Source organism: Sphingomonas sp. NFR15 (genome assembly GCF_900103265.1).
GTDB classification, from domain to species: domain Bacteria; phylum Pseudomonadota; class Alphaproteobacteria; order Sphingomonadales; family Sphingomonadaceae; genus Sphingomonas; species Sphingomonas pollutisoli.
Genome location: NZ_FMWX01000005.1, coordinates 226,862 through 318,184, shown reverse-complemented (window position 1 = coordinate 318,184; position 91,323 = coordinate 226,862). Strand labels below are relative to the sequence as shown.

The 91,323-nt window shown below is 66.9% G+C and carries 83 protein-coding genes and 2 tRNA genes (1 of these 85 running past the window's edge); 43 read left to right on the top strand and 42 right to left on the bottom strand.

The genetic code is table 11. The features are described from left to right. Window positions 1-752 precede the first annotated feature (752 nt). Window positions 753-3,314, top strand: a complete 2,562-nt coding sequence (locus tag BLS81_RS13840; RefSeq protein WP_176787174.1) for a TonB-dependent receptor — start codon at window positions 753-755, stop codon at window positions 3,312-3,314. Window positions 3,315-3,436: 122 nt separating this feature from the next. Here the strand turns inward: BLS81_RS13840 and BLS81_RS13835 are convergent, their stop codons facing one another. Then, complete coding sequence (locus BLS81_RS13835) at window positions 3,437-4,114, bottom strand: response regulator transcription factor (protein ID WP_093224672.1); 678 nt, start codon at window positions 4,112-4,114, stop codon at window positions 3,437-3,439. 127 nt (window positions 4,115-4,241) lie between these two features. Here BLS81_RS13835 and BLS81_RS13830 point away from each other — a divergent pair, with 127 nt between their 5' ends. After that, window positions 4,242-5,321, top strand: coding sequence for an AI-2E family transporter (locus BLS81_RS13830; RefSeq protein WP_093224734.1), 1,080 nt, complete (start codon window positions 4,242-4,244; stop codon window positions 5,319-5,321). A gap of 39 nt (window positions 5,322-5,360) precedes the next feature. Here the strand turns inward: BLS81_RS13830 and BLS81_RS13825 are convergent, their stop codons facing one another. Beyond that, on the bottom strand, window positions 5,361-6,353 hold the full coding sequence (locus tag BLS81_RS13825; RefSeq protein WP_256326237.1) for an L-threonylcarbamoyladenylate synthase: 993 nt from the start codon (window positions 6,351-6,353) through the stop codon (window positions 5,361-5,363). Between the two features lie 60 nt (window positions 6,354-6,413). Here BLS81_RS13825 and BLS81_RS13820 point away from each other — a divergent pair, with 60 nt between their 5' ends. Next, entirely contained in the window at window positions 6,414-7,244 is an 831-nt protein-coding gene (locus BLS81_RS13820; RefSeq protein WP_093224669.1) for an arylamine N-acetyltransferase family protein, read from the top strand. 174 nt (window positions 7,245-7,418) lie between these two features. Here the strand turns inward: BLS81_RS13820 and BLS81_RS13815 are convergent, their stop codons facing one another. The 4 genes from BLS81_RS13815 to BLS81_RS13800 all read right to left on the bottom strand — a co-directional run bounded on the left by BLS81_RS13815 (window position 7,419) and on the right by BLS81_RS13800 (window position 12,968). After that, on the bottom strand, window positions 7,419-9,419 hold the full coding sequence (locus tag BLS81_RS13815) for a TonB-dependent receptor plug domain-containing protein (protein WP_093224668.1): 2,001 nt from the start codon (window positions 9,417-9,419) through the stop codon (window positions 7,419-7,421). A gap of 87 nt (window positions 9,420-9,506) precedes the next feature. Then, window positions 9,507-9,947, bottom strand: a complete 441-nt coding sequence (locus BLS81_RS13810) for a hypothetical protein (protein ID WP_176787173.1) — start codon at window positions 9,945-9,947, stop codon at window positions 9,507-9,509. A gap of 181 nt (window positions 9,948-10,128) precedes the next feature. Then, window positions 10,129-12,606 (bottom strand): TonB-dependent receptor plug domain-containing protein, encoded by a 2,478-nt coding sequence (locus BLS81_RS13805; protein WP_093224732.1) that lies wholly within the window; start codon window positions 12,604-12,606, stop codon window positions 10,129-10,131. 167 nt (window positions 12,607-12,773) lie between these two features. Next, on the bottom strand, window positions 12,774-12,968 hold the full coding sequence (locus tag BLS81_RS13800) for a hypothetical protein (RefSeq protein ID WP_093224665.1): 195 nt from the start codon (window positions 12,966-12,968) through the stop codon (window positions 12,774-12,776). A 341-nt stretch (window positions 12,969-13,309) separates the two neighbouring features. On the opposite strand from BLS81_RS13800, the gene BLS81_RS13795 reads away from it, so the two are divergent. Beyond that, window positions 13,310-14,326, top strand: a complete 1,017-nt coding sequence (locus BLS81_RS13795) for a sodium:calcium antiporter (protein ID WP_093224663.1) — start codon at window positions 13,310-13,312, stop codon at window positions 14,324-14,326. Between the two features lie 10 nt (window positions 14,327-14,336). On the opposite strand, the gene BLS81_RS13790 is transcribed toward BLS81_RS13795, so the two are convergent. Both BLS81_RS13790 and BLS81_RS13785 read right to left on the bottom strand, forming a co-directional pair. Beyond that, window positions 14,337-14,975, bottom strand: coding sequence for a glutathione S-transferase family protein (locus BLS81_RS13790; RefSeq protein ID WP_093224731.1), 639 nt, complete (start codon window positions 14,973-14,975; stop codon window positions 14,337-14,339). A 45-nt stretch (window positions 14,976-15,020) separates the two neighbouring features. Next, a complete protein-coding gene (locus BLS81_RS13785) occupies window positions 15,021-15,923 on the bottom strand; it encodes a dienelactone hydrolase family protein (protein ID WP_093224662.1) in 903 nt (300 codons plus the stop codon). 86 nt (window positions 15,924-16,009) lie between these two features. Between BLS81_RS13785 and BLS81_RS13780 the strand changes: the two genes are divergently transcribed. After that, entirely contained in the window at window positions 16,010-16,762 is a 753-nt protein-coding gene (locus BLS81_RS13780; RefSeq protein WP_093224660.1) for an energy transducer TonB, read from the top strand. 190 nt (window positions 16,763-16,952) lie between these two features. Here BLS81_RS13780 and BLS81_RS13775 read toward each other — a convergent pair whose 3' ends face one another. Both BLS81_RS13775 and BLS81_RS13770 read right to left on the bottom strand, forming a co-directional pair. Then, window positions 16,953-18,572 carry a helicase HerA-like domain-containing protein gene (locus tag BLS81_RS13775; protein WP_093224658.1) on the bottom strand — a complete coding sequence of 540 codons (1,620 nt, stop codon included), beginning with the start codon at window positions 18,570-18,572 and terminating at the stop codon, window positions 16,953-16,955. Then, window positions 18,569-19,699: a penicillin-binding protein activator gene (locus BLS81_RS13770; protein WP_256326236.1), complete on the bottom strand. Its 1,131-nt coding sequence runs from the start codon at window positions 19,697-19,699 to the stop codon at window positions 18,569-18,571. Before BLS81_RS13770 ends, BLS81_RS13775 begins: the two co-directional genes overlap by 4 nt. Before the next feature lie 71 nt (window positions 19,700-19,770). On the opposite strand from BLS81_RS13770, the gene rsmI reads away from it, so the two are divergent. The 3 genes from rsmI to gshB all read left to right on the top strand — a co-directional run bounded on the left by rsmI (window position 19,771) and on the right by gshB (window position 22,070). Continuing rightward, window positions 19,771-20,604, top strand: coding sequence for a 16S rRNA (cytidine(1402)-2'-O)-methyltransferase (rsmI, locus tag BLS81_RS13765; protein WP_093224655.1), 834 nt, complete (start codon window positions 19,771-19,773; stop codon window positions 20,602-20,604). After that, entirely contained in the window at window positions 20,601-20,954 is a 354-nt protein-coding gene (locus tag BLS81_RS13760) for a YraN family protein (protein ID WP_093224653.1), read from the top strand. The genes rsmI and BLS81_RS13760 overlap by 4 nt, the downstream gene beginning before the upstream one ends. Window positions 20,955-21,110: 156 nt before the next feature. Further along, window positions 21,111-22,070, top strand: coding sequence for a glutathione synthase (gshB, locus tag BLS81_RS13755; protein WP_093224652.1), 960 nt, complete (start codon window positions 21,111-21,113; stop codon window positions 22,068-22,070). A gap of 189 nt (window positions 22,071-22,259) precedes the next feature. Here gshB and BLS81_RS13750 read toward each other — a convergent pair whose 3' ends face one another. Genes BLS81_RS13750 through sppA form a run of 3 tightly spaced genes read right to left on the bottom strand, consistent with a single transcriptional unit; the run spans window position 22,260 to window position 25,943 of the window. Continuing rightward, the gene (locus BLS81_RS13750) at window positions 22,260-23,471 is read right to left on the bottom strand and encodes a CaiB/BaiF CoA transferase family protein (RefSeq protein ID WP_093224650.1); all 1,212 of its coding nucleotides are present in this window, start codon (window positions 23,469-23,471) and stop codon (window positions 22,260-22,262) included. A 37-nt stretch (window positions 23,472-23,508) separates the two neighbouring features. Beyond that, a complete protein-coding gene (locus BLS81_RS13745) occupies window positions 23,509-24,072 on the bottom strand; it encodes a GNAT family N-acetyltransferase (protein ID WP_093224649.1) in 564 nt (187 codons plus the stop codon). Continuing rightward, window positions 24,066-25,943 (bottom strand): signal peptide peptidase SppA, encoded by a 1,878-nt coding sequence (sppA, locus tag BLS81_RS13740; RefSeq protein ID WP_093224647.1) that lies wholly within the window; start codon window positions 25,941-25,943, stop codon window positions 24,066-24,068. Before sppA ends, BLS81_RS13745 begins: the two co-directional genes overlap by 7 nt. A 210-nt stretch (window positions 25,944-26,153) precedes the next feature. Here sppA and groES point away from each other — a divergent pair, with 210 nt between their 5' ends. The 4 genes from groES (at window position 26,154) to BLS81_RS13720 (ending at window position 29,546) form a co-directional block, all read left to right on the top strand. After that, window positions 26,154-26,441, top strand: a complete 288-nt coding sequence (groES, locus tag BLS81_RS13735) for a co-chaperone GroES (RefSeq protein ID WP_069207177.1) — start codon at window positions 26,154-26,156, stop codon at window positions 26,439-26,441. A gap of 53 nt (window positions 26,442-26,494) precedes the next feature. After that, the gene (gene groL, locus BLS81_RS13730; protein WP_093224646.1) at window positions 26,495-28,141 is read left to right on the top strand and encodes a chaperonin GroEL; all 1,647 of its coding nucleotides are present in this window, start codon (window positions 26,495-26,497) and stop codon (window positions 28,139-28,141) included. Between the two features lie 195 nt (window positions 28,142-28,336). Then, entirely contained in the window at window positions 28,337-28,900 is a 564-nt protein-coding gene (locus BLS81_RS13725) for a Uma2 family endonuclease (protein WP_093224644.1), read from the top strand. Between the two features lie 76 nt (window positions 28,901-28,976). Further along, a complete protein-coding gene (locus BLS81_RS13720) occupies window positions 28,977-29,546 on the top strand; it encodes a Uma2 family endonuclease (RefSeq protein ID WP_093224729.1) in 570 nt (189 codons plus the stop codon). Window positions 29,547-29,577: 31 nt separating this feature from the next. Here the strand turns inward: BLS81_RS13720 and BLS81_RS13715 are convergent, their stop codons facing one another. Next, the gene (locus tag BLS81_RS13715; protein WP_093224643.1) at window positions 29,578-30,105 is read right to left on the bottom strand and encodes a hypothetical protein; all 528 of its coding nucleotides are present in this window, start codon (window positions 30,103-30,105) and stop codon (window positions 29,578-29,580) included. Window positions 30,106-30,283: 178 nt separating this feature from the next. Between BLS81_RS13715 and pepF the strand changes: the two genes are divergently transcribed. Next, window positions 30,284-32,146: an oligoendopeptidase F gene (gene pepF, locus BLS81_RS13710; protein WP_093224641.1), complete on the top strand. Its 1,863-nt coding sequence runs from the start codon at window positions 30,284-30,286 to the stop codon at window positions 32,144-32,146. On the opposite strand, the gene BLS81_RS13705 is transcribed toward pepF, so the two are convergent. Continuing rightward, window positions 32,106-33,341, bottom strand: a complete 1,236-nt coding sequence (locus tag BLS81_RS13705) for an O-antigen ligase family protein (protein ID WP_176787172.1) — start codon at window positions 33,339-33,341, stop codon at window positions 32,106-32,108. The genes pepF and BLS81_RS13705 overlap by 41 nt on opposite strands. Before the next feature lie 403 nt (window positions 33,342-33,744). Between BLS81_RS13705 and BLS81_RS13700 the strand changes: the two genes are divergently transcribed. The 4 genes from BLS81_RS13700 (at window position 33,745) to BLS81_RS13685 (ending at window position 38,644) form a co-directional block, all read left to right on the top strand. Then, on the top strand, window positions 33,745-34,842 hold the full coding sequence (locus tag BLS81_RS13700; RefSeq protein WP_093224638.1) for a glycosyltransferase: 1,098 nt from the start codon (window positions 33,745-33,747) through the stop codon (window positions 34,840-34,842). After that, a complete protein-coding gene (locus BLS81_RS13695) occupies window positions 34,839-36,272 on the top strand; it encodes a lipopolysaccharide biosynthesis protein (RefSeq protein WP_093224636.1) in 1,434 nt (477 codons plus the stop codon). The genes BLS81_RS13700 and BLS81_RS13695 overlap by 4 nt, the downstream gene beginning before the upstream one ends. Window positions 36,273-36,357: 85 nt before the next feature. Next, complete coding sequence (locus BLS81_RS13690) at window positions 36,358-37,635, top strand: hypothetical protein (RefSeq protein WP_093224634.1); 1,278 nt, start codon at window positions 36,358-36,360, stop codon at window positions 37,633-37,635. A 301-nt stretch (window positions 37,636-37,936) separates the two neighbouring features. Then, entirely contained in the window at window positions 37,937-38,644 is a 708-nt protein-coding gene (locus BLS81_RS13685; RefSeq protein ID WP_218123131.1) for a WecB/TagA/CpsF family glycosyltransferase, read from the top strand. Between the two features lie 6 nt (window positions 38,645-38,650). On the opposite strand, the gene BLS81_RS13680 is transcribed toward BLS81_RS13685, so the two are convergent. The 5 genes from BLS81_RS13680 to hrcA form a co-directional block, all read right to left on the bottom strand. Further along, on the bottom strand, window positions 38,651-39,880 hold the full coding sequence (locus BLS81_RS13680; protein ID WP_256326235.1) for a threonine synthase: 1,230 nt from the start codon (window positions 39,878-39,880) through the stop codon (window positions 38,651-38,653). A 132-nt stretch (window positions 39,881-40,012) separates the two neighbouring features. After that, window positions 40,013-40,507, bottom strand: coding sequence for a hypothetical protein (locus BLS81_RS13675; RefSeq protein WP_256326234.1), 495 nt, complete (start codon window positions 40,505-40,507; stop codon window positions 40,013-40,015). A 59-nt stretch (window positions 40,508-40,566) separates the two neighbouring features. Next, entirely contained in the window at window positions 40,567-40,806 is a 240-nt protein-coding gene (locus tag BLS81_RS13670; RefSeq protein ID WP_143023364.1) for a hypothetical protein, read from the bottom strand. Continuing rightward, the gene (gene grpE, locus BLS81_RS13665; RefSeq protein ID WP_093224726.1) at window positions 40,803-41,354 is read right to left on the bottom strand and encodes a nucleotide exchange factor GrpE; all 552 of its coding nucleotides are present in this window, start codon (window positions 41,352-41,354) and stop codon (window positions 40,803-40,805) included. The genes BLS81_RS13670 and grpE overlap by 4 nt, the downstream gene beginning before the upstream one ends. Window positions 41,355-41,374: 20 nt before the next feature. Next, window positions 41,375-42,418, bottom strand: coding sequence for a heat-inducible transcriptional repressor HrcA (hrcA, locus tag BLS81_RS13660; RefSeq protein ID WP_093224626.1), 1,044 nt, complete (start codon window positions 42,416-42,418; stop codon window positions 41,375-41,377). Between the two features lie 75 nt (window positions 42,419-42,493). Here hrcA and rph point away from each other — a divergent pair, with 75 nt between their 5' ends. Both rph and rdgB read left to right on the top strand, forming a co-directional pair. Continuing rightward, on the top strand, window positions 42,494-43,210 hold the full coding sequence (rph, locus tag BLS81_RS13655) for a ribonuclease PH (RefSeq protein ID WP_093224624.1): 717 nt from the start codon (window positions 42,494-42,496) through the stop codon (window positions 43,208-43,210). Then, window positions 43,207-43,839 (top strand): RdgB/HAM1 family non-canonical purine NTP pyrophosphatase, encoded by a 633-nt coding sequence (gene rdgB / locus BLS81_RS13650; RefSeq protein WP_093224622.1) that lies wholly within the window; start codon window positions 43,207-43,209, stop codon window positions 43,837-43,839. The genes rph and rdgB overlap by 4 nt, the downstream gene beginning before the upstream one ends. A gap of 17 nt (window positions 43,840-43,856) precedes the next feature. Here rdgB and BLS81_RS20805 read toward each other — a convergent pair whose 3' ends face one another. Beyond that, window positions 43,857-44,003: a hypothetical protein gene (locus BLS81_RS20805; protein ID WP_176787171.1), complete on the bottom strand. Its 147-nt coding sequence runs from the start codon at window positions 44,001-44,003 to the stop codon at window positions 43,857-43,859. Between the two features lie 276 nt (window positions 44,004-44,279). Here BLS81_RS20805 and BLS81_RS13645 point away from each other — a divergent pair, with 276 nt between their 5' ends. Further along, complete coding sequence (locus BLS81_RS13645) at window positions 44,280-45,323, top strand: energy transducer TonB (protein ID WP_143023363.1); 1,044 nt, start codon at window positions 44,280-44,282, stop codon at window positions 45,321-45,323. A 13-nt stretch (window positions 45,324-45,336) separates the two neighbouring features. Here the strand turns inward: BLS81_RS13645 and BLS81_RS13640 are convergent, their stop codons facing one another. Then, the gene (locus tag BLS81_RS13640) at window positions 45,337-45,882 is read right to left on the bottom strand and encodes a CAP domain-containing protein (RefSeq protein WP_093224618.1); all 546 of its coding nucleotides are present in this window, start codon (window positions 45,880-45,882) and stop codon (window positions 45,337-45,339) included. Window positions 45,883-45,919: 37 nt separating this feature from the next. Between BLS81_RS13640 and hemW the strand changes: the two genes are divergently transcribed. Further along, window positions 45,920-47,074, top strand: a complete 1,155-nt coding sequence (gene hemW, locus BLS81_RS13635) for a radical SAM family heme chaperone HemW (RefSeq protein WP_093224617.1) — start codon at window positions 45,920-45,922, stop codon at window positions 47,072-47,074. 9 nt (window positions 47,075-47,083) lie between these two features. Here the strand turns inward: hemW and dxs are convergent, their stop codons facing one another. Then, entirely contained in the window at window positions 47,084-49,009 is a 1,926-nt protein-coding gene (dxs, locus tag BLS81_RS13630) for a 1-deoxy-D-xylulose-5-phosphate synthase (protein WP_093224616.1), read from the bottom strand. 96 nt (window positions 49,010-49,105) lie between these two features. Between dxs and BLS81_RS13625 the strand changes: the two genes are divergently transcribed. Next, window positions 49,106-49,642 carry a GNAT family N-acetyltransferase gene (locus BLS81_RS13625; protein ID WP_093224725.1) on the top strand — a complete coding sequence of 179 codons (537 nt, stop codon included), beginning with the start codon at window positions 49,106-49,108 and terminating at the stop codon, window positions 49,640-49,642. Window positions 49,643-49,709: 67 nt separating this feature from the next. On the opposite strand, the gene BLS81_RS13620 is transcribed toward BLS81_RS13625, so the two are convergent. Beyond that, on the bottom strand, window positions 49,710-50,180 hold the full coding sequence (locus BLS81_RS13620) for a Fur family transcriptional regulator (RefSeq protein WP_093224615.1): 471 nt from the start codon (window positions 50,178-50,180) through the stop codon (window positions 49,710-49,712). Between the two features lie 239 nt (window positions 50,181-50,419). Between BLS81_RS13620 and BLS81_RS13615 the strand changes: the two genes are divergently transcribed. Then, a complete protein-coding gene (locus BLS81_RS13615; protein ID WP_176787170.1) occupies window positions 50,420-51,175 on the top strand; it encodes a metallophosphoesterase family protein in 756 nt (251 codons plus the stop codon). Between the two features lie 81 nt (window positions 51,176-51,256). On the opposite strand, the gene galU is transcribed toward BLS81_RS13615, so the two are convergent. Together galU and BLS81_RS13605 are read right to left on the bottom strand one after the other, a co-directional pair. Then, window positions 51,257-52,129 (bottom strand): UTP--glucose-1-phosphate uridylyltransferase GalU, encoded by an 873-nt coding sequence (gene galU, locus BLS81_RS13610; protein ID WP_093224612.1) that lies wholly within the window; start codon window positions 52,127-52,129, stop codon window positions 51,257-51,259. A gap of 195 nt (window positions 52,130-52,324) precedes the next feature. Continuing rightward, window positions 52,325-53,731 carry an exopolysaccharide biosynthesis polyprenyl glycosylphosphotransferase gene (locus tag BLS81_RS13605; protein ID WP_176787169.1) on the bottom strand — a complete coding sequence of 469 codons (1,407 nt, stop codon included), beginning with the start codon at window positions 53,729-53,731 and terminating at the stop codon, window positions 52,325-52,327. Between the two features lie 163 nt (window positions 53,732-53,894). Between BLS81_RS13605 and BLS81_RS13600 the strand changes: the two genes are divergently transcribed. From BLS81_RS13600 to BLS81_RS13585, 4 genes are all read left to right on the top strand, one after another. Then, window positions 53,895-54,221, top strand: a complete 327-nt coding sequence (locus tag BLS81_RS13600; RefSeq protein WP_093224609.1) for a hypothetical protein — start codon at window positions 53,895-53,897, stop codon at window positions 54,219-54,221. A 47-nt stretch (window positions 54,222-54,268) separates the two neighbouring features. Further along, complete coding sequence (locus tag BLS81_RS13595; protein ID WP_093224607.1) at window positions 54,269-56,071, top strand: right-handed parallel beta-helix repeat-containing protein; 1,803 nt, start codon at window positions 54,269-54,271, stop codon at window positions 56,069-56,071. 16 nt (window positions 56,072-56,087) lie between these two features. Next, the gene (locus BLS81_RS13590; RefSeq protein WP_256326233.1) at window positions 56,088-57,188 is read left to right on the top strand and encodes a glycosyltransferase family 4 protein; all 1,101 of its coding nucleotides are present in this window, start codon (window positions 56,088-56,090) and stop codon (window positions 57,186-57,188) included. A 98-nt stretch (window positions 57,189-57,286) separates the two neighbouring features. Next, complete coding sequence (locus BLS81_RS13585; protein WP_143023362.1) at window positions 57,287-57,538, top strand: hypothetical protein; 252 nt, start codon at window positions 57,287-57,289, stop codon at window positions 57,536-57,538. A 75-nt stretch (window positions 57,539-57,613) separates the two neighbouring features. On the opposite strand, the gene BLS81_RS13580 is transcribed toward BLS81_RS13585, so the two are convergent. Next, complete coding sequence (locus tag BLS81_RS13580) at window positions 57,614-58,390, bottom strand: SDR family NAD(P)-dependent oxidoreductase (RefSeq protein WP_093224603.1); 777 nt, start codon at window positions 58,388-58,390, stop codon at window positions 57,614-57,616. Between the two features lie 115 nt (window positions 58,391-58,505). On the opposite strand from BLS81_RS13580, the gene BLS81_RS13575 reads away from it, so the two are divergent. Beyond that, window positions 58,506-59,402: a LysR family transcriptional regulator gene (locus BLS81_RS13575; RefSeq protein WP_093224601.1), complete on the top strand. Its 897-nt coding sequence runs from the start codon at window positions 58,506-58,508 to the stop codon at window positions 59,400-59,402. A gap of 148 nt (window positions 59,403-59,550) precedes the next feature. Beyond that, window positions 59,551-61,020, top strand: coding sequence for an ATP-binding protein (locus BLS81_RS13570; protein ID WP_093224600.1), 1,470 nt, complete (start codon window positions 59,551-59,553; stop codon window positions 61,018-61,020). 179 nt (window positions 61,021-61,199) lie between these two features. Here BLS81_RS13570 and BLS81_RS13565 read toward each other — a convergent pair whose 3' ends face one another. Continuing rightward, complete coding sequence (locus tag BLS81_RS13565; protein ID WP_093224598.1) at window positions 61,200-62,474, bottom strand: Hsp70 family protein; 1,275 nt, start codon at window positions 62,472-62,474, stop codon at window positions 61,200-61,202. 73 nt (window positions 62,475-62,547) lie between these two features. Between BLS81_RS13565 and BLS81_RS13560 the strand changes: the two genes are divergently transcribed. Together BLS81_RS13560 and BLS81_RS13555 are read left to right on the top strand one after the other, a co-directional pair. Continuing rightward, complete coding sequence (locus BLS81_RS13560; RefSeq protein ID WP_093224723.1) at window positions 62,548-62,724, top strand: DUF4169 family protein; 177 nt, start codon at window positions 62,548-62,550, stop codon at window positions 62,722-62,724. Beyond that, entirely contained in the window at window positions 62,721-62,975 is a 255-nt protein-coding gene (locus BLS81_RS13555) for a hypothetical protein (RefSeq protein ID WP_093224597.1), read from the top strand. The genes BLS81_RS13560 and BLS81_RS13555 overlap by 4 nt, the downstream gene beginning before the upstream one ends. A gap of 110 nt (window positions 62,976-63,085) precedes the next feature. Here the strand turns inward: BLS81_RS13555 and BLS81_RS13550 are convergent, their stop codons facing one another. From BLS81_RS13550 to BLS81_RS13530, 5 genes are all read right to left on the bottom strand, one after another. Beyond that, window positions 63,086-65,101, bottom strand: a complete 2,016-nt coding sequence (locus BLS81_RS13550; RefSeq protein ID WP_093224595.1) for an acetyl-CoA carboxylase biotin carboxylase subunit — start codon at window positions 65,099-65,101, stop codon at window positions 63,086-63,088. A 143-nt stretch (window positions 65,102-65,244) separates the two neighbouring features. Next, window positions 65,245-65,610, bottom strand: a complete 366-nt coding sequence (locus tag BLS81_RS13545) for a lysozyme inhibitor LprI family protein (protein WP_093224594.1) — start codon at window positions 65,608-65,610, stop codon at window positions 65,245-65,247. Then, window positions 65,604-66,602, bottom strand: a complete 999-nt coding sequence (gene bioB, locus BLS81_RS13540) for a biotin synthase BioB (RefSeq protein WP_176787181.1) — start codon at window positions 66,600-66,602, stop codon at window positions 65,604-65,606. Before bioB ends, BLS81_RS13545 begins: the two co-directional genes overlap by 7 nt. A gap of 119 nt (window positions 66,603-66,721) precedes the next feature. Next, window positions 66,722-68,863 carry a methylmalonyl-CoA mutase gene (gene scpA, locus BLS81_RS13535; RefSeq protein WP_093224592.1) on the bottom strand — a complete coding sequence of 714 codons (2,142 nt, stop codon included), beginning with the start codon at window positions 68,861-68,863 and terminating at the stop codon, window positions 66,722-66,724. Between the two features lie 126 nt (window positions 68,864-68,989). Further along, a complete protein-coding gene (locus tag BLS81_RS13530; RefSeq protein ID WP_093224591.1) occupies window positions 68,990-70,516 on the bottom strand; it encodes an acyl-CoA carboxylase subunit beta in 1,527 nt (508 codons plus the stop codon). 213 nt (window positions 70,517-70,729) lie between these two features. Here BLS81_RS13530 and BLS81_RS13525 point away from each other — a divergent pair, with 213 nt between their 5' ends. From BLS81_RS13525 to queA, 6 genes are all read left to right on the top strand, one after another. Beyond that, window positions 70,730-72,127, top strand: coding sequence for a helix-turn-helix domain-containing protein (locus BLS81_RS13525; RefSeq protein WP_093224589.1), 1,398 nt, complete (start codon window positions 70,730-70,732; stop codon window positions 72,125-72,127). 91 nt (window positions 72,128-72,218) lie between these two features. Further along, window positions 72,219-72,458, top strand: a complete 240-nt coding sequence (locus tag BLS81_RS13520; protein WP_093224720.1) for an exodeoxyribonuclease VII small subunit — start codon at window positions 72,219-72,221, stop codon at window positions 72,456-72,458. A gap of 2 nt (window positions 72,459-72,460) precedes the next feature. Continuing rightward, window positions 72,461-73,363 carry a polyprenyl synthetase family protein gene (locus BLS81_RS13515; protein ID WP_093224588.1) on the top strand — a complete coding sequence of 301 codons (903 nt, stop codon included), beginning with the start codon at window positions 72,461-72,463 and terminating at the stop codon, window positions 73,361-73,363. 74 nt (window positions 73,364-73,437) lie between these two features. Then, window positions 73,438-73,944, top strand: coding sequence for a pantetheine-phosphate adenylyltransferase (gene coaD, locus BLS81_RS13510; RefSeq protein WP_093224586.1), 507 nt, complete (start codon window positions 73,438-73,440; stop codon window positions 73,942-73,944). 104 nt (window positions 73,945-74,048) lie between these two features. Continuing rightward, window positions 74,049-74,765, top strand: coding sequence for a peptidylprolyl isomerase (locus tag BLS81_RS13505; protein ID WP_093224585.1), 717 nt, complete (start codon window positions 74,049-74,051; stop codon window positions 74,763-74,765). Window positions 74,766-74,784: 19 nt separating this feature from the next. After that, complete coding sequence (queA, locus tag BLS81_RS13500; protein ID WP_093224583.1) at window positions 74,785-75,840, top strand: tRNA preQ1(34) S-adenosylmethionine ribosyltransferase-isomerase QueA; 1,056 nt, start codon at window positions 74,785-74,787, stop codon at window positions 75,838-75,840. An 18-nt stretch (window positions 75,841-75,858) separates the two neighbouring features. Here queA and BLS81_RS13495 read toward each other — a convergent pair. From BLS81_RS13495 to BLS81_RS13480, 4 genes are all read right to left on the bottom strand, one after another. Further along, a tRNA-Leu gene (locus BLS81_RS13495) sits at window positions 75,859-75,943 on the bottom strand. Between the two features lie 120 nt (window positions 75,944-76,063). Next, a complete protein-coding gene (locus tag BLS81_RS13490; RefSeq protein ID WP_093224582.1) occupies window positions 76,064-76,963 on the bottom strand; it encodes a LysR family transcriptional regulator in 900 nt (299 codons plus the stop codon). Window positions 76,964-77,037: 74 nt separating this feature from the next. Beyond that, entirely contained in the window at window positions 77,038-79,566 is a 2,529-nt protein-coding gene (locus BLS81_RS13485; RefSeq protein WP_093224580.1) for a TonB-dependent receptor, read from the bottom strand. 198 nt (window positions 79,567-79,764) lie between these two features. Further along, the gene (locus tag BLS81_RS13480) at window positions 79,765-81,366 is read right to left on the bottom strand and encodes a tetratricopeptide repeat-containing sulfotransferase family protein (protein WP_176787167.1); all 1,602 of its coding nucleotides are present in this window, start codon (window positions 81,364-81,366) and stop codon (window positions 79,765-79,767) included. A 408-nt stretch (window positions 81,367-81,774) separates the two neighbouring features. Here BLS81_RS13480 and BLS81_RS13475 point away from each other — a divergent pair, with 408 nt between their 5' ends. Continuing rightward, window positions 81,775-81,999, top strand: a complete 225-nt coding sequence (locus BLS81_RS13475; RefSeq protein WP_093224579.1) for a hypothetical protein — start codon at window positions 81,775-81,777, stop codon at window positions 81,997-81,999. A 45-nt stretch (window positions 82,000-82,044) separates the two neighbouring features. On the opposite strand, the gene BLS81_RS13470 is transcribed toward BLS81_RS13475, so the two are convergent. Both BLS81_RS13470 and BLS81_RS13465 read right to left on the bottom strand, forming a co-directional pair. Further along, window positions 82,045-83,457: a M20/M25/M40 family metallo-hydrolase gene (locus BLS81_RS13470; RefSeq protein WP_093224577.1), complete on the bottom strand. Its 1,413-nt coding sequence runs from the start codon at window positions 83,455-83,457 to the stop codon at window positions 82,045-82,047. Between the two features lie 44 nt (window positions 83,458-83,501). Next, window positions 83,502-83,888 (bottom strand): winged helix-turn-helix domain-containing protein, encoded by a 387-nt coding sequence (locus BLS81_RS13465; RefSeq protein WP_093224717.1) that lies wholly within the window; start codon window positions 83,886-83,888, stop codon window positions 83,502-83,504. A gap of 76 nt (window positions 83,889-83,964) precedes the next feature. On the opposite strand from BLS81_RS13465, the gene BLS81_RS13460 reads away from it, so the two are divergent. Then, window positions 83,965-86,016: an NAD(+) synthase gene (locus BLS81_RS13460; protein WP_093224576.1), complete on the top strand. Its 2,052-nt coding sequence runs from the start codon at window positions 83,965-83,967 to the stop codon at window positions 86,014-86,016. A gap of 96 nt (window positions 86,017-86,112) precedes the next feature. On the opposite strand, the gene BLS81_RS13455 is transcribed toward BLS81_RS13460, so the two are convergent. Together BLS81_RS13455 and BLS81_RS13450 are read right to left on the bottom strand one after the other, a co-directional pair. Next, window positions 86,113-86,445 carry a DUF6481 family protein gene (locus tag BLS81_RS13455; protein WP_093224574.1) on the bottom strand — a complete coding sequence of 111 codons (333 nt, stop codon included), beginning with the start codon at window positions 86,443-86,445 and terminating at the stop codon, window positions 86,113-86,115. Window positions 86,446-86,480: 35 nt separating this feature from the next. After that, window positions 86,481-86,570: transfer RNA gene (locus tag BLS81_RS13450), tRNA-Ser, on the bottom strand. A gap of 145 nt (window positions 86,571-86,715) precedes the next feature. On the opposite strand from BLS81_RS13450, the gene hspQ reads away from it, so the two are divergent. Beyond that, entirely contained in the window at window positions 86,716-87,096 is a 381-nt protein-coding gene (gene hspQ / locus BLS81_RS13445) for a heat shock protein HspQ (protein ID WP_093224573.1), read from the top strand. Window positions 87,097-87,266: 170 nt separating this feature from the next. Here the strand turns inward: hspQ and BLS81_RS13440 are convergent, their stop codons facing one another. Further along, window positions 87,267-89,927 (bottom strand): TonB-dependent receptor plug domain-containing protein, encoded by a 2,661-nt coding sequence (locus BLS81_RS13440; protein ID WP_256326232.1) that lies wholly within the window; start codon window positions 89,925-89,927, stop codon window positions 87,267-87,269. A 549-nt stretch (window positions 89,928-90,476) separates the two neighbouring features. Here BLS81_RS13440 and rplU point away from each other — a divergent pair. From rplU to BLS81_RS13425, 3 genes are all read left to right on the top strand, one after another. Then, window positions 90,477-90,791: a 50S ribosomal protein L21 gene (gene rplU, locus BLS81_RS13435; RefSeq protein WP_069204590.1), complete on the top strand. Its 315-nt coding sequence runs from the start codon at window positions 90,477-90,479 to the stop codon at window positions 90,789-90,791. 13 nt (window positions 90,792-90,804) lie between these two features. Then, entirely contained in the window at window positions 90,805-91,074 is a 270-nt protein-coding gene (gene rpmA / locus BLS81_RS13430) for a 50S ribosomal protein L27 (RefSeq protein WP_093224571.1), read from the top strand. Window positions 91,075-91,268: 194 nt separating this feature from the next. Beyond that, a protein-coding gene (locus BLS81_RS13425) for a GNAT family N-acetyltransferase (protein ID WP_093224570.1) crosses the window boundary here: on the top strand, window positions 91,269-91,323 show its 5' end (the start). Its footprint extends 491 nt past the window's final position; 55 of the gene's 546 nt are visible here — the first part of the coding sequence; its start codon is at window positions 91,269-91,271; its stop codon lies beyond the right edge, outside the window.

Genomic DNA, 91,323 nt, shown 5'->3' with positions numbered 1-91,323 from the left:
GAGCATGGTCTGCACAAATTCTTACGTATGGATACGTGAAGGACTTGTGAGCCAGCATAGCTTTAAACGAGTACCGAACGCCTTGAAAACGCCCGAACCCGCAAGCCGCCGCCCACATGTCCCTTCATCTAAACCAACAATGTCAAAGAGCGCAAAATACCGACGCCCAACCTAACCCCCTTTTACCGGGGCGGTCTGGCGCCGAACATTTGGTGACCACCGCGCCGGCCGTGTCGGCCACCGCTGCGGTGACACCCCTCTAGGACCACACCCCAATACCGTCAAACACTTTTTGCAGTTTTTTGACGGAAAGCCACAAAACACACGGATTTCCGCCGTTTTCAACGTGACAGTTACGTGGCAGCGCCGCCCCGACATCGCGAATCGATCACCAGCGGCGGCGAATCACGACCCGCCCCTCTCCTGCGGCGCGTGCGTCCAGTAACATCGCCCGACGACGAGGTGCGACATAGTCGCCACACCAAGACCGGTTTCGACTCCGATCGGCACATAACAAACCCACACCGGGACAAGCGATCGCTGCGCCCGGCCGCGTCAGCCGGCTCCATATATAGCTCCATATATAGAGGCGCGACCTCGACATTCCGATAAAGATGATATTAGCGTCATGTTTATCGCGTCAATATGCCGTTCATGTATCTGCCGCGTTGCAGCAATTGTAACAGACGCGACTTAATAGGTTCGTACTGGCGCGCCGTCGGGAGACCGCTCCCGAGCCAAGGGGTAACGACATGAAAACTTCGCCAGGCGTCCGCCTGAAGCTGCTGCTCGGCAGCGCTCTTATCGCCTTCACCGCCGCGCCGGCCTTCGCCGCCGATGCCGCAGCACCCGCGCCTGTTCCCGCGGATGCCGCGCCGGCACCCGAGGCTGAGACCAGCCAGATCGGCGACATCGTCGTCACCGCGACCCGCCGCGAGACCAACCTGCAGCGCACGCCGATCTCGATCAGCGTGCTCGGCGCGCAGGGCATCGCCGACCGGCACGTGCTCAGCCTGTTCAACCTCGCCGACGGCTCGATCCCGTCGCTGCGTGTCGCGACCTTCGAGGCGCGCCAGTCGGCGCTGACCATCGGTATCCGCGGCATCGTCCCCTACGACCAGAACCAGACCGCGCGTGACGGCGGTGTCGGCGTCTATATCGACGGCGTCGCACTGGGTAAGACGCAGGGCCTGAACGCCGCGCTGTTCGACATCGAGCGCATCGAGGTGCTGAAGGGTCCGCAGGGCACGCTGTTCGGCCGCAACACCGAAGGCGGCGCGCTGAGCCTCGTCTCCAAGGCGCCGACCGGTGAATTCGGTGGCCGCTTCACCGCCGGCGTGGGCAATTTCGGTGGCCGTAACGCCGACTTCCACCTTGATCTGCCCTCGTTCATGAACATCGCGCTCAAGTTCGACGGTGTGTACCAGCATCAGGATCCGACCGTGAAGGATCCGCTCGCGGGCTCGACCGGCTGGAACTATTACGACCGCAAGGGTGGCCGCGTCGCGGCGCGCTGGCAGCCGCTCGACGGCCTGACCGCCGACTTCTCGTACGATTACGCGAAGGACGACAACACGCCGAACTACAGCCAGTTGGTCAGCTACAACCCCAACAAGTACACGGTCGGTGCGTTCAACGGCACCAGCCTGGTCCTGCCGGGCACCAACACCGCCTGCGGCGGCACCATCGCCGCCGGCAGCTCCAAGCCGATCTGTATCGCTCCCAAGGCGCCGCTCGTCGGCGTCCATCCCGAGCGCCAGTACACCGCCGACGTCGGCGTTCCCCAGCAGCCGAGCGAGGACATCACGCACGGCTTCACGTCGAACATCAAGTACAAGGTCGCGCCTTGGCTCGAACTGCGCTCGATCACGGCATGGCGCGGCGTCAAGACCGATCAGTGGGACAATTCGGGCGGCCCCGAGCGCAGCAGCTTCGCGCCGAGCTCGAACTTCAGCCGCTACAGCCTGTCGTTCTTCCAGCAGCATCAGTTCAGCCAGGAAGTCCAGGCGGTCGGCAGCGTGCCGCAGTTCGACTATGTCGTCGGCGCCTATTACTTCACCGAACATGCGACCGAATATGCCGCGACGCCGCTGAGCAACCTGTGGAACGCGGACGGCACCGCCTACACGATCCGCAGCCCGATCCCCGGCAATTCGAACCCGATTTCGGGCGCGAACTCGGGCTATCAAATGTATGACGCGTCGTGCAACAACACGCTCGCGACGACGGTTCCGCAGTTCGCCAATAGCTGCCAGTTCATCACCCGCGCGAGCCAGGCGCACGACCACAACTATTCGGTGTTCGGCAACCTGACCTTCACGCCGGAAGCGCTGGGTGACGTGGTTCACATCACCGCCGGCGGTCGCTGGACCAAGGACGACCGTCACGGCACGCTGTATGTCGTGAACAACGTAGTGCAGCCGTTCTCGTTCAAGAACAGCATCAGCCGCTTCGATCCGATGTTCAACGTCCTGTTCGACGCGACCGACACGATCCATCTCTACGCCAAATATGCGACCGGCTTCCGCGCCGGCGGCGCGAACGACCGCTCGCTGGCGTTCAACGCCTTCGGCCCCGAATCGGTCAAGTCGTATGAAATCGGGGCGAAGATGGACTTCTGGGAGCATCGCGCTCGCCTGAACGTCGCCGGCTACATCATGGATCGTAGCAACACCCAGTTCGACTTCGACTATTTCGATACGAACGGGCAGAGCCCGACCAATGGCAGCCACATCGAGCAGACCACGAACGCTGGCGACAGCAAGATCCGCGGTGTCGAAGTCGATCTGACGCTGAAGCCGATCCCCGAGCTGACGCTGACCGGCTCGTATGCCTACACCTATTGGAAGGCGCCTTCGGCGGTCAATCCGCTGACCCCCGGCGCGCCGGCGCAGCAGCTCTACATCGTCTACACGCCGGAGAACGCGGCGTCGGCGGCGATCGACTATGTAAAGCCGGTCAACATCGCCGGTGGCGCGAACCTGCGCCTCCACCTCGATGCCAACTATGCGAGCAGCCAGTACAGCTTCCAGCTCGAGCCGACCAAGACCGACTCCAGCTTCATCGTGAACGGCCGTCTCGCGCTGGCGGACATCCTGGTCGGCGATCGCAGCAAGGTGACCGTCTCGGTGTGGAGCCGCAACCTGTTCGATCGGACCTACATCTATCGCCGCTCGTCGGCGAACTCGGTGCCGGTCGCCAACTACGGCGCCAACGGCCAGCTGGTCTCGACCGGCTACGGCGGCATCCTCGGCGATTACGCCAACTTGAACCCGCCGCGCACCTTCGGCGGCGAGGTCAGCGTCAGCTTCTGATCGCCTGATCGACGCAAGAGAAAGGCCGGCGACCGCAAGGTCGCCGGCCTTTTTCGTTTCGGCCAACCACCTGCCGCGCTACGCAGCCGTCCCAAACCCGTTCGTGCGGAAGGTTCGCGCGCTCAGTCCTTGTCGCTGAGCATGTACCCCGCCCCACGAATCGTCGCGATCGGGTCGCGCTCGCCGGGCTGGGTCAGGTGCGTGCGCAGCCGCGTCATGTGCGATTCGACGACGTTGGTCCGCGGCGGCGTCTCGTAATTCCACACCGCCTCGTACAGCATCTGCCGCGTCACGACGGTGTTCACGTTGCGGACCAGCTCGCACAGGATGCGGAACTCGATGTTCTGCACCTTGATCGCGCGGCCGGCGCGGGTCGCGCTGCGCTTGATCTCGTTGACCTCGATATCGCCCGCCCACATCACGCCCGATTTGCGCGTGCTCGCGCCGCGCCGCAGGATCACGCGCAGCCGCGCGTCGATTTCCGCGGGAGCGGCCGGCTTGACGAGATAATCGTCGGCGCCTGCCTCCAGCGCGATCAATCGCTGGTCGAGATCCTCGACCGCGGAGACCATCACGATCGGCAGGTCGATGCCACGGTCGCGCAGCAGCGCCGTGACCGCGACCCCATCGACGAACGGCAACAGGCATTCGAGCAGGATCGCATCGAACCGCGATTCGGTCGCCTGCGCGAGCGCGGCACGGCCATCGCCGACGATCTCGCACGCGTGACCCAACGCGGCGAGGTCTTGCGCCAGCAGCTTCGCGGCGGCGGGATCGTTCTCGGCGATCAGAAGGCGCATGAAAGGGTCGCTCCTCGCGGCTAAGGCTCAAACAGCGGCTTGCCAGCATGGGCGCGGCAATGCGCGTGAAATCCGTGTCATGTTCGCAGCCCTTTCGAAAACCCGCGAGACCGCTAAGCTGCGCGCCATGACGGATGAAGATGTGGTGCGCGAACGCGTGCGGCGGATCGGGCGGGTGACTTTGGCCACGCTGCTGGGGCTGCTCGGGCTATGGATCGCCGCGGCGTTCCTGCCCGCCCTCGTATGGGCGGTGGTGATCGCGGTGGCGATCGACCCGTTGCGCCAGCGCGCGGTGGCGCGCTGGCCGGGGCCGCGCGCGCGCACCTGGCTCGCCGCGATCGGCACCACCGCGCTCGCGCTGCTGGTGCTGATCCCGCTGATCCTGTGCATCGCCGAAGCCGCGCGCGAGGCACGCGAGGTCACCACCTGGGTCACGCTGGCGCGCACGCACGGCCTGCCCGTGCCCGGCTGGGTCGCGCACCTGCCGATCGGCTCGCACATGCTGACGCAGTGGTGGCAGGAGAATCTCACCACGCCCGAGGCCGCGAGCCTGCAATTGCAGCATTGGCGCGACGGCGCGTGGGTGGCGCGCACGCGGTTGATCGGCACCAACGTGCTGCACCGCGCGGTGATATTCGGCTTCACGCTGCTGACCTTGTTCTTCCTGCTGCGCGATCGCGATCCGATCCTCGCGCAATGCCGTGCCGCCAGCGACCGGATGCTCGGCGCGGCGGGCGAACGCATCGCCTTGCTCGCCGCGCTGTCCATCCGCGGCACGATCGACGGGCTGGTGCTGGTCGGCATCGGCGAAGGCGCGGTGATGGCGGTGGTGTATCTCGTCCTCGGCGTGCCGCACCCGCTGCTGTTCGGCGCGGTGACCGCGATCGCGGCGATGATCCCGTTCGGCGCGGCGGTGATGTTCGCGCTGGCCGCGTTTCTCCTGCTCGCCAAATCGGCGGTGGCCGGCGCGATCGCGGTGGTGGTGATCGGTCTCGTCGTGGTCGCGATCGCCGACCATTTCATCCGCCCGATCCTGATCGGCGGCGCGACCCGCCTGCCCTTTCTGTGGGTGCTGATCGGCATCCTCGGCGGTGTCGAGACGTTCGGATTGCTCGGCCTGTTCGTCGGGCCGGCGACGATGGCGGTGCTCATCATGCTGTGGCGCGATTTCGTCGGAGAGCCGGTGGCGAAAGCGGACGCGCAATAGCCCTGTTCCGCCACCCGGCCACGCCGGGAGACGACGGTTTCAGCGCGGGTGCGCGGCCCTGCGCAGCCGGTCGTTGATCGCCGTTCCCACGCCTTCGCCGGGGATCGGCGCCACCGCGATCGCGGCCTTGCCGCTGGCATCCGCCTCATGGAGCAGGTCGAACAGCCGCGCCGCCGCCTCCTTCACGTCGCCCGTGCGCGAGAGCGACGCATCGCCGAAGATCGGGCCGAAGCCGATCATCCACTCGTCGGGTTCGGCGTGGATCGCGTTGATCCGCAGCGGCTTGGACGGCGCGTAGTGCGAGGCAAGCTGCCCAGGCGCCTCGATCCGCGTCTCGAACCCGCTCAGCCCCGGATCGAAACGCTCGACGCCGGGGATCTGCTGCCATTGCTCGCCCGCGCGCGCCTGGATCGTCGCGAGCAACGCGTTGACGCTGACCGGACCATGCCGCAGCACGCGCGTCGCATTGTCGACCTCGTGAACGATCGTCGATTCCACCCCCTGCTCGCACGCTCCGTCGTCGACGATCAACGGAATGCGGCCGCCCAGGCTGGCGAGCACGTGCTCGGCGCGCGTCGGGCTGATCGCGCCGCTGCGGTTCGCCGAGGGCGCGGCGAGCGGGCGGCCCGACGCCTCGATCAGCGCGCGCATCGCCCGGTGCGCGGGCACACGGATCGCGATCGTTTCGAGCCCGGCGGTGGCGATCGAGGCGATCCCCGATCCCGCGCGGCGCGGCACCACCAGGGTCAGCGGCCCCGGCCAGAACGTCTCGGCGAGCGCCGCGGCGCGCCGGTCGAACTCGCCGAGCCGGTGCGCCATGTGCAGATCGAGGACATGGACGATCAGCGGGTTGAACGCCGGCCGGCCCTTCGCGGCGTAGATTTCGGCGACCGCCGCCGGCTGTGTGGCGTCGGCGGCGAGCCCGTACACCGTCTCGGTGGCGACCGCGACGACGCCGCCGGACTTGATAAGCGCGGCCGCCTCGGCGATGGCGGCATCGCCGAAAGCCAAGGTCCGGGTGCTGTCGATCATGCCGGGCGCGTTCATTGTGGCGCAATGTAGCATGTTGCGCCGCAATATAAAGAGGGCCACATGACGAGCTTCACCTTCGCCGATTACCTGCAACGCATCCACCTGAAAGACCCCGTCGCGGCGGATGTCGCCGGACTGGAGGCTCTCCAGCGCGCGCACCGGCTGGCGATCCCGTTCGAGAATCTCGATGTGATGCTCGGTCGCGGCATCGCGATCGACAGCGACGCGGTGTTCGCCAAATTGGTGACGGCGCGGCGCGGCGGCTATTGTTTCGAGCACAACCGGCTGTTCCTCGACGCGCTCGCCGCCGCCGGCTTCACGGCGCGCCCGCAGCTTGCACGCGTCTGGCTCGGCGCCGAGACGACACCGCCGCTCACGCATGCGATCAGCATCGTCACCGTTAGCGGCGCGGAATGGATCGCCGATGCCGGGTTCGGCGGCAGCTACACGCCGCCGATGCCGCTGATCGACGGCGCCGAGGCGATCGCCCCCGATGGTGCGCGCTTCCGCCTGAGCCATGACGGCGAACGCGGCTGGATGCTGTGGCGCGCCGGGGATGCCGCCACCACCGACGGGCGCGGCGGCGGCGAAGGCTTCCAGCCGCAATACAGTTTCGCGCCCGGCCCCGCGCATGACGCGGATCTGGCGATGGGCAACCTGTGGGCGGCGACCGCGCCCGGCAGCCGCTTCCGCACGACGAGCGTCGTCAGCATCGTGCTCCCGCGCGGCTTCGCCTCGCTCACCGACCGCGCCTACCGCCGGCGCTCGGGCAGCGAAGACGCGCAGACCGAGATCACCGATCCGCGCGTCTATCGGCTGCGGTTGAGCATGATGTTCGGCATCGACCTGTCGGCGGACGAGGTCGCGCGATTGGGGCTGTTCGCGGGCTGAGCGGCGCTGCTCGGCTATTGACTCCGTTCGTCCTGAGTAACGGCCGAGTAGTCCGCAGGGCGTATCGAGGTCGTGTATCGAAGGACAGGCCCTGTACGGACCTGTGCCTCGATACGAGCTCTCGATACGGCTTCGCCTACTCGATCTCTACTCGGCACGAACGGTTGAAGGACATCAGAACGTCGCCAGCTTCACCACGAAGCGGATGTTGCGGCCAGGCATCACCACATCGTCCTTGTTGAGCGCGGCGGCGTTGCGCTGGACGTCGTTGGTGAGGTTCTGCCCCACCACGGCGAACTCGATTCCCGGATGCGCGGTGAACGGCCGCAGCGATACGTGGGCGCTCAGCGCGTTGAAGCCGGGCGTCGGCGTGTCGAACGCGCCGAACTTGTCCTGCCGCCCGGAGTGCAGCATCAGGAAGCCGGCGTCGATCCGCGTGCTCGTCCAGCTCAGCCCGCCGCCGTAGCGATAGGGCGGAATGCGCGGCACGTTGCCGCCATTGTCGAGCGTCGCGCGCGTATAATCAGCGAGCGCGCGCAGTTGCAGCGCGCTTGTACCCGCCTTGAACAGATCGACGTTGGCCTCCCCTTCCAGGCCGCGGAAATGCGCGCCCTGTTGACGGTAGAACAACTCCTTTAGGTCACCCGTGCCGTCTCCGCACACACCCGCATCGTCGCAGGTGCGGCCGGTCAGATCACCGTAGATATAGTTGTTGAACCAGGTGCTGTACGCGCTGCCTTCGAACCGGAACGGGCCGCTGTGGATGCGCAGCGTCGCTTCAAGCGAATTGGCGCGCTCGACCTTGAGCGTGGGATCACCCGTCTCGTACGTGCCCGGCCCGTCATGGCCGCCGCGCGCGAACAATTCGGTGATGCCCGGCGCGCGGCCCGTGCTCGCGGCGGTGAAGCCGAGCTTGACCGCGCCCGCATCGTACAGGGCGCCGATCGCGCCGCTGACAGGGGTGAAGTCCGCGGTGGTGAAGCGGTCCGAGATCGGCGTGCCCTCGACGCGGACATGCTCGACGCGTCCGCTGACCTGCAGCTTCAGCCGCGTCGCCAGGGGCGTCTCGACGAAGGCATAGCCGGCCTCGCTCTGCGTCGTCGTCGGCAGCAGATAGTCGCTGCCCTCGCCCAGCGCCGAAAATTCGCGGTGCTGCACCTCGACGCCGAGCGCGATGTTCTTGAACAGGCTGGTGCCGAGCAGCAGCTCGGCGCGGCCATCGACCTCCTTGTTGCGGAAGGTCGAGAGGATTTCATTGGTGTGGGGGTCGATCTCGCTGTGCGTGTAGTCGGCATAGCTGCCGTCGATCGTCAGCGTCTTGAGCGTGCCCCCACCCAGATCGAACGAGGATTTGGTCAGCACCTTGGTCTGGTGCATGTCGATGTACGTGGTGTCGCTCGGGATGCCGTATTTCGAATCATATTGGATCACCGCCGCACCGATGTGGCTGTCCGAATTCGGCCCGAAGAAATAGGACGCGCCGACCGTCTCGCCGTGGCCGGTGAAATAGCTGTTCGGCTGCTTGCCATCGGGCGTGTCGTAATCGCCGGTGTTGCGGTAGAATCCATCGGCATGCACCGCGAGGTTGCCGGCCCGGCCGTCCATCAGCGCCGAGCCCTCGCCCGAGCGCGCGGCGGTGCCGTAGCTGCCGACCAGTTCACCACTCAGCGCCTGCGCGGGCAGGCTGGTCGGCACGCGATCGTTGATCGCGTTGACCACACCGCCGATCGCCTGACTGCCGTAGCGCAGCGTGGCGGCGCCGCGCACAACCTCGATGCTGCGCGCGGACAGGGGATCGAGCGGGATGCCGTGATCGGGACCGACATCGGACACGTCCGAACTGCTCAAGCCGTCCTCGAGGATGCGGACGCGCTGCGCGTCCATGCCGCGAATGATCGGGCGGCTCGCCCCGGCGGCAAAGCCGGTCGAGGAGATGCCGGGGACACTCGCCAGCGCATCGGCGATGCTCGCTCCGCCGCTTTGCAGGATCTGGCTACGATCGACCTTGGCGACGATCGTCGGCGTGTCGTCGCGCATCAGCGCGAAGGGCGAGGCGGTGACGACCACTTCGCGCGACACGGGTGACGAATCATCGGGCGCCGGCGCGGGATCGGCATAAGCGGGGGTGGACAGCAACGCGGCGAGCGCCGCGCCTCCGAGGAGGTCGTTTCGCATTTCTTAAAACTCCAGGAACCTTTGACGGCGTGCCGCGCACGCGCGCACGCCGGAAACGAGGGACCGACATCGTCCCTTCGCGTTATGTCAGCGGTGTGGAGCGGCCGGTGGCCCGCGGCTGCGCCATGCGTGCGAGCGCTGGCGCGGCAGCGCGTGCCACAGCGCCACGGCCGCATACCAGGCGGCGTGGGGCGCGGGCACCGCGAAGGCGCCGGGGGACGCGGGCAGATACGCGCCGGCGGTCGCGATTTCCTGACAGAGCGGACACGAATCGGGTGCGGTCGGCGCGCGGCGGTGTTCGATCGGCGCACGCTGGATGTCCGCGCCGGCCGCAGCGGAGAAGGCGGGGAAGCGCGGCTGCTCATGAAAGTGCGCCGCGACGACGCAGCCTTGCAGCCACAGCGCGACCGCCAGGAACAGCGCGAAACAGAACCGCGCCACGCCGGCCACGATCGCGGGGCGCGGCGACGCGCGCCCGGCGACGCCGTGCGGTACGCGTCCTGCACCATGCCCGCTATGAACCGTCAAACCACCCGCACCCGCTTCGAGGATGTTACAACATCTCACAGCAAGACGCGGAAGCCAACCCCGTTTTGACAAAAACACCGGTCAGGCGAACAGACCGCCTCAACCCCGTTCGTCTGAGCGATTTCGAAGGACGTGCGACACGTGTGGCCCGGGGGCAGGCGATCGCCTGCCCCCTGCCCGCTTACCAGTTCACGCCGACCCGGCCGTAGACATAGCGCCCGTTGAACCCGAACGGCGAATAATAGGGGAAGCCGACCAACCCCGTGCTGTTGAGCACGGTGCCGCGCGACGACGCCAGCTTCACGTAATCGGGATATTCGTCGAGGATGTTGTTCGCGCCGACCGCGAGGTTGATCCGCTCGAGCAGCGTATAGCGCAGTTCGAGATCGACGATCGTGTGCCGGCCGGTGTGAATGTCATCCTCAGCGAAGCCGTTGCTGCTCGGCTGGGTGACGTCGCCGTAATAGGATGCGCGCGCGGTCGCGCCGAGCTTGTCGAGCGACCAGTCGATCGTCCCCACCACCTTCTCGCGCGGCGTGCCCTGTTCGAACGAGACGATGCGCTGGCGGCTGAACACCGGCAGCGTGGTGCTCCCGGTCGACGAGGTGATCGTCGCGGCGGGGGGCGCCCTTGTTACGTCTATGTTGTTGATGTTGGTGGCGGCGGTCAGGTCGAAGGTGCCGAGGCTGGCGGTCGGCGCGCGGTAATGCGCGACGATATCGACGCCCTTGGCCGTCGAGCGGATGCCGTTGAGGAAGTAGCGCCCCGCCGTCACGGAAGTGATACCCTCGTCGCGCAGCCGCTGAATCACGGTCGCGCCGCTCAGATTCTCCGACAGCGCGATCTGGTCGCGGATCTTGATGTAATAGCCGTCGACCGACAGATCGAACCCGCCGTGGCGGATGACGAAGCCCGCCGAGTAATTGACCGCCTTCTCGGGCTTGAGCGCCTTGCCGCCCAGCGCCACGCCGACCCGGCTGGTCGAGGGGAACAGCCCGGTTTCGACGATCGCGCCGTCGGTCAGAACCGAGGCGGTCGAGGTGTAATATTGCTGCTGGAGCGACGGCGCGCGGAACCCTGTCGAAACGGTGCCGCGCAGCGCGAACCACGGCGTGAAATCGTAGCGCGCGGAGAGCTTGCCGTTCACCGTCGTACCGAAATCGGAATAATGTTCGAGCCGGCCCGCCGCGCCGAGCGTCAGCCCCTCGACCGGCTTGGCTTCGAGATCGAGATAGCCCGAGACGTTGTCGCGATGCTTGTTGACCTCGTTCGAGGGCAGGAAGCCGGGGAAGCCCTGCGCGCCCGACCCGAGGTTGGAGGCAGCGCCCGGCGCACGATCGTAGGAGGCATGTTCGCCCGCGCCGATCTGGAAGCCTTCGCGACGATATTCGCCGCCGAACGCGACGTTGAGCGTGCCGGCGCCGAGCGGAACCTCCCGCGATACGTCGAGCCCGGTGACGAGCTGGTCGTAGGTGATCTTGCCGTCGTAGAAATCGGTCTGCGACGCCGCGCCATAAGTGGCGTTGCCCGAGTTGCGCGTGTCGAACTTCAACTGGTTGCGCCCGTAGGACACGCTGAGATCGGTCTTCCAGCCTGCGATGTCGCCGCGCAATCCGGCGGTGGCGGTGAGATCCTCCGACGTCACCGCGATCAGCGGGGTGAAGCCGTCCGGATAAAGGCTAGCGAGCGCGTCGGCGCTGGCATTGGCATTGCCGCCGACGCCGCCGACGATGCGCGGGGTCGCCGCGCTCACACTGTCGCGGTGCTGATAGCCGCCGAAACCGTAGAGCGTGAAGCCGCTGTCATCGAGCGGCTTGGCTGCGTTCGCATAAAAGCTGTACTGCTCGACATCGGGATCGCCGAAGCGCGAGCGCACGCGGATCGGCGTCTTGCGCGGATCGAAATCGCCGCGGCTGGTCGGGTTGCGGTTGAGATATTCGCCCGACAGCGTGAGGAAGCCGTCGGAGCCGAGCGCGAGGCCCTGCCATGCGCTCGCGGTGACGGTCTCGCCGTCACGCTCGCTGCGGTCGCCGCGCGCGGTCCTCACGTCGGTGATATACTGTCCGTAGGTGACCGATGCGCCGCCGCCGCTGCGCGCCTCGCGCAGCCGCAGGTTGACCACGCCCGCGATCGCATCCGAGCCATATTGCGCGGCCGCGCCGTCGCGCAGCACCTCGATCCGATCGAGCGCGACGCTCGGGATGGTGTTGAGATCGACCGCCGCCGAGCCGCGCCCGACAGACCCGTTGGTGTTGAGCAGCGCCGACGTATGCGCGCGCACGCCGTTGATGAGCACGAGCGTCTGGTCGGGCGACAGGCCGCGCAGCGTCGCCGGGCGGATCGAATCGGTGCCATCGACCGCCGAGGAGCGCGGGAAGTCGATCGACGGAACCACCGCCGCCAGCGACGCGCCGAGCTCGGTCGTGCCCTGGCGTTGCAGCGTCGCCGCGCTCAGCACGTCGACCGGCGAGACGCTGTCGAGCCGCGACCGGCCGGTGGTGCGCGTGCCGGTCACGACGATGTCGGTCTGATCGGCGGGCGCGGCCTCGGTCGGGGCGGCCGGATCGGCGGGCGGCCCGGCCTGGGCGTGCGCGGCCACGGCATAAGCGAGCGCGATACCCGATACGGCGGCGGCGAGGAGCGGTCGAAGAGGCTTCATAATCATGTCCCTGTTATAATTTTCTTTAGTCGTAGCGGGATCGGCACGCGCGCGGTGCGATCCAGATTTGCCGCAGTGGAAAAAAGGACCCGACAGCGGGGCTGCCGGGTTCGAGGTTACGCTTGGGAGCTTACCAGCGTGTCGGGTCGAAATCCGCGCGGGGCGGGTTACAGCGCGTTGCTTGATGTCGCGGTCGCGTTGCCGTCCAGCGGGTCGATCGCGGAAAGATTAGTTGCCGCGCCATCGCCATCGTTGGCGATGACATCATTGCGCGCGGCGGCGTTCGCATCATCCGCCGGCTTGGCGCAGCCCGACACCGCGAGCGCGGCCGCGATCAGCGCGGAAAAAGCGAGCGTCTTCATATGTCCTCCTGTCGTCGAGCGGCGTTTTCGCCGTTGCACTGATGTGACTATATCCGAGTGCGACGCTAGGAATTGATAGAAATGCTTCGCCGCGTCCAAGCCGCCCTTTGACACGCGCGGGCGCGACGGTTGACGGCACCGCCGCGATCGGCCACACGGCGCGCGCTTCCTGGGGAGTAGTCGCCCGCATCGCAGCGGGGCGTGCGTCAACACGATCGGCTTCGGCCGTGGCGCGCGCGGCCTGACGGTTTGACGAGACCATGGATTGGCGGACGTTCGGGGGTCGGGCGTCGCGCCTGTCCGTGTGTCCGCCGTCCCGGCCCCGGGGGATTTTCGTGCAAATGGCTTCGTTGTGGGTGACGGTCGCGTTGCTGCTCGGCTCGGCGGTGGTGATCTATCTGTCGTGCGAGTATTTCGTGAACGGTGTCGAATGGGTCGGGCACAAGCTGGCGGTCGGCGAGAAGGCGACCGGCACCGTGCTGGCCGCGTTCGGCACCGCGCTGCCCGAAAGCGTGGTGACGTTGGTCGCGGTCGCGTTCGGGGGAACGGCGGCGGCGAAGGATCTCGGCGTCGGCGCCGCGCTCGGCGGCCCGCTCGCGCTGGCGACGATCGCCTATGCGACCGTCGGCATCATGCTGCTGCTGTCGCGCCGGCGCCTCGCCGACACCCCGGCGATGCGCGCCGACCTGCGCGGGCTGAGCCGCGACCAGGGCTGGTTCCTCGCCATCTTTGTGGTGAAGATCGCGCTCGGTCTCGTCCTGTTCACGCTCAAGCCGTGGCTCGGCATCCTCTTCCTCGCCGCCTATGCGCTGTACGTCCGGCAGGAGATGCGGGCGGACGGCGACGATGACGATGCGGAAGGCGCGCTGGAACCGCTCCGCTTCCAGCCCAACGCCGAGACCCCCGGCACCGGCATCGCGATCGTCCAGACGCTCGCCGCGCTCGCGGTGATCTTCTTCGCGTCACGGCTGTTCGTCGCCCAGCTCGAACAACTCGGCCCCGTGCTCGGCCTCAAGCCGCAACTGCTCGCGCTGCTGCTCAGCCCAATCGCCACCGAACTGCCCGAGACGATGAACGCGATCATCTGGGTGCGGCAGGGCAAGCACCGGCTCGCGCTCGCCAACATCTCGGGCGCGATGATGATCCAGGCGACGATCCCGACCGCGCTCGGGCTGTTCTTCACGCCCTGGCTGCTCGATCGTTCGCTGCTGCTCGCCGCGGGTGTGACGGCGTTGTCGATCGCGGTCCTGTTCGTCGCGTTTCGCGGCGGCTGGATCTCGCGCGCGCTGCTCGCCTCGATGGGGCTGCTCTACCTGCTGTTCGCCGGGCTGCTCATCGCCTTGCACCTGGGCCGGTGAGCGGCGCGCCTCATCCCGCCGGCGCGGCGTCCTTCGCGGCGGCGATCAGCGCATCGTCGATCGCGGCGGCGCGCTTGAACGCCTCACGCGCATGCACGCGCTCCGAATAGCCGACGAACGCGGGGCGCGGTTCCAGCATGCCGAACTGGAGCATGAACCCGATCTGCGACCCGACATAGAGATCGGCGGCGGTGAAGGTGTCGCCGGTCACATAGGGCGTGCCGGAAACCGCCGCTTCGAGCGCATCGACCGTCTGCTCGAAGCACCCATAGCCTACCATGCGCTTCTGCTGGTCGTTGGGGGTGACCCCGAGCGACTTGTTGGTGAACGCCTGCTCGACCGGCCCCGCCGCGAAGAACAGCCAGCGATAATATTCGGCGCGCTCGGTCGGCGGCGGCGCCAGCCCGGCCTCGGGGAATGCATCGGCCAGATAGGCGCAGATCGCCGCGCATTCGGTGACGACCTTGCCGTGGTGGACGATCGCCGGAACCTTCCCCATCGGGTTGATCGCCAGATAGCCGAGCGCCTTCATCGAAGAGGCGTAGTCGAGCACCACCGCCTCATAGGGTGCGCCGACCTCCTCCAGCATCCAGCGGATCGTCCGCCCGCGCGACATCGGGTTGGTGTAGAAAACCAGATCGCTTGCCATCATCCGCCCCTTTCGAACCGGAACATCAGAAGAACATATCCGCCATCAGCCGTCAAGATGGGCGTGCAGGAAGGCGATCGTGCGATCCCAGGCCAGCAGCGCCGCCGCCGCATTGTACCGCTCCGCCGAGGTATCGTTGTTGAAGGCGTGATCGACCCCCTCATAGGTATAGTCGGTCACGTCCTTGCCAGCCGCTTTCAGCGCGGCGACCCACGGCCCCCCGGTCGCGGCGACGCGCGTGTCCTTGCCGGCATAGTGCAGCAGCAGCGGCGCGGCGACCTGTGCCGCCTCGGCCGGATCGGGCGCGGGACCGTAATAGGCGACACCCGCCGCCAGCGCGTCCCCCGCCGCCACCGCGACGCGGTTGACGAGCGCCCCGCCCCAGCAGAAGCCGACGATCGCGACCTTGCCGTTGCCGCCGGGCCGGGCGCGCATCGCGCCGATCGTGGCGACCGCCTCGCTGGTGATCGCGGCGAGATCGGCCTTGCCGATCATCTCGCGCGCCTTGTCCTCGCCTTTCGCGTTGGTGGTATCCGGCGTGCCGCCCTGATCGCTGAGGAAATCGGGCGCGACCGCGCGGAAGCCCGCAAGCGCGAAGCGCCGCGCGACATCCTCGATATGCGCCGTCAGCCCGCGATTCTCGTGGAAGACGATGACGCTGCCGAGATTGGTCTTGCCCTTGGGCGACGCGAAATAGCCGGTCAGTTGCTTGCCCGGCCCGATGCCATAGGCTTCCTTGGCGATATCAAGCGTCGGATCGGCGGCATCGGTGATCGCGGCCGCCGCCGGCGCAGCGGCGATCCCGGCGATCAGCACTTCGGCGGCGGCGACCGATCCGGTCAGCGCCACCATGTCACGCAGCAGCGCGCGGCGATCGCGATGTTCGTGGGTGAAGGCGTCGTAAAGCTGGATCGCGCGGTCGCGCCAGGATCGGCTGTTGTCGGTCATGCGAAGGCTCCGGTATGATTCGGCTGGACGAAAGACGCCGCTTGGCGTTGGAACCTAGCGGCACGATCCGAGGTTGGCACGCGACAATGACGACATACCGCGCCAGCAGCGACAGGAAGGTGGCAGCCGCGATCGGCGCGGCGGCGTTGCAGGTCGGCCTCGGCGTGCTGCTCGCCAGCGGCTTCACCGTGACGATCCCGCATGTCGTCACGCAGGATCTCAAGCTGTTCGGCGTGACGACACCGCCGCCCCCCCCGCCGCCGCCTCCACCCAAGCCGCGCCCCAAGCCCAGCATCCGCAAGGCCGGCGCGGCGGCGCCGCCCAACATCCGCTCGAAGGCGACCGAGGTGGCCGCGCCGCCGCCCAAAATCCCGATGCCGGTCCCCCCGCCGATCGTCACCGCGCCCACTCCGGCGGCCGGCGATCAGGCCAGTTCGGGCGCGTCCGGCAAGGCCGGCCCGGGCACGGGTGCCGGCGGAACCGGCAACGGTACCGGCAGCGGCGGCGCGGGGAACGGCGATGGCGGCGGCCGGGCCGCCTATCAGAAGAGCGGCCGCATCCGGGGATCGGACTATCCAAGGAGTGCGCTGCAAGCCCGCGTCGGCGGCACCGTTTGGGTGAGCTTCACCGTCGAAGTCACCGGCCAGGCGACCGGCTGCACGATCCGCAAGAGCAGCGGCAACCCCGACATCGACGCGACCACCTGCCGGCTGATCCAGGAACGGTACCGCTACGAACCAGCGCGCGACGCCAACGGCAAGAAGATCCGCTCGCGAATCGAGAACCAGGATCACACCTGGGTGGTCGGGCACGACGAAGACGACGATGGCGACCGGTGAACCCGGCCCCCGGGCCGGCGCCACGCCTGGGGCACGTGCTTCGACTGCGCTCAGCACGAACGGAGGGAGGTATCGGCGCCTCGACTTACCCGACACGAAGGGGTCTGGAAGCCTCCCCCACCCGTTCGCCCTGAGCGCAGTCGAAGGGCGTGCCCGGGCGGAGCGGCGGCAACGGGCGGGTCGAGCGTGCCTACCGCCCCTTGAAAATCCCGCCCAGAACCCCGCGCAGGATGCCGCCGACGAGATCGCCACCCGCGCTCGCGCCCCGCCGCGATCCGGTGCCGAACACCTGTTTGGCGACTTCGTTCGCGACCTGCCGCGTGATCGTCGAGGTCGCGGTGCGCGCGGCGGTGGTGGCGATCTTGGCCCAGGGGCTGTTCGCGGCCGCGCGATCGGCGGCGATCCTGGCGCGCTCGGCCTCCTTGGCGGCGCGCGCATCGTCCTTGGCCTGCGCGGCGGCGGCCTTGTCGGCGCTGTCCTTCGCGGCCGCCTCGGCGGCTGCGGCGCTTGCCTCCTGCGCCTTGGCGGCGAGGATTTCCTCGCACGATTCGCGGTCCACTAGCGTGTCGTATTTGGCGCCGATCGCGTCGATCTCGATCAGCACTTTCCGCTCGGCCGGAGTGATCGGCCCGACCCGCGAGGCCGGCGGCTTGATGAGCGTGCGCTGCACCGGCTCGGGCGCGCCATCGGGCAGCAGCAACGAGACGAGCGCCTCTCCCACCTTCAACTCGGTGATCGCGCTCTCGACATCGACGCCGGGGTTGGCGCGGAACGTCGTCGCCGCCGCCTTCACCGCCGCCTGATCGCGCGGCGTGAACGCGCGCAGCGCATGCTGCACGCGGTTGCCGAGCTGCCCCGCCACGGTGTCGGGCACGTCGATCGGGTTCTGCGTGATGAAATAGACGCCGACGCCCTTCGACCGGATCAGCCGCACGACCTGCTCGATCTTGTCGAGCAACGCCTTGGGCGCGCTGTCGAACAGCAGATGCGCTTCGTCGAAGAAGAACGCCAGCACCGGCTTGTCGGGATCGCCGATCTCGGGGAGATGCTCGAACAGCTCGCTCATCAGCCACAGCAGGAAGGTGGCGTAGAGCTTGGGGCTCTGCATGAGTTTGTCGGCGGCGAGAATGTTGACGATGCCGCGTCCCGAATCGTCGGTGGCGATGAAGTCCGCCATCGCGAGCGCCGGCTCGCCGAAGAAATTCTCCGCGCCCTGGCTGCGCAACTGGAGCAGCGACCGCTGGATCGCGCCGATCGATTGTTTGGAGACGTTGCCGTAGGTCGTGGTCAGTTCGTCGGCGCGCGCCGCGCAATAGCTGAGCATCGATTGCAGATCGTCGAGGTCGAGCAGCAGCAGCCCTTCCGCGTCGGCGACGTGGAAGGCGATCGTCAGCACGCCCTCCTGCACGTCGTTGAGGTCCATCAGCCGCGCGAGCAGCAGCGGCCCCATCTCGGAGATGGTGGTGCGGATCGGATGGCCCTGCTCGCCGTACAAATCCCAGAACTGCACCGGCGTGGCGGCATAGGTCCACGCATCGTCGCCGATCGCCTTGGCGCGCGCGGCGAAGGCGTCGTGCGTCTTGGCTTGCGGCGATCCCGCCATCGCCAGTCCCGACAGATCGCCCTTCACGTCGGCGACGAAGCACGGCACGCCCACGGCGGAAAAGCCCTCGATGATGCCCTGGATCGTCACCGTCTTGCCGGTGCCGGTCGCGCCCGCGATCAGCCCGTGGCGGTTGGCGCGTTTGAGGTCGAGGTGCTGCGGATTCGCCCCGCCCTCACCCGCGCCGATGAAGATACCGTCGCTCATTCAAACCCGCGCGGCGCCGGCGACACGGTGACGGCGCTGCCGCCGCGAATCTCCTGCACCTCGAGCGCACGCTCGGCGACACCATCCTTGCCGAAGCGGAACGCGCCGTCGATGCCGGCGAACCCGCCCGCGTCGGTCAGCCGCCGCTCGGGGAACGGCGTGCCCACCGTCCAGTCCGCCGAGATTCGGATCGTCAGCAGCACCGCGTCATAGCCGAGGCTCGACAGCCGGAACGGCGCCGCACCGAAGCGCGCGCGATATTTGGCGGCGTACTGGCGATACAGCCCGTTCGACACGCTCGCGAACCACGCGCCGTTGAGCGCGGGCTTGTTCGCCATCGAGCTTTCCGAATTCCACAATTCGGTGCCGAGCACATGCGCGCTGCTCGCACCGACCCGGCGCAGCACCGGCACCGCCGCCGAGGCGGTGTTGGCGCTGTCGGCGATCAGGACCGCCTGATACGGCGAATCCTTGCCCATCCGCGTGATCGCGGCGGTGATCGACCCCGGCACGCGCTGATAGGTCTGGAGCGACACGACCTGCCCGCCCGCGCTTTCCACCGAGCGCAGGAACGCGGTCGAGGCGCGCTCGCCATAAGTGCCGTTGGGCACCAGCCCGGCGAAATTGGTGATGCCCTGCGCCTTGGCGTAATCGACCACGCGCGCGATCGACTGCGCCGGCACATAACCCATCAGATACGCGCCCTGCCCGGCCGCCGAAGAGTCGTTCGAGAATGCCACCACCGGCACGCTCGATCGGTGCGCGATCGGCGTCACCGCGCGCACGTCGTCACCGAGCAGCGGCCCGAGGATCAGCCGGTTGCCCTCGGCGATCGCGCGCTGCGCGGCGGCGGCGGCACCGAGGTTGGTGTCATAGGTGGTGATGCGGATGCGCTGGTTGTTCGAATCGAGCAACGCCATCTGCGTCGCGTTGGCGAGGCTCTGCCCCACGCCCGCGTTCGGACCCGACAGCGGCACCAGCAGCGCCACGCGGTGGCGCGCGGTGTCGGTGGGGATGCCCTGCTCGACCTGGCTCGGCTGTTGGCGCGGCGGCGGCGGGCGGCGGCCCGGCTCGGTCGCGCCGCGCGGCACCACCGCTTGGCAGCCCGCCAGCAGCAGCGCGGCCATGACGATAACGGCGCGCCGCAGCGGCCTTCCTGGTTGCCGTACCCTTGCCCCGTCTGTCATGAACCCCTCCGATGAACGCTGTACTCGCGCCCGGTCTCTATATCGTCGCCACCCCTATCGGCAATCTCGGTGATCTGTCACCGCGCGCGGCGCATATCCTGTCCCATGCCGCTGTAATCGCGGTGGAAGACTCGCGTGTGACGGCGGGGCTGCTGCGCCATGTCGGCGTCAAGCGCCCGATGACGCCCTATCACGACCATAATGCCGAGGCGGTCCGCCCCGGCCTGGTCGCGCGGATGGGGACGGAAGCGGTCGCTTTGGTGTCCGACGCGGGGACGCCGCTGATCTCCGATCCGGGCTACAAGCTGGTCCGCGACGCACGCGCCGCCGGTCATGCGGTGGTGACGATCCCCGGCCCGTGCGCCGCGATCGCCGCGCTGACGCTCGCCGGGCTGCCGACCGATCGTTTCTTCTTCCTCGGCTTCCTGCCGCCCAAGGCGCAGGCGCGCGCCGCCGCGATCGCCGAAGTCGCCGCGATCCGCGCGACCTTGGTGCTGTACGAATCGGGGCCGCGCCTCGCCGCGACGCTGACCGCGCTCGCCGAGGGCCTTGGTGACCGCGACGCGGCGGTTGCGCGCGAGATCACCAAGAAGTTCGAGGAAGCCGTCACCGATTCGCTCTCCGCGCTGGCCGCGCGCTACGCCGAGGCGCCCCCCAAAGGCGAGATCGTGATCGTCGTCGCCCCGCCCGGCGAACCCGAAGCGGCGAGCGCCGAGGATGCCGATGCCGCGCTGATCGAGGCGCTGCAACGGCTTCCCGCGTCCAAGGCGGCGGGCGAGGTCGCCAAGAAGCTGGGGCTGGACCGCCGCGAACTCTACGCGCGGGCGCTCGAGCTGAAAGGGTGAGAGACCGCCGCGTCGCCGAGGCCGCCGGCCGACGCGGCGAGCGCATCGCCGCGTGGTGGCTGCGGCTGAAAGGCTGGCAGATCGTCGCGCGCCGGGTGCGCACCAAGGCGGGCGAGGTCGATCTGGTCGCGCGCCGCCCCGGCCTCGTCGCCTTCGTCGAGGTTAAGCTGCGCCGCACCGCCGCCGAGCTCGACCTTGCCATCGACGAACGCCGCCTCGCCCGCGTCGCGGCGGCGGCCGAGGTGCTGATGGCCGAGTATGCGCTGCCCGGCGACGACATCCGCGTCGATGTCATCCTCATCGCGCGCGGCGTGCCGCTGCGGCATATCGAGAATGCTTGGATCGGGTGACAGCACGGTCGCTCGCGCCTATCTGCAACGCGAACCTCGTCCGTCATGCCAGCGCACGCTGGCATCTCCCGGTGTGGGCCGTAGCGCCCGCCCTGGAAGACCCCAGCATGCGCTGGGGTGACGATGGTGGCGGGGCACGAAGCAAGAGGAACGCTGATGCCGTTAACCGTCGCCGTCCAGATGGACCCGCTCGACCAGATCAACATCGGCGGCGATTCGACCTTCGCGCTGATGCTCTCCGCGCAGGCGCGCGGCCACCGGCTGTTCCACTACACCGCCGAAGCGCTCAACTATTCGGACGGCCGCGTCTGGGCGCTCGCCCATCCCGTCACCGTTCAGCGCGTCCACGGCGACCATTTCACCTTCGGCGATCCGGTGAAGCTCGATCTCGGCGAGGATGCGGACGTGGTGCTGATGCGCCAAGATCCGCCGTTCGATCTCGGCTACATCACCGCCACCCACCTGCTCGAACGGATCGCGGACAAGACGGTGGTCGTCAACGACCCCGCGAGCGTGCGCAACGCCCCCGAAAAGGTGTTCGTGCTCGATTACGCGCACTTCATGCCGCCGACGCTCGTCACGCGCAGCCTCGACGAAGCACGCGCCTTCCTCGCGCAACATGGCGAGATCGTCGTCAAGCCGCTCCACGGCAACGGCGGCAAGGCGATCTTCAAGGTCGGGGCGGACGGCGCCAACCTGTCGGCGCTGATCGAAGTGTTCAACACCGCTTATCGCGAGCCGCACATGGTGCAGGCGTTCCTCCCCGACGTGGCGCAAGGCGACAAGCGCATCGTGCTGGTCGACGGCGTCGTCGCGGGCGCGATCAACCGCCTGCCCGGCGAAGGCGAGATTCGCTCGAACCTCGCGGTCGGCGGCTCGGCGGTTAAGACCGTGCTGACGCCCGAAGAAGAAGCGATCTGCGCCGAGCTCGGGCCGGAGCTCAAGCGGCGCGGCTTGCTCTTCGTCGGCATCGACGTGATCGGCGGCAAGTGGCTCACCGAGATCAACGTCACCTCCCCCACCGGCATCGTCGCGATCGAAAAGTTCGACGGCACCGATGTGGCGGGGCTGATCTGGGATGCGATCGAGGCGAAGGTGGCGTCTCGGGTAGGGTAACTCTCTTTAGCTTTTAAATAGCACCGTTCGTGCTGAGTAGCTGCCGAGTAGCCCGAAGGGCGTATCGAGGTAGCGTATCGAAGTACAGGTCACCCACCGAACCTGTGCTTTGATACGCCACCTCGATATGCCCGCTGCGCGGGACACTCGGCGGCTACCCAGCACGAACGGAGGAACATCTTACGTCGCTCAGGCGACCACCCCGTTCGCCCGCAACGCGGCGATTGCCGCGTCGTCCAACCCCAGCACCTCGCGCAAGATCGCGTCGCTATGCTCGCCGAGATCGGGCGGCGCGCTCGGCTTCGGCATCGTCTCGCCAGGAAAGCGGAACGGCCGGTTGACGATCGGGATGCGCCCGAGCGTCGTGTGATCGACCTCGACCACCATCTCGCGCGCCACCGCCTGCGGCTGCGCGAGCGCCGCGCCTACTCCAAGGATCGGCGCATGCGGAACCTGATGCTCGGTGAACAGCGCGACCAGGTCCGCGACCGACTGGCGTTCGGTGAAATCGGAGATCAACGCGTTGACCTCCCCCCGCGCGTCACGCCGCCGTTCGGTGGTGGCGAACCGCGCATCGCCCGCCAACTCCGGCCGCCCGAGCGCCGCGCAGATCCGCGCCCAGAACGCATCGGTCAGGCAGGCGATGATGATCGAGCCGTCGCTCGCCGAAAACGCGCCATAGGGCACCAGATTGGGATGCTGCGATCCCTGCGGCGTCGGGTCTTCGCCGGTGAAGAACGCGAGCTGCGCGAGGTAGCTCAACATCCCGAACATGCCGTCGAGCAGGCTGATGTCGATCAGCCGGCCGCGACCCGTTGCGTGTCGCTCATGCAGCGCGGCGAGGATCGCGATCGGCCCGTTGACCCCGCCCACGAGATCGCCGAGCGGAATGCCGAGCCGGCTCGGCATCGCGCCCGGCTCGCCGTTGACGCTGAGCGCGCCCGACAGCGCCTGCGTGACGATGTCGAACGAGGGCTTGTCGCGTAAGGGGCCGGTCATGCCGAACCCCGAAATCGCGCAATAGACCAGCCCGGGGTTGATCGCCGCGAGCGTGTCATAGCCGAGCCCCAGCCGGTCCATCACGCCGGGGCGGTAGTTCTCGATCAGAATGTCGCTCTTCGCCGCCAGCGCCTTGGCCAGATCGACCCCTTCGGGCGCCTTGAGATCGATGACGATGCTGCGCTTGCCGCGATTGTTGGCGAGGAAATAATGGCTCACCCCGTCGCGGTGCGGCGGGAAGCCGCGCGTATCGTCGCCGGTGCCGGGCGGTTCGACCTTGATGACGTCCGCGCCGAGATCGGCCAGCGCCATAGATGCCGCCGGCCCGGCGAGCACGCGCGAAAAGTCGAGCACCGTCACCCCGGCGAGCGGGCCTTGCCAGGGGGGCGGCGCGTCAGTCATCACTCGCGGCCCCAAAAACCCCGTCCGCCGCGCCCACTCACCAGTTCCACACCATCCCGGTCTCGCTGAATGGCTTGGGTTCCTTCGGCGGGATCGTCGCGTCGTTGAGTTCGCATTGCCAGAAGCCGACGTCGATCCAGCGGCCGTTTTTGTAGCCGAGTTCGCGCAGCACGCCGGTGCGCTTGAAGCCGACCGATTCGTTCACCCGCATCAGCCAGTCGTTGGGCAAAGTGATGACGCTGACGGCATGGGCGAACCCCTGCGCGCGCACCGTGTCGATCAGCGCGTCGTAGAGCTGCCGGCCGTGGCCGTTGCCCTGCGCGGCCTGGAGGAAGTAGATCGAGGTCTCGACCGTGTAGCGATACGCCGCCCGGTCGCGGAACGCGCCGGCATAGGCATAGCCGATCACCGTCGCCGCCTCGCCCTCGGTCATCACCAGCCACGGGAAACGCCCCTCCGAGGCGAGCATGCGGCGGCGCATCTCGTCGGCGTCGGGCGCCTCGGTCTCGAACGAGATCGTCGCCGCCTCGACATAGGGGCGATAGATATCCGCGATCGCCGCGGCATCCTCGGGCGTGGCGGGCCGTACCGCGATCACCATCCGAAGCGCGCCAGAATGAGGTTCATCAACGTCACGTCTCCCTGTGCCGGGGCGGTCGCGCCCAGTCCTTCGCATTCGAGGCAGCGCGCCTGGATCGCCGCGCCGGTGCCGATCCGCTTCACGTCGCCCAGCGCCTGCGCGAAGGCGGCACGGTGCAGCGCGGCGATCCGGGTGAACGCGTCGCCGCCCGCCGCCGAATCGTCATCGTCGTCACGGGTCACCTGCGCGATCAGCCTGGCGAGCAGGCCCGGCTGCTTCTCCAGATATTCGGCATGATAGCCGTCGGCCTTCAGCCCGGCCAGCTTCGCCGCCGCCGCGACGGCGTCATCCAGTCCGCCGAACTGATCGACCAGCCCGATCTGGCGCGCGGTGCCGCCGTCCCACACGCGCCCCTGGCCGATCTCGTCGACGCGCTGCGGCGTCATGTGGCGCGCGTTCGCGACGCGGGTGATGAACTGGCGATAGCCATTTTCGATACCCGCCTGGAAGATCGCGTCGGTCGCGGCGTTGGTGCCCGCGTAGAGATCGGGCTGCCCCGAGATCGGCGTGGTCGTCACCCCGTCGGTGGTGATGCCGATCTTCTTCAGCGTGTTCTCGAAGGTCGGGATGATCCCGAAGATCCCGATCGAGCCGGTGATCGTGGTCGGCTCGGCGAAGATGCGGTCGCCCGCGGTCGACACCCAATAGCCGCCCGAGGCCGCGACCGACCCCATCGACACGACCACGGGCAGTTTCCGCGCCTTCGCCTCCTGGATCGCGCGGCGCATCGTCTCGGAGGCGAGCGCCGACCCGCCGGGGGAATCGACCCGCACCACCAGCGCCTTCAGGTTCTTCTTGGCGAGCCCGTCGAGCAGCAGCTTGGCGACGGTGTCGCCGCCCGCGCTGCCGGCGGTCGATTTGCCGTCGATGATATCGCCCGCGACCGTGAGCACGCCGACCGCCGCGCCGCCGGTCGGCAGCGGGTTGCGCGCGACATAGCCGTCATATTTGATGGCGTTGAACGTGCCCGCCGCCTTGCCGCTGTCCACGCCCGCGATCTCGGCGACGCGCTTGTTGAAATCGAGCCGGGTGCCGAGCTTGTCGACCAGCCCCGCGTCGAGATTGGCCTGCGCGATATTGCCCTGCGCGGCGACGATCATCTTGTCGGGCTGGGTCAGGAACGGCGCGATCTTCGCCTTGGGTCGCGCCTTGGCGATTGCCTCCTGCCACTGGGCGAACAGCACCTGGTACAGCTTGACCACCTCTTCCTTCGCCTCGGGCGAAGCCGCGTCGCGCGTGTACGGCTCGACGAACGACTTGTACTTGCCGACGCGGTAGACGTGCGCGGTCACGCCGAGCTTGTCGATCAGGCCCTTGTAGTAAAGCTGCGACCCGCCCGGCCCCATGAACAGCGAGCCGCCCATCGGGTTGACCCAGATCTCGCTCGCGTTGGCGGCGAGGCGATAGCCGCTGTCGGTATAGGCGGTCGCGTAGGCGAGCACCGGCTTGCCGCTATCGCGCACGCGCCGGATCGCATCGGCGACCTCGGTCACCGCCGCCGGATAGCCGCCGCCGAACGCGTCGAGGTCGAGCACGACGACCTTCACGTCGCCGTCGCCCTTCGCCTTGTCGAGCGCGCGCACCAGATCGCGCAAGCGGTATTCGGGCCTGGCCGCCGATCCGCTGAGGCTGGCGAAGGTGCCGGGCTCGCTCGGCTGCTCGACGATCGGGCCGTCGAGCTTGAGCAGCAGCGCGCCCTGGCGCGCGCTCGATCCGCCGGGCCGCGCCGCGAGCGCACCGAACAGCGCACCGAAGAACAGCAGCATCGCGATCAGGACGAGCGCGTCCTTGATCCCGACCAGTAGCTTCCAAGCACCCCGAACGAGTTTCACTCTGCCGCTCTCCTGTTGGCGGATGACGTGCCTTCGCTAGAGCATCGCCACCGGCACGTAAACACCCGTGTTATTGCACCAATACAGACGCAAAAATCCTGTTCGCGGCGGTTGACGATCGGGCGGCTCGGGCACATATGACGGCCGCTGGCACTCACCTATGGCGAGTGCTAACACCTATTCCCCACGTTCTATGAAAAGGGACAGCGCATGAACTTTCGTCCGTTGCACGACCGCGTGCTCGTAAAGCGCGTCGAGGCCGAGGAAAAGACGGCCGGCGGGATCATCATCCCCGACACCGCCAAGGAAAAGCCGCAAGAGGGCGAAGTCGTCGCCGTCGGCACCGGCACCAAGGCGGAAGACGGCAAGGTCACGCCGCTCGACGTCAAGGCCGGCGACAAGATCCTGTTCGGCAAGTGGTCGGGCACCGAGGTCAAGGTCGATGGCGAAGACCTGCTCATCATGAAAGAGTCGGACATCCTCGGGATCGTCGGCTGAGCCACCATCCCCCGGTTTTCTTCTCAACATCCTAATCTGAAAGGTCAGCCAACATGGCAGCCAAGGACGTAAAATTCAGCCGTGACGCGCGCGAGCGCATCCTGCGCGGCGTCGACATCCTCGCCGATGCGGTGAAGGTCACGCTCGGGCCGAAGGGCCGCAACGTCGTCATCGACAAGTCGTTCGGCGCCCCGCGCATCACCAAGGACGGCGTCACCGTCGCCAAGGAAATCGAACTCAAGGACAAGTTCGAGAACATGGGCGCGCAGATGGTGCGCGAAGTCGCCTCGAAGACCAACGACGTCGCGGGTGACGGCACCACCACCGCAACCGTGCTCGCCCAGGCGATCGTGCGCGAAGGCATGAAGTCGGTCGCGGCCGGCATGAACCCGATGGACCTGAAGCGCGGCATCGACCTCGCCGTCCACAAGGTCGTCGAGGATATCAAGTCGCGTTCGAAGCCCGTCTCGGGTTCGTCGGAAGTCGCGCAGGTCGGCATCATCTCGGCCAACGGCGACCGTGAAGTCGGCGAGAAGATCGCCGAGGCGATGGAGAAGGTCGGCAAGGAAGGCGTCATCACCGTCGAAGAGGCGAAGGGTCTCGATTTCGAGCTCGACGTCGTCGAGGGCATGCAGTTCGACCGCGGCTACCTGTCGCCCTACTTCATCACCAACCCCGAGAAGATGACGGTCGAGCTCGCCGATCCGTACATCCTCATCCACGAGAAGAAGCTCTCGAACCTGCAGGCGATCCTGCCGATCCTCGAAGCGGTCGTGCAGTCGGGCCGCCCGCTGCTCATCATCGCCGAGGACATCGAGGGTGAGGCGCTCGCCACGCTCGTCGTCAACAAGCTGCGCGGCGGCCTCAAGGTCGCGGCGGTCAAGGCACCGGGCTTCGGTGATCGTCGCAAGGCGATGCTCGAGGACATCGCCGTCCTCACCAAGGGCGAAGTCATCTCGGAAGACCTCGGCATCAAGCTCGAGAACGTCACGCTCGGCATGCTCGGCACCGCCAAGCGCGTCACGATCGACAAGGACAACACCACCATCGTCGACGGTGCGGGTGAAGCCGATGCGATCAAGGGCCGCACCGATGCGATCCGTCAGCAGATCGAGATCACGACCTCGGACTATGACCGTGAGAAGCTCCAGGAGCGTCTCGCCAAGCTCGCCGGTGGCGTGGCCGTCATCAAGGTCGGCGGCGCTTCGGAAGTCGAAGTCAAGGAGCGCAAGGATCGCGTTGACGACGCGCTGCACGCAACCCGCGCCGCGGTCGAAGAAGGCATCGTCCCCGGCGGCGGCACGGCCCTCCTGTACGCCACGAAGGCCCTCAACGGCCTGACCGGCGCGAACGAGGACCAGACCCGTGGCGTGGACATCGTCCGCAAGTCGCTGACCGCGCTGGTTCGCCAGATCGCCAGCAACGCCGGCCATGACGGCGCGGTCGTCTCGGGCAAGCTGCTCGACCAGGACGACACCTCGTTCGGCTTCAACGCCTCGACCGACGTGTACGAGAACCTCGTCGCCGCCGGCGTGATCGACCCGACCAAGGTCGTCCGCACCGCGCTCCAGAACGCGGCTTCGGTCGCTGGCCTGCTCATCACGACCGAAGCGGCCGTGAGCGAGCTGCCGGAAGACAAGCCCGCGATGCCGATGGGCGGCGGCGCTGGCATGGGCGGCATGGGCGGCATGGACTTCTGATTTCGGACGGGGGCAGCGAAAGCTGCTCCCGACACGAAATCAGAACGGCCAGCCGGTCGGCGAAGCCGACCCGGTCTGACGCCCAGCGCGGGCTTCGCCCGCGCCGTTCGACGAAAAACGAAGGGCCGGCGGATCGATCCGCCTGCCCTTTGTGCGTCCACTCGGTATGCGCTACAACCGCGCCGAGAGGTGACGATGCGACACGAGCCCGCCTACCAGCCGATTACCGTCGAGACGTTCCTGTCGCTCGATTTCGGCACGGACAAGAAGTTCGAGCTGGTCGATGGCGTCATCCAGATGATGACGGGCGGCACACGAGCGCATGCCCGTGTTGCCGGCAACATCTATGCCTATCTTCACACAGCGCTGCGGGGCTCAGGGTGCCGACCCTATGGTGCCGACGCCGCGATCCGCATCGACGACATCAACTTGCGCTACCCGGACGTCAGCGTGATGTGCGACGAACCGCCGTTGCCCGAAACCGACACGTTGAAGCTGTTCGAACGGCCGAGGGTCATCTTCGAGGTGCTCTCCCCCTCGACCGAGGCGAACGACATCGGCAAGAAGCTCGACGAATATCGCCGGTTGGAGTCGATCGACACGATCGTCTTCGTCAATCCGGTCAGCGAACTGGCGCGGGTGGTACAGCGCCTTGGCCTGACCTCATGGCGCGACGACCTGTTCGCACAACCGCAGGATGTCGTGCTCCCATCACTCGGCATTACCCTGCCGCACGCGGAGATCTTCGCGCGCGACTGACGACCGCCACGGCCGACGAGCCTCGCAACGATCACCCGCCCTTTGTCGAGCCCACTGCGTTTGATAGATTATGGGCATGGCTCACGTCGCGCTCGACCCAGCCTACCGCCGCATCTCGATCGAGGAATTCCTCGACATGGATTTCGGCGGTGCGAAGGCCGAACTTGAAGACGGCCTGATCTACATAATGGCCGGGGTCAGCGAAGAACATGCCCGCGTCGCCGCCAACATCCTGAGCTTTCTCGGCCCCGCCCTGCGAGGGTCGGGATGCCGTCCCTATGGCTCCGATTTCGCCACGCGCACCGACGAACGCACCGTCCGGCTCCCCGACGTCAGCGTCTATTGCAACAATCCCAGCGCGCCCGAGAACGCCCGCAAGAAGCTGCTCGGCGACCCTCACGTCGTCTTCGAAGTGCTATCTCCCTCGACCTCGTCTTACGATCAGAAGGTGAAGCTGCTCGAATATCGCGCGCTTCCCGGTGTCCAGACGATCGTTCTCGTCGATACGAGCGATGAGCGGGTGCGGATCGTCCGCCGCGTGGCGGGCGACGACTGGTCCGACTCCTGGCTTCCGCGCGGGGTGGACGTGCCGCTGCCTTCGCTCGGCATCACCCTGCCCCACGCGGAAATCTTCGCGCGCGACTGACGACCCGCCCGGCGGGCGGGTCTCGCCGCGCTTATTGGTCCGCCGCCAGCAACTCCGGTTTCGCCGCCAGCGAGGCGGCGGTCGGCGCGGCGGGCACGCGGCAGCGCTTCGCCAGCCCCAGCCCCTTCAGATACCCGCGCCGCACCGCGCCCGCATAGACCGCCGCCTCGGCGCGGCGCTGCGCCTTGTCGGCGCCGGTGATGACGCGCACCAGCCCCAGCCCCGGGATCAGCGTGCCCACCACCGCGCGCGCGCCGGCCGCCGCGATCGCGGAGCCTTCGCCCTTCTGCTTGGCGGGCGTATCGACGTCGGCGCCGAGCGCGCCGTTGAGATCGCGGATCTGCGCGGTGATCGCGGCGCAATTCTGCGTGCCCACCGCCGAATACGGCGCGGACGCGGCGCGCTGCAACACCGCCGGAATCTTCTCGTCCTTGATCCGGGTGTCGCGCAGCGGCTGGGTGACGACGTGGCCTAGGCCATTGTTGTTTTGCTGCGCGGTCGCGGCGGTGACCGGCGCGATCAGCAGACCGGCGATGACGAGAGCGGGGACTACACGCATGTTTGATATCCCTGTTGGGTGATGTTGATGCTGCCCCGAACGCCCGTGCAACCGAATTGGTTACACGCCCGACACAAAAATTTGCGCGTCCCGGACCGCCGGCGCGCGGTGCCCTACCCTAGCCAAACACCGGCCGCTTTGGCATCATCGGCCGATTCCGCCTGTTGAAAGATCCGTCATGCCAGATCTCACCCGCCGCTCGGCGATCGCCGCCGCCAGTCTCGCCACGTTCGCCGCCGCCCTGCCCGCTTTGGCCCAGGCTCCCGCCGGCGGCGGCGCGGCCTGGGATCTGACCGACCTGTTCCCCGATGACGCCGCGTGGGACGCGGCGCGCCGGCAGGCGCTCGCCGAACTTCCGGGCTTCGCCAAGTTCAAGGGCACGCTCGGCACCAGCGCCGACGCGCTGGCGGCGGCGCTATCGGAACAGACCAAGCTCGATCGCATGATCTCGCGCATCTACACCTATGCCAGCCTCAAGGCCGATGCCGATCTGCGCGTTTCCGCCAATCAGGAGAAGGAGGCGCTCGCGACCGATCTCTACACCGCGTTCGGCGAGGCCACGTCATGGGTCGCGCCGGAAATCCTGAGCGTCGGCAAGGCGCGGATCGACCAGTTCGTCGCCGCCAACGCGACGCTCAAACAGCATTTCGACTTCCAGCTCGCCGACATCCTCCGGCAGGCCGACCACACGCTCTCGCCCGAGGGCGAGGTGCTGCTCGCCGGCACCTCAGCGCCGTTCAGCGGCCCGCGTGACATCCGCGAACAGCTCGTCGCCTCGGACATTCCGTGGCCGACGGTGACGCTGTCGACCGGCAAGGCGGTGCGGCTCGACGACCAGGCCTATACGCTGAACCGCGATGCGCCCAACCGGGCCGATCGCAAGCTGGTGTTCGACACCTTCTGGGCGCAATATGGCAAGTTCCAGGCGTCGCTCGGCACCGCCTACCTCAGCCATGTGAAGGCCGACGTCTTCGCCAAGAAGGCGCGCAAATATCCGACCTCGCTGGCGATGGCGCTGTCGGGCGGCAACGTCCCCGAGGCGGTGTACCGCGCTCTGGTGCGCGAGACCAACGCCGGCCTGCCCCAGCTCCACCGCTATTTCGAGCTGCGCCGCACGCTGCTCAAGCTGCCCGACATGGCCTATTACGACATCTATCCGCCGCTGGTGCAGCTCGACCGGAAAATCACCGTGCCCGAGATGCGCGCCACCACGATCGAGGCGCTGCGGCCGCTCGGCCCGGAATATGGCGCGCTCTTCGCCGAGGCGACCGCGAAGAAATGGTTGGACCAGCTGCCCCGCCCCGGCAAGAAATCCGGCGCGTACATGAACCCCGGCGCGGCATTCGACGTCCACCCCTATCTGCTGCTCAACCTCGGCGAGAATTACGAGGGGATGACGACCTACGCGCACGAATGGGGCCATGCGATGCACACGCTGCTCGCCAACAAGAACAACGTGTATGAGAAGACCAACTACCCGATCTTCCTCGCCGAGATCGCCTCGACCTGCAACGAACAGCTCCTCGCCGCCTATATGGTCGCGCGCGCCAAGACCAAGCAGGAGAAGCTGTTCTATCTCGGCCAACAGCTCGAATCGATCCGCGGCACCTTTTACCGGCAAGCAATGTTCGGCGAGTTCGAACTGCTCGTCCACGACAAGGCCGAGGCGGGCGAAGGCTTGTCGGGCGAGACGCTGACCAAGCTCTATCTCGATCTGCTGCGCCGCTACCACGGCCCGAACGTCGCGATCGCCGACACCTATGGCTCGGAATGGGCGTATATCCCGCATTTCTATACGAGCTTCTACGTCTACCAATATGCCACCTCGATCTCGGCGGCGTCCTATTTCGCGCGATCGATCCTCACGGGCGGCGCCAAGGAGCGCGAGACCTATCTGAACGTGCTCAAATCCGGCGGATCGGACTATGCGGTCGACATCCTCAAGCGCGCCGGGCTCGATATGGCGAGCGCGACGCCGTACCAGGCGATCATCGCCACCTTCAAGGATACGCTCGATCAGTGCGAGGCGCTGATGGCGTGACCGTTCGCCGCGCATAGCGCCGTCGGAGCAGGCGCAGCCGTGGCCGCATCGCCCGGCGCGCCTCGATCATCGGCAGCATCGTCACCAGCAGCAGCCAGCCCGGCGCGAAGCAGGCGTTCACCTCCGAAACGCTCTCGACGATCATCGCCGCCAGCAATGCGGCGAGCAAGGTCTGCGCCGAGGATGCGCGCCGGCTGAACAGCACCGATAGCATGCCCCCGCCGGCCCACAGCGCGAACAGCACCACCGCGCCCCAGCCGAGTTCGAGCGCGAGGTTGAGATAGCCGCTCTGCACGCTGAGGTTGATCGCGCGGTGCATCCGCTTCTGCAATTCAATCGACACCCGCGATCCGCCGCCGGAGCCATAGCCGGTGCCGAGCGGGCGCTCGACCGTCAGCGGCATCGCCTGCGCCCACATCGCCGCGCGTCCGCTCATCGTCGTGTCGCGCCCCAGTGCCTCCCCCGTGACGCCGGGCTGGAGCAGCAGCACGCCGCCCAGCACGCACGCGACCGCGATCGCGCCGATCCGCCACAGCGTCCGCACCGCGCGGTTGCGGATCGGCAGCAACGCGATCCCCGCGGCGATGCCGGCGGCGGCGGCGATGTCCGCCGTCGCGGAATTGGCGAAGAACAATGCGACGAGATCGACCGCCACCATCGCCACGACGAGCACGACCGGCAGCTTGAGGCTCGCCTGCGCGAACAGCGCGATCAGCAGATTGACGGCGAGGAACGGCGCGAAGCTGTTCTTGTGCGCGAACAGCCCGCGCCAGCGCCCCGCGTGCGTCCCGCCCATCACCGCATGCGGATCACCGGTCGCGGCGAGCGCGACCGACAGCAGGATCAGCGCCGCGCTCACCAGCCAGACCAGCCGCAGCGCGCGCGCGAAACCGAGCAGCCGGTGCGCCAGCATCGCCGCGGCGAGCAGCAGGGTCAGATGGGTAATCGCGAACAGCACGGTGCCGACGGTGCCCGCCCACAGCACCGATGCGAAGGCGAGCAGCCAGAACAGGCACAAGGCCGCGCCCAGCGATCGCGGCGGATCGCGCAGCGCCGGCAGATACACGCCGACCAGCGCCAGTCCGGCCAGCAACCCGGCCTTGCCGCTGAACACGCCGATCGCGGGATCGCCGCCGGCATCCGCGACGACCTGCGAATCCTCCATCGACCAGGTCACACCCGAAAAGACGAGCAAGACGAACAGGAAGATCGGGACATAGGTCGCTGAAATCGTGACGACCGATCGGACGCTTCGTGACTGCGGCGGAACATGACGCCAATAAGACAACAGCCGCGCGGATCGCCCGGGCAGGCGCCACGGCGCTGGCATCACGCCGGCGGCGGACCGCGTGGGCCGGTCAGCTACTCGGACGCGAAGAAGCCATGGCATGCGGCATCATTGGCTAAGCGATGATATCGCGTTTCGCTATCGCTTTTTTGGCCAGCGTGCTTCACACAAAGCGCCGGGGGTAAAGGAACGCACAAGCGGCCACCGGTCGCACACGTGCTTCGACTTGGCTCGGGACGACCGATGTTGATGGAATCGTCCCGAAACCAGCGACGGGACCGCCGACATCGCGCGAACGGGGGGAGCGCCTTTGAAGATCGCGTTCTTCTACGAAGGGCTGAGGCCGGGCGGCGTCGAGCATATGATCGCCAACCTCTCGCACGCACTCATCGCGCGCGGGCATGAGCTGACGCTGATCCTCGCCGGCGCGCCGGGTCCGAACGACTATCCGGTCGCGCCCGGCGTGACGATCCACTGGCTGCGCCATCCGGCCAACAGCGCGCGCGGCACGATTCCCGCGCTCGCCCGGCTGCTGCGCGCGGGCCGCTACGATATCGTGCTGAGCGCGATGCCCCAGTTCAACAACGCGGCGGTGATCGCGCGGCTCCTGTCGGGCACGCGCGCGCGCAACGTGTTGACCGAGCGCACCAATCCGCAGGCCGATCATGCACGGCTGGCGGGGTGGAAACAAAAGGCGTGGCACAAGGCCGCGATCTTCACCTACCGGCGCGCCGACGCGATCGTCGCGGTATCGCACGGGCTCGCCGATTCCCTCGCCCGCTTCGCCCGGCTCGAGCGCGAACGCATCGACGTCATCTACAATCCGGCCCACCGCCCGCCGGTCGATGGCGCCACGGCCGCGCATCCGTGGACGCGCGACGGCGCCGGGCCGGTGATCGTCGCCGCCGGGCGGCTGGTCGAACAGAAGGATTTCGCGACCCTGCTGCGCGCGCTCGCGCTGAGCGGGCAGCGCGGGCTCCGCGCGGTGATCTTCGGCGACGGGCCGCTCCGCGCCGAACTGGAGGCGCTGGCCGCGACCCTCGGAGTGGCCGGACGCGTCGCGCTGCCCGGATTCGTGCTCGACATCACCCCGTCGATCGCCGCCGCCGGCTTCTTCGTGCTGAGTTCGGCGTGGGAGGGGTTCGGCAACGTGCTGGTCGAGGCGCTCGGCGCGGGCGCGAGCATCGTCACCACCGATTGTCCCGATGGCCCGCGCGAGATCGTCGCGGGCGGACGGTTCGGCGCGCTGGTACCGGTCGGCGACGTGGCTGCGATGGCGCAGGCGATCGACGCGATGCTGCGCGCGCCGGCGCCGCGCGACCGCCAGATCGCCCGCGCGCGCGACTTTTCGGTCGAGACCGCGTGCGACCGGTACGAGGCGGTGTTCCGCCGCGTACTCGACGCATGAGCGGCGCGCGCGGATCGGTCCGCTGGACCGCGACGGGCAACATCCTGCGCGCGGTGCTGGCGACGGTGCAACTGCTGATCGTCGCGCGGCTGCTCGGCGTCGCCGATTTCGGCCTGGTCGTACTGATGATGTCGCTGCTGCAACTCGCGCAAAGCCTGTGCGACGCGGGACTGTCGAGCGCGCTGATCCGCTTCCGCGACGTGAGCGCGGACGAGACATCCTCGCTCTATTGGCTCAACGTCATGGTCGGCTTGGGCGTGGCGCTGGCCACGATCGCGGCCGCGCCCCTGCTCGCGCACCTGTACGCCGCCCCGCGCCTCACGCCGATGCTGTGGATCGCGAGCGGCATGTTCGTCGCCAACGGCTTCTACCTCCAGTTGCGTGTCCTCGCCGAACGCGATCTGCGCTTCGAAGCCGTCATCAAGGTCGAGGTCGCCGCCGCCGCAGTCGGCTTTCTGGTGGCGGTCGGCCTCGCCCTTGCGCGCGCCGGGCCATATTGCGTCGTCTGGGGGCAGCTCGCCACCTCGGCCAGCGCGCTTGGCCTGTCGTGGGTGTGGCTCGCGCGCGGCTGGCGGCCGGCGTGGCATTTCGCCTGGCGCGATGTCTGCCGCTTCGTGCCGTATGGGCTGGATATGCTGCTGGTCAATCTGGCGATCTCGGTCACGGTCCAGCTCGATCTGCTGATCGCGGGCTTCGTCTTCCCCAAGCCGGTGTTCGGCAGTTTCGGCCAGCCGCGCGATCTCGCCCTCAAGATCATGACCGCGATCAATCCCGTCATCCTGCGGGTGGGCCTGCCGCTGATGGCGCGTGAACAGCATGATCCGCGCCGCGTCGGCACGCTGTATCTGCGCGTGCTGCGCATGTCGGCTTCGGTCTGTTTCCCCGTCTATGCGGCGCTCGCCCTGTTCGGCGCCGATCTGTTGCCCTTGCTGCTCGGCGAACGCTGGCGCGGCGCGGGGCGGTTGCTGCCCTATGTCGCCGCGTGGTTCGCGCTGCGCGCCACGGTCAACCCGCTCGGCACCTATTTGTCCGCGCTCGGCAGGAGCCGGGCCGCGCTCTGGTATCAGCTCGGCTTCGCCGCGCTCGTCGCCAGCGCGGCCTATGCGGGGGCGATGGCCGGCCCGGTCGCGCTGTCGCTGGCGATGGCGGCGGTCTATTTCCTGTTCATGGAGATCGCGTGGATCGCGGTGCTCCGGCCGCTGTCGGCCGTGCGCTTCCTCGACTATCACCGCCAGATCGTCGCGCCCGCGCTTCCCGTGCTCGCGGCGCTCGGCCTGTTCTCACTCGCCCGGATGGCGCTCGGCAACGCCGCGCTGTCGCTCGTGCCCTGCGTCGCGGCCTTCCTCCTGCTCAGCCGCGCGTTCAACCGGCCGGGCGTCGAGGAGATCACGGCCCTGCTCGGTCGCGATCGGCGGATGCGCCCCGCATGAGCGCCGCCCGACGACGATTTGCGCTTGACGATCCGGCGCGTGCCGGGGATCAGTCCACGTCAATTCCCACGAGATCGGCGCCTTCATGATCGGCCAGTCCCTCACCACGGATCACGCGTTGCCCCGCGCCTGGCCGGCACCGCTCGCGCGCGGCCAGCGGCTGCTCGCCTCGGCGGGATCGAGGCCGTCGTTCTTCTACTGGGTCTATGTCCTGCTCATCATCACCAATATCGCCTCCCCCAAGGCCGGTATCGAGGTGTATGGCTACCCGCTGACCTTCGGCTATATGCTGCTCGCCGTGGTCGCGCCGATCGGGCTGATCGGCCTCGCCCGTCGCCCGACGCTGTCGGCCGCCGCGATCGGCAATTTCGTCGCCTATCTCGCGGTCGGCTTCATCGGCATCTACAAGACGATCCTGTACGGCGCCGCTCAATCCTCCGTCGTGCTCGCCGTCGCGCTGTTCATCGCCTTGCCGGCGATCATGCTGATCGCGCTGTGCGCGCACCTCGAATATCTCACCGAAAAGCAGATCGGCACGGTGCTCCGCTGGAGCATGCGGTTCGTGATCGTGTGGGGCCTGCTGAACTTCGTGATGTTCATCCTGTTCAAGCACATCATCGAAATCCGCTACATCACGATCAACGCCGGCGAACTTTCGAGCGTGTTCAACAAGAACAACCGCCGTGGCGCGCTGATGAAGCTCATCAGCACGTATAACAACGGCAACATCTTCGGCGCCTGCATGGTCATGCTCGCCCCGGTGTACATATATTTCGAGAAATCGCGCGCCTGGGTGATCGCGTTCCTGCTCTCGGTGGTGCTCAGCCTCAGCCGGTCGACCTGGTTCGGTCTCATCATGGTGGGCATGTTCATGGCGATGTCGGGCCAGGTCCGGCTGTCGCGATTCTCGTTCTGGATCGCCGCGTTCGCCTCGCTCGCGCTCGCCCTCTACATGATGGTCACGCTCGGCTGGTCGAGCGACTCGTTGTTCGACACCGATCTCGGCGGCCGTATCGAACAATGGACCACGCTGACGCTATCGCCGTTCGGCGAGAGCACGTTCCGCATCGCCGAGATCCTCTACGCCGGCCTGCTTCGCAGCTTCGGCGTGATCGGCTTCCTGATCGCGCTCGTCGCGCTGGTGTATCCGGTCGGTTACGCGCTCGGCCAGGCGTCGCGGCTTTCCACCCTGCGCCGCGCCGCGGCGGCGGGGTGCGCGGGATACCTGCTGGTCTCCTTCTTCGATGCCGCCTTCATCTATCCGCCGACGATCGTGATCTATCTGTTCGTCAGTTCGCTCGTGTATCGGCGCGGCTTCCGCCTGCCCTCGGGCGAGCCGTTGCGCGGCGTCCCCGCGCGCTGATCGCGCGATTATCGCCAGCGGGTGCTTGACGCGCCAGCGCCAAACGGGGAAGAGTGGAACTATAACAGCGCCGTAATGATGCTTCGCGCATGTCCTGATGCGCGATCCACGTGACGACGAAAAAGGAAGAGGAAAGCCACCCCGGTTCAAACGGCCGTTCCATATCCTTTTTGAAACGGCTATCGCCCGGATAACCTGCACTGCCCCTTCCTTTATTAGCATGAGAGTAGCGCAAATCCGAGTTTCGCCCAGAATTGCGTTGGTTGGGGGGCTACCAACCGTATGCGCGACCCGCGCGGAAATGGCTGAGGCCATGGCGCGCGATACCGCTATGGCGCGCTCGGGCGAACTTGCGGCGCCGCGTGTGATCGTGTCCTCGAACGGCTTCGTGATCGCGCTCTATCATCGCAGCGCGGCCTTCCGCGCGACGATGGACGCGGTCGATCTGATCGATGCCGACGGCATGCCGCTGGTGCTGTTCACGCGCGCCTTCTGGAAACATCCGCTGCCCGAGCGGCTCGCCACCACCGATTTCATCCATGACGCCGCCGCCAAGGCGGTCGAGACGGGGGTGAAATTCTATTTTCTCGGCGCCCGCCCCGGCATCGCCGCCGCCGCCGCCGAGACGCTGTGCGCGCAATACCCGGGGCTCCAGATCGTCGGCACCCGCCACGGCTATTTCACCGAGGCGGAAGAGGATGCGATCTGCGACGAGATCCGCGCCTCGGGCGCCGAAGTGCTGTGGGTCGGCATGGGCACGCCGCGCCAGGAGAGCTTCGCGATCCGCCGCCGCGCGCAATTGCAGGGGCTTGCGTGGATTCGCACCTGCGGCGGGCTGTTCGATCATGTCGGCGCGCATGTGCCGCGCGCGCCGATGTGGATGCAGAACGTCGGGCTCGAATGGCTGCACCGCACGATGATCGAGCCACGCCGGCTGGCACCACGCTACCTCTCGACCAATTTCTCGGCGCTATACCATCTGATCGCCAAGTCGCGCGAGCGGCCCTGAAGCGCCCTACAGCGCCGCCAGGTCGATCGGCTGGTGGCGATCAAGCGTCTCGCTCGCATCGGGCATCGGATATTTGAGGCCCGTCGCGCAGTTGAACAGCACCGCGCTCTCCTCCTCATCGATCAGCCCGAGCCGCAGCGCCTCGCGATAGGCCGCCAACGTCGCCCCGCCTTCGGGACAGAGCAGCAACCCGTCCTTGCGCGCGCACTCGTCCACCGCTTTCAGGATAGCCGGATCGCCCACCGCCATCGCCTGCCCGCCGCTTTCGCGCACCGCGCGCAGGATCAGGAAATCGCCGACCGCGCGCGGCACACGGATGCCCGCCGCCACGGTCGAGGCATCCTCCCAGCGCTCGGCATGCTCCTCGCCCGCCTCGAACGCGCGCACGATCGGCGCGCAGCCGCTCGCCTGCACCGCGAACATCTTCGGTCGCTCAGGCCCGATCCAGCCGAGCGCCTCCATCTCCGCGAAAGCCTTCCACATGCCGATCAGGCCGGTGCCGCCGCCGGTCGGATAGAAGATCGCGCGCGGAAGCGTCCAACGCAGTTGCGCGGCCAGTTCCAGCCCCATCGTCTTCTTGCCCTCGATCCGGTACGGCTCCTTGAGCGTCGAGAAATCGAACCACAGCCCCTCGGCCGCGCCCTTGGCGACGATCGCCCCGCAATCGTCGATCAGCCCGTTGACGCGGTACACGCGCGCACCCTGCATCGCGATCTCGCGCACGTTGATCTCGGGCGTGTCGTCCGGGCACAGCACGATCGTCTCGATCCCGCAGCGCGTCGCATAAGCGGCAAGCGCGGCGCCGGCATTGCCGTTGGTCGGCATCGCGATCTTCGTCACGCCAAGCGCCTTGGCCATCGACACCGCCATGACGAGCCCGCGCGCCTTGAACGAGCCCGTAGGCAGCCGCCCCTCGTCCTTGACGAGCACGTTCGGCCCGCCCGATTTCGGGATCGGCACCAGCGGCGTCTCGATCTCGCCGAGGCTGACCACGTCGCGGCTATGCCGCACCGGCAGCAGCTCGCGCCACCGCCACAGATCGGCCGGCCGCGCCTCGATCATCGCGCGCGGCACCGCGGCGCGAACCGCGTCGAGATCATAGCGCACCAGCAGCGGCCTGCCGACGCGCGACAGATTGTGGAGCTGATCGGCCTCGTAACGCTCGCCGGTCATCGAACATTCGAGATGCGTGACGAAGGTCGGCCGCTCGGCGACGATATTGGGGTTCGGGTTCACCACCGGCCGCCAGCCTCTTCGATTGCCTTCAGCAACGCGCGTTTGCTGGCGGTGCGACGCAGGCCGGAGTTGCGGGGGAGTTCGGTGATGCCCGTTTCGGCGCGCCGGCGCTCAATATCGCGAACGAAGTCCTCAAGCGGGACCGGTTGGGATGTCTTCGATACCATGTTCGCCAATCGTTTCTTCGCGTATCCTGCGGTCGAGATAGGCGCGATCCGCATCGCTGTGAAGCGCAAGCAGACGCTGTGCCTGCGCAAGCATTTCAGGTGCGCTGCCCGAGGCGAATTGGCCCATCCGATCGGCGATCATATCCTCGACGGAAATGATCGACGCGATGCCATCGCTGCCCAGATCGATGAGAACGATTCTATCGCGGTCGGCAAGACCATCAAGTACAGTACTTGCGACGACTTCGAAGCCCAGCTTCAGCTCGGGATGAACCCATCCCCGCAAGGCGACGCCCGCCCCAGACGGCTTCACGAAACCCAACGAGCGAAGTGCCTGCTCGAACGGCTCCTGCCGTGCGGTCGATATATCAAAATCGCCGGTGGTGAGCGCGCTCAACGAATAGAGTTCGACAGCGGCCCCGCCAACCAGCACAGGAGCCTCAAAACCTTGGCTCTTCATGATCGTCGTGGCCCGCGCGAACAAGCGCAAAGCTATCTCGAACTCGACGCGCAGGCCGCTCAGCGTGCCACTCCCAAGATCTCAGCGATCCCAAGAACCGCAGCCGACACCATCAGGAAGGCTGCGGCTACGACTACGGGCGCAAAGGTGTAAGCGAGCGCGACTAATCTAAGGCTGCGGGTGAAGCCCGGCAAAAACAGAAACCACACAAAGACGATCGGGAACGCGATCAACCCCAGCATCAACGGAGCGCGGACGACCCGCGGCTCCACCGACGCCGGGGCGACGCTTTCACTCACCCCGCCTTCGCCACCGCCACCAGCGCCGGCCGCAGCAGCCGCTCCTTGATGACATAGCCCGCCTGCATCTCCTGCACGACGGTGCCCGGTTCCTTGTCGCTGGGCATTTCCAGCATCGCCTGGTGGAAGTTCGGATCGAGCTTCTCGCCGAGCGCGACGATCTTCTTGATGCCGTGCCGCTGGAACACCGCTTCCAGCTCGCGACCGGTCGCCTCCAGCCCGGTCACCAGCGCCTTGAACTTGTCGTCCTCGCGCAGCTCCGCCGGGATCGCGCTCAGGCCGCGTTCCAGATTGTCCGCCACCGACAGCAGATCGCGCGCGAACGCGGTCGCGGCATAGGCGCGCGCGTCGGCGGCTTCCTTCTCGGCGCGGCGGCGCATGTTCTGCGCCTCGGCATGCGCGTAGAGCACCGCCTTCTTCGCCTCGGCGAGCTCCGTCTCGAGCGCGCTGGTGCGATCATGCTCGGCCACCTCGGGCGCCGCCTCGGCGGTTTCCTCGCGCAGGTCGCCCTCGGCAGGTACGGTGTCGATCTTGTCGTCGTCGGTCATCATCATTCAGTCCCGGTTCTCTAACCCATGAGCCGCGCCAGCGTCGCGGCAGTGAAATCAACCATGGGGACAACGCGCGCATAGTTCAACCGGGTGGGTCCGATCACGCCGACCACCCCCACCACGCGCCCGTCCAATCCCCTGAACGGCTTGGCGATCACCGACGATCCGGACAGCGAAAACAACTTGTTCTCCGCGCCGATGAAGATCCGTGTCGCATCGCCCGCGCTCGCGCTGTCGAGCAGCCGCGCGATCTCCTGCTTGCCTTCGAGATCGTCGAGCAGATCGCTGATCCGGTCGAGATCGGCGGCGGCGGCGGCGTCGATCAGCCGCCCCTGCCCGCGCACGATCAGCACCGGGCGGCGGTCGCCATCCTCGCTCCACACCGCCAGCCCGCGCTCGATCAGCGCGCGCGCCGCGCTGTCGACCAGCGCACGCTCCTCGGCCATCTCGCGCTCGATGCGCGCGCGAGCCTCGGCGAGTGTCAGCCCGCCGAGCGTCGCCGTCATGTAATTGCCCGCCTCGATCAGCGCAGGCACGCTCACCCCCGGCGGCAGATCGACCACGCGGTTCTCGACCGATCCGTCACCGCCGACCAGCACCGCCAAAGCCTTATCAGCGGAGAGCGGCACGAAACTCATCTGGCGCAGCACGAACTCGCGCTTGGGCACCATCACCAGCCCGGCGCATGCCGACAGGCCCGAGAGCGCAGCGGTGGTCGCCGCCAGCGCCTCCTCGACCGGCCCGGCCTGCTGCACCTGCGATTCGATCGCGGCACGCTCCTCCACCGAAGGCTCCATCGCGTGCATCATGCCATCGACGAACAGCCGCAGCCCGATCTCGGTCGGCATCCGCCCGGCGCTGGTGTGCGGCGCGGCGAGCAGCCCGAGTTCCTCCAGATCCTGCATCACGTTGCGGATCGAGGCCGGCGACAGGTTCAGCCCGGAAAGATGCGCGATCGTGCGCGAGCCGATCGGCGCGCCGGTGGCCAGATAGCTTTCCACCACCACGCGAAACACGTCGCGGGCGCGATCGTTGAGGTCGGTGACGGGTGGCGCGTGCATGGCGTTTATCTAGGCTGGCGTGCACGCAAGTGAAAGACTAGTCACCCCGCGACGCTTATCACGAAGGACATTCCCATGCGCCCATCCGGCCGCACCCCCGATCAAATGCGCGAGATCACGATCACGCCGCGCTTCACCAAACATGCGGAAGGATCGGTGCTGATCGGCTTCGGCGAGACCAAGGTGCTCGTCACCGCCTCGGTCGAGGAAAAGGTGCCGCCGTTCCTGCGCGGCAAGGGCGAAGGCTGGGTGACGGCCGAATACGGCATGCTGCCCCGCGCCACCCACACGCGCGGCAGCCGCGAGGCCGCCAAGGGCAAGCAATCGGGCCGCACGCAGGAAATCCAGCGGCTGATCGGCCGCAGCTTGCGCGCGGTGACCGATCTCAAGCTGCTGGGTGAGCGCCAGATCGTGCTCGATTGCGACGTTATCCAGGCGGACGGCGGCACGCGCACTGCGTCGATCTCGGGCGCGTGGGTGGCGCTGCGGCTCGCGATCGACGGGCTGATGGCGCAGGGCAAGCTCACCGCCGATCCACTGACGCAGAAGGTCGCGGCGATCTCGTGCGGCATCTACAATGGCACGCCGGTGCTCGATCTCGATTACGATGAGGATTCGAACGCCGACGCGGATGCCAATTTCGTGCTGCTCGAAAACGGCAACATCGCCGAGGCGCAGGCCACCGCCGAGGGCGCGACCTATGACGAGGAAGCTTTGCTCCGCCTGCTCCGCCTCGCCCGCATCGGCTGCACCGACATCTTCGCCGCGCAGGCCAAGGCCGTGGCGAAGTGACCGAGGAGGTGGTGCCGCAGGCGATCCGCAAGCTCGCCCCCGGCAAGCTCGTCATCGCCAGCCATAACGAGGGCAAGGTCCGCGAAATCCGCGCCTTGCTCGCGCCATATGGCGTTGAGGCGGTCTCGGCCAAAGACCTCGACCTGCCCGAGCCCGAGGAGACCGGCACCACCTTCGTCGCCAATGCCGAACTGAAGGCGCTCGCCGCCGCCGACCTATCGGGCCTGCCCGCGCTCGCCGACGACAGCGGGCTGTGCGTCGATGCGCTAGGCGGCGAGCCCGGCGTCTATACCGCCGATTGGGCCGAAACGCCGACCGGCCGCGACTGGGGGCTGGCGATGCGCAAGGTCGAGGATGCGCTGGCGGCGAAAGGCCCCGACGCCTCGCGCGATGCCCACTTCGTCTGCACGCTCGCGCTGGCCTGGCCCGACGGCCACGTCCAATGGTTCGAAGGCCGCGCCGAGGGCCATCTGACCTGGCCGCCACGCGGCACGATCGGCTTCGGCTATGATCCGGTGTTCGTGCCGTTCGGCCGCGACGAGACTTTCGCCGAACTGCCGGCTGAGGAAAAGGCCGCGCTCAGCCACCGCACGGCGGCGTTCCGGCAACTGGTCGACGCGGTGTTCTGAGGTCGGGGCGGCAGGCGTCACTTCTCGGTAAAGCGCTTCACTTTCACCGGCAGATCCTTGCCCTTGGTGCGACGCGACGGGATCTGCACCGGATGCTTCTTCTTCCACTCGGCGAACGACATCGGCCCATCGGGCGTGTCGATCATCATATCGTCGGTACTCATGAAGGCGGCTCCCGCTCTGACTGTCCGGGGATCGCATGGCGCGCAGCCAACACAATCCCGACCCGACACACATAACGCGGGAATTGGACTTCCGCCCCCAGGTTTCCAAGCGCTCCTCCCGTACCGCCGGTCCAATCCGCAGCCCGTTTGGCCGACACACGCTTTCGATGCGTATGTCATTGGCGTGCCTTACGATATTGCTATCCTCCCGGCACCGACATCGATTCGGAGCGCGCCATGTTCGTTTCGCTTCCCCCGCCACCGGTTCAAAATGTGGTGCGTGAGTCAGCCCAGCGGCCGGGCGACATCGTCCGTCTCGCCCCCGGCAAGATCCTCTGCGCCGGCGAGCCGGTGACACCGGTACATCTCGAGACGCCCTTCACCACGAGTGTGCTGCGCAACCGGGAAGCGGCGACACAAGCGGCGCCCTATGCGCTGCGCTTCGCGATCGATGCGGACGGGCGGGCGGTGGACATCCAGGTCGATCCGCATCCCTTTCCCGGCTTCTACATCGACACCGATGACCTGGCGCCCGCGCTCGCCGCCTCGCGCTTCGCGGCGGGCATGCCGCGGCAGACCTGCAGCATCGCCTATACCGCGGAGTTCGTGCCGATAACCGACGCACCGCTCGCGCTGCTGTATGAAACGGCGAGCGCGCCGGTTCCGGGAATCGCGACCCGGGAAATCTACGAGAGGCTTAACGCTGACGGGGATTGCGCGCGCGGGCCGGGCTCGCCGCGTCGGCTAAACTACCCGAATTTCGAGACGATCGCGCAGGCGTCAGGCACGCGATCCTGGTCGTTTCTGCGCTTCGATGTCGATGCGGCCGGTCACACGCGCAACGTCCACGTGGTTGGCGCGTCGGGAAGCGCCGCGCTCGACGTGGCGAGCGTCAGGGCGCTGCGCGGCAACCTGTATGCGCCGGGGAAGGCGCTGCACGGCTGCACGTTCCACTTCTACCGGCTTGGCAACCAGCCGATCGCGGCGCCATCGATCCCGGCGGATGCGCCCAAAGATAGCGGTGCGCTCCCGGCCTGCGCGATCGACCCCAAAACGGTTCGGCCGCTATACACCGGCGAGGCCTATCCCCGTCCGTTCGCCGCCCGGCGCATCGAAGGCTATGCGATTATCGGCTTCGACACCGCGCCGTGGGGGGCGGTCGGTAACGTTCGGGTGCTCGCTGCCGAACCGGCCGCGACCTTCGGCAGCGCCGCGTCGCGGGTGATCTCCAGCGGCAGCGTGGCGGAGAGCGACGTCGGACATCGCGGCTGCGTGGTCCGCGTCCAGTTCAGGCTGCCGCAGGCGACGCCGGCCGAGTGATCGCCGCGCTCCGTCAAAACGCGCGCTCACCCACCACATTTCCCGGCGGGGTATAGCGGCAGACCAGATAGTCGTCGCGTTCGTTGCTCGCCAGCGCGCAGCCGAACCGAGTCGTGTTGCGCCACACGAGCTGCGTGTAATGCGCGACATCCTCCCATCTGCCGGTGGTGCTGAAATCGGGCGTCACGCCATTGCGGAAGAAGCGTTTCTCATCGACGAACCCGCCGACCATCTCGTCATAGCGATACGCGCCGCGCGTGCCGGTCCACAGGTTCTCGCCCTCGCGCCCCGGCCCCATCGGTTGCTCAGCATGTTCGAAGCGATGTTCGGCGGCGAGCGTGCGCGCATAGCCGAGCGCATGCGCCGCGAGCGTGTCGTCCCACACCAGCGGCGCGACGCCGACCGCCCCGCGCGCGCGATTGTGCCCGTCGAGCATCGCCTGCCGGAGCAGGCTCAGCCCGCGCGCCGGCTGCTCCTTCAGGCGTGGCTCGACGATGCGCGGCGGCCCCGACGGCGAACACGCCGCGAGCACCAGCGCGAGCAACACAATGATCCGCATCTTTCCACGTCCTCCGCGGGCGCGCATAGGCGCCCATATGACCGCCGACCCAACGCCGCCGCTCGCCCTATATGTCCATTGGCCGTTCTGCGTCTCGAAATGTCCGTACTGCGATTTCAACAGCCATGTCCGCGAGAGTGTCGATCAACTCGCCTGGCGCGACGCCCTGCTCGCCGATCTCGCCCATGAGGCGCGCGCGCTGCCGGGGCGGCGGCTCGGTTCGATCTTCTTCGGCGGCGGCACGCCCTCGCTGATGCCGCCCGCGACGGTGGCGGCGATCCTCGCGGCGGCCGAGCGCGCGTGGGGCTTCGCCGACGCTATCGAAATCACGCTCGAGGCCAACCCGTCCTCGGTCGAGGCGGCGCGCTTCGCCGATCTCGCGGCGGCTGGGGTCAACCGCGTGTCGCTCGGATTGCAGGCGCTCGACGACGCGGCGTTGCGCTTCCTCGGCCGCGCACACGGCGTCGACGAGGGACTCGCCGCACTGGCGACCGCGCAGGCCGCGTTCGGGCGAGTCAGCTTCGACCTGATCTACGCCCGCCCCGGCCAGAGCCTCGCGGCGTGGGAGGCGGAGCTGCGCCGCGCGATCGGCTTCGGCACCGAGCATCTGTCGCTCTACCAGCTCACCATCGAACCCGGCACGCGCTTCGCGACCGAGGCGGCGGCGGGGCGGCTGACGATCCCCGACGAGGATACCGCCGCCGACCTGTTCGAGATGACCCGCGAGACCACGGCGGCGGCTGGTTTGCCGGCGTATGAGATTTCGAACCACGCGCTGCCCGGCGCGGAGAGCCGGCACAACCTCGTCTATTGGCGCTACCAGGATTACGCCGGCATCGGCCCCGGCGCACACGGCCGCCGCGCCGGCCTCGCCACCGCCCGCCACAAGAAGCCCGAGAACTGGCTCGGCGCGGTCGCGCGCAACGGCCACGGCGCGCAGATCGAAGACGCGCTCGCGCCTCTTGAGCGCGCCAAGGAAGCGCTGCTGATGGGGTTGCGGCTGCGCGAGGGCGTCGACCTCGCGCGGGTCGCACAGCTGGGCGCGGCACCGATCGCCGACCTGATCGACGAACCGGCGACTGCGCGGCTCGCGGCGCAAGGCCTGGTCACGCGCGCCGGCAACCGGCTCGTCGTCAACGAGTCCGGGATGCTGCTGCTCGACGCGATCCTTGCCGAGATCGTGCGCGCCTGACGCCAGGGGTCAGGCGCGCGCGCTCTCGATCACGCCGTCCGAATTGTAGCGCAGCGCCTTTAACACCGATTCGACGATCGCATCGGCATCGAGCCCCGCCTGGGCATATTGCACCTCGGGCTTGTCCTGATCCTGGAACACGTCGGGCAGACGCAGCGTGCGCAGCTTGAGTCCGGCGTCGATCAGCCCGTTGTCCGAGGCGAAGGTCAGCACATGCGCGCCGAACCCGCCGACCGCGCCCTCCTCGATCGTGATCGCGACCTCGTGCGTGGTCAGCAGCTTGCGGATCAGCGCCTCGTCGAGTGGCTTGGCAAAGCGGAGATCGGCGACGGTGGTCGACAGACCGCGCGCATCGAGCGCGTCCGCTGCCTTGAGCGCCTCGCCGAGCCGCGTACCGAGCGACAGGATCGCGACCTTCTGCCCCTGCCGGACGATCCGGCCCTTGCCGATCTCGAGCACTTCGGGCGTCGCCGGCAGCGCGACGCCGACGCCGTTGCCGCGCGGATAGCGCACCGCGATCGGGCCGCTGTCATGCGCGACGGCGGTGTGGACCATATGGACCAGCTCGGCCTCGTCGGACGGCGCCATCACCACGAAATTGGGCAAGGTGGCGAGATACGACACGTCGAAGCTGCCGGCATGAGTCGCACCGTCCGCGCCGACCAGACCGGCGCGATCGATCGCGAAGCGGACGGGCAGGTTCTGGATCGCCACGTCGTGCACGACCTGATCGTAGGCGCGCTGGAGGAAGGTCGAATAGATCGCGCAGAACGGCCGCATTCCCTGTGCGGCGAGACCCGCGGCGAAGGTGACGGCATGCTGCTCGGCGATGCCGACATCGAAGAAGCGCTCTGGATAGGCTTGCGCGAACTTGTCGAGCCCGGTGCCGGACGGCATCGCCGCGGTGATCGCGACGATGGTCGGGTCGGTCTTGGCCTCTTCGACGAGCGCCTGGCCGAATACGTTCTGATACTGCGGCGGCCCCGGCGGCGCCTTCGCCTGCGTGCCGGTGATCACGTCGAACCGCTGCACGCCGTGATATTTGTCGGGCGCGGCTTCGGCGGGCGCATAGCCCTTGCCCTTCTGGGTCACGACATGGACGAGGATCGGCCCCTTGTCGGCGTCGCGGACATTTTCGAGCACGGGGATGAGCTGGTCGAGATTGTGGCCATCGACCGGCCCGACATAATAGAAGCCGAGCTCCTCGAACAATGTGCCGCCCATCGCCATGCCGCGCGCGAACTCGTCGGTCTTCTTGAGGCTGGTCGCGAGCGGGCGCGGCAGCCGCTTGGCGACACGCTTGGCGAGATCGCGAAGCCCGAGGAATTCCTTGCTCGACGCGAGCCGCGCCAGATAGGCCGACAGCCCTCCAACCGGCGGCGCGATCGACATATCGTTGTCGTTGAGGATCACGACGAGGCGGTTGCCCGCGGCCTCCGCGTTGTTCATCGCCTCATACGCCATGCCCGCCGACATCGCGCCATCGCCGATCACCGCGATCGCCTTGCCGGGCTGGTCGGCGATCTTGTTGGCGATCGCGAAGCCGAGGCTGGCCGAGATCGAGGTCGAGCTGTGCGCCGCGCCGAACGGATCATACTCGCTCTCGCTGCGCTTGGTGAAGCCGGACAGGCCACCGCCCATGCGCAGCGTGCGGATGCGGTTGCGGCGCCCGGTGAGGATCTTGTGCGGGTAGCATTGATGCCCGACGTCCCACACCAGTCGGTCGCGCGGGGTATCGAACACATAGTGTATCGCCACGGTCAGCTCGACGACGCCCAGTCCCGAACCGAGGTGGCCACCGGTCACGCCGACAGCGGAAATGGTCTCCTGGCGCAGCTCGTCAGCGAGCTGAGCGAGGTCGGCGGGCGCGATCTTGCGGAGATCGGCGGGCGTGTCGACGGTGTCGAGAAGCGGCGTAGTGGAAGCGTCAACCATCGGCCGTCATTAGCGAAGCCGCGCGCGACTGTCGATTGTCGCGATCGTTTCTGATGCGACTTGACGGCGGCTGCGTTGCAATTGGACAACGCCTGCATGTCCGTTCTGTCACACCGCCTCGCCACAACCGACGACATCCCCGCGATCGCGGCGCTGATGGAACGCGCGATCGCCGCTCTGCAAAGCGACTTTTTGACGGCGGAACAGGTCGCGGCGAGCCGGCTAAGCATGGGGCTGGATACACAGTTGGTCGAGGATGGCACCTATTTCGTCGTCATGGCGGGCGATCGACTCGCCGGCTGCGGCGGCTGGAGCTTTCGCGCTACTCTCTATGGCGGCAACCACAGCGTTTCGTTGCGCGATGGTTCAACGCTCGATCCCGCGACGGATGCGGCCCGAATCCGGGCGATGTACACGGACCCCGATTTCGCGCGGCGTGGGATCGGCCGCATGATCCTGCGGATTTGCGAGAACGCCGCGCGGGACGCGGGGTTCTCGCGCGCGGAGATGATGGCGACGCTGGCAGGCGAACCGCTCTACCGCGCTTGCGGCTATGCCGTGATCGAACGTGTGGCGAGGATGAACGACAGCGGCGTGCCGGTGCCGGGCGCCCGGATGGGCAAGATGCTTTAGCCGCTGCAGCGCGCTTCGGTGCGGCGGCCTCCGCCACGTAGCGCCCGCGCGCGAACCTGGATGCGGCTCAGCCGGCCGCGTCGCAGTCGGCACATTTGCCGCGCACTTCGATCACCGGGCGCTCGGGCGCGAAACCGGCCTTCTCCGCCGCGGAACGCACGCCGCTGGTGACACGGTCATCGTCGAGATGCGTCGTCTGGCCGCAGGTGTCGCAGACGAGGAAGATGCAATCGTGCAGGCAATCAGGATGCGCGTTGGCGATATAGGCGTTGGAACTCTCCACCCGCCGCGCGAGGTTGGCGGCGACGAACAGATCGAGAATCCGGTACACGCTGTTCGCAGCGACGCGCCGCCCTTCCGCCTTGGACACCGCCTCGGCGATGTCATAGGCGGATGCCGGCTTGTCGAACCCGGCGAGCGCGGCGAAGATATGCGCGCGCATCGTCGTCCATTGTTCGCCGGATCGCTCCAGCACGTCCTGTGCAGCGCGGGCGAGATCGTCGCCATGCGGTTCCCGATGTTGATGAAGGCTCGCCATGCGTGGGAAATAAGCCTTCCGACGTTGGTGAGCAAGGCGCGCATCCTGGCGCGCTCCCGCCGCAGCCCGTCGACATCGCGATTCGGCCGGGTTGCGATTCGCCGCGTTGCAGTGCAGCATGATATCATCCAAAATGGAAATAAGCGTATCCGGACTGAACCAATTCAGAAGGCAAGTGTTCGACCTAGATGTTATCCCGCTTCCTCAACCGTCGCCGAGAGCGACAGCCGGAGCGGCGGATGGTGGCGGCCTCCTACGGCGCACGTCTGTACGCGATCGGTGATATCCACGGCCGGCGCGATCTGCTCGACGATGTACTGCAGCAGATCGAGGAGCAGGACGCGAAGACCGCCAGCGGCCCGTCCGAAATCATCTTCCTCGGCGATCTGATCGACCGTGGCCCCGATTCGGCTGAAGTGGTCGAGCGCGTCGTGGAACTGCGCACGAGCGGGCGCAGCATCAGCGTGCTACTGGGCAACCACGAGGAAGTGTTCCTGCGAATCCTGCAGGGCGAAGCCAACCTCCTGCCGATGTTCATCAAGATCGGGGGTCGTGAAACGCTGTTCAGCTACGGCATCACACGCCACGAATACGACACGCTCTCGAACGAGGCGCTCGCCGAGCGGCTTCGCGCGCTGGTGCCGCCCACACATCTCGCCTTGCTGAACGATTGCGACGAGATGGTGTTTCGCGGCGACTATGTTTTCGTACATGCCGGTATCCGGCCCGGCGTACCGCTCGCCGAACAATCCGAAAACGACCTGCGCTGGATTCGAAGCCCGTTTCTGGAAAGTAACGTCGATCATGGCCGCATCATCGTCCACGGCCACACCGTGACGGAGGAGCCGGAACTGCGCACCAACCGCATCGGTATCGATACCGGCGCGGTCTATAGCGGGCGCCTCACCGTTCTCGGCATAGACGGCACGCGGCGGTGGCTGTTCGAGTCGGCCACGAAACCCGCACTCGAGCCGGCGCGCCGCAGCGCGGCCTGATCGGCGGCGCAGCTCGGCTCGACCAGCGGCGGGCCCCGTGAAACCAAGGCCGCGCCGGGACTGGCCCGACGCGGCCAAACCTCAACGCGCCAGCAACTCGGTTGCGAAGGCACGCACGTTCGGGCCGATATCCTCGTGCGCCAGCGCCATTGCGAGGTTCGCCTGGATGAAACCGGCCTTGTCGCCGCAATCGTACCGCTCACCCGCGAAGGTGAAGCCGTGGAACGGCTGCTTGCCGATCAGTTGCAGCATCGCGTCGGTCAACTGGATCTCACCGCCCGCGCCGGTTTCCTGGCTCTCCAGAATCCGCATCACTTCGGGCTGAAGGATGTAGCGGCCCGGAATCATCAGGTTCGACGGTGCGGTGCCCTGCGCCGGCTTCTCGACGAGCGCCTTAACCTCGGTCAAACGGCCATCGACCTTGCCCGGTGAGATAATGCCGTATTTGTGCGTTTCCGATGGTGCCACTTCGAGCGCGCCGACGATATTGCCGCCGACCGTTTGATACGCCTCCACCATCTGCTTCATGAAGCCCGGCGTGCCGGCCATCAACTCGTCGGGCAACAGCACCGCGAACGGCTCGTGGCCGACGATATCGCGCGCACACCAGACCGCATGGCCCAAGCCAAGCGGCTCTTGCTGGCGGACATAGACGGGCGAACCCGGCTTCATGCGGATGCTTTCGACCACGGCGAGCGACTTGCCGCGCGCCCGCATGGTCGCCTCGAGTTCGTACGAGACGTCGAAATGGTCTTCCAACGCGGACTTGTTCCGGCTGGTGACGAAGATGACCTGCTCGATCCCCGCTTCGAGCGCTTCCTCGACCGCATATTGGATCAAGGGCTTGTCGAGAACGGTCAGCATTTCCTTCGGCATCGCCTTGGTCGCGGGCAGAAACCGCGTACCCAGACCCGCCACCGGAAAAACCGCCTTGCGCACCGGCTTGATCGTCATGCGTGTCTATCTCCGAAAATCACGATGAAATGTGTGAAATGCGCCGCCGGGAACAGGGCCGCATGGAGCCTATACCGGGGCGAATGCCGCCTTGTCGATTGGCATACAACGCCGCTGGAACACCGAACGGCGTTTTTTGTTGCGGCGCAATATTGTTCGGGGGCGTGAGCACACTACGGCGCGACGCGTGAGAGCTCAAAAAGCATTGCGGTGCATCAGCACCTTGAAGGTCTGCAACACCAGGATCACGTCCCGCCACACCGTCCACGATTCCAGATAGGCGAGATCGGCCTGTAGCCGGTTGAGCAGATCCGCACCGGTTTCGGTGTTGCCGCGAAATCCCCGCACCTGCGCAAGCCCGGTCAGGCCGGGTTTGACGGCGTGGCGATTCCAGTAATGCGCGGACACCTCCCAATAGAGCGCGCTGCCGGCGAGCGCGCCGGTCGCGTGCGGGCGCGGGCCAACGATACTCATTTCGCCTCGCAACACGTTGAAAAGCTGCGGCAATTCGTCGATGCTCGTCTGGCGGATGAACCAGCCGACGCGCGTCACGCGCGGGTCGCCACGCGTGACGAGCCGACTGGCGCTCGCGTCCGCCTGTGTGACGTACATGCTGCGGAACTTGAGCATGCGGAACAGCCGGTTGCCCTGACCGACACGCTGCTGGGCGAACAGAACCGGCCCGTGCGAATCGCATTTGATCGCGATCGCGACGATCACCAGCAATGGCAGCAGCCCGATCAGCATGGCGCCGGCCACGACCAGATCGAACACCCGCTTGGTGACCCGGTCGATACCGCTCAGCGGGCCGACCGCGACCACGGCGGTCGCGAAGCCATGGTAGTTGCTCGTACCGATCGCCCCCAACGCGTCCAGTTCGGGCGCGAGCACCTCGACCTGAACGCCCGCGCCCTTGAGCGCCAAAGCCCATTTTCCGCGCCGCTCCGGCGGGCAGGATATGATGACGCGATCCGCCTGGAACACGCACTCGCCGATGCGGTGCAACATCATCGGATCGCTGAGATTGGGAATGATGCCGGCGCCCTGCACATCGACGCGGGTCGCGGTACATTGCGGGGGAGGCTCGACGCCGTCGACGATGACGATTTCGGTCGCCGGGGTACCGCCCAGAGCGCGCGCCGCCAGATCGGCGAAAATCGCGCGCGCCAGGATCAGCGAAATGCCGCTCAGCAGACAGCCGGTGGCCACCAGCACGCGCGACAGCTCCTCATTCGAACGTGTCGCGAAGGTGATCGCCAGCCCAATCGCATAGGCTCCGAGCAATGCGGAAAACGCCTTACGCATGCTGCGCGGCGGCTTGATGATGTTGCGGAGCGAAAACGCCTTTATTTGCAAGGCGATGAGGTAATAAAGCGGCAGCACGAGAATGAGCAGGCTTACCACGCGCACGCCGAAGAAGTAGCCGAGATGAACCCATGCGGCCAAAGCGATCGGCGCCACGATCGCGATCAGATCGACCGCCAACACGGAGAGCACCAGCCGGCCGCGAATCATTTGCTTGGATATGCCGCGCGGCGGGAGCGCGGCCGGATCAAACGACACGCGTTCGCTCTCCCCCAGCTTGCTCTCAAACGTGGCCACGCGAATCTTTCCCCTTCTCTCGATATCGACGGGGCGGCAGGATTGCGGGGTAACGATGCCATAAATGGTGCGATGCATCAACTCGTTCCAATATGGCGGTTGTTCCCCGGTCGAACGCCGCTATGGTCCCGTCACGAGGCACGCACTTGGGTGGACGGTGACAATGAGCCTGGTCGCGGACTTCGAAGCCTTGAAAAATTTCGTCGCGCCGCGGGGCGAAATCGGTCGGTCCATCCTGCACATTCATCTCGGCATCGCGATGTATATCGTGTTGCGGCTGGCGACACGGCGACGCCTCGGTCCACTGTGGGCGTTGGCGGGCGTCGCCCTGCTCGAAGCGCTCAACGAGACGATGGATCTGGCCGCGACATGGCCGGTTCTGCAGAACTGGCAAATCCGCGACACGCAGCAGGATGTGTTCAACACGATGTTATGGCCATGCCTGCTATGCGGACTGGCGCTATGGGACGGTCGCAGGCGGCGCGGCTAGGCGCATGCGCGTGAATATGCCAACGGGCGAGTGCAGGAGCCTTTTCGATGCGTGATCATGACATCTCGAAGCTCAGCCGTCGCGCCGTGCTGCCGTTGCTCGGTTTGGCTGGGGGCGCATTGTGCGTGCGCGCGACGCTTGCCCAGCATGGCACAACGGAGGATGCGGAATGGCCCAAATGGGCGCCGACGCGTGCCGCCTTCTACGCGCAGATCGCGCAGTGGCGCACCACGGGAAAGGACATTCGCCAGTTCGGCGCGAAGCTCGACGGGCAGGCAGACGACACCGTCGCGCTCCAGCAGGCGATCGACGCCGGCGTGCCGGTGCTGCTGATCCCGGCCGGCACGCTCCGGCTGACCCGCGCGATCGCGCTGACTCGCCCGATCGTCATCCTGGGCGCGGGTGACGCCACGGTACTGCGTTGGGAGGGGCGGCAGCGCGACCCCTTCATCGCCGTGCCTGCGGACAAGAACCCGGCGAGCTTCCTCACTGGCGTCCACATCGATTCCCTCCGCCTGGTGCGCCCTGCACCGCTGCCATCCAACGGCACGATTCTGCGCGGCCTGAACGTGCGCAAAGTCTCCGTCACACGCTGCTCGACCGACCGGTTCGGAGCGTTGTTCGTCGGGCATTTGCGCAAACCCGTACGCGACGCCCGCAAGGACATTCACGATCTCGCGCTCGACGCCGGCTTTTCTCCCATCGGGGATGACCTCAACGAGGATATTTTCGCCTACGATAACCGGATCGATGGCGGCGCCTACATGAGCCAGATCTTGCGGGTGAACTACGGCCGGCGGATCATCGCGGTCGGAAACACCGGACGTTTCGCGAACATAAGCTGGTTCGGGGGCTCAGCGAAGATCAACCTGGGCGGCGCGCCGCAATATCTTCGTCGAGCGCGCGACATCTATGTGACGCACAACAAGGTGCATGGTGCCAACGGCGGCATTTACGGCAACAATGGCGACGGCATCCTCGTCGCGCACAATGAAGTCAGCGAGATGCTCGATGTCGGGATCGACTTCGAAGGCTGCTTTAACGCGCTTGCGCACGACAATATTGTACGCAACGCTGCCAATTACGGGCTGGCGACCTTTTATGCCGCGAAGAACATCGTGTTTCGCAACAACCAGGTCTACCAGGACGGCAGCGCCGCGCAGCTACCCGCCCGCTACGGAAAACGCTACGGCAAGAGCGGTGGCCGCGCGCTGTTCGCGCTGCGTAGCGCGGGCTTCCGGCAGTCGCCGGGCGCGATCGACGTGTCGTTCATCGGCAATCGCTTCATATTTGGCGGCAAGACCGGCACCGGCGTTTGCCTGCCGAGCTATTTCTCGCGGCTCGTGCTCGACGGGAACACATTCGAGAACGTCGCCTGCGACCTCACCTGCGGCTCGACCGGCACGCTGATCGTGACGCGCAACAAACTCAGTTTCGACCGTGCGATCGTGGCACCATATCGCGCGCTGGGTGATAGCGCGGTCCAGGCGACCTTCACCGACAATGAGATACGCGTAAGCGCAGCCCAGGATCCCGGCGCGATCGCCATCGCGGACACGGCACCGATCGCCGGTGGCCACCGGGCCGAGATTTCGCGCAATGTCGTGATCGATGCGGGCAAGGGCGCCGCTATGCCGATCGTGCTGTTCGGGACGCAGGGGCATGCCGCCGTCAGCGGCAACACGGTCGGCGCGGTCTACGTGCAGACCAAGGCCCTCGGCACCGTCTCCGCCAACCGAACGCGCGGGGGAGCCCCGATCGCGGCGGTGGGGCTGCCGGCAGCGTTCGTGCCAGCGACCACCGAACCCGAGCCTGCGCCGGAGCAAGCAGCGGCGGACGACACGCCGTGATGCCGGGCCTCGCCGCGTGAAAATCCTGCATGTTGCGCAAAAGACGAAAGGTGGCGTCGCTACCCATATGGCCCAGCTCGTCGCCGCGCAGGCGGCTGAGCACGGCGCCAGCAACGTCGTAATCGTCGTCGGCGACGACGAGAAGCACTTTTTCGATACGATTCCGCAATCGACCTTGCGCCTGTTCCGCAGTTCAGCGCGACGACCGGGCGCATTCGCGAGCATGGCGCGTTTCGCCCACCGTACCATCGCAGCGGAGCGGCCCGACATCCTTCATATCCACAGCACCTTCGCGGGCGTGTTGATCCGCGCGCGCTACCTGTTCACGCGGGCCGAGCAGCGGCCGGCGATCGTCTATTGCGCGCATGGCTGGGCATTCAACATGCAAATCCCAGCGTGGCAGAAGCGGATCTATATCGCCATCGAACGGCTGCTCGCCCGGGCTACCGACCGCATCCTCTGCATCTCACGGTTCGAGCAGGACAGCGCCATCGCCGTCGGTCTGCCGCCGGCGAAGCTGGAGATGGTATACAACGGGCTGCCCCCGCTCGATCGCGATATCGCGCCCGCAGCGGGCTTCGATCCCGCCACGCTCAACCTCCTGTTCATCGGCCGGACGACGCCGCAAAAAGGGCTGCCCGACCTGCTCGCGGCAATGGCGCTGCTTCGCGAGCGGCCGATCCACCTGCATACCGTGGGCGACAGGATGGACGAGGCGCAGCCCGCCCCCGCCAATGTCACCGAACATGGCTGGAAACCGCGCGAGGTGCTGCCGGATTATATCGCCGCGGCGGATGCGATCGTGATGCCGTCGCGCTGGGAGGGCTTCGGGCTCGTCGCGATCGAGGCGATGCGTCAGGCGCGGCCGGTCGTGGCGAGCGACGCCGACGCGCTGCCGGAGATCGTGCGGCCCGGCATCTCGGGCTATCTGTACCCGCGCGGCGACGTGCCGGCGCTGGCCGAGGTTTTGGCGGGGCTGGATCGCGACACTTTGCGCGCGCTCGGACGCAGCGGGCGCGATCTGTTTCTCGAGATGTTTACCGAAGATCGGATGATCGCGAAGGTCGGGTATCTCTATCGCCGTCTCGCGGGCGATCGCGCCAGCGAACATCGTTGACTCGTGCCGGCGGTCAGGCTAGGCGCTACTCTGTAGGTTCAGATATTCCAGGGAGGCAGATCATGAAGACGTTCGTTGCGATCGCAACCGCCAGTTGCATGCTCATGGCCACCTCCGCTCCGGCGTTGGCCGCGCCGACGCTTCAGCCGGCCGTCGCAGCGCAGGCCGCGCCGACGACCGGGGTCCGCGCGAAGCTGGTCGAGCGCGCCGCGTACACGCCGCGCGGCAAATCGAAGAAGTTCCTTAATACGGACACCATTCTCGTCGGGATCGGCGCCCTGTTCGCGATCGCGACGGGCATTTGCGCCGCTGCTGGCGGTTGCTACAGCGACCATCCCGCCAGCTCCTGATCGCGCCGCACACTGCGGAGACGGATCGAACCCCGGCGATACGCGGTATCGCCGGGGTTTTTCACATCCGCCCGATCAGGCGATCGTCGGTACCATGCCGCCTTCGACGCGGATCGCCGCGCCGTTGGTCACCGCCGCGAGCGGGCTGGCGAGGAACGCAGTCATCGCCGCGACTTCCTCAGCCTCGATCAGACGCCGGATCAGCGACAGCGGGCGCAGCTTCTCGAAGAACTCGGCTTCGCGCTCGGCCTCGGGCGCGTCCTTGTTGGAAACGGTCGAGCGGATGAACTCGACGATCCCCTCCGAGCGCGTCGGCCCGGGCTGCACGGTGTTGACCGTCACGCCGGTGCCGCGCGTCTGCTCGGCGAGGCCGCGTGAAATCGCGAGCTGCGCGGTCTTGGTCATGCCGTAATGGACCATCTCCGCCGGGATGAGCTGCGCGCTCTCGCTCGCGATGAAGATCACGCGGCCCCAGTTCGCCTCCAGCATCTTCGGGAAATAGTGGCGTGACAGACGGATGCCGCTCATCACGTTGATTTCGAAGAAGCGGAACCAGTCGGCATCGGTGATCTCGACGAAGGGCTTGGCTTCGTAGATGCCGAGATTGTTGACGAGGATATCGACGTTCGGAACGGCGGCGATCAGTGTTTCGCAGCCTTCCGCCGTGCCGGCATCGGCGAGCACCGCGCGCGTCGCGCCGACCTTGGCGGCGGCGGCGTCGAGCTTGTCCTGGCTGCGGCCGGTGACGGTCACCGCGGCGCCTTCGGCGGCGAGACGCTCGGCGATGGCGAGCCCGATCCCGGCGGTGGAGCCGGTGACGAGCGCGGTCTTGCCCTTGAGTTGCAGGTCCATTGTCCAAAAACCTCCATTGGAATGACGGACCGGGAGATATGACGACGCGGCATTGATGATTAGTTGGCAGCAGTGCACAATAGAAGTGATCGACGATCACCAAAGGGACGCACCTGTGGATAACCGCATCGGCGACATGCAGACGTTCCTCGCCGTCACCGAGGGCGGGAGCTTCGCCGCGGCCGCCAAGGCGCTGCGGCTGACCCCCTCGGCGGTCAGCCGCAGCATCGCGCGGCTGGAGGCACGGCTCGGCGTGGTGCTGGTGCAGCGCACGACGCGCTCGCTGTCGCTGACCCCGGAAGGCGAGTCGTATCGCAGCCGCATCTCGGCGCTGCTCGCCGAGGTCGACGCGGTCGAGCAAAGCCTCGGGCGCGAGCAGGACCGTCCGCGCGGACTGCTGCGCATCAACGCGGCGGTGCCGTTCGGCGTGCACTGCCTGGTGCCGATCCTGCCGCGCTTCCTTGACGCTCATCCCGAAGTGACGGTCGATCTCGCGCTTTCCGACACGCTGGTCGATCTGATCGAGGAGCGCGCCGACATCGCGATCCGCATCGGCCCGCTCCGCGACACGCGGCTGCGCGCGAAGAAACTCGGCCATAGCGCCATGGCGCTGGTGGCGAGCCCCGATTATCTCGCGCGGCGCGGCACGCCGCGCGACCCCGGCGACCTCACGCGGCACGTCTGCCTCAAGTTCAGCTTCCGCCGAAGCGTCGATTCGTGGCCGCTGTTGAGCGGCGGGCGTGTCGTGCAACGGCCGGTGGATGGGCCGTTCCTTGGCAATTCGGGCGAGGTGGTGCGGCTGATGGCGGTCGCCGGCGGCGGCATCGCGCGGCTCGGCCGCTTCCACGTGGCGGGGGATCTCGCCGCCGGAAGGCTGGTCGAGGTGCTGGCCGCGTGCAATCCCGGCGATGGCGAGGATATCCACGCGCTGTACAGCGGGCACGACCGGCTGGCGCTGCGCGTGCGCGCGTTTCTGGACTTCCTCGATGCGGAGTTGCGGCTGGCAGAGTGAACGTCGCGCCGGCGGCGCGCGCGACAAGCGACGTGTCGGCGGCGCATGTCTGCGACATCTCGGGTGCGGGCGCGCTCGGCACGAATGGACGTCGCGGACAACGTATTAACGCTTGCTCCCCCTGCCCGCTTTCCGCCATTCGCACGCGATGACTTTCCGTGTGGACATGGGCACCGACGCGAACGGCGGCGCGGTGACGATTGACCTTGAGGAACTGCTCGCGACGCGGCTGCTGGTGCAGGGCAATTCGGGTTCGGGCAAATCCTATCTGCTCCGCCGCCTGCTGGAAGGCAGCGGACGCGAGGTGCAACAGATCATCATCGATCCCGAGGGCGATTTCGTCACGCTTTCCGGGCCGTACGGCCATGTCGTGATCGAGGCGGTCGACTATTCGATCGCCGAGATCACGCGCTTTGCGGCGCGTGCGCGCGAGCATCGCTCGTCGGTAGTGCTGAGCCTCGAAGGCTTGGAGATGGAAGGCCAGATGCGCTGCGCCGCCGCCTTCCTGATGGGGCTGTTCGATGCGCCGCGCGAACATTGGTATCCCGCGCTGGTGGTGATCGACGAGGCGCAGATCTTCGCGCCCGCCGCCGGCGCCGAAGTCACCGAGGAGGTGCGCCGCGCTTCGCTGTCGGCGATGGCCAATCTGATGTCGCGTGGGCGCAAGCGCGGGCTCGCCGGGATCATCGCGACGCAGCGACTCGCCAAATTGTCGAAGAACGTCGCGGCCGAAGCGTCCAACTTCCTGATGGGGCGCACCTTCCTCGACATCGACATGGCGCGCGCCGCCGATCTGCTCGGCATGGAGCGGCGGCAGGCGGAGCAGATTCGCGACCTCACGCGCGGCACCTTCCTGGGGCTGGGGCCGGCGATCGCGCGCCGGCCGATCATGGTGAAGATCGGGCAGGTGCTGACCTCGGCGCGCAGCAGCAGCCCGGTGCTGACCCCGCTGCCGCAAGCGCAGGGCGCCGACATGCGCGACCTGCTGATGACCGAGGTCGAGGTCGATGAACCGACCTTGTTCATGCACGCCGCCGCCAACCCGCCCCCGCCACGCCCGGCCGCGTCGGCCGATCTGATGGACAGCGTGATCGCGCGGCCCGAACCGGTGCGCGCCGAGCCGGAACCCGAACTCGCCCCCGAAGAGCGTGAGCAAATCATTGTCGATGTGCTGCGCGCGATCGCCGACGACCCCGAATCAGGCGGGCGCGCGGCGGCGGTGCTGTATCAGGATTTCCAGGTGCGCTGCCGGATGGTCGGGGTGCGGCGCGCGCCGCTCGACCCGTCGGCGTTCGCACGGCGGCTGGCGGCGGCTCGCGCCGGCATCTTCGAGGGGCTCGACGACGAATGGGCGCATGCGCTCGCCGTGGCAGCGACGCTGCCCGACGACATGCTCGGCGCGTTCCTGCTGGTGGCGCGCGCGGCACGCGAGGGCGCGCCCTGCCCGACCGACGAACAGATCGCGCGAATCTACGGTACCAGTTCGCTCGGCCGGGCGCGGCGGGTGATGAGCTATATCGAAGGCCGCGACATCTTCGTGACGCGGGTGGACCTGTCTGGGCGGCGGTCGATCACGATTCCGGGGCTTGGATGGACGACCGAGGCGACCGAGGCTTGAGGAAATAGGAGTTCGCGCAGAGGCGCAGAGGACGCAGAGAGAAGAGATATATAGCGGCCGAAGGCCGCAGGAGCATGAATCGGACGAACGGCGCACGCCGTCGCGGATCGCGTTACCGCCTCTGCGTCCTCTGCGCCTCTGCGCGAACCAGACTTCTTTCGGCCCGGTGCGACGGAAACTCACACCGCCCAGGCAGCGACATCCTCTTCCTGGCCGATCAGCGCGAGGCCGTTGGCGATCGAGGTGAGTTCGCCGCCGCTAGCGATGCGGTCTTCGCCGAAACGCTCTGTGAACAGGGCGCGCACGCTTGGGATCAGCGAGGTGCCACCGGTCAGGAAGACGCGGTCGATGCCGCTTTCGTCGACACCCGCTTGCGCGAGCGCGCGATCGACCGTCGCCTTCATCCGGGCGAGATCGTCGGCGATCCAGTCCTCGAACTCGGCGCGGGTGACAGTCGCGTCGATCCGCACGCCTTCACCGTCAAAGTGAAAGTCGGCGCTCTGATCTTGCGACAGCGCGCGCTTGAGCCGGCCAACCGAATCGTAGAGCCGATAGCCTTGCTCCTCCTCGATGATCGCGATCATCCGCCCGATCGCCTGCGGATCGAGCGCCGCGCGTTGCAGCTTGCGCAGCTCGTCGAGCGTGCGGCGGTTGCGCATCAGCGCGAGCCGCGACCAATCGCTGAAATCGGCGAAATAGCCGCGTGGAATTTCGAGCTGCTTGTCGAACGAGCGGTACAGCCCGCCGAAGCCGAGGATCGGCAGCACCAGCTTGTCGACGATGCGCGAATCGAACTGGTCGCCGGCGATGCCGATGCCGGCGTGGCCGAGCGGGGTGCAACGTTTGGGCGAACCCGGCGGCGCGATCCGCACGACCGAGAAATCGCTGGTGCCACCGCCGAAATCGGCGACCAGGATCGTCGCGCTGTCCTCTACGCGCGCGGCATAGCTGAACGCGGCGCCGAGCGGCTCATACACATAATGGATTTCGGCGCCGAAGCCGGCGAACATCGCGTCGTAGCGTTGCCGGGCGAACGCCTCGTCGGGGCGGGCGCCAGCATAATGGACCGGTCGCCCGACGACCACCCGGCGCGGCGGCTTCGCCAGCGCGCCACCCGCGTGGCTCGCCAGCTTGGCGAGGAACAGCTTGCCGAGGTCTTCGAAGCGCAGTCTTTTGTCGAACACCGAGGCGTGTTCGAAGGTCGCGCTGGCGGCGACCGACTTGAACGATTGCAGGAAGCGGCTGCCCTGCGGATACTCGAGATAGTCGGCGATCGCCCACGGCCCGGCTTCATAGGCGAGGCCGTCCTCCTCCCAGAAGCACAGCGCGGAGCGAAACACGGCGCTGGTCACATCGGGCGCGGCGAAGTCGATAAGATGCGGCTGCCCATCCGCGCCGACGCGCGCGACGACGCTGTTGGTGGTTCCAAAATCGAGGCCGATCGCATCGTGCATGGTGTCCTCGCTCGCTGGCCGGGCGCGCGGCTATGCCGGTTGGCGCGAGAAACGCAAGCGGTTACAAGCGCGCATGGCCGAGATCATCAACCTGAGAACCGCGCGCAAGGCGAAAGCGCGCACCGACGCCGCTACCACAGCCGCACAAAGCCGCGCGCTGCATGGGCGCACGCTCGCGCAGAAACGGAGCGATCGCGCCGAGGCTGAGCGGCAGGCGCGCATGCTCGACGGCGCGAGGATCGACGAATGAAGCTCGACGATCTGTTCGTGCGCTATTTCGGCACCGATGATCTCGATGCGGTCTCGCCCGACGCATTGCAGGCAGGCGCCGAGCGGCTGCGGGTCGATTTCGGGCTGGAGGCCGATCGCGGGCGGCGCTTCGGCATGTGGGCGATGATGCAGATGCTGGGGGTCGCGCCCGATCTGGAGGTCGCGTTCGCGAATCCCGCCGACCGCGATGCGGCAAGGACGCTGATGGAGCTGTCAGAGGCGGCGGAATAGCCGCCCCAGGCTGTCATGCCAGCGCAAGCTGGCATCTTCCGTTGGTAGGCGTGCCGCTCGCGCCCACGAGACCCCAGCTTGCGCTGGGGTGACGGAATTGGGAAGGCACGTCACGCCATCTCAAGGATCACCGCGTCCACCGCGAGGCTTTCGCCCGGCGCGGCGTTGACGGCCTTGACGACGCCCGACTTCTCGGCGCGCAGAATGTTTTCCATCTTCATCGCTTCGACCACCGCGAGCGGCTGACCGGCTTCGACCGAATCGCCTTCGGCGACGTAGAGCTTCTGGAGCAACCCCGGCATCGGGCAGAGCAGGAACTTCGACAGATCGGGCGGCACCTTGACGAGCAGATGCTTGGCATAGGGCGCGACATGCGCGGGCAGCACGCGCGCGGTCTGGATCGCGCCACGTGTGTTGAGGCGGAAGCCGGTGCGCGTGCGGGCGATCTTGACGAACAGCGGGGTGCCGTCGATCTCCGCCTCGATCACACGGTCGCCCGGCGTATATTCCATCGCGATGTCGATTTCGGCGCCATCGACGCGGATCGCGTCCTCCGACACCGCGACCTTATGGTCCTTGCCGGCAATGCGCACCACCCAATCCGACGGCGGATCGAGCCGCTGGCCAAGCTGGCCATCGGTGCGGCGCGCGCGATCGGCCTCCGCCGTCGCCGCGAATGCGGCGACGGCCGCAAGCTGGGCGAGCAGCGCGGGTGCGGCGGGCGCGCCGGTGAAGCCGTCGGGATATTCCTCGGCGATGAAGCCGGTGGTGATGTTGCCCGATCGGAACCGCGGGTGCTGCATCAGCGCCGACAGGAAATCGAGATTGTTGCCCGGCCCGTCAATCTCGAACTGGTCGAGCGCGGCGATCTGCAGGTCGATCGCGGCCTCGCGCGTGTCGGCATGGGTGATGAGCTTGGCGATCATCGGATCGTAGAACATGCTCACCTCGCCGCCCTCACGCACGCCGTCATCGACGCGAACGTAATCGGCGCCCTTCTGCACCGGGCCATAAGCGGGGCGCTCATCGGCGGGCGGATCGTAATGGACGAGCCGGCCGATCGACGGCAGGAAGCCACGATAGGGATCTTCGGCATAAACGCGGTTCTCGATCGCCCAGCCGGTCAGCGTCACGTCCTTCTGCGCGAACGGCAGCTTCTCGCCATAGGCAACGCGGATCATCAGTTCGACCAAATCGAGCCCGGTGATCGCCTCGGTGACAGGATGCTCGACCTGAAGCCGTGTGTTCATTTCGAGGAAATAGAAGCCCTTCCCCGTCTTGTCCGCGCCCGACACGATCAGTTCGACCGTGCCAGCACTGTAATAGCCGACCGCGCGAGCGAGCGCGACCGCCTGCTCGCCCATCGCCTTGCGCATCGCCGGCGTGACGAACGGCGACGGCGCTTCCTCGACGACCTTCTGGTGGCGGCGCTGGATCGAGCATTCGCGCTCGCCGAGATAGACGATGTTGCCGTGCTGGTCGCCCATCACCTGGATTTCGATGTGGCGCGGGCTTTCGATGAACTTCTCGATGAAGACGCGGTCGTCGCCGAACGAGGCAAGCCCCTCGCGCTTGGTCGCCTCGAAGCCTTCGCGCACGTCCTTCTCGTTATAGGCGAGCCGCATGCCCTTCCCGCCGCCGCCTGCGCTCGCCTTCATCATCACCGGATAGCCGATGTCGGTGGCGATCGTCACCGCCTCCTCGGTATCGGCGATCTCGCCGAGGAAGCCGGGGACGACGTTGACCCCCGCCGCCTTGGCAAGCTTCTTCGATGCGATCTTGTCGCCCATCGCCGCGATGGCGTTGGGCGGGGGGCCCACGAAGGCGATGCCCGCCTCGGCGCAGGCGCGCGCGAAACTCTCGCGTTCGGAGAGGAAGCCATAGCCGGGATGGATACAGTCCGCGCCGGTCTCCTGCGCGGCGAGCAGGATCAGCTCGGCCTTGAGATAGCTTTCCGCCGCCGGTGCCGGCCCCAGCCGAACCGCCTCGTCCGCCATCAGAACGTGCGGCGCGCGGGCGTCTGCGTCGGAATAGACCGCGACCGTGGCGATGCCCATCTTTTTGGCGGTCCGCATCACGCGGCAGGCGATTTCGCCACGGTTGGCGACCAGGATTTTCTTGAACATTCAGTCCCCGCCTCGATTTGATTGTCGTACTGCGTCACCCCGGACGTGTTCCGGGGTCCCCCGCACCTCACATCCCGCCGAGCTAAATCGCGCGGTGGGTGCCGGAACGAGTCCGGCATGACGATCGAGGCGCGCGGTATGCGTCATTCGCTGGCCATCAGCCCCTTGAGTTGGAGCCGCCGCGCGTTCGTCAGCGCGGTCTTGCACTGCGCGACGATCAGCGCCTGCCGCACGTCGCCGGCATGAACCCCGCCCTCGACCCGGCAGGCGGCGTCGCGATACGCGATCCATGCGCGCTGGCTGGTGAGCAGCGCGTCGGCGAAGGCGAAGTGGCTGCGGCGGTGGTCCTGCGCGTCCTTGCCCTTCATGAAGGCATTGGTGATGCGCCATTGGCTCACCATCGCGGTGTCGGCCACCTTATATTCGGCGAGCGCGCGTTGCGTCTGCGGCCCCGGCGTGGGGCTCGGCCTTGTGGTGGGGGTCGCGGCGGCGAGTGCGGCCATCAGCATGACGCGCAGCCTTTCGCGGCGCGCGCCGGCTCCTCGCCTTCCATCGCGACGATGCCCAGCTTGGCGAACAGCGTGGCGTCGGCGCTGTCACCGCGATTGCCGGTGGTGAGCAGCTTGTCGCCGGTGAAGATCGAGTTCGCCCCGGCCATGAAGCACAACGCCTGAGTCGCCTCGGACATGCTCTCGCGCCCCGCCGACAGGCGCACCATGCTGAGCGGCATCGTGATGCGCGCGACCGCGACGGTGCGGACGAATTCGATGTCGTCGATCTTGGCGAGCGGCGTGTCGGCGAGCATGTCGCCGAGCACGGTGCCCTTGACCGGCACCAGCGCATTGACCGGCACGCTTTCCGGATGGCGCGGCAGCGTGGCGAGCGCGTGGACGAAGCCGACGCGATCGGCGCGGGTCTCGCCCATGCCGACGATGCCGCCGCAGCACACGTTGATGCCGGCCTCGCGCACGTTCTCGAGCGTATCGAGCCGATCCTGGAAGGTGCGCGTGGTGATGACCTCGCCGTACTTCTCGGGCGAGGTATCGATATTGTGATTGTAATAATCGAGGCCGGCGTCGGCGAGCTGCGCGGCCTGCGTGGGCGTCAGCATGCCGAGCGTCATGCAGGTTTCCATGCCCATCTGCCGCACGCCCTTCACCATTTCGATGATCGCGGGCATGTCCTTGTCCTTGGGGTTGCGCCAGGCCGCGCCCATGCAGAAGCGCTGCGAGCCGGCGTCGCGCGCCTGCGCCGCCGATTGCAGCACCGCGCGCACGTCCATCAGCTTCGACGCCTTGAGCTCGGTCTCGGCGGAGGCGGACTGGTTGCAATAGCCGCAATCCTCCGGGCAGCCGCCGGTCTTGATCGACAAGAGCGTGCAAAGCTGCACCTGCGAGGGCGTGTGATGCGCGCGGTGGACGGTTTGCGCGCGGAACATCAGTTCATCGAACGGCAGCGCGAAGAGATCGGCGATTTCCTGCCGGGTCCAGTCGGTCCTTATCTCCCCTCCCGCTTGCGGGAGGGGTCGGGGGAGGGCCTGTCCAAGCAGCGTCTCTCCCTTGGACAGGCCCTCCCCTAGCCCCTCCCGCGAGCGGGAGGGGGACAATGTTGCGGTGTTTGTCACGCGGTTACTTCCTCGACTGGGGGCATATTGTGCCCCAGCAACTTCAACACCTCGCCCGCCGCGTCCACCAGATTCGTGCCGGGGCCGAAAATCCCCTGGACCCCGGCGTCGCGCAGCACCTGATAGTCCTGCGCGGGGATCACGCCGCCGGCGATGACCTTGATGTCGCTGCGCCCGGCTTCGCGCAGGTGGCCGATCAGTTCGGGGATCAGCGTCTTGTGCCCGGCGGCGAGGCTGGACGCGCCGACCACGTCGACATCGCTCGCGATCGCGAGGTCGGCGGCTTCCTTGGGCGTCTGGAACAGCGGCCCCGGCACAACCTCGAAGCCGAGATCGCCGAACGCCGAGGAGACCAGGTTCGCGCCGCGATCATGCCCGTCCTGCCCCATCTTGGCGACGAGCAGGCGCGGGCGGCGGCCCTTGGCGCGCGTCACCGAGCCGACGCCGTCGATCAGCCCCTGCCACTTGGCGTCGTTGCCATAGGCGCCGCCGTAGATGCCCGAAACCGGCGTCGGCTTGGTGCCGTACCGGCCGAACACATCCTCCATCGCCTGGCTGATCTCGCCCAGCGTGGCGCGTTTGCGCGCGCATTCCACGGCGAGCTCGAGCAGGTTGGCGGTGCCCGCCGCCCCTTCACGCAGCGCATCGAGCGCCGCATGGCATGCCGCCTCGTCACGGCCCGCCTTCACCCTCGCGATGCGCGCGATCTGCGCCTCGCGCACGGCGTGGTTATCGACATCGAGGATGTCGATCGGGTCTTCGCTCGCGAGCTTGTATTTGTTGACGCCGACGATGACATCCTCGCCGCGATCGACGCGGGCAGCGCGGCCGGCGCTCGCCTCCTCGATCATCGCCTTGGGCCAGCCCGCCGCGACCGCCTTGGCCATGCCGCCCTCGGCCTCGACGCGCTCGATGATCTCCCACGCAGCGTCGACGAGCTGCTGGGTGAGGCTCTCGACATAGTAGCTGCCACCGAGCGGATCGACCACCCTGGTCATGCCCGTCTCTTCCTGGAGCACGATCTGCGTGTTTCGCGCGATCCGCGCCGAAAAGTCTGTCGGCAGCGCGATCGCCTCGTCGAGCGCATTGGTGTGAAGCGACTGGGTGCCCCCCAGCATCGCCGCCATCGCCTCGATCGTGGTGCGCATCACGTTGTTGTACGGGTCTTGCTCGGTGAGGCTGACGCCGCTGGTCTGGCAGTGCGTGCGCAGCATCTTCGAGCGCTCGTCCTGTGCGCCGAGGTTGGTCATCACGCGGTGCCACAGCACGCGCGCGGCGCGCAGCTTGGCGATCTCCATGAAGAAGTTCATGCCGATCGCGAAGAAGAACGACAGGCGGCCAGCGAACTTGTCGATGTCGAGGCCCGAGGCGACGCCGTATTTCACATATTCCATGCCGTCGGCGATGGTGAAGGCAAGCTCCTGCACCTGCGTCGCGCCGGCTTCCTGCATGTGATAGCCGCTGATCGAGATGCTGTTGAACTTGGGCATCTCGCGGCTGGTGTAGCCGAAAATGTCCGAGATGATCCGCATGCTCGGCTCGGGCGGGTAGATGTAGGTGTTGCGGACCATGAACTCCTTGAGGATGTCGTTCTGGATGGTCCCATCGAGCAGGTGCCGGGGCACGCCCTGCTCCTCGCCCGCGACGATGAAGAAGGCGAGGATCGGGATGACCGCGCCGTTCATCGTCATCGAGACTGACATCTGATCGAGCGGGATGCCGTCGAACAGGATCTTCATGTCGTCGATCGTGTCGATCGCCACGCCCGCCTTGCCGACATCGCCGGTCACGCGCGGATGATCCGAGTCATAGCCGCGGTGCGTGGCGAGATCGAACGCGACCGACAGGCCCTTCTGCCCGGCCTTGAGGTTGCGATGATAGAAAGCGTTCGACGCTTCGGCGGTCGAGAAGCCGGCATATTGGCGGATGGTCCACGGCCGGCCCGCGTACATCGACGCGCGCACGCCGCGCGTGAAGGGCGCGAACCCCGGCAGGCCGGGTTCGATGCCCGCGACGTCCTCGGCGGTGTAGAGCGGCTTGACGTCGATCCCCTCGGGCGTGGCCCAGGTGAGATCCTTGCCCTTCACCTCCTTCGCGGCGGCGGCGGCCCATTGGTCGAGCGTGGGCTTGTCGGTCACGTCACGTACTCCGTTCTTCCCGCGCCCGTTCGTCCCGAGCGGAGTCGAGGGACAGGCCATTAGCGCTGTCATGCGCTGCCCATGCCTCGACTGCGCTCGGCACGAACTGTTGAGCGAGGCACCAGATCACAGCGGGATGTTGTCGTGCTTCTTCCACGGGTTCTCGAGCGCCTTGTTGCGTAGCTTGCGCAGCCCCAACGCGATCCGCCGCCGGGTCGAATGCGGCTGGATCACTTCATCGATGAAGCCCTTGCTCGCCGCGACGAACGGGTTGGCGAAGCGCGCCTCATATTCGGCGGTCTTCTCGGCGATGCCCTCGGCGTTGAGGCCGCGGAAGATGATTTCGACCGCGCCCTTCGCGCCCATCACCGCGATCTCTGCGGTGGGCCACGCGTAATTGAGGTCGCCGCGCAGATGCTTCGAGCTCATCACGTCATAGGCGCCACCATAGGCCTTGCGGGTGATGACGGTGATCTTGGGGACGGTCGCCTCGGCATACGCGAACAGCAATTTGGCGCCGTGCTTGATGATGCCCGAATGCTCCTGCCCGACGCCCGGCAGGAAACCCGGCACATCGACGAAGGTGACGATCGGGATTTCGAACGCGTCGCAGAAGCGCACGAAGCGCGCGGCCTTCTTGGACGAGTTGATGTCGAGGCAGCCGGCCAGCACCATCGGCTGGTTGGCGACGATGCCGATCGTCTTGCCCTCGATCCGCCCGAAGCCGGTGATGATGTTGCCGGCGTGGGCGGGCTGGACCTCGAAGAAATCGCCTTCGTCGACGGTCTTCCGGATCAGCTCGTGCATGTCATAGGGCTGGTTGGCCGAAGCCGGGATCAGCGTGTCGAGACTGTCCTCGATCCGGTCCCACGGGTCCGAGGTCGGTCGTTCAGGCACCGGCGACTGGTTCGACGAGGGCAGAAAATCGATGAAGTCGCGTGCGGCGAGCAGCGTCTCGATATCGTCCTCGAGCGCGAGATCGGCGACCGAGGATTTGGTCGTATGCGTGATCGCGCCGCCCAAAGCCTCCTGAGTCACGACTTCGTTGGTGACGGTCTTCACCACGTCGGGGCCGGTGACGAACATGTAGGACGAATCCTTCACCATGAAGATGAAGTCGGTCATCGCCGGCGAATAGACCGCGCCGCCCGCGCACGGCCCCATGATGAGGCTGAGCTGCGGCACCACGCCGCTCGCCAGCACGTTGCGCTGGAACACTTCGGCATAGCCGGCGAGGCTGGCGACGCCCTCCTGAATCCGCGCACCGCCCGAATCGTTGAGACCGATCACCGGCGCGCCCACCTTCATCGCCATGTCCATGACCTTGCAAATCTTGGTGGCGTGGCGTTCGGACAGCGAGCCGCCGAACACGGTGAAATCCTGGCTGAACACGAACACCAGCCGCCCGTTGATCGTGCCCGACCCGGTGACGACGCCGTCGCCCGGCACGATCTGGTCCTGCATGCCGAAATCGGTGCAGTTATGCTCAACATACATGTCGTATTCTTCGAACGATCCCTGATCGAGCAGCACGTCGAGCCGTTCGCGTGCGGTCAGCTTGCCCTTGGCATGCTGCGCGGCGACGCGCTTCTCGCCGCCGCCCGCTTTCGCGGCGGCGCGTTTGCGTTCGAGTTCGGCGATCGTTGCGGACATCACGCTCTCCTATGTGCGCCCTCTCTTCGCGCTCGGCGGCGCGCGCGCAACTGTGATCTTGCAAAGTTGCGCGGGGTGGGTTTGCAAACTATGCGGTACACACTCCGTTCGCCCTGAGCCTGTCGAAGGGCGTGTCCCAAGCGATACCGTGCGCAGCACGCGCTTCGACAAGCTCAGCACGAACGGCAGAAAAACTCCGGCCGGGCGGAAGCGATGACGACCAGACGAATCTATGCGGGCCACGAACTGCGCGCGCTGCGCGACCGGCTCGGCATCAGCCAAGCGGCGATGGCGGCGCGGATCGGGCTGTCGGTGAGCTATCTGTCGCAGATCGAGAGCGGCCATCGCCCGCTCACGCCGCGCGTGCTCGCCGCGCTGTCGAGCGAGGCGCCCGCGCATTGGGCACCGCTCGACCCCAATGACGACCGCCGACTGTTCGCCGAAGCGCTCGACGCCGCCGCCGATCCGAGCGTCCCCGCCGAGCCGATCGACGAGGCGACGCTGCGCCGCGCGACGCAGCAACAGCCGAGGCTCGCCCGCCGGCTGGTCGCGACGCATCAGGCGTTGCTGCGCGCGCAGGAGCAGCTCCGCATCCTCGACGACCAGCTCGATTCGCGCGCGAACGCGACCGACCATCTGCCGTGGAACGCGGTGCGCGACTGGTTCAACGATGCGAGCAATTATGTCGACGCGATCGACCGCCGCGCGGAGGCGCTCGCCGCGCGGATCGCGGACGGCGATTCGGCGACGGCGATCGCGGCACGGCTGCGCGCGGACCACGGCATTGCCACCGAATATGTCGATGCGCCCGATCTGGTGCGCGCGTTCGACCCGGACGCGCGGGTGCTGCGGATCGATGGCGGCCAGCCGCCCGAAACGATCCGCTTCGCCCTCGCCGACCGTTACATGCGCCTCGCCGCGACCGATCTCGTCGCGGAGATCGTCGATTCGGCCGAGATCGGCTCGGACTCGGGCCGGCAATTGCTGGCGGCCGGACTGTTCAACTATGCGGCGGGCGCGCTGCTGATGCCCTATGAGGCATTCCGGGCCGCCGCGCGCGCGATGCGGCACGACATCGACCGGCTGCGCCGGCGGTTCGGCACCAGCTTCGAGCAGACCTGCCACCGTCTCTCGACGCTGCAACGGCCCGGCGCGCTTGGCATTCCGTTCTTCTTCTGCCGGGTCGACATGGCGGGCAACATCACCAAGCGCCACTCGGCGACACGGCTCAAATTCGCCCGGTTCGGCGGCGCCTGTCCGCTGTGGATCGTCCACGAAGCGGTGGCGATCCCCGACCGCATCCTTGTCCAGCTCGCCGAAACCCCGGACGGGGTGCGCTATATCTCGATCGCGCGCGGGCTGGTGAAGCCGACCGAGGATTACGGCCGGCTGCCGCGACGCTACGCGCTGGCGCTCGGATGCGAGGCGTCGTTCGCCGCCGACTTCGTCTATGCCGATGGCCTGCGCATCGACGGCGCCGCGACACCGATCGGCACATCTTGTCGGATCTGCACCCGCCGCGACTGCGAGCAGCGCGCCTTCCCGCCCGCCGCCGGGCGGATCGTGGTCGATCAGGACCGGCGCGGCGCGGTATCGTACGAACTGGAATGATCCGGAGCCTTGCCAGGCTTTCGCGGCGAACGGGTCGGCGCGTACGCGGCACTCCTTGACCCTCGTCGTGCGCCTCGCGCATAGCGGCGCGATGGATCGCCCGATTGAAGACCTGACGTTCGAGGACGCGCTGCGCGAGCTCGAAACCATCGTGTCGCAGCTAGAGACCGGAACCGCGCCGCTCGACGAGGCGATCCGCCTCTACGAGCGCGGCGATCGGCTGCGCCGCCGCTGCGCCGAGCGGCTCGATGCCGCGCAGGCCCGGATCGAGGCGATTCGGCTCGACGCGGAAGGGCGACCCGCCGCCGTGCAACCCTTTGCCGCGAGTTGACGATGACCGCGCTTACCCCGCTTTCGCTCCGCGACGCGCTCACCCACGTCAGCGCCGATATCGACGCGCGCTTCGACGTGCTGCTCGCCCTGCCCGACGATCCCCGCCGCGACCTGTATGCGGCGATGCGCCATGCCGCGATCGGCGGCGGCAAGCGGCTGCGCCCGCTGCTGACCTATGCCACGTCGCGGCTGTTCGGCGTCGATCGCGATTGCGCGGGCCGTGCCGGTCTCGCGATCGAATGTATCCACGTCTATTCGCTGATCCACGACGATCTGCCCGCGATGGACGATGACGACATGCGCCGTGGCAAGCCGACCGTCCACAAGCTCTACGACGAAGCGACTGCGATCCTCGCGGGCGATTCGCTCCACGCACTCGCCTTCGAGGTACTGGCCGATCCCGCGACCCATGCAGATCCGTTCGTGCGCAGCGAACTCGTGCTCGATCTCGCCCGCGCCGCTGGCCCCGCCGGGATGGCGGGCGGGCAGATGATGGATATCGAGGCGGAGAAATCGAGCTTCGACCTGCCGACCATCACCCGCTTGCAGGCGCTGAAGACCGGCGCGCTGATCGCCTGTTCGGTCGAGGCGGGCGCGATCCTCGGGCGGCTGCCCGCCGAGGGCCGCGCGCACCTGCGCGGCTATGCGCGCGACATCGGCCTCGCCTTCCAGATCGCGGACGATATCCTCGATGTCGAGGGCGACGAGGCGGCGGTCGGCAAGAAGCTCGGCAAGGATGGCGAGGCCGGCAAGGAGACGTTCCTGTCGCTGCTCGGCCTGCCGCGCGCGCGCGAACAGGCGCGCATCCTGGTCGATCAGGCGGTGGCGCATCTGAGCAGCTATGGCGCGGAGGCCGATCTGCTGCGCGACATCGCGCGCTTCATCCTCGAAAGGGATCGGTGATTCACCGTCGCCCCGGCCTGCGCCGGGGCGACGCGCCTGTCGCATCCCCTGTCCTCCTACCCACGGAGCACACCATGACTCTCCGCACTGGCGTCTATCCCGGCACATTCGATCCGATCACGCTCGGCCATATGGACATCATCCGGCGCGGCGCGAAGCTGGTCGACCGGCTCGTCATCGGTGTCACCACCAATGCGTCCAAATCGCCGATGTTCAGCCTGAACGAGCGGCTGGCGATGGTGGAGCGCGAGGTCGCGCAGATCGAAGGCGACGTCCAGGTCGTCAGCTTCGATTCGCTGCTGATGGATTTCGCCGAGCGCGAGGGCGCGCGCGTGATCGTGCGCGGCCTGCGCGCCGTCGCCGATTTCGAATATGAATATCAGATGGCGGGGATGAACCAGCAGATCAACCCGCGCATCGAGACGGTATTCCTGATGGCCGACGTATCGCTCCAGCCGATCGCCAGCCGGCTCGTCAAGGAGATCGCGCTGTACGGCGGGCCAATCGGACGGTTCGTGACGCCCACCGTGGCCGCCGAAGTGGCGGCGCGGGTGGAGAAGATCGGCCGCAAGGGTTCGTGATCGCCGCTCCGGCGCCCGGCGGACGCGCCACAGGTTCAGATTGGCGCAAGCTGGGATTTGCTCTAAGCGCTTGGCCGCACTCATCTGCCTATCGCGGGGACATAATGCGTTTTCTTGTTCGGTTCGTCGTGTTCCTGCTCGCCATGCTCGCCGGCCCCGCCTTCGCGCAGATCATCGACACCCCCATTGCCGGCCGCCCGCCCATCCCCTCGCCGACCGATCCCGAGAACCTCTGGTATCTCGACCTGTCGACCGGCGGGCGCGTCGTCATCTGGCTGCGGCCCGACGCCGCGCCGAAGATGGTCGAGCGCGTCAAGATCCTCACGCGCCAGCATTTCTATGACGGCCTGCCGTTCCACCGCGTGATCGAGGGCTTCATGGCGCAGGGCGGCGACCCCAAGGGCGACGGCACCGGTGGCTCGACGCTCCCCGATCTCAAGGCCGAGTTCAACTGGCTGCCGCACGTGCGCGGCGCGGTCTCGGCCGCGCGCGCGGAAAAGGAGGACAGCGCCAACAGCCAGTTCTTCATCGTGTTCGATCCCAAGCTGACGCTCGACAAGAAATACACGGTGTTCGGCCGCGTGATCGACGGCATGCAATATGTCGACGCGATCACGCGCGGCGAGCCACCGGCGAACCCCTCGCGGATCGTCCACGCCTATATCGCCGCCGACAATCCGCCCGCCTATGTGCCCGCCCCGCCCGCTCCCGCCGCGACGCTGTCGCCGAGCAGCCTCGGCGGCGCGTTCCTGACGCCGCGTGCGCCCGCCAAGCCGATGAGGGCGCCCGCCGCCGTCAAGCCGACAGCGAAGGCCAAGTAACGCCGCCCGGCGCACCGTCATGAAAGTCGATCTGTTCGATTTCACGCTGCCGCCCGAGCGGATCGCGCTGCGCCCGGCCAACCCGCGCGATTCGGCGCGGCTGCTGGTGCTCGATGGCGACGCGACGCGCGATCTCGCCGTCACCGATCTGCCCGGTCAGCTTCGCGCCGGCGACATGCTGGTGTTCAACGACACGCGCGTCATCCCCGCCCAACTGGAGGGGACGCGCGGCGCCTCCGGCGATGATCCGCGAGGCGGAACGGGCGCCAAGATCGGCGCGACGCTCCACAAGCGCGAGGGGCCGCGTCGCTGGCGCGCGTTCATCCGCAATGCGCGGCGCATCCGCGACGGCGAGGCGATCGACTTCGGTGGCGGCGTCGCGGCCATCGCGAGCGAACGCCAGGAGGATGGCAGCTTCGCGCTGACCTTCGCTGGCGACGAACCGGTCGAACTGCTGCTCGAACGCGCCGGCCGCATGCCGCTGCCGCCGTATATCGCCTCGAAGCGCGCCGCCGACGCTCGCGACCTCGACGATTATCAGACGATGTTCGCGGCCGAGAAAGGCGCGGTCGCCGCCCCGACCGCCGCGTTGCACTTCACGCCCGGCCTGATGGCGGCGCTCGACGCGGCCGGCATCGGCCACGCGACGCTGACGCTGCATGTCGGGGCGGGCACCTTCCTGCCGGTGAAGGCGGAGGACACCGCCGCCCACCGCATGCACACCGAATGGGGCCGCATCGACCCCGCCACCGCCGCGCGGCTCAACGCCGTGCGTGCCGCCGGGGGTCGCGTCATCGCGGTGGGCACCACCAGCCTGCGCCTGATCGAAAGCGCCGCCGACCGCGACGGCCTCATCCAGCCGTTCGAGGGCGACACGGCGATCTTCATCACGCCCGGCTATCGCTTCAAGGGCATCGACGGGCTGATGACCAACTTCCATCTGCCGCGCTCGACACTGTTCATGCTGGTCTCGGCACTGATGGGGCTGGATCGGATGAAGGCCGCCTATGCTCATGCCATCGCCGACGGCTATCGATTCTATTCCTACGGGGATGCGTCCCTGCTGCTGCCGTAACGGCTTCGGGTCCGTAAATGGTGCGGGCGGTCGGGGTCGAACCGACACTCCTTTCGGAACGGGATTTTGAGTCCCGCGCGTCTACCAATTTCACCACGCCCGCACGGCATCCGGCGAAGCCGGTCAGCGAAGGCATGCGCTATATGCAAGCGCGACTAGGATTTCCAGACCGGAATTCGCGCTGCGGACGTAAATCCGGGCGGGCGCCTGATGAGCGGCTCCGCTACCCGCGTGCGCCTTCGCGCAGCAAATCCAGTAGCAGCGCGAACGCCGGGGTCGGCTGGCGCCGGCTGGGATAATAGAGATGATAGCCCGCGAAGGGCGGACACCAATCCTCCAGCACGCGCACCAGCGCGCCGCTGGCGACATCCTCATGGACATATTGATCGGGCAGAAAGGCGATGCCGAAGCCGGCACGCGCGGCGCGCAGGATCATCGGCACATGGTTGGAGGTGAATTGCCCGTCGACCCGCAGCCGCAGATGCTGGTCGTCGCGGTCGAGCTCCCACGCATAGAGATCGCCGAGCGTGGAAAGCCGCAGGTTGATGCAGCGATGCGCGGCGAGATCCTGCGGGCTGGCGGGCGCGAGATGGCGCGCGAAATAGTCGGGCGCGCCGACCGCCGCCATGCGCAGATCCGGCCCGATCCGCACCGCGATCATGTCCGCCGCGACGCGCTCGCTCAGCCGCACTCCGGCGTCGAACCGCTCGGCGACAATATCGCGCAGGCCCGAATCGACGCTGATCTCGACCTTCACCTCGGGATAATCTGCCATCAGCGTGCGGACGGCCGGCCACAACACCGTTTCGGCGGAATGCTGGGTCGCGGTGATGCGGATCGTGCCCGCTGGCCGTTCACGCAACGCGCCGAGCGCGGAGAGTTGCCCCTCGATTTCGTCGAACGCCGGGCCGAGCTTGGCGACCAGCCGTTCGCCCGCCTCGGTCGGAGCGACGCTGCGCGTGGTGCGCGACAGCAGCCGCACACCGAGCCGCGTCTCCAGCCGGCGCACCGTATGGCTGAGCGCCGATTGCGATACGCCGAGCCGCGCGGCGGCGCGGGTGAAGCTGCGCTCCTCGGCCACGGCCAGAAAAGCGTTGAGATCGACGAGATCGTCGCGGCGCATTGATGAACCCTCATCATGAAATCAGGCGAAGGTACCGCCGGATCGTCATGAGGGAAACCGGCGATACCGCGCCGCTAGAACTTCACCCCGCCGCGCAGGCCGATGGTTCGCGGCGTGCTGGTGACGACATAGGGGCGCTGCGTACAGACACCGCAGACCTGAAAGCGTGAAAGCTGCGCGCGCTCGTCCCACAGGTTCTGCGCAAACACCTCCAGGCTGAACGTCGCCCATTCCGCGCCGACCGCGAGATCGCCGGTGGTATATTGCTTCAGCCGCCCCTGCGTCGCCGCGTAAGCGACGCGGATGTCCGACGACGCGGAACTCTGATGCGCGACGAGCATCTGCGCATAGGCTTTGGCCTCGCCCAGCGGCACGGTGTAGCGCGCGGTGCCGTTGATCTTGAAGCGCGGCGTGATCGGCAGGCGCGTGCCGGTCGGCGCGAGCACGTCGTCGCCGCTACAGGTCGAGACGGCGGTGGTGCAAAGCGTGCTGGTCGTCTTGGCATCGGCATAGGCTCCTGCCGCCGTCAACGAGAGGCCGCCGAGCGTGAGCGCCGCGTCCGCCTCGACCCCGCGGATGCGTGCGTTCGGGCCGTTGTTGATGATCGTGAAGCTGTTCGGCCCGAGGAAGCTGAACTGGAACTTGTCCCAATTCTGCTGGTAGATCGCCGCGTTTACGCGCAGCTTGCCGCCGAACAGCGTGGTCTTCGCGCCGATCTCGTAATTGGTCAGGTAATCGGGGTTGTACGGCGGGATGTCGCCGCGACGGTTGATGCCGCCGGGGCGGAAGCCGCGCGACCAGGTGCCGTAGAGCAGGAACTCCTTGCTCGGCTTCCAGGTGAGGTTGAGCTTGTGGGTGAAGCCCTGCCCGGACGCCTTGATCGGCTCGAGCCCGCGCCCGACGACGTAATTGGCGAGGTTGGTGCAAGGCCCGCCCGCCACCGCTGCCGGCAACAGCACGCGCGTCGTGCTGCTCGGCTGGTCGCCATAGCCCGTCAGCCGCAGCCCGTCGGTCGCGAAACAGCGCACCACGCCGGTGCCCGAACTGAGCGCGCCGTTATACGGCTCGGCGGTATAGCCATCGCCGGGATTGCGGCCGAAACCATAGAAGCCGATCAGTGAGTTATCGTAGATGAAGCCGCGGCCGCCGGCGGTGAAGGTCAACGTCGGCAGGATATCGAAGGAGGCTTCGCCGAAGATCGCATAATCCTTGTCGACGCGGTGTTGCTGGGTGAGCCAGAGCGTGCCGGGGTGGCCATTCACCGACAGATCGGGCGCGAGATCATCGACCTTGTAGTCTTGGTGGATGAGGTTGCTCTGCCGCTGGTAGAACAGGCCGGAGACGACACGGAAGCGCTCGTCCTGCGGCGACTGGACGCGGAATTCCTGGCTCATCTTCTTGAAATGGTCGGTGCCGACGATGCGCTGGCGCGGGTCGATCTGATTGCCCGCGGCGTTGCTGTAGTCGCCGTAATAGAAGATGCCGCCGACATTGTGGTAGATCTGGTCGTAGGCCTCGGCATAGTCGGCATAGTCGCTCGACTGCTGATCCTGCCGGTCGAGATAGGCGCCGGCATAGGTCACGTCCCAATTGCCGATCTTGCCTTCGATCGTCAGTGCCGCCTGGATGAAGCGATCGTGGCGATATTCCTGGAAGAAGCGCTGCACCTGCAGATCGCCGACCTGCGGGTCCATCGCATAGGCGCCGTGATATTTCGCCTCCTGGTAGAGAACGGTCGGCGTCGCGGTCCAACTATCGTCGAGGTCGATCTTGAGCGCGGCGCGGCCGCCCCACAAGTCGGACTCGTTATAGTCTTTCTTGACGAACGCCTTGTTGTTGACGGTGAGACCCGGCTGGCAGCCGACCCCATTGCCGTCGGCATCGTTGATGACCGCGCCGCAGAAGGTGCGCGAGCCGGGTACGTTGTCGATGAAGCCCGCATCGCGTTCGTAGAAGCCCGAGACGCGCAGCGCCATGATCGGGTTGAGCGGCGCATTGACCATCCCTTCGATCTTGCCGCCGACGCCGCCCTTGTGAACCGTGTTCACCTCGCCATCGACGCGACCGTAGAAGTGGCTCAGTTCGGGCTTGTTGGTGATGATGCGGACGGTGCCCGCTTCGGACGAAGCGCCGTAGAGCGTGCCCTGTGGACCGGCGAGGCTCTCGATGCGCGCGATATCGTAGATGTGGATGTCGAGCGTGCCGCCGATCGTGGTGATCGGCTGTTCGTCGAGATAGAAGCCGACCGAGGGCAGCGACCCCGAATGGTTGCCGTCCCCGCCGGAGGCGACGCCGCGCATGTAAACGGTGGTCGATCCCGGTTGGGTCGTCTGGAACGACACCGAAGGCAGCAACTGGGTATATTGGTTGAAGTTGCTGATGTTGAGCTGGTCGAGCTTCTTGGTGCCGATCGCCTGAATGCTGATCGGCACGCTCGACAGGCTTTCCTCACGCTTCTGCGCGGTGACGACGATGTCGCCATTGTCGGGCTGCTGATCGGCGGCAGGCGCGGACTCCGGCGCACTTTGCGCCTCGGCCAGGGCGGGAAGGAACGCCGACGACGCGAGCAATACCGACGCGACCGCGCGAACCCCGAACTTCATTCCCCATTCCCCCCAGGAAGCAAGCGTTCGCGACAGGGTGTTCCGCGCCGCAACAATCGTCAATCGGGTCCGTTACGGTTCCGGCATTTCGGCACAGACGCGTGGCAGATTTGCAACGTTATGTGTCCGGTCGTGGGACGACCATCGGTCTGCATGCGCATACCACCAGCTCGACACGCCCACGCGGGGGTGGAGGTGCTACGGCGCGACCTCGGGATAAGTGGGCAACACGTCGCCTAGCGCATCCTTGAGCGGACCGAGCCACGGATCGAACGGCAACCAGGCAGACTTGCCCTCGCTGAAGATCGGGCGCCGGACCTGTTCGGAACTGGCGGTGCGCACCGCGCGCTCGGTTTCGTGGAACGCGAGACAGGCGGGTTCGAACGCCAGCCCGCAGGCGGCGAGGAGCGCGCGGACCTGCGCCTCGGTATCGTCGACCATCGCCTCATAGAAGACGCGGTGCGGCGGGCGCGGCATCGCGGTGTCGAGATGCGCCATCAACCGTACGTAATCGCGATAATAGCGCCCCATCTCGGCGAGATCGTAGCTGAACGCCTGACCGCGCGCGAAATGCTGCTTGAAGTTGGAGAAGCAGCAGCCGAGCGGATGGCGGCGCGCGTCGATGATCGTGGCGTTGGGAAGGATGAGCCGGATCAGCCCGGCGCGAATCCAGTTGTTGGGCAGCTTGTCGATGAAGAACGGCTTGTCAGTGCGGCGCTGGACCGCCGCCCGGCGCAGGTATTCCGCGCCCAGTTCGGCGAGCCGATCGGCGGAAAGCGCGGCGGCACCGGCCGGATAGCCTTCGATGCCGCGGGCGACGGCGGGCAGATCGGGCAATTCGGACGTGCCTTCGACGAGGCTGTGGCTCGACAGGATCTGCTCGATCAAGGTCGAGCCGGCGCGCGGCATGCCGAGGATGAAGATCGGATCGGGCGCGGGATGCCCCTGCCCGGCGCGCGCGGCGAACAGATCGGGCGTGAAGGTGGCGATGCTGCGATCGACGTAGCGCTCGGTCTCGTCAGGGTCATATTGGACGGAGTGGCGCCGCAGCGCATTGCCGGCGGCATAATGCGCGAACGCGCGCCCGGCCTGGCGGCGGTCCTCATAGGCCTTGCCGAGCGCGAAATCGAGATGGAAGCGATCCTCGTCGGAGAGCTCCGGCCACGCCAGCGCCGACTCCATCGCCGCGATGTCGGCATCGTCGAACCGGATTGTCTTGAGGTTGGCGAGGCTCCACCATACCTCGCCGAGCGCCGGTGCGAGATCGAGCGCGCGACGATAGGCGGCGATGCCGTCGGCCTGCCGCCCGACCGTCTTGAGCATGTGGCCGTAGCTCATCCAGATGCGCGGCTGGTTCGGCATCTTCGCGAGCACCTGCCCGTACAGCGCGATCGCCTCGTCGAACCCGCCGAGCCGGCCGAGCGCCGCCGCCTTGAGGTTGGCGTGGCCGGGATGATCGGGTTCGTCGATCGTGACGAGATCGAGCTGCTCGATCGCCTCGACCGGACGGTTGAGCCGGTGGAGCACGACCGCGAGGTTGGCGCGCGCGGCGGTGAAGCCCGGCGCCAGTTCGAGCGCGCGGCGCAGCAGCGCCTCTGCGTCACGGTAGCGCCCGATCCGCCCGGCGAGTTCCGCCATCATGCGGATCGCCGCGACATCGAACGGATCTTCCTTGAGGTGCGCGCGGAGCCTTGGCTCGGCATCGGCCAACCGATTGTCGTGCAGGGCGAGCGCCGCCTCGACGAGACGCCGTGGCCAGCGCGCGTTGGTCGGTTCGGCGGCGTTGAGATCGGGCATCATCGCGCGCGATCCTAGCCGCTAACGGCGGGCGTCGGCCAGCCTGATCGCGCGGCTGCGACTCGGGTTGCGAATCCCCGATCGCGGTGGGGGCGGTGAGTCGGCAAAGCACGCGACTCGCTCCCGACACGCTCAGAGCGGCCAAGCGAGCCGTCGACGAGACGAACCGAAAATAAATATATCGCTCGGGTGTGGCAGCGCAAAATGGGTAGGGGGGCTCAGGCTCGCTCCGAAATCGCCGTAATCGGCTGTTTCAAAGCGAAGAAAGCCTGACACAGGTACTTAACCTCATCCTTTACGCTGCACCGCAATAAAAGTGAGCAAAAGCAGCACCTTCTCCGTAGATTGACGGGCGATCTCGCTCAGTACAGATTTCGAACTGTAATGATATCCACCCCCAAGGTCGCTCCAATGAAATATCTCAACAGCTCCAATTCGGCTGAATATTCCTCGCTCCCCGCCCGGATCACCCGCCGTGCGCGCCGCTCGGTCTGGACCTCCGCGCCCGTCGCCACTTCGGAGTCCGCGTTCGACCTCAGCCATGAGACCGAGGTGGTGCGCGCGCTTTCGCTCGCGGTGCCGATTTCGCTGTTGCTGTGGGCGCCGCTGATCTGGTTGGCGGCGAACTGCCTCTAGGCGCTGGCGCGGGCGCAACGGCAAGCCGCGCGCCCGCCCCTGCCGCTACTTGGACAGATCGGTGAACACCGAGAGATAATAGCGGATCGACGGCGCGATGTTGGCGATCGGCGTGCGCTCGTTCAGGCCGTGGCTGAATTCGTCCGACGCCTTGATGAACACTGGGCTGGCGCCGTAACTGTCCACGCCCTTGGCGCGGAACCACATGCTGTCGCTCGCCCCTGACGACTGGCTCGGAAACACCGGCACACCGGGATAGACCTGCCCCATCGCCTTCGTCACCGCCCGAACGAAATCGGCGCGCATCGGCGAGGCCGGCGTGGCGACCGAGCCTTCCGTCACGTCCTTGAACGTCACCGCCGGATCAGCGGCGACGCGTGCCAGTTCGGCCATAATGTCGGCGGGCTTGTGGCCGGGAAAGATGCGGCAGTTGATGTTGGCGGTGGCGCGCTGCGGCAGCGCGTTTTCGGCATGACCGCCGCTCACGAGGGTCGCGACACAGGTCGTGCCGATCTTACCGATCGTCGCGGGGTTGGCGGTGAGCGTCGCGATCGCGCCCCTGTCGGCCGGATTGGCCGCGAAGGCGCGCATCGCCGCGGCGGTTTCGGGGCTCTCGTAGCGCGCCGCCTGGACGAAATAGGCGCGCGTCAGATCGCTGACCTCGGGCTTGAACTGATACTGGCCGATCCGCACCAGCGCGACGGCGAGCTGGTTGATCGCATTGTCCTTGCGCGGCGCCGAGGAATGCCCGCCCGGATTGGTGACGGTGAGCTGGAAATCGGCATAGCTCTTCTCGGCGCCCTGCCAGGTGAAATAGAGCGGCTTGCCGGTCTTTTCGTCGAGCGCGCCGCCACCGCCGTCGATGTTGAGCACGATATCGGCGTTGGCGAGCTTGCCGGCGATGATCTCGCTGGTCTTCATCACCGTTTCCTCGTCGCCCGAGAATTCGATGACGATGTCACGGCGCGGCCGATAGCCTTCGCGCTTCAGCTCGAGCAGGGCGGCGATCGCGATCGTGCCATCGAGCTTCATGTCGGTGGCGCCGCGCCCGAACAGATAGCCGTTCTCGACGACGGGCGTGAACGGATCGCGCTGCCAGTCGGCGGGCTTGGCCTCGACCACGTCCATATGCCCCGAGATGACGAGCGGCTTGGCCTTGCGGTCGCTGCCCGGCCAGCGCGCGATCATGTACGCGGTGTCGTCGACCGGGGTGATCTCGACATCGTCGGCCTTGAGGCCGCCCGCGACGAGTTGCTCTTTCAGATAGGCGAGGAGTTGCGGGGTCTGGTTGCCGGGGCCCCGCACCGAGCGGAAGGCGATCGCCTTCTTGGCCATGTCGAGCGCCTGCGCCTCGGCGACCGGGTGTGCCCCCGCCCCGACCTGCGCCCTCGCCGGGGCGAGTGCCGTCGCCGCCATCATCGAAACCACCGCCACGCCGCGCACTACCGCCACCCGCATTCTCCCTGTCGAAGCGGTGCAAGCTATGCGCCTGCCGCGGCGCGTCAATCGGAAAGCGGCGCCGCGGGCGGGAGCGGCTCGGCACGCAGCAGCGCGTCGAGGTCCGCGAGCGTTTGCCCGCAGGCGGCATCGGCGAGCGCGGTCTCCAGCGCGCGATAGGCGGCCAGAACCGTGGCGCCGGTTTCGGTGAGCCGCGCGCCGCGCGCCTTGCCGCCGCCGGGCATGGTCTCGACCAGCCGGTCGCGCCAGCAGCGGTTCATCTCATCGACGAGCAGCCAGGTACGGCGATAGCTCATCCCCATCGCGCGACCAGCGGCGGAGATCGACCCCTCGCGCGCGATCGCCTCGAGCAGATCGGCCTTGCCCGGCCCCATCGCCAGCGCCTCGCCGCAGTAAAGCTGCGCTTTCAGCTTGAGCGCGCCGATCCTCATCCGTGGCTCCATTCCCCGCGCCGCGACGTTTAGCACGCGTGGCAATCATGCGCGAAGGCGTTTAGGACGCGACCCTATGGCGAATACACATCCGTTTCTTTCGATCCACCGTCATCAGATGATCCGCGCGGGCGCCTGCACGCCGCGGGCAAGCGTCGGCGATCCCGCCGCCAACGCCGACGCGACGATCGCACTCGCCCGCGCGGGGGATGCCGAGGGCGCGGACCTGCTCGTCTTCCCCGAACTGAACGTCACCTCCTATGCGATCGACGATCTGCATTTGCAGGACGCGCTCCAGCGGGCCACCGATGCGGCGCTGGCGACGATCGTCGCGGCGAGCGCGACGCTGCGCCCCGTGCTGATCGTGGGCGCGGCGCTGGTGCGCGACGCCCGGCTGTACAATTGCGCAATCGTGATCGCGCGCGGGCGCGTGCTGGGGGTGGTGCCGAAGACGTTCCTGCCCAATTACCGCGAATATTATGAGAAGCGCTGGTTTGCGAGCGGGGCCGGTCTTACCGGGCTGGAGATCGCGGTCGCCGGACAGACCGCGCCGTTCGGCACCGACCTGATCTTCGCCGCGAGCGACCTGCCGCATTTCCTGTTCCATGCCGAGATCTGCGAGGATTATTGGGCACCCACCCCGCCCTCCACGATGGGTGCGCTCGCGGGCGCGCTGATCTGCTGCAACCTTTCCGCCTCGAACATCGTGATCGGCAAGGCGCGCGAGCGCGCGATGCTATGCGCCTCGCAAAGCGCGCGCGCGGTGTGCGGTTACGTCTATTCGGCCGCCGGGCCGGGCGAAAGCACCACCGATCTCGCCTGGGACGGCCAAGGCATGATCCACGAACTCGGCGAACTGCTGGTCGAATCGGCGCGTTTCGCGGCGGCGGACGGGGCGGTCTATGCCGATATCGACTGCGGGCGGCTGATCCAGGAACGGTTGCGCGCGCCGACCTTCAACGATTCGAGCCTTCTCGCCGGCCGGCCCGAGGCGCGTTTCCGGCGGATCGGGTTCGAGCATCGCCCTGACTACGCGGACGTGGGCTCGCGGCGCGAGATCCGGCGTTTTCCGTTCGTGCCGAACACGCCCGAGCGGCTCGACGAGGATTGTTACGAGGCGTTCAACATCCAGGTGCAAGGGATCGCCAAGCGACTGGAGGCAGCCAGGGCGCAGCGGCTTGTCATCGGCATTTCGGGCGGGCTCGATTCGACGCACGCACTGATCGTCGCCGCCAAGGCGCTCGAGCGGCTCGGGCGGCCACGCACCGACATCCTTGGCTATACGATGCCCGGCTTCGCCACGAGCGAGGGCACCAAGGGCAACGCCTGGGCGCTGATGCGCGCGCTCGGCATCACCGCTCAGGAGATCGATATTCGCCCGGCCGCGCATCAGATGCTCGGCGATCTCGGCCATCCGTTCGCGCAAGGGCAGCCGGTGTATGACGTGACCTTCGAGAACGTGCAGGCGGGCTTGCGCACCGATTATCTGTTCCGGCTCGCCAACCACAACAACGGGCTGGTGGTCGGCACCGGCGATTTGTCCGAACTGGCGCTGGGCTGGTGTACCTACGGCGTGGGCGACCAGATGAGCCACTATGCCGTCAACGCCGGCGTGCCCAAGACGCTAATCCAATTCCTGATCCGCTGGTGCATCGCGAGCAACCAGTTCGACGCGCAGACCGATACGGTGCTGGCGGCGATCCTCGATACCGAGATTTCCCCCGAACTGGTGCCGGCGGGCGCGGACGGCGCGATCCAGAGCACCGAATCGAAGATCGGGCCATATGCGCTCAACGACTTCTTCACGCATTATGCCGTGCGGCACGGCATGGCGCCTTCGAAGATCGCCTTCCTCGCGTGGCACGCGTGGCGCGACGCGGCGGCCGGGCGCTGGCCGCGCGACGTACCAGAGGCAGCACGCGTGGCGTATGATCTCCCGACGATTCGCGAATGGCTGGAGAAGTTTCTCGTCCGCTTTTTCGCGACCAGCCAGTTCAAACGCTCAGCGATTCCTAACGGGCCGAAGGTCTCGGCGGGCGGCGCCTTGTCGCCACGCGGCGATTGGCGCGCGCCATCGGACGGAACCGCGGCAGTGTGGCTCAAAGAACTGGCGGACGCGCTGCCCTAACCACGTCGTCCGGCGAAGGCCGGGCCGCTGCGTGGCTGGTCCGACGGCTCGCCCAGCAACGAGCCGGCCCCGGCCTTCGCCGGGGCGACGACAGGGTTATTTCTTGCGAGCTTTCCGCGCCGCGTACTTCGCGTCGCGCGCGGCCTTTTTCTCGGCCTCAGTCATCTGCGCCTTCTTGGCGGCTTCCTCGATCGCGCGCTTGGCCTCTTCCGCCTTGGCGATCTTGTCGAGCTTGGCCTGTTCGATCGCGGCCTTCTTCTCGGCGCGCTTCTGCGCCTCGGCGGCTTCCTTCGCCTCGCGGGCGGCGATGCGTTCGGCAACGACGGCCGGATCGAGCACCGGCTTGGCTTTCAGTTTCTCAAGCGCACGCTGCTTCGCGTCGGCGGAAAGCGCGGCGCGATCCCGGAAAGTCGGTTCCTTATAGGCCATGCGGCGGTCTTACGATCCTATGTGACGAAAGGAAATGGCGGAGAGGGTGGGATTCGAACCCACGGTGAGCTTGCACCCACGCCGCATTTCGAGTGCGGTACATTCGACCACTCTGCCACCTCTCCGCGAGGTCTTATGATGCGCGTTCGCGGCAAACCGCGAACCCGCACCGGTCGGTGAGCGGGCGCCTCTAACGCAACACCGTTCAGGATACAAGACCGATCGTCGCTATCTTCTTGTGCGCCCGCGAACACGCCCTAGATTGGCATCATGCACCGCACCACCCTTTCGGTTCCGCCGTTCGATTCGGCGACTCCCCTGCCCCCGGTCGCGCATGCCCGCTTCGCCATCGGCGATGTCGTGCGCCACCGCAGCTTCGATTTCCGCGGCGTGATCTTCGATGTCGATCCGATCTTCGCCAACAGCGACGAGTGGTACGAATCGATCCCCGAGAGCGTACGCCCGCGCAAGGACCAGCCGTTTTACCATCTGCTCGCCGAAAATATGGAGTCGACCTACGTCGCTTATGTCAGCCAGCAGAATCTGGTGGCGGACGATACCGACGAACCGGTCGACCACCCCGCGATTCCGGGGCTGTTCACCGACTTCGCCGACGGCCGCTATACGCTCCGGCGCGAGCATCGGCATTGATGCGTCGCGATTGTGGCCATCGACTGATTCCATCAGGGCGCGCCGTTCTCGGTCGGCCGCGGCGACATCGCGGGACCGAAAACACGCGCAGGCACCACATAGCCGCCGTTTGATATCAAGACGGGATCTTCGCGAAAGCGGGCCGCCGTCGCGGCGGCCCGCCCACCACATCACCAGGTCAGGTTCAACCGCGCGTAATAATAGCCGCCATTGATGCCGAACGGCGAGAACAGCGGATATTTGTCGGTCGAATAGCCGCGTTCGTTGTTCTTCAACTCGGCGTCGCGGATGAGCGCCTTGCTGCGCTGGGTCGGATATTTGTTGAACAGATTGTTCGCGCCGAACGAGATCTTGATAGGCTTCGCGATCTGGTAGCCGACCTCCAGATCGGTGAGGAACGAGTCTTTCACCGGCACCTTGAACAGCGAGCCGGCGGCGATGTTGCCCACCGTGGTGCGCGCCGTTTCAAGCGCATAGACCTCCGAATAAAAGCTCTCGCGCAGATTCACGCTGAAGCCGCCGAGCTGCCAATAGCCGTTGAGCGTGCCACGGAATTTCGGCGTGCTGTTTTCGAGCTGCGTCACGTCGCTGGTGGCGATGAGCTGCGTCAGACCCGGGTTCTGCGTGCTCGAATAGAGCGCGGAAGGCAGCGGGTTGATCTTGAGCACCTTGTTTTCGTTGTAATTGCCGGTGAACGTCAGATCGAGGCTGCCGAAATCCCCGAGATCGAACGGATAGTTGATGACCATGTCGACGCCGCGTGTGCGCATCTTCACGCCGTTGACGAAGCTCTGCACGGCGACGGTGCCGTCGGTCGCGCGATCGACGCCGTTGGGGGCGTACAGCACATAGACTGGGATCGCGGTCGCCTGCGCCAGCGAGGTCAAGTTGCCGCTTCCGCCGAGCGCGGTGTTGACCGCCGAGAGCACGGCGAGCTGGTTGTTGATGTTGTACAGATCCTGATCGAACGGGAGGCAAGCGGCGGCGTTCGAACCGTTATACCCCTGCGGGCAGCGGTTGCCGGTGAAGCCCGCGAAACCCGACGAGATCATGATGCGGTTGCGGATCGTGATCTGATAGGCATCGACCGTCATGCTGAGCTTCGGCACGGGATGGAAGACGAAGCCCGCGCTGAAGTTGGTCGATTTTTCAGGTTTCAGCCCGCCGAAGCCGAGCGAGGCGGCGCCCGCCGAGGACGGCGGCAGCACGCCGCTGATCGAACTCGGGCCGACGTTGAGGCCGGAGTAGCCGCCTTCCGCGAGCGTCGGCGCGCGGAAGCCGGTGCTGACCGTGCCGCGTAGCGCGAACGCCGCCGAAAAGTCGTAGCGGGTGGTCAGCTTGAAGACGGTGGTGTCGCCGAAATCGCTGTAATGCTCGTGGCGGACGGCGCCGTCGATCAACCAGGCGTCGATCGGCTTGACGCTGACATCGAGATATTGCGAGAAGTTGTCGCGCTTGTACTTGCCGGCGTCCTTGGGGCTGTAGCCGAAGAACGATTGCGTGCCGCCGCCGTAATAAGACGCCGGATCACCCGCGCGGATGCCATATTCCTCGTGGCGGAATTCGAGACCGCCCGCGACGTTGATCGGGCCGGCGAGGCCGATGTCGAAGGGGTGCGTCAGGTCGAGCGTGTTGGTCCACTGGGTGTTGTAGAACGAACCGTCGTGGATGTTGGTCGGCGTGTAGCCGGTATCGCGATAGAGCTGGGCGTTGGCGGTGTTGATGATATCGACGCTGATATCGTCGTTGCCGTATGTGCTCGCGATATCGAAGGTCGTGTCGCCCACGCTGCCGCTGAAGCCGCCGGTGAACGAGTAATCGGTCTCGTCGATCGTCTCCTGCGGCTGGAAGCCGCCGGGATAGAAGGGCACGCCGGCCACGCCGCCGGCCGCCGTGGTGCCGGCGCCGCTCACCACCGTCGTCGGCGGGCGCGTGTTCTCATAAGCCTTGGCCTTCTTGTGGCCGTAGCTGCCGAAGCTGTAGAGCTTGAAATCGCCGAATTCGTAGCCGGCATTGTAGCTGACGACGGTCTGTTCGATCTTCGGATCGCCGATGATCCGGTTGGTGTACGGATAGCCCGGCAGATCCTTGATCGCCGGATATTTGGTCGAGAGGCTGGTCGCCTGCGGGTTGATGTCGCCGCGGAAGCTGTAATTCTTGTATTTCTTCTGCGCCGCGACGTTGAAATAGGCGCCGTCGAATGGCGCGATGCCGATATTGCCGCCGACCGCATAGGTCTGGCCACCTTCATCGTAATATTTGCCGCCGGTCGCGTCGAGCGAGCCGCCGTGGTCCGATTTCTTCTGGATGAAGTTGATGACGCCAGCGATCGCGTCCGTGCCGTATTGTGCGGCGGCGCCATCCTGCAACACTTCGACGTGGTCGATCGATTCGGGAACGATGAAGCTGATGTCGGGCGCGGCGCTGCCGCCGAAGGGGCCGCCCGCGACCGACACGTTGGCGGTACCGTGGCGGCGCTTGCCATTGACGAGGATCAGCGTGTGATTGGGGCTGAGACCGCGCAGCTTCATCTGCAGCGTGTGCGCCTGAAGATCGCTGCCGAACGATTGCGCCTGGATAGAGGGCAATTGCTGGGCGAGGCTTTGCAACAGATCGGGCGAGCCGGTGTGCGAGAGCGCGTCCGCGCCCAGGATCTGGATCGGCGCGGGGCTGTCCGCCGCGCGCATGCCGGTGGTACGCGTGCCGGTCACGATGATGTCGGTGCCGCCCTCCTCGGCCTGCGGCGCGGGATCGGCCAGCGGCGCCGGTGCCGGCTCGGTTGCGGCGAGCACGGGTACGCTCCAGGCGCTGGCGACGGCCAGCGCGAACAACGAAATCGAGTTCCTTACCATTGATCTCAGTCCCCCAGGTGAATCCGTAACAATCAGACATCCGCTCCCAGTATTTTCCCCTACCTGTCTGTAACCGCCGGCTTGCTTGACCGTATCGGTTCCGACCGGACGCACGCACGCCTCCCTGCCGCAAAGCAGCATTCAAAGACGTACGACGCTTGACCTTACACCCCTTCGACGAGCCAGCCTGATTACGGAGCGACTCGCCTGCCGGACTTACCGCCCCGGACCGGAGACTTGCCCCGGCGGTATGCGAACCCTGCCGACGACATGAAGACGCCATAACCTTCCCCGCATTGCAACATAAACTTCATGTCTGAACGCGACTATCGTCAGGAAACTCGTTTTCGTGTTGATGTGGTGCATCGATGCAACGCTTTCGCGCGCGCGGCTTACCGCGTTCCGGGCTACGCATCGGCGCGCGCTTCTGCGGTTGACAGCGGAGCCACCTTCGCATAGCTGGCGGCTCTTTCCCGCGCCGGGCATGCCTGAGCGTGGGACACCGCTGTTTTGAAAGTGATGAGGGCCATGTTCGCAATCGTGCGCACGGGCGGCAAGCAATACCGGGTTGCCGCTGGAGACAAGATCGTCGTCGAGAAGCTCGACGGCGAAGCCGGTTCGTCGATTACGCTCGGCGACATCCTGCTCGCGGGCGAAGGCTCGGAGCTGAAGTCGGTCGAGGGGCTGACGGTCTCCGCCGAAATCATCGCGCAGGCGAAGGCCGAGAAGGTCATCGTCTTCAAGAAGCGTCGTCGTCACAACTATCGCCGCAAGAACGGGCATCGTCAGCAGCACACGATCCTGAAGATCACCGCCATCGGCGGCGAGTCGGCGCAGGCGTAAGGAGTCTCACGAGATGGCACATAAGAAAGCAGGCGGTTCGTCGCGAAACGGTCGTGATTCGGCCGGCCGTCGTCTTGGCGTGAAGAAGTTCGGTGGCGAGATCGCCATTCCGGGCAACATTCTCGTGCGCCAGCGCGGCACCAAATTCTACCCGGGCACCAACGTCGGCATGGGCAAGGATCACACCCTGTTCGCGCTCGTCGAAGGCCGCGTGACCTTCAAGGAAGGCAAGCTCGGCCGCAAGTTCTGCTCGGTGGAAGCGCTGGCGCAAGCCGCCGAATAACGGGCGACCGGCCGGGTCGCCCACCAGGGTGATCCGGGTGTCCGAAAGGATGCCGAAACAAGGGAGACGGGTCGCCCCGGCTCCCTTTTTTCATGCTCCCTCCACGGCGTTGTCGCCCCCATGTCATCCCGGCATGGCAAGGTGACCGCGCGACGACGAGGAGAGTTTTCGAAATGTTCGCCCGGACTCCCAGATTGACGCTGCGCCCCGGCTGGCCGGAAGATGCCGCCGCCGTGACGCAGGCGCTCG

Bases quoted from the DNA above. Each gene is read 5' to 3' on its own strand.
- BLS81_RS13840 (WP_176787174.1), top strand. From the start codon at position 753: ATGAAAACTTCGCCAGGCGTCCGCCTGAAGCTGCTGCTCGGCAGCGCT.
- BLS81_RS13835 (WP_093224672.1), bottom strand. From the start codon at position 4,114: ATGCGCCTTCTGATCGCCGAGAACGATCCCGCCGCCGCGAAGCTGCTG.
- BLS81_RS13830 (WP_093224734.1), top strand. From the start codon at position 4,242: ATGACGGATGAAGATGTGGTGCGCGAACGCGTGCGGCGGATCGGGCGG.
- BLS81_RS13825 (WP_256326237.1), bottom strand. From the start codon at position 6,353: ATGATCGACAGCACCCGGACCTTGGCTTTCGGCGATGCCGCCATCGCC.
- BLS81_RS13820 (WP_093224669.1), top strand. From the start codon at position 6,414: ATGACGAGCTTCACCTTCGCCGATTACCTGCAACGCATCCACCTGAAA.
- BLS81_RS13815 (WP_093224668.1), bottom strand. From the start codon at position 9,419: ATGCGAAACGACCTCCTCGGAGGCGCGGCGCTCGCCGCGTTGCTGTCC.
- BLS81_RS13805 (WP_093224732.1), bottom strand. From the start codon at position 12,606: ATGAAGCCTCTTCGACCGCTCCTCGCCGCCGCCGTATCGGGTATCGCG.
- BLS81_RS13800 (WP_093224665.1), bottom strand. From the start codon at position 12,968: ATGAAGACGCTCGCTTTTTCCGCGCTGATCGCGGCCGCGCTCGCGGTG.
- BLS81_RS13795 (WP_093224663.1), top strand. From the start codon at position 13,310: ATGGCTTCGTTGTGGGTGACGGTCGCGTTGCTGCTCGGCTCGGCGGTG.
- BLS81_RS13790 (WP_093224731.1), bottom strand. From the start codon at position 14,975: ATGGCAAGCGATCTGGTTTTCTACACCAACCCGATGTCGCGCGGGCGG.
- BLS81_RS13785 (WP_093224662.1), bottom strand. From the start codon at position 15,923: ATGACCGACAACAGCCGATCCTGGCGCGACCGCGCGATCCAGCTTTAC.
- BLS81_RS13780 (WP_093224660.1), top strand. From the start codon at position 16,010: ATGACGACATACCGCGCCAGCAGCGACAGGAAGGTGGCAGCCGCGATC.
- BLS81_RS13775 (WP_093224658.1), bottom strand. From the start codon at position 18,572: ATGAGCGACGGTATCTTCATCGGCGCGGGTGAGGGCGGGGCGAATCCG.
- BLS81_RS13770 (WP_256326236.1), bottom strand. From the start codon at position 19,699: ATGGCCGCGCTGCTGCTGGCGGGCTGCCAAGCGGTGGTGCCGCGCGGC.
- rsmI (WP_093224655.1), top strand. From the start codon at position 19,771: ATGAACGCTGTACTCGCGCCCGGTCTCTATATCGTCGCCACCCCTATC.
- gshB (WP_093224652.1), top strand. From the start codon at position 21,111: ATGCCGTTAACCGTCGCCGTCCAGATGGACCCGCTCGACCAGATCAAC.
- BLS81_RS13750 (WP_093224650.1), bottom strand. From the start codon at position 23,471: ATGACTGACGCGCCGCCCCCCTGGCAAGGCCCGCTCGCCGGGGTGACG.
- BLS81_RS13745 (WP_093224649.1), bottom strand. From the start codon at position 24,072: ATGGTGATCGCGGTACGGCCCGCCACGCCCGAGGATGCCGCGGCGATC.
- groES (WP_069207177.1), top strand. From the start codon at position 26,154: ATGAACTTTCGTCCGTTGCACGACCGCGTGCTCGTAAAGCGCGTCGAG.
- groL (WP_093224646.1), top strand. From the start codon at position 26,495: ATGGCAGCCAAGGACGTAAAATTCAGCCGTGACGCGCGCGAGCGCATC.
- BLS81_RS13725 (WP_093224644.1), top strand. From the start codon at position 28,337: ATGCGACACGAGCCCGCCTACCAGCCGATTACCGTCGAGACGTTCCTG.
- BLS81_RS13720 (WP_093224729.1), top strand. From the start codon at position 28,977: ATGGCTCACGTCGCGCTCGACCCAGCCTACCGCCGCATCTCGATCGAG.
- BLS81_RS13715 (WP_093224643.1), bottom strand. From the start codon at position 30,105: ATGCGTGTAGTCCCCGCTCTCGTCATCGCCGGTCTGCTGATCGCGCCG.
- pepF (WP_093224641.1), top strand. From the start codon at position 30,284: ATGCCAGATCTCACCCGCCGCTCGGCGATCGCCGCCGCCAGTCTCGCC.
- BLS81_RS13695 (WP_093224636.1), top strand. From the start codon at position 34,839: ATGAGCGGCGCGCGCGGATCGGTCCGCTGGACCGCGACGGGCAACATC.
- BLS81_RS13690 (WP_093224634.1), top strand. From the start codon at position 36,358: ATGATCGGCCAGTCCCTCACCACGGATCACGCGTTGCCCCGCGCCTGG.
- BLS81_RS13685 (WP_218123131.1), top strand. From the start codon at position 37,937: ATGGCTGAGGCCATGGCGCGCGATACCGCTATGGCGCGCTCGGGCGAA.
- BLS81_RS13675 (WP_256326234.1), bottom strand. From the start codon at position 40,507: ATGAAGAGCCAAGGTTTTGAGGCTCCTGTGCTGGTTGGCGGGGCCGCT.
- grpE (WP_093224726.1), bottom strand. From the start codon at position 41,354: ATGACCGACGACGACAAGATCGACACCGTACCTGCCGAGGGCGACCTG.
- hrcA (WP_093224626.1), bottom strand. From the start codon at position 42,418: ATGCACGCGCCACCCGTCACCGACCTCAACGATCGCGCCCGCGACGTG.
- rph (WP_093224624.1), top strand. From the start codon at position 42,494: ATGCGCCCATCCGGCCGCACCCCCGATCAAATGCGCGAGATCACGATC.
- BLS81_RS20805 (WP_176787171.1), bottom strand. From the start codon at position 44,003: ATGAGTACCGACGATATGATGATCGACACGCCCGATGGGCCGATGTCG.
- BLS81_RS13640 (WP_093224618.1), bottom strand. From the start codon at position 45,882: ATGCGGATCATTGTGTTGCTCGCGCTGGTGCTCGCGGCGTGTTCGCCG.
- hemW (WP_093224617.1), top strand. From the start codon at position 45,920: ATGACCGCCGACCCAACGCCGCCGCTCGCCCTATATGTCCATTGGCCG.
- dxs (WP_093224616.1), bottom strand. From the start codon at position 49,009: ATGGTTGACGCTTCCACTACGCCGCTTCTCGACACCGTCGACACGCCC.
- BLS81_RS13625 (WP_093224725.1), top strand. From the start codon at position 49,106: ATGTCCGTTCTGTCACACCGCCTCGCCACAACCGACGACATCCCCGCG.
- BLS81_RS13620 (WP_093224615.1), bottom strand. From the start codon at position 50,180: ATGGCGAGCCTTCATCAACATCGGGAACCGCATGGCGACGATCTCGCC.
- BLS81_RS13615 (WP_176787170.1), top strand. From the start codon at position 50,420: ATGGTGGCGGCCTCCTACGGCGCACGTCTGTACGCGATCGGTGATATC.
- galU (WP_093224612.1), bottom strand. From the start codon at position 52,129: ATGACGATCAAGCCGGTGCGCAAGGCGGTTTTTCCGGTGGCGGGTCTG.
- BLS81_RS13600 (WP_093224609.1), top strand. From the start codon at position 53,895: ATGAGCCTGGTCGCGGACTTCGAAGCCTTGAAAAATTTCGTCGCGCCG.
- BLS81_RS13595 (WP_093224607.1), top strand. From the start codon at position 54,269: ATGCGTGATCATGACATCTCGAAGCTCAGCCGTCGCGCCGTGCTGCCG.
- BLS81_RS13585 (WP_143023362.1), top strand. From the start codon at position 57,287: ATGCTCATGGCCACCTCCGCTCCGGCGTTGGCCGCGCCGACGCTTCAG.
- BLS81_RS13580 (WP_093224603.1), bottom strand. From the start codon at position 58,390: ATGGACCTGCAACTCAAGGGCAAGACCGCGCTCGTCACCGGCTCCACC.
- BLS81_RS13570 (WP_093224600.1), top strand. From the start codon at position 59,551: ATGACTTTCCGTGTGGACATGGGCACCGACGCGAACGGCGGCGCGGTG.
- BLS81_RS13565 (WP_093224598.1), bottom strand. From the start codon at position 62,474: ATGCACGATGCGATCGGCCTCGATTTTGGAACCACCAACAGCGTCGTC.
- BLS81_RS13560 (WP_093224723.1), top strand. From the start codon at position 62,548: ATGGCCGAGATCATCAACCTGAGAACCGCGCGCAAGGCGAAAGCGCGC.
- BLS81_RS13555 (WP_093224597.1), top strand. From the start codon at position 62,721: ATGAAGCTCGACGATCTGTTCGTGCGCTATTTCGGCACCGATGATCTC.
- BLS81_RS13550 (WP_093224595.1), bottom strand. From the start codon at position 65,101: ATGTTCAAGAAAATCCTGGTCGCCAACCGTGGCGAAATCGCCTGCCGC.
- BLS81_RS13545 (WP_093224594.1), bottom strand. From the start codon at position 65,610: ATGCTGATGGCCGCACTCGCCGCCGCGACCCCCACCACAAGGCCGAGC.
- BLS81_RS13530 (WP_093224591.1), bottom strand. From the start codon at position 70,516: ATGTCCGCAACGATCGCCGAACTCGAACGCAAACGCGCCGCCGCGAAA.
- BLS81_RS13525 (WP_093224589.1), top strand. From the start codon at position 70,730: ATGACGACCAGACGAATCTATGCGGGCCACGAACTGCGCGCGCTGCGC.
- BLS81_RS13520 (WP_093224720.1), top strand. From the start codon at position 72,219: ATGGATCGCCCGATTGAAGACCTGACGTTCGAGGACGCGCTGCGCGAG.
- BLS81_RS13515 (WP_093224588.1), top strand. From the start codon at position 72,461: ATGACCGCGCTTACCCCGCTTTCGCTCCGCGACGCGCTCACCCACGTC.
- coaD (WP_093224586.1), top strand. From the start codon at position 73,438: ATGACTCTCCGCACTGGCGTCTATCCCGGCACATTCGATCCGATCACG.
- BLS81_RS13505 (WP_093224585.1), top strand. From the start codon at position 74,049: ATGCGTTTTCTTGTTCGGTTCGTCGTGTTCCTGCTCGCCATGCTCGCC.
- queA (WP_093224583.1), top strand. From the start codon at position 74,785: ATGAAAGTCGATCTGTTCGATTTCACGCTGCCGCCCGAGCGGATCGCG.
- BLS81_RS13490 (WP_093224582.1), bottom strand. From the start codon at position 76,963: ATGCGCCGCGACGATCTCGTCGATCTCAACGCTTTTCTGGCCGTGGCC.
- BLS81_RS13485 (WP_093224580.1), bottom strand. From the start codon at position 79,566: ATGAAGTTCGGGGTTCGCGCGGTCGCGTCGGTATTGCTCGCGTCGTCG.
- BLS81_RS13480 (WP_176787167.1), bottom strand. From the start codon at position 81,366: ATGATGCCCGATCTCAACGCCGCCGAACCGACCAACGCGCGCTGGCCA.
- BLS81_RS13475 (WP_093224579.1), top strand. From the start codon at position 81,775: ATGAAATATCTCAACAGCTCCAATTCGGCTGAATATTCCTCGCTCCCC.
- BLS81_RS13470 (WP_093224577.1), bottom strand. From the start codon at position 83,457: ATGCGGGTGGCGGTAGTGCGCGGCGTGGCGGTGGTTTCGATGATGGCG.
- BLS81_RS13465 (WP_093224717.1), bottom strand. From the start codon at position 83,888: ATGAGGATCGGCGCGCTCAAGCTGAAAGCGCAGCTTTACTGCGGCGAG.
- BLS81_RS13460 (WP_093224576.1), top strand. From the start codon at position 83,965: ATGGCGAATACACATCCGTTTCTTTCGATCCACCGTCATCAGATGATC.
- BLS81_RS13455 (WP_093224574.1), bottom strand. From the start codon at position 86,445: ATGGCCTATAAGGAACCGACTTTCCGGGATCGCGCCGCGCTTTCCGCC.
- hspQ (WP_093224573.1), top strand. From the start codon at position 86,716: ATGCACCGCACCACCCTTTCGGTTCCGCCGTTCGATTCGGCGACTCCC.
- rplU (WP_069204590.1), top strand. From the start codon at position 90,477: ATGTTCGCAATCGTGCGCACGGGCGGCAAGCAATACCGGGTTGCCGCT.
- rpmA (WP_093224571.1), top strand. From the start codon at position 90,805: ATGGCACATAAGAAAGCAGGCGGTTCGTCGCGAAACGGTCGTGATTCG.